The organism is Lachnospira hominis (ex Hitch et al. 2025), assembly GCF_040096395.1.
Lineage (GTDB): Bacteria > Bacillota > Clostridia > Lachnospirales > Lachnospiraceae > Lachnospira > Lachnospira hominis.
Genome location: NZ_JBBMES010000002.1, coordinates 115344 through 228556, shown reverse-complemented (window position 1 = coordinate 228556; position 113213 = coordinate 115344). Strand labels below are relative to the sequence as shown.

Below are 113213 nucleotides of genomic sequence, written 5' to 3'. Positions count from 1 at the left end.
GTAGCTTTCTTCATACCTCTTCTTAAAATAATAGGATTAGCACCTGCTGCAAGATTCTTCATACCGGCATTTACCATTGCCTGTGCAAGAACTGTGGCTGTTGTTGTACCATCACCTGCAACATCATTAGTCTTTGTTGCAACTTCCTTAACAAGCTGTGCACCCATATTTTCAAACTTATCTTCAAGTTCAATGTCCTTTGCAATTGTAACACCATCGTTAGTAATAAGCGGTGCACCGTATGATTTATCAAGGACTACGTTTCTTCCCTTAGGTCCGAGTGTTACTCTTACTGTATCTGCAAGCTGGTTAACACCTGCTTCAAGTGCTTTTCTTGCATCTATGCCATATTTAATTTCCTTTGCCATAATTATTGCCTCCTGATTAAATATTAAATCAAATTATAATTCAATGCCTATATTATCTATTATTCAATTATTGCAAGAATATCTGACTGCTTAACAATTATATATTCTTCATCTTCAAGCTTAACTTCTGTTCCTGCATATTTAGAATAAATAATCTTATCTCCGGCCTTAACCTGCATCTTAACTTCTTTGCCATCTACCATTCCGCCAGGTCCTACTGCAACTACCTCTGCCTGCTGTGGTTTTTCCTTTGCCTGACCAGGTAAAACAATGCCTGACTTTGTTGTTTCTTCTGCAACTAATGCTTTAATTACGACTCTGTCGCCCAATGGTACTAACTTCATAATTAATATTCCTCCATTCTGCTGTCATTGATTCTTTCCTTGCTGGCAGCTCTTGTTCTGTTAGCACTCATTATTTTCGAGTGCTAATTACGATAACATTAAAATATCACTACCCTTTTTGTTTGTCAACAGCTATTTTAAATATATTATTTATTTAATGATTTCATTATAATTTTTTAATATTTTTTTGCTGTTCAATAAGGAACTAATTTGTCTTATTTTTCAATCCTATTTTTTCTGATTTTCCATAATAAAAGAGATACTGCTGTGCATAGCCGCCATATTTTCCGAAATGCTCCACGCCGTATGATTCTATTTCCGCGTTGGAATGTTCCTTGCCATCAAAATAAAGACTCTGCATAATCCTCTTTATCCAGACGTCAACCGGGAATGCTTCCCTGTAACCTAATCCAAAAAGGCTCACACAGTTAGCAACCTTCATTCCCACACCTTTTATTTTCATAAGCTGTTCACGACATTCATCCACACCACATTTTCTTAAATTCTCTTCTTTTATTATTTCATTATTCACAAATTCAACCGCATTATAAATATATGGAGCACGAAATCCCGTTTTGCACTCTCTCAATGCATCTATATCTGCTTGTGACAACTGCTGTGGCGTCGGAAAGCCATAGAAATCAATCCCGCCAACACTTCCCTGATATTTGCCGTAATCGTGTGAAATTCTTGCAACGATCTGTTTGATATGCGGAATCTGCTTATTCTGCGAAATTATAAATGAAATCAATGTCTCAAAAAATTCCTGATTAAGAATTCTTACACCCCACATCTTTTCCACAGCCTCACGCAATTTTTCATCTTCTTTCAACAAAAATGACTTTATTTCACCATAATCTCTATCCAAATCGAAATAATGACACCATATTTTTTCAAATTCTTCTTTTGTTGTATCAAATAAATACAGTTTATCATCCTTCTGGGCTGCATGCAGAAATTTTCCATATGCTGACATTCCATATTCATCATCATCAATTTTCTGAAAATGAAAACACTGTCCGCACTCCATCGTCTGTCCCAGATCAAAATCTTTCAGATTATGTATTATAGTATCTTTTCCTTTATATTCAACGTCCATATGTATACCCCATATCTGTCATGTAATATTATTGCTCATTTTTCTCATATAATATCACACTGTAACTGCAAAATACGAATTTTTATTATTATTTTATATTTTGCACTTTAAAAAATTTTGTTTATAGAGTAGAATACTTAGAAACAATGTAACACAATGACAGTTTTGCTTCGCAAAACAAGGAGGCTAAATCCTCTGCTCCTGCAAGGGCACGGATTTACGCGAGTAATGAGCCAAAGTTTAAGCTTGCTTAAAACCTTGGCGAATACCGCGATAACAAGAAAAACTTTAAGTTTTTCTTGTTTTGCTTCGCAAAACAAGGAGGCTAAATCCTCTGCTCCTGCAAGGGCAGTCGCATTTTGCTTCGCAAAACAAGGAGGCTAAATCCTCTGCTCCTGCAAGGGCAGTCGCATTTTGCTTCGCAAAACAAGGAGGATTATATGGCTAAGAATTCTAAGAAAATTATTGCTTTGACTGCTGCCGCGGGTGCTGTCGGAGCTGTTGCCGCCACATTGGCTGCTTGCTTCACTAAATATAGAAAAAATAAAAATGCTGATAAAACTGCCGATGAAATCACGGCTGATAATGAAAATGATGACATTAATACTATAGACTTTGAATCTCTGACTAATGATACTCCACGCGAATATGTATCAATAAGTATCAATACCCACAAAGAAAAAGAATAAAACAGTTCTTTATTTATTAAATCATTTAATAAAAGCCCACGAAACACCATCAGTTCAGTGCTCCGTGGGTTTTAATTTACTTTTTCTTCTTTTCTTCTTCAGGAAGAACAGAAGCTGTTTTTATCATTGCTCTTGTAAGCGAATCTTTTGCATTTTTCCAAGGTTCATCAGCATATTTATGGTCAAATTTGTTGATAAACCATTCAACATCATCACGAACACGCTTCATGTTTTCAAGATATAACCTATTGGTCTGTTCAACTAAATCATTAAGAATCTGACCACTCATTTTTGATGATGCCTCTTCTATGAGAATTCCGTAGTGTTGCGTACAAAATCCTTGGCACTCATTGTATTTTTTCCTAAATGATTCATCCTGTTTGTAAAGATAAATTATTGTATCTATATATCTTTTAAATGTATCTTCTATCCTCTCACATACAAAACATTTTGTATTAAGTTCTTTGGTATAATCTGATATGCCATTAGGCTGCACTTTTGAAAACAGCTTTTTACCTTTTACAGGCTCCTGTGCCTTTTTTGATATATCTGCTATAACCCTATCCATATGAGTTTTCATTACAAGTGCAAAACCAAGCCTATTTTCACAATTGTACACATCTTTGATATGTTTTTCACAAAATCCAAGCTCATCTGTCTTTGCTCTTATATCATCCTCCATATAGCTGGGACCCATCGTATATTCAACCGCTGCATTTTCAAGCTCACGCTTCATATAACATACCGGACACTCACATCCACTGTCAAAAGCATCGTTAACCGGTATTGTAAATATTTTTTCTTTCATCTGCATGCAAATTCCTTTCAATTAATCCACATCATTATTGACATGTATTATTGCTATTATCTGATTATTTGCAGCCTTTGTCAAACTCCGGATTAAATGCATAAAAATTCTTTGAGTTGAGACTATCCTGAATCATTGAAAGTGCTTCGCCAAATCTCTGAAAATGCACTATTTCTCTCTCCCTCAAAAATCTCAATGGGTCAAGCACATCCGGGTCATCTGTAAGCCTTATAAGATTCTCATATGTTGAACGTGCCTTCTGCTCCGCTGCCATGTCTTCTGTTAAATCTGTAATTGCATCACCTTTTGACTGGAATTCGCACGCATTGAAAGGAATTCCACCTGCAGCCTGCGGCCAGATTCCCGCCGTATGGTCAACATAGTATGCTTCAAACGGCGTTCCTTTAAGCTGTTCAACCGTCATGTTACGTGTGAGCTGATGCACCATTGTGCTAATCATCTCAAAGTGAGCGAGTTCTTCTGTTCCAATATCTGTAAGAAGTCCCGCCACAGCACGGTCAGGCATGGTATAACGTTGCGAAATATAACGCATTGAAGCCCCAAGCTCGCCGTCAGGTCCACCATACTGACTGATAATCATAGCCGCAAGTGCCGGATTTGTCTGTTTAATATTTATAGGATACTCAAGCCTTTTTTCATAATTCCACATATCAACAGCCCTCCTTTTCCCATGGAAGTGGTGTCGCCTGCCAGTTCCAGTAACCACATCCGTTAGTGCCGGTTGCAATGATTGCACCAAAACACTCCTCATAATCAGCAACAGCTTCGGAATATTGTGGTTTTATTGAATTATAATATTCAATAGCTTCGGCATCATCGGGGTGCGTATCAAGGTATAATAGAGCTTCTGTCATGGCAAACCCAAGTTCATATATACTCATAAGTCCTTTATTTTTATTATACGTCTCAACTGCCGGCATGGCATTTCGCTGCTGCATATTTCTGTTTTGCTGGCTGCATCCACAGTTTCGCATATTTGCATTTCTCATATAATTGTTATTCATCGACAGCCTCCTTTAAAAGGTTTATCCAAGGCTGCAAAAATAGTCCCTCTTGCCAATGCCTTACATGGTTCATATATGTCGCCCCAACGCTGCCATGGAACATAAGCCATTCCAACAACCTGAAGCTGTACAGAATTTGGACAGTTCATAAAAACCTCATAACAGTTAATGTTCTATTTAGTCTATGCTTTGAATATAATTTGGTGTCTTCATATTTTCATACAAAAAAAATATATTTTTTCAAATTTACCCCTTGACAATTTATAGAATTTTATGTAAAATGATACTTGCGTTCGGCATTGTAGATAAATGCTGGCATAGTTAAATAGTTTATGCGCGAGTGGCTCAGTGGTGGAGCACCTCCTTGCCAAGGAGGGGGTCGCGGGTTCGATCCCCGTCTCGCGCTCTTTTGTTTAAGAAGTCGAATTTCGGCTTCTTTTTTTATATAATTACACAAAATCAGACTGCTTACATGAGACTTACCCATTCTATTAATCCGGTTAAGCAGTATATTTTTTAACATTTAACGGCAGCCGCCAGAATCTTGTATAAACATAAATTCTGGCGGCTGCCGCAATAATTTTTCAATATTATATTTATTTTACCAGCTCATTACTTCGTAACCGGTATCTGTGACAAGAACCATAATTTCCCACTGTGCCGATGGCTCATCATCGTCTGTATATATTGTCCAGCCATTATCTTCATCAACATAAATGTCAGGCACACCCATATTTATCATAGGTTCAATTGTGAATACCATTCCAGGTGCCATAACCATTCCTGTTCCTTTTTTGATAACATAACTTACAAATGGTGTCTCATGGAATTCAAGTCCGATTCCGTGTCCGCCGACATCTCTTACTACAGAATAGCCATTTGCCCTTGCATGATCATTAATCGCCTGTGCAACATCTCCAAGGTGTCCCCATGGTTTAACTTGTTTAAGTCCAAGTTCAACACACTCCTTTGCTACATCAACGAGCTTTTTGTTTTCAGGAGAAACATTTCCTATGCAATACATTCTTGATGAATCAGAAAAATACCCATCAAGAATTGTTGAACAGTCAACATTTATAATGTCGCCATCAACTAACTTTATATTACTTGATGGAATACCATGGCATACTTCATTATTAATTGACGTACACACGCTCTTTGGAAATCCCTCATAATTAAGCGGTGCCGGAATTCCTCCCATTGCCGTTGTCTTTTCATATACCATCTGGTCAATTTCTTCTGTTGTCATCCCGGCTTTAATATGTTCACCTACATAATCAAGAACTGCTATGTTGATTTTGGCACTTTCACGCATTTTTTCAAGCTGATATTCATTTTTAATGATGCTTCTAGGTGGAACTTTGTGGAATTTTTTCCTGAATGTCTCTATTTTTCTGTCGAAGTCAGCATGACACTCTCCATAATTTTTTCCACTTCCGCACCAGCAAGGCTCATCTCTTCTTAACTTTTTCATTATAATCCTCATTTCCCGAAATTTTTTCCATTCAACATTCAATATACGTATATGATTATCATACAATTCTGCTATTGCTGCAATGCTTCCATAATTGCCGGAAGCATCTGTTTCTTACGTGATACAACACCATCAAGATAAACTGAATCGTCGGTTGTACCAACATTAAATGCCTGTGATATTGTTGCCGAGGCATTTTTGCCACTGCACAAAACTTCAGAACCGCCGTCTAATACATTAGTAATCATAAAAAATACCATATCCATTCCGTTATCGCCGGTAACCGTACTGATATAATCTTTCATTTTCACTTTTATATTCTGAACTTCTTCCTGTTCCATACAGTTGACCTGGCCAACGCCTATCACAACATCGCCTACAGAAAACTTCTTGAAATCTCTGTTAAACAAATCTTTAGGCGTCCGGCTTTCGATATTGCTTCCGGCCTTAAACATTGCCCTGCCATACTCTTCTATGTCAATACCGGCAATCTTGGCAAGCTTTTTGCAGGCTTCAATATCATCTGCAGTACATGTTGGAGATTTCAAAATTAATGTATCTGATATTATTGCCGAACATAAAAGTGCTGCAACATCTTTTTCCGGCACAAGATTATGTTCACAATACATCTTATATATTATAGTCGCAGTGCAGCCCAATGGCTGGTTTCTGAAAAATACAGGAAACATTGTCTGTATTGAACCAATACGGTGATGATCAATAATTTCCATAATATCAGCCGTATCCACACCATCAACAGCCTGGCTTCTCTCATTATGGTCAACCAGAATAAGCTTCTTTTTTCCATGTTTTAAAAGATTTCTTCTCGAAATCATGCCGATATATTTACCATTTTCATCTGTTATCGGGAAATCACGGAAACGCTTTTTTGCCATGACATCCTGAATATCCTCTATGAAATCTGTATTCTTAAATGTGATAAGGCCTTCCGAATGCATCATATAGTAACTTATGGGTATGCTCTGGTTTATAAGTCTGGCAACCGTATACGTATCGTAGTCAGTAACAATAATAGCACAATTTTTTTCTTGTGCAACCTTTATAATTGTCTTTGAAACTGCTGCACCCTCACATATAACAATGCATCTTGCGTCCATTTCTATAGCACATAACTGGGCTTCATACCTGTTTCCAAGTATAACTATATCTCCCTTATTGATAAATTGTTCCATTAAGTCAGGGTTTGCTGCAGCTATTACAACTTTACCGCTGTCTACTATCTGTGTTGTATCGCCTGTAACAACCTTTGCTTTCAACGTATCTACAATATTTTCAAATCGTGTCTTTGCAACTGACAATATGTTACTGTCATAAACCTCAAAATATGAACGTGATATATCGCCTATTGTAACAAGTCCCTTCAAAATTCCATCACTTGCAATAGGAAGCGTTACAACATTGTTCTTTTTCATTATTTCCCAGGCCTGTTTTATTGAAATATTTTCATCAACACCATCAACAAAATGTATATCAACATCTTTAACCTGTGGCCGTACATCACGCATATATTCCGGCGGTTTTATTCCCAGATTTTTAAACACAAACTGTGTCTCTTCATTAAGATGCCCTGCTCTTTTCGGAATATAACGTTCTCCTGTTATAATAGTTTTAAACCTGGCATAACATACGGCTGAACACACTGAATCTGTATCAGGATTTCTATGCCCTATTACATATATAGGAGTTTTCACATTTTCCTCCATTCCACAGATAATTACTATAATCTGCTAATATTTTTAATATTTCAAAAAGACTGCCATATACGATATTGCAAATAAATACCACATATAACAGTCTTTTATATTAGTTACGGAATACAACAATCTCAGTTGATTCTGTCTCACCAAGCTGTCTTAACTTTGCCTGCATGTTCTTTATCTTCTTCTGATATACATAGAATGCATCATGTGCCTTATTGAAGTATTCCATAGCAAGTTCTACATTGCCATCTTCTTTTGCCTGCCATGACTGTGTAGCATACTTGTGAATATCATTATGTGAAGCTTTTAATTCTGCAAATTCAGTACATCCTGTAATAGCCGGGTCTGTCTGTGCTGCAAGCCACTTACCAAGCTTACATGTCTCATTATTATTAAGCTGTGTAATCTTTAAATGTTCAAAATCAACAACATTGTTATATACACGCCACATAAGAATAAAGTGGTCTATCTCAAATATTCTGAGCCAGTCCTGAGTTGTAACCTCAGCAAAGCCTCGAACCATATCACTTCTTGTCGTATCAATATAACGTCCAATCTTGTATACATGCGTACCCTGTTCTTTACAATCCTTAGACAGTTCTTCGTAACTGTCAGATATGTTAGATACCTGTTTTGCAAAATCCGATGTGAATTCTGACTGTTTATCAATATCAGAAAATACTTCATCAATCTTATCTTTTATCTCTGTCATCTGTGATGCCATCTTTTCAATATCTACAAGTGAATCTTCAACTTTTTTATTACCTTCTTCAAGTTTTGAAGTTGTCTCATTCATTGATTCAGCAAGAACTCCGATATCATTTTTTAATTCATTAACATATCTTACGATATCTTCTGCTGACTCTGATGTATTACTTGAAAGCTGTCTTACCTGGTCTGCAACAACCGCAAATCCTTTTCCTGCTTCACCTGCTCTTGCCGCCTCAATAGATGCATTAAGTGCTAAGAGATTACTCTGGCTGGCAACTTTTTTAACAATATCAACAATCTCACTGATTTTATCAATCTTATCCTGAAATTCCTGCACCTGTTCATTAATCCTGCTTATATTTTCTGATGACTGGTTTACAACCTTGATACTTTCGTTCATGTTGGCTGTACTGTTCTGTGCTACTGCAAGCATCTCATGTGTATTATCCTGAATACCGCCAACTGTCTTTGAAATATTATTAATTGATTCTTCAAGATTATGACTTGCTTCTTCCATCTCAGCTATTGAGTCCGTCTGTGACTGTACCTGATCAAGCGTATTCTTTACATACGAATTATCGCCAATTGATTCCATAGCCTCATTAAGACGCATAACAAAGTTGTTATTTGACTTCTTAAATGCATGAATCAGCTCATTAAGCTTCTCTCCATATGCCGGATTATCAAATGCCGTTACATCGATATCATCATATTCACCCTGTATGACTTTGTCCATCATCTGCATCATAACATCTATATCATGACTAACATTACTATTATTTTTATTTTTTCCAAACATAGCGATTACTCCTTCCGCTGTCTTTATTTAAGCACTTTCATGCTTAAATTCCGCACATGATATTTTTTAATATGATAACATAATTTCCAAAAAAAAGAAACACTTATTTTGATTTCACATATTATAATAAAAAAGTTTTATGGAGTTTCTATGAAGCATGCATTTAAGCGGCTTACCGCCCTTATTATGATTATGGTTTTTACATGTATATCACTTATAGGATGTACAAAACACACAAAAAAAAATGATATCAGAAAAATCACCCTGAATGAAGTTGCACACTCTATTTTTTACGCACCTCAATATGTGGCAATCGAAAAAGGATATTTCAAGGACGAAGGCATTGATTTAACTCTTGTCACCGGCTTTGGTGCTGATAAAGTTATGACCGCACTCATAAGTGGAGATGCAGATATTGGTTTTATGGGTTCTGAAGCCTCTGTTTATATATATACCGGTGGTTCTTCAGATTATGCTGTCAATTTTGCACAGCTTACACAACGTGCCGGTAATTTTCTTGTCTCAAGAGATAATATAAGTAATTTTAAATGGAGTGATGTAAAAGGAAAAACTATCATCGGAGGAAGAGCCGGCGGCATGCCACAGATGCTTCTCGAATACATTTTAAAGAAAAATAATATTGATTGTAAAAAAGATGTTGAAATAGTGCAAAATATCGATTTTGGTTCAACTGCTGCAGCTTTTGCGTCTGGTCTTGGGGACTTTACTGTGGAATTTGAACCATCTGCAACAGCAATTGAGTCAGAAAATAAAGGATACATTGCTGCTTCGCTCGGCGTAGACAGCGGTTATGTTCCATATACAGCATATTGTGCCAAAAAAAGCTTTTTAAAGAATAATCCTGAAATAATACAGTCATTTACCAATGCAATCCAAAAGGGTCTTGAATTTGTAAACAGCCACAACAGCAGCGAAATCGCCGCCGTTATAGCTCCACAGTTCAAAGAAACTGACATCCAGACACTCACAAAAATAGTTGAACGTTATAAATCACAGGATACATGGAAAAATGATACTATTTTTGAAGAGTCATCATTTTCTCTGCTTACTGACATTTTAAAACAGGCCGGAGAACTTGACGAGAATGTCCCTTACAACAAACTGGTAACAACTGATTTTTCAAAGAAAGCGGTTAAATAACTTTCCTATAAGTTTACACATTCCATAAAACACAGGAATTGCACCTGCCATCCATATAAATGTCATTACAAACAATGGCAATGGCATGCTGCTTATTGCAAATAATCCCGGGAATAACAGAATACCACCAACTATTCCAGCTCCCATCAACACGCAAACAACTGCCCTGAACAAATCAAACGGTCTGCATACGCGATACAATTCTGCCATTCCTACTGTGAGCAGGATAAAAGTAACTGATGTTGACAGCTGTTCATGCGGTATTCCACTGAAATTATTGTATACAGTAAATATCGCAACGAGAAGAAAATCCGTCAATGCTGCCGGAAGTGCCTTAATAGCAACATTCACAAGAAATCTTCCTTTTATCCGGCTCCTGTTTCTTTGCATTGCAAGAAAAAATCCCGGAGCACCGATTGTAAATGCCCCAAGCAGGGACAGCTGTGTAGGATACAATGGATACCTGTGTCCTACTATAAGTGTAAACAATGCTAAAAGCATTGAAAATATATTCTTTACAAGAAACAGCGAGGCTGTCCTTTGGATATTATTAACTACTCTTCTTCCTTCAAGAACAACTGATGGCATACATGAAAAATCTGAATTAACAAGCACTATCTGTGCCGCATTGCATGCCGCTTCACTTCCGGAACCAAAAGCTATGCTGCAATCGGCACTTTTGAGTGCAAGTACATCATTGACACCATCGCCGGTCATTGCGACCACATCACCGTTATCTTTGAGAGCCTGTATTATTCTTCTCTTCTGTTCAGGCTGCACTCTGCCAAACACTGTATACTTTAGTGCCGCAGCTTCAAGTTCCTCATCTGTCTGAAGTGACGAGGCGTCTATAAATTTATCAGCATTAATAATTCCTGCATCGTGTGCAACACTTGATACTGTCACCGGATTATCTCCCGATATAACTTTTATCTCAACTTCCTGATCTGCAAAATACTTAAATGTTTCTTTTGCATCTTCTCTTATCGCATTGCCAATTGCAATAAGTGCGAGCGGTTTCGCAGGCGATGTAAGTTTCTTACCTTCCGGATTATAGTCTAAAATTCCAAACGCCATAACTCTTAGACCTTTTCTTGCATATGACTCTATATGGCTTTCATATACAGAATACTCATTGAGAAGCAGTTTTTCCGGTGCACCAATTATATATGTATCTCCTGATGAAAACGTAGCACTGCTGTACTTTGTCTCAGATGAAAATGAACAGACACTCTCCGCCTGCCTCGTCTTTTCCGAATCAAAATATTGCTGCAACGTTTCCATTGTAATATTATCAGTATTGAGATTATTAACAAGATTGCCTATCATCTCATGAAGTGCCGGAAATTCACCCTGCTCATAGTATTCAAGCGGCTCAACCTGTGCAACTGACATCTTATTTTCTGTTATTGTTCCCGTCTTATCAACACACAGGATATTTACTCTTGCAAGTGTTTCCACACATGCCATTTCATGTACAAGAACATCCTTTTTTGCAAGTCTCATTACACTTACAACAAGTGCAATACTTGCAAGAAGATATAAGCCTTCAGGTATCATTCCTACAAGTGCAGCTATCATCGACACAACGCTCTGCTGTAACGTATTGCCTAGTGCAAAAAATGTTCTACAAAACATCAATATGCCAATTGGAATAATAGCAATACCTATAACTTTCACAAGCTTGTCAAGAGAACGCATCATCTCCGTCTGCTGTTTTTTTCTCGATGCTTTCGCTTCCAGGGTTATCTTTGATGCATATGATGAAAGTCCTACATTCTCAAGAACAGCCAAACATTCTCCTGACACAACAAAACTTCCCGATAATAGCATATCTCCTTTTTTCTTTGTTATCTCATCAGATTCTCCTGTTACAAGTGATTCATTAACCCTGACAATCCCATCCACAACTACAGCATCTGCACAAATCTGGTTTCCTGATTTAAACCTGCACAAATCTCCTTTTACAAGCGTCTGCGAATCAACTTCTGACTCTTTTCCATCCCTTATAACTTTTGTTTTAGGTGCATTGAGAAGCGTAAGCCTGTCGAGCACACGTTTGGTTCTTAGTTCCTGTATTATACCGATAAGTGTATTTATCACTATAATTGGAAGAAAGGTCATATTAATATATGACCTTACCAGAATTAACAAACATGCAAATATTGCAAATATTAAGTTGAAATATGTAAATACATTACCGGCTACTATCTGGCACACACTTTTAGACTGGCTCTTAACTGTTTCATTAAAAAGTCCGTCTGCTGTTAATTTATCAACCTGTTCCTGTGTAAGACCTTTGATAGTATCTGTATCTGACATATCTTTATTCCCCGTATTTTATCTGCTTTCCTGCTACAGACAATGTATAATACATTGAAGCTGCAAATATAATAAGTTTTATTGCAAATGAAACTGCTATACTTACCATTGATGACGAATCATATAACTGGAATGATATAGCATTAACAAAATAAATGCCTGTTGATAATGCATACCAGTATTTTGGAAGGCTTCCGGTTATAACTCCATATGTTGCATTAGTAAGTGCAAAATGAATAAGCATATCCATGATACAGCCAAGACCCATGAGAAGCCATAACGCTATTGGTGCATTAAAAAGTGTTGATACCGATTCATATGTAGATGTTATATCACTGTTGGAAAGTCCCTGAAAAGCCTGCTCAAGACCTTCATTTCTGATTGCAATACACCATACATAATATGAAACCGCTGTGACACCATATAATATGCCATCACCAATTCCAAGCCCCATACCTGCCATATATACATCACCGCGTGTGTCATATCTTTGTGTTATCATATTGCCAAGCACAACTCTTGCTGCAAGAAATGCAACAGAAGCAACAACGCAATAGACAATTGTATACGCATGCTGATTATATGAAAATGCCATATCTACACTAGGTATAAGTGCAAATGCCGACATAATAAGATTCACACATACAAATACAAAAATCACATAACTTAAAAGTCCGAGAAAGAATGGAACGACTTTGCCTTCCCATCTTTTCTTAACTACAATAAACATTACAATGAAAAATGACAGCATGAGAATTCCTCCTGCCATAATCATCCCTTCTACACCAGACGGCAAAGTCTGTAATAAATCAATTCCTTCCATATATTCCTCCAACATATTGTTCTTTTTTTATTTTATCATATGACAACCTTATTTGCAAAGAAGCCTTTATTTATTTTATATAAAATTTATATAAAATAAAGCAGCTACATAATGCAGCTGCTTTTCACATAATCTTTATTGCAAACAATATATCTTTTCAAAAATTACCTGTATATTTAAAAAGGCACACTGTAGAACATTGCGGATTATAATTTTGTTACATTAGTTGCCTGTGGACCCTTAGCTCCTTCTGTAACATCGAACTCAACCTGAGCACCTTCGTCTAATGACTTAAAGCCGTCCATGTTAAGACCTGAGTAATGTACGAATACATCATCACCATTCTCATCGCTGATGAATCCGTAACCCTTCTGATTGTTGAACCACTTAACTGTACCTTTCATTTCAAGTACCTCCAAAAAAAATGTGACGTTTTGCCTATAAGCAAATACCTCATTCCTATATTAGCATTACTTTTATGCACTGTCAACAACCATTTATATAGTTATTCAACATATAAAAATCATTTTTTTAATTTTCAAACGTCACACGGCTAAGTTCAATTTTATCCTTGCCACGCTGCACAACGGATACTTTATCACCTTTTTTGAGTTTTATACCTTTAGCAATAAGCATATTTCCATTAACAGCCACTGTTGTACATTCTTTATCATTGACAAATACTACGCTGAACGTATTGAAATTCTCTCCTTCTACACATATGTGATCGGAATATTCATATGCATCTGTTATTTTTATCTCATCAGTTCCCATCTTTAAATCCGTTGCCTGATATGGATTTTCTCCACCATATATATCATGGTCACCATATAGTATATCATATTCAAGAATTTTTAAATTTTTAAGATAGTCTGTTGAATCTTTCTGTTTCTGATGATATTTATTAATATATCCTCCTGTAATACCAAGCCTTCCAAATACATATGACGAAAGCTGATACGCTTCCATATTCTTATATTCTCTTTTCAGACCGATATTATCCCATATAATATATGGTGTCTGATATATATTACCATATGAAAGTGTCTCGTTTGTAAAATTAAATCCGGGAAGATGATCGCCATACATTACAAGAATTGTCTGCTCATCCCTTTCTGATAAATACTTTACAAGCTCACCGACAAACTTATCCATCTCATGTATCTGATTAATATAATATTCAAACGCAGCCTTATCTGCCCCATCAAAAAAGTTTTCAACTTTTATCTCAGGATTATAATTTTCCGGCATCTGCGACGGATAATCGCCATGTCCCTGAACTGATATTGTATATATATAATCGGAGCCTTCCGTTGAATCAAGAATTTTTGCAATTTCGCCGGTAAGTATGCTGTCTTTTGCCCAGCCTATCGGATTATATTCAATATCTGACATATATTCTATTGATGTAAATGTATCATATCCAAGATGTGAAAAAACCTTATTGCGGTTATAGAATGTTCCGTCATTATTATGAAGAGCATGTGTGCTATATCCAAGATTTTTCAGGTCATATGCCGCCGATTCACATATAGCCGACTGTAAAACTGTTTTGTAAGGATACTCACCAGGTCCGAAATCATCAAGATTTATTCCTGTCTGTACCTCAAATTCAGTATTTGCTGTCCCGGCACCAAAACATGGCACAGATATATAACCGGCTGAATATTCTGATGATAGTCTTTTCATATTAGGCAATACATCCTGTGAAAATTTAACTTTTTTAACTCTGTCCGGATTAAAAAATGACTCGAGCTGCAAAAATATAATATTAGGTGCTTCCTGTGAATTAACAACGCCATTGTCAGTCTGCTCATTTTCAATATTATTTTTTATATTGTTAATATATTCCTGTGAGTATTCTCCCGATTTGCTTATTCCACGCCCAACAACGCTGCATGAAAAACAATATACAAATCCGTAATGCCTGTATGCTATTCCAAGATTACCAAAATTGCGTCCAAGAACACCTGCCGGAATCAGTATAACTGTCAATGCTGTAACAACTGCACCGGCAATAACTGTTTTTACAGATGAAAATATTATTCTTCTCTTTAATGTCTGTGCAATTATTACTTTTGGTCCTTTAATCCATAAAAACACCAATCCCGCAATACCTGCAATTATTCCAATAACAATCAGTATAATCTGAAAAACATTAAGATATACAGGCAATACTTTAACCGCATCTTTTATCAGATATATGTCCATTGCTGTGAATGGAGTTTTTCTGGCAGACAAAACAACAAAATTGATAACCGCCAGTGTTATCCATATCGCTGATATCATTACATACACAAAAACCTTGCGTGTAGTAAAAAATCCTATACATAATGTAAGAAATATTATTGAAGTATTGTAAAGAAACACAACAGGATTGGCAAATAGCTCTGCCAATCCCCATAAATTTCTGTGATTCAGACATTCAATAATCATATTAATAATCAATGAAAGAATTATCATCTTTCCTACTTCGGTATGCAGACCGGCACAAGCCACGTTTCTGCACCAGAAAAAAATCTTTTTCAATTTTATTTCCCCGCCTTTAATATGTCTATAATCTCACGTTCTTTATCTTTAAGTTTTGTTGAAGCTCCTCTTGAGCTTATTACACTGTAGCCATACTGCATCGCTTTATCATTATCGCCGCTCTTGTATGCAAGAACTGACATAAGATAACTAATAGTATTTTCATCCATTCCACATATCGGAGGATATTCTTTTTGCAATGCTTCCTCAAAACCTTTGTAAGCTTTTTCCCTATAATGCTCTTCTATTTTTTCTTCCGACATAGATCTGTAAAGCCATGAAAGCTTCAGGCATAAATATGCACATTCACTTAATTTTGCAGGCTTTTTTATAGCTGTAAGAAGCGCCATTTTGTATCTGACAACAGCTTCATCATATGAATATATTCCATCGTATTCAACTGAAACACCAGCATACTTACTGCCGATTTCTTCCATAAGCGTTTTACGCTGTGAAGGTGTAATATTATTAAATTCCCTTGATACTGCTGAATATCCGCAATGAGGGCACATATAAACATCATATTTTATGGTGTCAACTCCCTCATATATCGGACGTAAATCCATTTCACTCCCCTTAAATCTTGCTTTTCCGGTCTTTACTATCTTTGTTGTAAATTCCTTCATGCATACAGGACATTCTATCTTTTTATCATAGACATACATACCCTCTTCTTTTTCTATTTCCTGTGTTAATTCACTCACTATGAGCCTCCATGCTTATTATTTTGGAAGTTTAAATGAACTCTTTAACGATACAATCCGGTTAAACACCGGCTTTCCAGCCTCACTGTCTTTAATATCAACACAAAAATAACCGTTTCTTACAAACTGGAATTTTTCTTCTTTTGCTGCATTCATAAGTTCAGGCTCAACATAACAGTTATCAATGACTGTAAGTGAATGTGGGTTTACATTTATTGAACCATCTTCTTCATTATACACGCCTTTTTCTTCATCCACGATATTTTCATATAGACGTACCTGAACCTGCTTGCCTTCAGATGCAGATACCCAATGAATTGTACCTTTTACTTTACGGCCCTCAAAATTACCGCCGCGTGTTTCCGGATCATAAGTGCAATGAATCTCTGTAACTTCACCTGATTCATCAGTCTTATAGTCTGTACATGTAACAAAATAAGCATTCATAAGACGCACTTCATTACCAGGAAACATTCTGAAATACTTCTTTGGAGGATCGATCATAAAATCATCCCTCTCAATATAGAGTTCTTTTGTAAATGGAACTTTTCTTGTTCCAAGCTCCGGATTTTCCTGATTATTAGGAACTTCCATATATTCAACCTGTCCAACAGGATAGTTGTCAATAATAACTTTTACAGGATTGAGTACAGCCATCATTCTGCGTACTTTGAGTTTTAAGTCTTCTCTTATGCAATACTCAAGCATCGGATATTCAACAGAGCCCTGGCTCTTTGTAACACCCACAAGCTCAACAAATGTCTTAATCGATTCGGGTGTAAATCCTCTTCTTCTCAAAGCTGCAATTGATACAAGACGTGGGTCATCCCATCCGTCAACAATTCCATCTTCGACAAGTCTCTTAATATATCTCTTTCCTGTAACAACATTGTTAAGGTAAAGCTTCGCAAACTCAATCTGCTTAGGTGGATTCTCATATTCAAGTTCTCTTACAACCCAGTCATAAAGCGGTCTGTGGTCTTCAAACTCAAGCGTACATATTGAATGCGAAACACCTTCAATAGCATCTTCAATCGGATGTGCAAAATCGTACATAGGATAAATGCACCATTTATCACCTGTTCTATGATGTGAAATATGTGCAACTCTGTAAATAATAGGGTCTCTCATGTTGATATTGGCTGCTGCCATATCAATCTTTGCACGAAGCACTTTCTCTCCGTCTGCATACATTCCATTTTTCATATTTTCAAAAAGTTCAAGGTTCTCTTCAACCGAACGGTTTCTGTAAGGACTTTCCTTGCCAGGTTCAGTAAGTGTTCCTCTGTACTCTCTTATCTGTTCAGGTGTAAGGTCACACACATATGCTTTCCCTTTGCGGATAAGCTTTACTGCAGCCTCATACATTCTATCAAAATAATCTGATGCAAATAAAACATCTCCATGCCACTTTGCACCGAGCCACTCTACATCACGCTTAATCGAATCTACAAATTCAACCTTTTCTTTTGTCGGATTTGTATCATCAAATCTTAAATTAAACTGTCCGCCATATTCCTGTGAAAGTCCATAATTTAAAAGTATTGACTTTGCATGACCTATATGAAGATATCCGTTAGGTTCAGGTGGAAATCTTGTAATAACCTTTTTGCAATGTCCCTCCGCAATATCTTTATCAATAATCTGCTCTATGAAATTTTTTGAAACAGCTTCATTTTCCATTTGATTTTTTCCTCCTGCTATAAAGTTAGTTAAGTATAAAACAAATTTGTTTTTGTTGCAATGTATTAATAATTGCTGTCTTTGTTAATAAGATTATCATAAATGTCATCAACTGACTCTCTTATGCTTTTTCCATTAAGATTAAGTGTAATATCGGCATATTTACGATACAGATTTTTTCTGTCTTCAAATATCTCATCAATTGTTGTCTTTCCATTTGATACAACGCCACGTTCTTTAAGGCTTCCTACTCGCTCTTCCAGCTCAATCTCGTCAACCTCAAGATATATAACAGTTCCGATATCTTTAAAATGCTCCATTGCCGTTTCTCCGTACACGGCACTTCCACCTGTTGCAATAACTGCATGTTCTGCGTTTATTGTACAATTGACATCATTTTCTATTTTGATAAATCCATCGTCACCATATTTTTCAATAATTCTTTCAAGTGTTGTACCGTATTTTTCCTGAATTACAAGATCAGAATCTATAAAACTGTATCCGAGCTTTTTTGCAAGAACTACACCAAGTGTGCTCTTTCCGCTGCCCGGCATTCCGATAAATATTATATTTTTCATCTTCTCTTCTCACAAAGTTCCCGTAAATGTTTTAAGTCATCTATGCTGAAATTATATGCTGTATTACAGAAATGACACTTGACTTCTATAGGATTGCCTTCTTCTATCATCTGGTCAATCTCATCTTTGCCGACACTCATGATTGCCATTGCAACTCTCTCTTTTGAACAGTTGCAATAGAATTCTGTAGGCGTCTTATCCAGAATCTCAAGCCCCATATCCCCGAGAATATGCTCAAGTATTTCCTCCGGGGTCATTCCCTCTTCAAGAAGCTGTGTTACCGACTTTACTTCTTTTATACGTGCTTCAAGCTTTTCTATAGTCTCTTCCTTTGCATCCGGCATAAGCTGGATTATAAATCCACCCGCCTGTTCGACTGTATTGTCCTTATTCATGAGGACACCAAGACCTACTGATGAAGGCACCTGCTCGCTTGTTGCAAAATAATATGTCAGGTCGTCTGCAATCTCACTTGTAACAAGTATTGTATCTCCAACATAAGGCTCTCTTAATCCGATATCCTTTATAACACTTAACACGCCAAGTCCCAACGCACCCGCAATATCAAGTTTTCCGTCTTTTAACGGAAGCATTACCTGTGGATTGGCAACAAATCCCTTTACTCTTCCTTTTGAATCAGCAGTAACCGTCATCGCACCGATTGGACCATTACCTTTAATCTGTATTGTAACGACATCTGAGTCGTTTTTCATCATAGTTCCCATCATCGCACCGCCTGTGAGAAGTCTTCCAAGTGCAACAGTAGCAATCGGGCTCATCTCATGGTGCTGTCTTGCCGTCTCAACGACATTTCTGGTTGTTGCTGCAAACACCCGAATCTGTCCACCTGCTGCAATTCCTCTTACAATATAATCATTCATTCTTATTCCTCCGATTATACATCTTTATTTTCCATTTTAACGCTTAAATACAAAATATAATCTTTCGCTGTCATCTTTTGGTGCATCGTGTGAAAATGCATCATATGTGGCAGTGCATGTAAGTCCTGCCGCCTCTGCTGATGAAAGCACTTCTTCCATTGTAAAACCGTGCTGGCAGTGATTTTCTTCATATCTGTCAAAAGCTCCGTCTTCATTTAATACAAAAACTGCAAGATTGTATATATTATTACGCGTTTTTTCTTCGTAACAATTATCCCATATAAATGCTGAATCATCTCTGTTCTGGGCATATGTATTATCACTTAATATATCTCTGAAAAAATGTATTGTCTTTAAATCAAATATAAATACTCCGCCTTCTTCAAGTCCGTTATATACACATTCAAAAACACTTTTCAAATCATCGGCTGTTGTAATATAGTTCATTGAATCGCCGATGCTTACCATGGCATCAACTGTATAAGGAAGTGCAAAATCCCGCATGTCCTGATGTGTATATATTATCTCCTGATCATTGTCATATGTCTTTTCTGAGGCAATTGCCAGCATATCTTCTGACAAATCTATCCCGATACAGTCATATCCGTTACTGTCAAGTATTCTCGTAACTGTTCCTGTTCCACATCCAAGTTCTGCGATACACTGTCCTTTCTCTATACCATTTTCTTTTAAAAGTTCAATCAGATATTCACTCCACTCATCATATGGAATATTATCCATATATTCATCATATACATAAGCAAATCCTGTATAAGCTTCCATAATTTTCTCCGTTCTTACTGACTCCCGCCACATTTTCATCTTATCTATATAATGTAACAATTTTTCTGAAAAAAAGCAATGTTTATTAAATTACCTTTTCCCTATTTCTTTAAATTTTAATTTATTATATAATAATTTTATATATAACTTTATTAACAGGGAACGTTCTATGAAACTAAAGAAACTAAAGTCAATTTTATTTAACCACCAGATTCAGGCTGCTGTATTCTTATTTTTATTTGTACTTATCACCATATCAGCCTGCATGCATATATCGCTTTTCAAAAGCTTCAAACCACAGTCATACAGTTCATCTGATAATATTGACGACTGTTATCTGTCCGGAGCCAGATATGTCAATGTTGACGCAGATACTTTATATTATACAGGATATGATTATCTTGACCATGACCGTGTAAAAGGACATTACTATTACACTCTTGCTGATGACAGATGTACAATTTATCTTATTTCCACAAAATATTTTAATAAAGATAATGACATTCCTGTATCACTTGATGATGTCTCATTCAAAGCCGTTTTAAAGAAAAATGATACTTATCTTAAACCACTGCTCGAATATATGGCTATTGACTTAAACTGGAATTATTCAGGATTGTCATCACATACATCAACGATAATGATAAGCCAGTATCATTACAGTCTTCCATTATATCTGTGCCTTCTTATAATTACATTTATTGGCATAATTTCATTAGTATTTTACATTGTTAAATATTTCAAAACACTTAAAAAGACGGTGAGGGAATAAATCCTGCACCGTCTTTTATCTTACCAAGACATCGTGGGTTATGCGTTCTTACCGCAGCAGTTCTTATATTTCTTGCCGCTTCCACATGGACATGGCTCATTTCTGCCAATCTTCTTTCCTTTGATAACTGTACCAGAGAGTTTCTGCTTCTTGTAAAGCTCTTTTCTCTTTGCTTCATCTAAAAGATTATCCCACTGTGGAAGTTCATATAACCAGTCAGCTTTTGCACCAACCATGTTGTAATAGAGTTTTTCCTTATCGTAATCAAGATTTACCTGTGTATCCTCTTCCATTGTCTCAATTGGATTAGGATTCTTTAAGCTGTCATTGATTCCGTCAAGAAATCCTGTCATAATTAAAACTTCAACATTAAATTTCTCTGCAAGTTCTTTAACTGTTCCTGATACAGGTTCGTCCGGTGTTGAAAGAATCTGCTCATAAATTCCTTTTTCAAGGTTAAAATAGTTACCCCAGAACTGTGTTGCCTGATTCTGGTTCATCTCTGTCTCGTATGCTAACTTTCTCCAAGTTTCAAGTAAAGCCATGTCTTTTGCTTCCTCTCGCTGTTTTTATTTAAAAATAACTGTTATAAATAGAACCATTCACATATGAATATGATGCTCCTGATGAATACAATCCTGTTCCTGACTGTTTGGCAACCTGTGCTGCCGCAGAGCCATAAATCATTGATGCACTCGCCTGAACGCTCTTTCCATATGAACCGGCTCCGGTAAATGCAGATTTAACTGCTGCCATTGATGAACCTTTAAATGTCTTCTCATCAATGCTCAACTTATTATCAGCACCAATCGAAATGCCCATTGAAGCAAGCACCGATTTATTAGCTTTAGTATAATTAACCATACTTGATGCTGTTCTTAAAACTGAGGAACTCTCAGAATTACCTGTACTGTCAACAAGAAGATTGTAATCTTTTACATATGATGAAACTGCCTTATAAATGGCATCTTTATCATATTCCTTTGTCTTGCTGCCATCCTCAGCTTTTATTTCCTTTTGTTTCCATAAATCGCTCTTATTTAATGTATCAATATCTTCGCTCACATTAGATGCATTATTACGTGTACTTACAGCATTGGTATCTGTTTTCTTAACATCAGTCTTTCCTGCTGTTATGCTTGAAACAGCATCTTTGTTGCCTGTTTTATTATAATAAGCATTAAGAAGCTTTTTATATGAGCCATTATGGATGCTTGATAATGTTGAATAATCAAGCCCGGAAAATATTGTGCTTCCATTACTTCTGTTTCCCAATGAAGAAAATAAAGTTGAAATAGAATTAGAAGTATACAAATTAAAACCTGACATATCAATTCCTCCTTGTCATAAACAAATACGGCGGCATTATCTGCCTCATGTCACGTTAATGCATATCCTAGTTATCCTGAAGTCTCTGAATCATCTCCCACATTGCCTCTGCAGAATTAAAATTCTCAGGAACAATGTCAACAGGTGTAATCTCAATATCAAATGTGTCATTAAGCTCACCAACGATTGATACGATATCAAAAGAATCGAGAATACCATCATCGATAAGTGTATCACATGTTTCAAAATCTACGTCTGCATTAACTTCTGTCAAAATGTCCATTAACTGATCCATTATAAAAATCCTGACCTTTCTTTCACTAAATTATATCGACCAAACAGGGTTTTATATTTACCCCTTTAGTATATCGAATTTAAAATATAACATCTTCCTGTGTTAGTCAAGCACATTTTTGAAAAATGAAAGTGAATTATATATTAATAATCTATTAAATAAGATCTTCTCTCGAATTAATCTTATCCGAAAATTTGAAATCACGGTATAAACTCGTTCCTTCTTTTTCGCTGTATGCTATAATCTTAGGCATTTTTCTGCTCAGGAACAGATAAATTCCCTCTGTAACAGAATATGCACCGATGTTATAAAAAATAATCATATCGCCTGATTCCGGCTTTCCTATTGGAAGATTTTTTACAATTACATCAGCAACTGTACACAGTGAACCACATATTGTCCATTTTTCAGGTTCTGTGCCGTAATCTTTCGCACCATAGCCTGCCGCAGCTGTGCCGTCGGCTTTCACAAATGTATAAGCCGGAACTTTCATTGCCATTGTCTGTCCATAGTAATTAACGTGGTTAATTCCACCATCAATTATACAGTAGTTCTGGCCCTTGTTAGTCTTTGTATCAGCAACTGATGACACATATACTCCGCATGTTGCGGCAATATATCTACCCATCTCAAGTGTTATCTTGTATTTACTTTTAAGCGGTTTGAGATACTCGGCAAACTCTTTTAACATATCATACGAATTATTGAAAGCATCTTCGCCAAAATATGAAACAGGAAGTCCAGGTCCATATTCAAGCTCCCTTGCATTAAAACCATATTTTTCTTTTAACATATCACATATTCCGTCAAGCCACTCAAGTTCTTTTGTGATATGGTCAATTTTCTTTTTCTGCGTACCTGTATAACACTGGATTCCGTGTATATCAATATTAGGATAGTTTTCTCTGTGTGAGACGAGTCTTTCAACCTCAGCTTCGTCAAGTCCGAACTGGTTGCCACTTGTAACTCTTAAAAGAACAGGTATTGTAATATTTCTTTTTGCCGCACATTCATTGAGAAGTTCAAACTGGCTTACTGACTCAACTGTATACATTCCTACACCGCCGCAGTCGTCCATGACATGTTCTATATCATGTTTTTCCTTGTTGACACCGGAAAGAACTATGTCCGACATATTAATATTTTCACGCTCACATATTGAAAATTCGCCCGGTGAACACACCTCAAATTTCACATTAAGCTTTTTTGCCGCATCGAGCAGAAACGGATTTGCCTTCATGGCATAACATATTGTGACGCCATCTCCTACTATTCTCTTTATTGATGAAATTCTGTCTGCAAGCTCATCTTTATCAAATATATAAAGCGGTGTTGAATTTTCTTTTGCAAGCTGTGTTATTTTTTCTATACTAAGCATTTTCGCCTCCGATATAATTTTCAAGAAGAAGTTTTCTGTCAATCTTACCATTCTTTGTTATAGGCATGGATTCTACCTGGATAAATTCCTGTGGAATCATGAACTTTGGAAGTTTCTGCATAAGAACATGTGTAATAGTCTTTTTATCTGCAGCTCCCTCATAGAATCCAAGAATCTTATTTGCGTCCTGATGGAATATGCAGCATGCTCTTACGACATCATCCACTGCGTTGATTGCCATATCAATTTCACCAAGCTCTATTCTGTGTCCCATATGCTTAATCTGGAAATCTTTTCTTGATGAAAAGCACATAAGACCGTCATTGTTATAATATCCTAAGTCGCCCGTTCTATATATTATTTCATTATATTTGTTATTAAGAGGATTCTGAACAAATGCTGCATCTGTCTTTTCCGGATTGTTATAGTAACCCATTGTCACTGCTGTTCCTGAAACACAAATTTCACCTGTTGTACCCGGCTGTGATTCAGTGATAATATTATCGTCATCATCAAGCAGGAATACTCTCTCATTAGGAAATGCTTTACCCATAGGAAGTGTCTCGTCAAGTTCGTACTCCCTGTCAACTATATAATATGTGCAGTTACATGTGATTTCTGTAGGTCCGTATACATTAACAAACATCGCATCCGGATATGCTTTTCTCCAGAGATTAAGATGTTTTATCGGCATAACTTCACCTGAGAAAATTACTTTATTAATCTTTGACGGAACCTTGTACTCAAAGCCATTTAAAGTTGTAACTATACACAATGCCGAAACAGCCCATACAAGTGTTGTAACATTATTGTCATCAAGATAATCAAGAAGTTTTGTAGGAAATGAAAATAATTGTTTAGGTATAATCTGGATTGTTGCACCGCATTTTAATGTTGAATAAATATCTTTTACTGATACGTCAAAATCAAATGGTGCCTGATTGCCAATTATATCATTTTCACTGATGTTAAATGTATCTGTAAAGCAATCTATAAAGTCTATGACTGAACGGTGATTTACTATAACCCCCTTAGGAACACCTGTTGAGCCTGATGTAAATATTGAATACAACGGGTCAATATCTAAAGCTTCACTTCTTATCTGTGCAAGTTTTTCGTTCTCTTCTTCTGTCACTTCATGTGTCATAAGCTCGTCAATATTAAGAACAGGGCCATCAAAACCAAGCTTCGCCTGCTTCTTTGCTGATTTTTCATCAACGACCATAAGTTTCGCCTCAAGCGTCTCAAGAATCATATTGATTCTTTCTGCCGGCTGGCTTGGATCAAGGCAGACATAAAAACATCCTGCCATTACAGCTCCCATAAAAAGAGCAAGCGTATGACAGCTCTTGTCCATGTATACAGGAACTGCCTGTCTTCTTTCTGTGTAAGGAAGAAGTCCTGCCGCAATATTCCGTGCATTATTTACAAGTTCTGAATATGTCATGCTGCTTTTGTCATCAGCGACTGCCTTTTTATCAGGAAATCTTGCTGCTGAATTCTCGAGATATTCCAATACACTCTTTACCATTGTTTTTCTCCTATAATTATATTTAATATATAAAGTCTTTTATATTATTATTTTCTATGCTATTATTATATAAATTGATAATGATTAATTCATATCACGGAAAGGTTAATAAATATGAAAAAAGTAAAACGAGGTGTTGCCCTTACCGCTGTTATTTTGTGGGGTGTCCTGATAATTGTCACACTTATAACTGCTTTTATCGACACGCAGACCGCAAGAACGCTTTTTAAAGGGCTTATATTTACAGATATCGTATTCCCCATTGTAATATACGCAATGATGCTTGTATACAGATATCTGTCAAAAAGATAATTCAAGACAGCGTTGACTTATTATCAACGCTGTCTTATTTTTATGACACCGGCCGTCGTCTGTCAATGCACAGTTTCCGACAGCTGACACCTGTCTTTTATCTTATCAGATTATTTAGAATAACTGCTTTCTCTGTGAATAATCTCATGTCTTCCAGGACCATTTGAAACCATTGTAATTGGTGCTTCGATTTCATCTTCAATTGCCTCAATATAGTTTCTGCATGCCTCTGGTAAATCTTCGTACTTTGTTATTCCACGAATATCACATTTCCAGCCCGGCATCACTTTCCATACCGGCTTTGCTTTCTCAAGCTGTGGTGTTGTAGGGAAATCTTTTGTAACTTTACCGTCAATTTCATATCCTACACACATTGGAATCTCATCAAGATATCCAAGTACATCTATTACTGTAAGAGCAACTTCTGTTGTACCCTGCATTCTTACACCGTAACGTGTTGCAACTGCATCAAACCATCCCATTCTTCTAGGACGACCTGTTGTAGCACCGAACTCGCCGCCGTCACCGCCGCGTCTTCTAAGTTCGTCTGCTTCGTCTCCAAATATTTCACTTACAAATGCACCGGCACCAACTGCTGATGAATATGCTTTAACTACCGTGACAACATCCTGAATTGATGCAGCCGGAACACCAGCTCCGATTGCACCATAAGGAGCAAGTGTTGAAGATGATGTAACCATTGGATAAATTCCGTGGTCAGGGTCTTTGAGTGAACCGAGCTGACCCTCAAGAAGAATCTTCTTTCCTTCTTTTAATGCTTTATTAAGATATGCAGATGTGTCTGTCACATATGGAGCTATCATTTCCTTGTACTCCATTAAAGTATTAAATATCTCATCCGGATTGAGAAGCGGCTTATGATATAAATGCTCAAGCATAACATTTTTGAGTGTGCATACGTTAGCTATTTTATCTTTAAGTTCATCCTCATTTCCAAATAATTCACATACCTGGAATCCGATTTTTGCATATTTATCTGAATAGAATGGTGCTATGCCTGACTTTGTTGAACCAAATGACTTTCCTGCAAGTCTTGCCTCCTCATATGTATCAAAATCAACATGATAAGGCATAAGAATCTGTGCCCTGTCTGATACAAGAATCTTAGGCATAGGTACATTTCTGTCCGTAAGGCTCTTTAATTCCTTGATAAGGTATGGAATATTAAGAGCAACGCCGTTGCCAATAATACTTGTTGTATGATTATAGAAAACGCCTGATGGCAGAAGATGAAGTGCGAATTTACCGTATTCATTGATAATGGTATGTCCTGCATTACTTCCTCCCTGAAATCTTACAATAATATCAGATTCCTCAGCAAGCATATCTGTAATCTTACCTTTACCTTCGTCACCCCAGTTAGCGCCAACGATAGCTTTTACCATATTTCCTCCATTCCGCTGATATTTATCTATATCAGCCTGCATATATATACTTAAATCCGGGTTTTACAACCACACTTTAGTATAATACCACATCTTTGGATTTGCAATCAATCATTATTATGTATATAATGAAAATAAATATATTTTTCTAATCATTCTATATACTTGAATTGGAGATTTTTGTAAGTGAAAAAAGCCAAAAAAAATATTTTAAAAATCATAATCCTGATTTCATCAGTCGCAGCTCTTATTTTTGTTGTTACTATGTATCTGGATTCATCAAAAGATAAAAATAAAAACGATGCCTCTGTTGTTGTATCTGCCACGTCAGAAACTTCATCACAGGATTTTGATTATGTATACTCTGATAAACACGAATACACAACCGCGGCCGAAAGCAGCCGGAACATCCCATCAAAAATGCAGCTAGATGTTCCTTTCATCAGCCAGGAACCCGATCTTCCTACAGGATGTGAGATAACATCGCTCGCCGAGGTTCTTCATTTTTACGGCTTTAATGTTGACAAAGAGATTCTTGCAACCAATTACCTGCCGATGCGTGATACCGCTGATGCCGGATGCTTTATAGATTATTTTCTCGGTTCACCATGGGACGAACACGGAAGCGGATGTTTTGCACCAGCTATTGTAACTGCAGCAAATTCATTTTTAAAAAATAATAATTCAAATTTGACGGCTCATGTAATAAGTTACTCATCTGTACATTCACTTTTTGAATATGTTGCCGCAGGCAATCCGGTTATTGTGTGGACTTCATACGATTATTCTGTAAAAGACATCACTTACCGCGAAGTTCCCCTTTCTGACGGAGAGTATTTCTCATGGCCGTCATATGAACACTGTGTTGTTCTATCCGGATACAACCTTACAGACAGGACGGTAACTTTTGCCGACCCGACCTATGGAATTGTAACACATACAATAGATGAATTTACTGATTATTACCAGAAATTCTTTTATCAGGCTGCTGTAATCAAATAAGTTCAATATATTCAAATAAATTAATCGTTCCACTTCATCTGCCTGCATATGCCAAAATACCGCCACACCGGAAAATCAATCCGATATGGCGGTATATTTTGTAAAACGTCCTAAAAAATACTTCAGAAAAGTTTCCGTCTGAAAGCTGATGGGGGGAATTGGACCCCTGACCTCTTCATTACCAATGAAGTGCTCTGCCACTGAGCTACATCAGCAAGACAAAATCTATATTATTACAGCTTTTATCTTTTGTCAAGATATGCTGTTTGCCTTAGCTCTTATCCTTTGAATGGCATTATCTATTGATTTTGGAGTTTTTCCCAAAAGCATTGCAATCTGCCTGTAATCATTATCTTCCATATACAGCTGCAATACCTGTTTTTCAAAGCTGCTAAGCCTGTCAAACAACTTTTTTTTGAATGAATCACTGTACTCCCTGTCTATAAATAATTTTTCAGGATTCTGCTCTGATTCAGGTTTTAAAATATCAACAAGCCGTGTTTCATTATCTTCATCAGGATATGCCGGCATATCGAACGACACATATGTGTTTAACGGCATATTTTTCTTTCTGTTTGAAACTGTCACGGCATTGATAAGCTGGCGGTTAATGCACATGCTTGCAAATGTCTTAAACGCAGCCTCCTTTGTATCATCATAATCCCTGACAGCTTTATAAAGTCCAATCATTCCCTCCTGAATGAGGTCATCACTGTCGCCTCCTGCCAGATACATGGCTTTTGCCTTTTTTCTGACTATGTCTTTATACCGTTCAAATAGAACTTCTATTGCCGCTTCGTCACCTTTGCGGTATATATCAATCAATGTTTCATCACTGCATTTATTGAAATCCAATTCAGCCTCCATAAATCTGCTGCGGCATTATTTTGTCATTCTCTGTCGTACTATTTCATAAGCCAGCACTCCGGCGGCAACTGAAGCATTAAGTGAATCAATATCACCTTTCATAGGTATAGATGCAACAAAATCACATTTTTCCTTTACAAGCCTGCCAACGCCGCTTCCTTCATTACCTATTACAAGCCCTATAGGTCCTGTGAGATTAAGGTCGTACATTGTTGTTCCATCCATATCTGCACACACAAACCACATTCCCTGTTTTTTCAAATCTTCTATTGTCTTTGAAATATTTGTCACTTTTGCAACAGGTGTATAGTTAATTGCACCCGCAGATGTCTTTGCAACTGTAGCCGTAAGTCCTACAGCTCTTCTTTTTGGTATAATTACACCATGTGCACCTGCCTGATTGGCCGTTCTTATTATAGCACCAAGATTATGAGGGTCTTCTATTTCATCCAGAATAAATATAAACGGAGCCTCGCCTTTATCTTTTGCAGCCTTTAATATATCTTCAACTTCTGCATATTCATATGCTGCCGCCTGTGCAACAACACCCTGATGGTGTCCTGTTCCGGCAAGCCTGTCAAGACGTTCCTTATCCACAAAATTAATTATAGTATCTGTCTTTTTAGCTTCTCTTATAATGCTTTTTACAGGACCATCCTGACAGCCATCAAGCACAAAAAGCTTATCAATTGTTTTTCCGGAACGAAATGCTTCAAGCACCGAATTACGTCCTTCTATTGTGAATTCTTTATATCTCATAAATCCTCCCTATTATGCGGATAAAATTCTTAATATTTTGCAGAAAGAATTCTATTTTTCTTTATCCAGCCCCGCTTTTATAAGCTGTATCATACGCTCATACTCACCTTCAAGGTACAGATATCCCATAAGAGCCTCAAAACCTGTAGCTCTTCTGTAATCTGATATTGAAGCATTTTTTGCTGATGTATATGATTTTGCATTACGTCCTCTTTTGTATACCGCTTCTTCCGCCGGGCTTAACAGCGGCTCTATAATCCCTATCATTTCTGACTGTGACTGTGCCTTTACAATATTACTTGCAAAACGGTTAAGTTTATTAACCTGCATATTTCCCTTTGTATCTAAAAGATACGTTTTTATGACAAGGTCAAATATGCTGTCCCCGATGTATGCAAGAACAAGCGGTGAAAGCTGTGCCGGAGAAATTTCCTTTAATCCAAGCACATTTTTTATACTCTCAGTGAGATTTTGTGTCAGGCTCTCTTCCATCTTACACCTTCTCTTGTATCTTCAAGTACAATTCCTTTTGCAAGAAGTTCATCACGGATTTCATCTGCACGGGCAAAGTTTCTGTCTTTTCTTGCCTGCTGACGCTCTGCAATAAATTTCTCAATATCCTCATCAAGAATTTCTTCTTTTTTCTCTACTTTAAGTCCTAAAACATCTGTAAGTGTTGTAATTTTCTTTACGAGTGTATCTATATATTCCTTTGTATTTTCAGCACTGCTGTTTGAGTTGGCAAATTTTACAATTTCAAAAACTGCAGAAATGGCATCTGCTGTGTTAAAATCATCATCCATTGCCTGTTCAAACTTATCATACATCTCTTTAAGTGATGCAATCTTTTCTGCTTCATCTGCTGCCATGCTGCCTTCTTTTGCATTTTCAGATAAATGCTTGAGATTAGCTACTGCTGTAACAATTCTTTCAAGTCCGTTTTTTGCTGATTCCATCAAATCATGGCTGAAATTAATAGGATTGCGGTAATGTGCAGAGAGCATGAAAAATCTTAATACCTGAAGGTCATATTCTTTGCTTATGTCACGCACTGTAAAGAAATTACCGAGTGACTTTGACATTTTCTTATTGTCAATATTTAAAAATGCATTGTGCATCCAGTATTTTGCGAATTGTACTCCGTTTGCAGCTTCTGACTGTGCAATCTCATTTTCATGGTGAGGAAATATAAGATCTTCACCACCTGCATGGATATCTATCTCATCTGCAAGATATTTCTTTGCCATAACTGAACATTCAATATGCCAGCCCGGTCTTCCGTCGCTCCAAGGTGACGGCCATGAAGGTTCACCTTCTTTTTTAGGTTTCCAGAGTACGAAATCAAGCGGATCTTCTTTTTCGTCCTCTCCTGCAACCTTTATATCTCTGTGTCCTGCCTCAAGGTCATCAATATTTTTCTTTGATAGCTTGCCATATCCTTCAAACTTTCTTGTTCTGTAATATACAGTACCATTGACATTGTAAGCATATCCCTTGTCAATAAGTGTCTGAATCATATCAATCATGCCACCGATTTCCTGTGTAGCAAGAGGATGTGTTGTAGCAGGCTTGATATTCATGCCTTCCATATCTTTTTTACACTCAGCAATGTAACGTGTTGAAATTTCTTCTGCTGAAACGCCTTCTTCATTGGCTTTCTTTATAATTTTATCATCAACATCCGTAAAATTAGATACATAATTCACTTCATATCCTTTATATTCAAGATATCTTCTTACTGTATCAAAGCAAATCATCGGTCTTGCGTTACCGATATGGATAAGATTATAAACTGTAGGTCCGCAGACATACATTTTTACCTTATTTTTTTCAAGAGGTTCAAATTCTTCTTTTTTCTTTGTAAGTGTATTATAAATCTTCATATTTTCCTCCTAAATTTTATATGACATTTCCATCATGACATTTTTTCACTAAACATCTTAGTTATTTGCTGTTAGCTTTTCTACACTCATTAAGTTTATCTTCAAGCTGTATAATTCTTTCTTTAAGTTCATCATTCTCTGTTTTTAATTCATCAATGTCATTCATTACTGGATCCGGTAAATCAACCTGATCCAAATCATTTGCATCAGCAACCCTGACATCGTTAAGAACTACTATTCTTCCAGGCACACCGACAACCGTCGCATTATCCGGAACATCTTTTAAAACAACTGAACCGGCACCTATCTTGCAGTTATTTCCAATTGTAACAGAACCTAATACTTTCGCTCCTGCTCCAATCATTACATTATTACCAACTGTAGGATGTCTTTTTCCCTGCTCTTTTCCTGTACCACCGAGTGTAACACCCTGATAAAGTGTTACATTATCACCAATGATTGCTGTTTCACCTATTACCACACCATGTCCGTGGTCAATGAAAAGTCCTTCACCAATCTGTGCTCCCGGATGAATTTCGATACCGGTCTGTCTTGCCGTTTTTTGTGATATTCTTCTTGCACGATAATAATGTTTTTTCAGGAAAAGCTTATGTGCCTTTCTGTATTTTAATATAGCTTTAAAACTTGGATAAAGAAACACCTCCATCGTTGATTTAATGGCAGGGTCTCTGTCCTTTATTACTGCTATTTCCTGTTTTACAAAATTTATAAATTTCATATCTGCTCCCGATTTTAATCTGATTTACTATTCTTGATACTTAGTGCATCCATTACATCCGGAACAACAGTTTTTCATATCCGCCTCACCATATATATAATTTGACACTGATGTCAAAGCACATATTGCCTGAGAAGATATGCCCTCACCGCTTCCTGTAAATCCAAGACCTTCTTCGGTTGTAGCTTTTACATTTATCTGATTTAATTGTATTCCAAGAACGCCCGCAATATTCTCTCTCATCTTCTGTATATGAGGAAGCATCTTAGGACGCTGTGCAATAATTGTTGCATCTATATTTTCTATTATATAATTATTCTCATTTAAAAGTCTTCCAACTTCTTTTAACAATTCAAGACTTGAAATACCTTTGTACTTGTCGTCTGTATCAGGAAAATGCTTTCCTATATCACCAAGTGCCGCAGCTCCGAGAAGTGCATCCATAATCGCATGAAGAAGCACATCCGCATCTGAATGTCCAAGGAGTCCTTTTTCATAAGGAATATCAACACCACCAAGTATGAGCTTTCTACCCTCAACCAACTTATGAACGTCATAACCCATTCCAACTCTCATGTGCCCGCTTCCTCCTTTATTTACAAACATCTTTTATTATTTCACATACCTTTTTTAAGTAAAACATATTTTTATTTATTTTACAAGCAATATCTGAACTTTATAGCTTTACAACTTTATATCACATACAACATCTGAACTTTGCAGCACATGTGCTGACATAAAATGAACTATAGCAAAAAGAGCTCAGGCAGCCGCCTGAACTCTTTTTAAATTAGTAGCGAGAGAGGGATTTGAACCCACGACACCACGGGTATGAACCGTGTGCTCTAGCCAACTGAGCTATCTCGCCATATTAAATTAAGTAACTATGGGACCTACAGGGCTCGAACCTGTGACCCTCTGCTTGTAAGGCAGATGCTCTCCCAGCTGAGCTAAGATCCCATGTCATGCACTCCGTACAAGCGGTTTGCTTTGCTTGCTCTCGCGAACTTGCTTTGCTATTGTAATATATAAATCCGAGGTTGTCAAGCATTATTTTAAACTTTTTTCAATTTTTTTCATTTTTCGATTTTGGGTTCTTTTTTCACGGCAGCCGGGACCAAATTCATGCTTTTATAATTCCTGTCTTTATTTGTCAAATCTTCTTCTGACGGATTATCCGAGAACTATACGTATAAGTTCCTTATCAAGCATAATTGTACGATTCCATGGATTAATTATTATGCCTTCTATTCCTTCTGCATTTATAGCTGACTCGAACATTTTTTCTATGTCTGCCATAAATGTTGACATTACACTGCCACTGCCTTTTAATTCTTCATCAAAACTTGTAAACGCCATCCACCAGCATTTTCCGTCGTCCGTCTTAACTGACTGTATATTAAGATTGTTATCTCCCATCGATGGCTCTACTGCTACTATCAGCTGACCGGCTTCTCTCATGCGGCGTCTAATTACGGTAAGTGTGTGTGCAAGCATTTCCTGCGTTGTTTCCTGCTGAAGTGCTGCAACAGCTTCTTCTATTTTCTCATTTCCCAAAAGTCCCTTGTCTGTCTTATTTTTATTATCCACAATTAACCTCACTTTGTAAAATTAATTTTGCCGGACGTAAACTGCGTCCGGCAAAATCATATGCTATGAGAATATGTATATATTAAACATTAATCTCAGCTGTCATTCCGAGTTCTTCTTTATTAGCATCAAGAATAGGATTGATAATTTCTGCAAGATATTCTTCAACCTGCTCTTTTGAACGTCCTACATACTTTGAAGGATCAAGTTTAGCTTTAAGTTCATCAAGTGTTACACCAAACATTGGATCTGCCGCAATAAGTTCAAGAAGATTATTTTCAAGACCTTCTTGCTTAACTCTCTTTCCTGCTTCCATAGAAAGCTCACGGATTCTTTCGTGGAGTTCCTGTCTGTCTCCGCCGGCCTTAACTGCGTCCATCATAATATTTTCTGTTGCCATAAATGGAAGTTCTGACATAAGTCTTCTGTTAATAACCTTCTCGTATACAACAAGTCCGTCAACAACATTAAGATATAAATCAAGAATACCATCAACTGCGAGGAATCCTTCCGGAACTGACATTCTCTTATTTGCTGAATCATCAAGCGTTCTCTCAAACCACTGTGTTGATGATACGATAGCCGGATTAAGTGCATCTGCAATTACAAAATCTGCAAGTGATGCCATTCTTTCGCTTCTCATCGGATTACGTTTATAAGCCATAGCTGATGAACCAATCTGTGATTTTTCAAATGGTTCCTCAACTTCTTTTAAGTGCTGTAAAAGTCTGATATCGTTAGAGAACTTATGTGCACTCGCTGCAATTCCTGCAAGTACATTGAGAACTCTTGTATCTACTTTTCTTGAATATGTCTGTCCTGATACAGGAACACACTTGTCAAATCCCATCTTTTGTGCAATCTTTCCATCTATCTGACGGATTTTCGTATGATCTCCATTGAACAATTCAAGGAAAGAGGCCTGTGTACCTGTTGTACCTTTACATCCTAAAAGCTTCATTGTTGAAAGTATATAATCAACATCCTCTAAATCCATAACAAGTTCATTAAGCCAGAGTGTTGCACGCTTGCCTACTGTTGTCGGCTGTGCCGGCTGGAAATGTGTAAATGCAAGTGTAGGAAGTGCCTTATATTTATCTGCAAACTTAGAAAGTTCACCGATTACATTTATAAGTTTTTTACGAACAAGCTTCAATGCCTCTGTCATAACAATAATATCTGTATTATCACCAACATAACATGAAGTTGCTCCAAGATGGATAATTCCTTTTGCCTTAGGACACTGAAGTCCATATGCATATACGTGTGACATTACATCATGTCTTACTTCTTTTTCACGCTTTTTTGCATCTTCGTAATTGATATTGTCTTTGTTAGCCTTGAGTTCCTCAATCTGCTCGTCTGTAATATCAAGTCCGAGTTCCTTTTCTGTCTCAGCCAGTGCAATCCAAAGTTTTCTCCATGTCTTAAACTTCATATCAGGCGAAAAAATATACTGCATTTCTTTGCTCGCATATCTTTCCGCAAGAGGTGTCTGGTATCTGTCATTCATGCTCAAATCCGCCTTTCGTATATTAAATTTATTGCTTTTGCCATTGTAACATACATAAACTGCTATTTCAAGTAAACTACTTTGCAGCCATGCACTTCATATATTAAATTATTTCTGATTAAAAATAAGCGTCATACACGTTACATACAAAATTTATGTATCAGATTTGTCAAAAGTTTTTCTGTAAATTAAATAATTTATGACACACTTTTACCTTGAATTTATCTTTAAATAAATATATTCTACAGATAAGTTATTAAATGTATTTTTATATAACTGTACTTTAATTTTTATTTTGTATACAATATTTTTTCTGAGGTGATAAGATTATGCTTTTTAAAAACCCTGTTATTCCGGGATACAATCCCGACCCAAGCATCTGCCGCGTTGGCGATGATTTTTATCTTGTTAATTCAACATTTGAATTCTTCCCCGGTGTACCGATATATCACAGCCGCAATCTTGTAAACTGGGAACTTACCGGATACTGCCTTAACAGACGTTCGCAGCTTGAACTTGAAGGCTGCCGCAATTCCGGTGGTATATATGCACCTACAATAAGGTACCACAAAGGAATGTTTTATATGATAACAACTAATGTTACCGATAAAGGAAACTTTGTTGTTCATACAGACGATATAAACAAAGACTGGTCCGACCCTGCATGGATTGACCAGGGTGGTATAGACCCATCACTTTTCTGGGATGATGATGACTGCTGTTATTACTGTTCAACCGGTAATCTTAACGGTGTAAGAGGTATTGTTGCATTTAAAATCAATCCGATGACGGGCGAAATTCTTTCTGACAAGCACCTTATAAGCACTGGCTGCGGCGGTCAATGTGCAGAAGGTCCACATATCTACAAAAAAGACGGCTGGTATTACCTGATGATTGCGGAAGGCGGAACAGAATATGCTCACCGCGAAACAATACAGCGTTCAAAAAATGTATTCGGTCCTTATACCCCATGTCCACACAATCCTATTATTTCTCATAAAGAGTATAAAAAATCCGAAATTCAGGCTACCGGACATGCTGACCTTGTTGAAGATGCAAACGGAAACTGGTGGCTTGTATTCCTCGGAATAAGACGCTTCAGCCATGCACTTCTTCACAATCTCGGCCGTGAAACCTTTCTTGCACCTGTCACATGGAATGAAGACGGATGGCCTGTTGTCGGATACAACGGAAACGGAACTATTGAGCTTGTAATGGATGCACCTCTTCCGGGCATAAATGAGCCGGAGACAATTGCTAATACAATAACAGACGATGCAACAGGCAGACCATTTTTACATGCAGACCACAGCGTCAATATTGACTTCCACAATGATACTCTTGACAAACGCCTGCAGTTCACAAGAAATCCTGATATGTCTCATTATATTTATGACAGTAAAAACGGATGTCTCACACTTAAAGGTACTGATATAACATTGAATGAACCAGGTAAATCCCCGACTGTTCTTTCATTTAAGCAGCCGGAATTTACAACATCACTTAAAGCTGTATTAAAAATAAAAGACAGTACAGCAAAACGATTCGGTGTTGCTGCCTACTATAACAACGATTATCACTATGAAATATATGTTGGCAGCGATGAAAATGGAAAATATGTCGGATTTTATAAACATATACACGACATGGGTGCAGAACTTGCACATATTCCTATATCTAAAGAAGATGAAAATCTCAATCTTCTTGTAAAAATAGATACTGACCGCGAAAAATATACTTTTTCTTATGCCCTTGCTGATACAACGAATCTCAATGCAAAAATTGCCTGCCATGAAATCGGTTCGGGACTTAATGCCGGACTCAGCACGGAGGGTACACGTACAATGACTTTTACAGGAACATTATTTTCACTTTTTGCCGAAAACGGTAAAGGTACATTTGAAACCGGTGTTGCACTCACCATAAACCCTGATGTTGATTACAAACTGTAATATGCTAAACATAACATATTGAATTATTTTCACCGCAGACATTAAATGTGTCTGCGGTATTTTTTGTTTCGCCAAAAATCAGCCTTTTATTCTTTCATATCAATATCATTCCGTATCTTTTTTATCTGTTCATACCAGTCTTGTACTTCTCCTTCATTTTTTGAATTTAAAAATACAATTTTTCCACCACCTGTTATTTTAAGGATGGGTTCATATCCGTCAAATATGAAAAGCATACACTTTCCTGTATCAGAACCTTTATAATAACCTATATCATACGTATCAGTTGAACCTCCGTTTACGCGGTAAAAACTTTCACCGGGCAATTTATCAAGCAATTCAATAGTCTCTATATTATCTGCGTCCACCTGATATTTGTAGCCTGCTGCCGATACTTTCATTTTTTCTGATGAAATATCCACATTCAACTTCACATTAGAAAACGGAAGCAACACAACCAGCGTAAACACTACAGCTGTTATTATAACTATATAAAGTCCGCCGCATATAAATCTTGCTTTGGGATTAGCCAGATTGAATGAATAATTACCATCAAACATACGATTCTTCACAAGAATATGATTATCATTCGGATTATAATAATATCCTGTTTTCCAATATTCATCATCATCTACATAAACTGGTTTCATATCTGATGACAGAAGTTCTTTTTTCTTTTTTATCAGAATCAGATACGCCGCCACAAGAAATATTGTTGAAAGTGTCTGAATAGTTATATACAGCATCATCGACATAAAAGATACTTCCCTGTTTATCATATACAATATTGTAAATAACAGAAATGCTGCGGCATTGCACACGCTTAATGATATAAAGCCCTCATTGAAATACTTCCTTGACAGATTCATAACGGCCTTGTTTATATCGGTATCTTCGCTATAAACCGTGGTATTTCTTTTATTAACATATATATTTAAAATCATACATGTTAAAGAAATTGATATTGCAGCTAATGCGAAAATCAAACCTTCACTTCTGCTGTATGATTTATTAATCATAAACGGGATTGTCATTATAAATTCTGAAGCAATCGTAATAATGTGATATCTGTTATTTGACTTTAAACTGCGTTCATCTGCCGAAAGCGATGTATCCACATAAATCATCTGAGTGTTCTTATTTATCCACCCGTTCTGAATCTTTATTTTATATAATCTGCGGTGTGCCGAATTAAGAATGTACATGTATCCTATCATATATGTACACATCCATACCGTCCATATTATAACCGACGCAGCTTCCCAGAAAAAGACCGGTATGCACAATAAAACCGATAACAGCATGTTAATATTCTGGAATATCTTCTGTCTTTTTACCTCTTTTTCCATGAATGGCCTGACTATCTCACTACCTTTTTCTTCCGGCGGAATATGCACTCCAAGATACATCCCCTGCGTATATTCATATTCTGAAAAAACTGTGAATCTGCAAATAAGTGTTATCATAAGCCCGGAAAACAAAAACATCATAAATAATACTATACTCATACCTGACCTTCTTTCTCACGCCTGTAGCGGCTGTGGATTCATCGTTGAATAAATACTTTCACACATTTTCATAAATTCACTCTTATCCATTCCGTTAATACTTGCCTCAGCAGATAAAAGCTCCAGCTCCGATTCAAGCTTTTCACGAAATTCCTTATTCATGGTAATGTTGCGTGCAACCATCGCCCCTTGCCGCCTGTCGGTCTGTATATACCCTTCCGCTTTAAGAATCTGGTACGTCTTATTGACCGTCATTGTATTAACTCCCGCATCCGACGCAAGCTGTCTTACCGTCGGCAGCCGCTCTCCCTCTTTCAGTTCTCCGTGTCCGATTCCCATAACTATCTGATTACGAAGCTGTACATATATCGGAACTGTACTGTTCATATCTAACTTTAATATCATAATTTTCGCCTCACATATTTTGTATTGTTTGTATTATATACATTAATACAAACATTTTAAAATGTCCATATATTTTTAAATTTTTAAATAAATATTATACTTTCAATTATATTCAATGTGTTCTTCGCATCGGGTACACCAAATGATGAAAGCGGCAGCATCGGATTTTTTTCTGGCATCTGCTATCCTCACATAGTGTAATATATCGAATTCATCCGGGAGCGGCTGCATATAGTTCCATATGTAATGCCTCCATCAGATATATTTTAATATTTTAACAATTCGTTAAATATCTCCACCGCGTATCTGTCCGTCATTCCTGAAATATAATCAATTATTGCCTGAGCATATATTTCTTTTGTCTCTATATTTCCATAAATCTTTTTATTTTTGTACTTTTCATTATCACCTTGTATATTGGAATATACTTTGATATGTTTGTAAAAATCACCTGCAAGCATAGGATATGCTTTTTTTATGCAATCTATATTATCAAGGCTTTTATAAGGATTACAAACATCATATGTCTTCATCAGTGTATTAAAAATACTTCTTATAACAAGTGCAACATAGTCACGGTAAACTTTGAATTTTTCATTGTTATAAATTGCTGAATAATTAAAATCTTTTATTTCTTTAAGCATTTTATTATATTTATCACTCAGCCTGATTCCCTGTTGAGGCGAGCTGTTCTCACATATGCTTGTTATAAAATTATGTATTATAACTGTTGTATTTATCGTTTCAACACCATACTTTTGTGAAATCTTTGCAAGCTCATCAATCTCTTTTTCACCAATAAAATTAATCCGGACCGCATCTTCTATATCTCTTCCGAGATATGCAATTTTATCGGAAACTTTTACAACGCAGCCCTCCCATGTATACGCCTGGAACTGTCCCGGTTCGCAAAACGTATCCAGATCTATTTTTTCTTTTCTTGGAAAAATACCATTCTCATCAACCTCTCCGCAATGTGAAATTATACCATCACGGACTGCATACGTAAGGTCAAGATTTTTCAGCTCGCTCTTATCGTCTTCAAGCAGTTCAATATTGTCTATTATTCTAAGACTGTTTCTTTCATGCCAGAATCTGTCCATTCCAAAGTCTTTTCGTATTCTCGTTAACTCAACTTCTCCTTCATGTCCAAAAGGTGCATGTCCCAAATCATGTCCCATTGCTATTGCTCTTGTAAGGTCAACATTCAATCCGAGAAACTTTGCAATAGTACAGCTCACTGACTCAACATGCTGTACATGTTCCATTCGTGTGCATATATGGTCATTGTCGATATTAAAAAACACCTGAGTCTTATGCTTTAATCTTCTGTATGCAAGTGAATGTAATATACGTGTATAATCTCTCTCATATTCTGAACGTATGTCACTTTTCCGATGATACAACTGTGTTTCACGCTCTATATGATTCTCCCAGTCAGGATTATTCTCATCAGAAGCATATCTGCTAAATAAGTTTCTTGTCATGCATGTACCTCCGTTTCTAATATTTTCTGTGGTTTAATATATATTTTGTATTATAATACCACTGTTAATAATATTTGTCAAAATTTATATATATATAACGACATTAAATCTTTTAAATTCAAAAAACAGGTAAAAAAACAGTAATAATTTTTCAAAAAACATTTTATAATCAATATAAAATTTTACTTCAATGAAATTACAAATTATCAGTATGGAGGTAATTATGGAAGATTATATTTTACTTGATGAAGATTTTAAGAATTTTGCTATTGGTGAATTCCCATATGACAAAAATCATTCGGCAATGGGCGAATATCATTTTATCCACTATCCCGGATATTATGGAAAATGGTATGACCCCGTGTGTAACCACACTTATAACGGACAGGGTGCATCATGGATTATTACTGAATATAATGGAAAACATTATATGGAACAGATGCGTATCCGCAATGACAAGCCACACCGCACTTTTCCAATGCTTACAAGCGGCGACCGGTTCTGGCGTGATTACACTATAACTGCAGGCGTGCGTATGTTCACAACAAAATGGGGCAATGCAGGTATCGGATTTTGCTGTCAGAATTCAGCAAATCTTCTTGTTCTCGTTTTTGAAGAGCATGAATTAAGACTTGAATACCGCCATAAAGAAGAAGTTACTATTATCGCTTCAGTGCCTTTTGATTACAACTGTGATGACACTTATGTACTCAAAGCCGATATTAAAGGACGCCACGTTATATGTAGTGTTGATGATAAAGTATATTTTGACCTTGATACAGAATATGCCGCACAAGGTGGAAAAGTTGCCATTACTGCAACTATACCCGCACAATTTGGCTTTGTAAATGTTACAACTTCTGAAAGCACTGCTGCCTCTATTGACGCAGCAAGAAATGCCTATAAAGCTGAATGTGAAAAAGCACAGGCTAAATATCCTAAGATGAAGCTTCTTAAAAAAATCGACCTCAAAGGCTGTGGCACAGGCAGACAACTCCGTTTTGGACATCTTCTTGGCAATGGTGAGTACCAGATGGTTATGGCACAGTGCCAGAAACGTGTAAACCGTGATGCTTACGGAACGATAAGCTGTCTCACTGCATTCGACCTTGACGGAAATATATTATGGCAGCATGGCGAACCAACAGATAACCACGACATCGGAACGATATCTGCCGATATGCCTATGCAGATATATGACATTGATGGTGATGGTTTTGATGAAGTTATCACCGCCAAGAATTTTGAAGTCTTAATTCTTGACGGAAGAACCGGTGAAGTTAAAAAACGGGCTAAAACGCCTTTCTCTACGTCTGAAGAAGACGGAACTATTATAGGTGTTCCTGATAAAATATATGCATTTGACAGAATTAATCCTGACGGCATGCGTATATGCAATTTCCGTGGTCTTGAAAAACCCCGCGATATTCTTATTAAGGACCGTTATTGCAGAGTTTATGCCCTAAATGATAACCTTGAGGTTATGTGGCATTTCCAGAGCGATAAAAATACGGGACATTTTCCTTTTGCAATCGATATTAATGGTGATGGACACGATGAGCTTTTAGTCGGTTATAACATGCTTGACTGCCACGGAAATAAAATGTGGACAATGCCTGTCAAAGAAGACCATATTGATGAGATTGTTCCGGGCAGATTTGAGTCCGGTCCGCATAAGGGCACTAAATTTTTTGCCTGCGTTGCCGGAAAAGAAGGTTTCCTGATAAGTGATTTTAATGGAAATCTTCTTAAAAAGGATGGCATCGGTCATGCACAGCGTGTCAGTCTCGCCAATTATCTCCCGGACCGCCCAGGATATGAAATGGTTGTTGTTAATTTCTGGGGACATCAGGGAATTATATATTTCTATGACAGCGAAGGCAATCAGCTGTGGGAAATGGAAAATGAACTTAACGGCAATCTCTTAACTCCTGTCAACTGGACTGGCGACGGTCAGGATTTTATCCTGCTCAATGCCGATATTGAGCGAGGCGGCATGATTGACGGAAACGGTATTCAGGTCGTCAGATTTCCTGATGACGGACATCCTACCCTGTGTGCCGAGGCTGTAAATCTTTACGGTGACGCCCGCGACGAAATTGTCACATGGGATTATGACTCTATGTACATATACACACAGGATGACGCACCTAAGGATGACGTATATGCACCATTTAAGTATCCTGATTATAATGCTTCCAATTACCGTGGTGAGTATTCTTATAAGGAGAAATGGTGGTAAACCGAAAAAATCAGGGCTGACAATCATATTTGACTGCCAGCCCTACTTTTATTGACCAGAAATACAAAACACAGCTGTTATAATGCCTCCTGGAACTTTTCCCATTGTATATACCAAATGCTGATTAATATAAATCAGGCCAATACCGGTCAAGCATTCTATACATATTTTCCCTTCCAACTGGGTTTGCTGTATGGATTTCCACTAGATAAAATGTTTCTCTTTCCGCCAGATAATCAAGAAGCTTTATTGCATCGCCGCCATCATAAGCATAATCATCTAACCAAATTTTCATATGTACCTCGATAAATTAATGATTTTTAATTATACCACAGTTCATAAAAAATAGGCATCGCCTATTTTTTATCACAGTATCATTCTCTCCCTGTTGGATTTGAAAATGTATATGTACCCTTCTGATATATCCACTTGTTTCTAAAATAATTTACAAATGCGATTTCAAAATTTTTATTTTAAAATTTCTATAATTGCATGTTCAACTTGATGCTCTTTTATTTTGTCAATGATTATATGCATATTTTCTATTTCTAATTCTATTTTTGTATCCCCATCCTTTGGTACCATACCAAATTTTTGAAATACAAATCCAGTAAATGTGTCACAATCTTCTGCTGTAAATGTAACACCTATAGCGTCTTCAATATCACTTAATCGTATATTTCCTTTCACTTCCCACTTGTCATCACTTATTCTTATAATAACAGTTTCTTCTTCCAACGATATTGGTTCAATATCGTTTAAATCGCCAACAATTTCTTCTAATAAATCAAAAAGAGTCACTATTCCAACCATTCCACCATACTCATCTAATACAATCGCCATAGATTGCTTCGATTGTTTCATATTTTTAAAAAGCACATCTGCTTTTGTAGTTTCCATAACGAAATATGGTGCAGAAATTGCAGAATCTATAACCATATCCTTACTTTTTTCTTTTAATCTAAAATAGTCTTTTGCATTTAAAATACCAATAACATGATCTATCGAATCTCCACAGACAGGATAAAGGGTATGTCGTGTATTATGAATTGTTTCATCCCACTCCTTCACATCATCAGACATCCATAATATTGTCACATCTGTTCGATGTGTAGCAATCATACCAGCCATAATATCATTAAATTCAAAAACATTTTGAATAAACTCTTTTTCTTGATGATCTATTGTTCCTTTTTCACTTCCCGCATCAACAAGCATACGTATTTCTTCTTCACCTACTTGATCTTCTGCTTCATTTGGATCAATACCACAAATCTTCAAGACAATATTGGTTGATATTGAAAGAAATGAAACGATTGGCTTAAATAAGATAGAGATTCCCGTAACCAATCCTGAAATTCCCATTGCCAGTTCTTCAGATTTTTTCATTGCGATTCTCTTTGGAACTAATTCGCCAAAAACCAACGTGAAATATGATAAAATCAATGTAATCAATATAACAGCTATGGTATCTAAAGTAGAACGTGGAATATTCACACCCATCCCAACAACCCAATCAACTAAAGGTTCTGAGAAATTATCTGCTGCAAAAGCACTTCCTAAAAATCCCGACAATGTGATTGCAACCTGAATTGTCGCAAGAAATCGTGCTGGCTCTTGTGTTAATCGTACTAATCTCTTTGCCCGGCCATTACCTTGTTCTGCCATTCGTTCTAGTTTTGTTTCATTCATTGATAAAACAGCAATCTCTGCACTCGCAAAAATCGCGTTTAATATAATTAAAATAATCTGTACTAATAAAAGAATAAAAATTGATGTACTCACAAATAAAACCTTTCTACAATAAAATTATCTAAATATCACACTTTATAAAAGCAACAAAAGACATGGTCTATGTTCCGAATACATAGTCCATGCCTTGAGATATATAAATAAAAATTCTATTGAATTGGTTCGCATCAGAATCATTATCACTTTCGTCCAAGTTAAACATTCCTCCTTAAATAATATTTTGTAAAGTATAACAAAAAGTCCTCACATAGTCAATCTAAAAGCTGTAAACATTGTGTTAATTTTATGTAAAACATAAAATCCTATCTCTTTGAGAGCATTTGTATATCCTGAAAAGCCCAGAAATAGGGAATTTACGGTTGACATTGCTGCATATGTGTTGTATACGGTTGGCTGCCCACACATTCCCAGAGCTACTCATTACTTTAACAAAGAAAGGACTAATACTATGAAAATACATTTTGCTTACTATAACCAGTACAAGAACGGAATTGATATTGCTTTTGCTGATAATACACTTCTATTCTTATCCTGTGCTGAAGCTGAAAAGAATCTCCATACTACACCTAACTCTCAAAGGCTTATTGATAACCTTGCAATTGATAATCCACTAATGTATGCTGCACTTGCTCTCGATTGCGAGTTGCAGGCATGGGCTGATGTTATGGATACAAACTGGAATCCCTATTAAATTACTCTATAATCATTTATTTTTTGAATGCAGGATTATTGGCAAGTTCCAATAATCCTTGCAATTTTTGTGGTTCCTTAATTATATCCGTCATCACACTAAACATCGCTGCATTACTTTGCTGCTTTTCATTGCTTTCTAAAGCATTTTTATGTTCAATCTGCATTATTTCAATTTTATGTTTATGCTCCTGCTCACATTTTTCAGTTTCAAGCTGATGTTTTTCTTTTAATGATTCAATATCCACTTCATGTTGCTTCATTAACTTTTCTATTTCATGCTTATTACTTTCTTGTAATGTTGCGATTTCTGCTTTGGCTTTTTTATTTGCTGTCAAATAAGAAATAATCCCTGTTATGATAGCTGGTACACATGAGACCAATAATGTATTTAATATTTCTTCCAAATCTTTTTACACCTCCATTTCTTCAACACTCACCTCATAAGTTAGATTTAAACTATATGAAGATTTATTTCATATCGCTAACAAATTACTAAAGTTTATTTTATAGTTGCCTCTATTCTATTCTTCAATCGCAAAGGAATATCTTTTTCATCTTCCCACATAATTGTATTAATCTGTGCAATATCAAAATGTAATTCAACACCCTTTTTGCATAACTGAATTACTGTTTTTCCCAATCCCATTGCATATCCTTCTTCAAAATACGCCCCATTATTTCTATGTGTTAAGTCAACAACAACAAATCTACTCTTATTAATTCTACTTAATAACTCTGGCGTTATAAAACCATTATGTTCAACTTCATCGATAAATATCGCGTGATATCCTGCTTCAAAAATTCCTTCTCGTATTGCTTCTCTTAATTTTAGAGTTTCACTTCCAAATCTCATTGCTACTAATACATCTTTTCCATCATTATCTCTTTGTTGTAATTGATCTATCCTATCATAGCCCTTAGGGGTAATAGAAATCTCTCCATAATAACTATCCGCTCTTGAAACATCACCATTTATACAATTTATTCCCTTGACATATCCTATTTCAAACAAATAAGATGTCATATATAGCGCTTGCTTTACTAATTCTTTATCTTCCACAGTTTCTCTATTGTCTGATTTAAACCTTCTAACAAACATACAACTTAGAAGTGATGGAATATCAAGTTTAATTTCCTGTCCAACAAATTCTGTCAATTCATTTAATTTAATCAAAATCATATCAATTTTTTGAGAAAAACTTTTTGGAAACCACAATGAAATAATTTTCTGATCCATATGGACTGGCATTTCTGCAATATTATTATCATTTCTAAATTCCACTGTATATGTATCACACCATTCTCTTGATTTTGTAGAATAATACCTGTGTTCAACTCTACCCTGCTGATTTCTGAATCCCTCATAAAACAAAAATGGTGCTAATTCATTATAATCTAATTCTTCATATGCATTATTCTCCATTGAGTATTCATACCGTCCACAAACTGGACATTCATAAAAAACTGCGGTAGGATCATAACATACTTGCTTAAATATTCCTCTCTTGCCGCATACCGGACACTGTTCCATAGCATTCATAATTTCTCACCTTTAATAGATTATTAACCTATGCTTTCTTACAAATATTCAAAGTATTTTATTTATTTGAATTATTCATCTGTTTCCTCAACAAGTATAATTCCAGATGATTGTTCTCTATTGTCAAAATTATTAATATAATATGCCAATATTTCCATTCTATTTTTTACTCTTTTGAATGAATGCCCCCCTTTAGATATCAGCGCAAGCAATCTATACTCTTCTATTACAGTATTTGAATAACCAGAAAAAGCTTTCATTACGCTATCTGCTTTTGCTGAACTAAATGCTGACAATTTTTCATTTATGGCATCTAATGCTTTTAATTTGTTTTTACAATCAGTTTTAAAATCAACCAATCTCAGAACTATTAAAAGCAATAAAAATTTCATTGCTCTTGCATTACATGAAATATAATTTACAGGTATAGATTCATCATCAGCTATTTCATTTAATGTCTCAATCAAATAATTTACACTTTTTATCGTATCATCATTTAAGTCCTTACAGCTATCTAGGAATTTCATAACTTCCTTGTCAGTCACGCCAAAACCTATTTGACCATCTATTAATCCTACAATACTATAGAAAACGCGATCAAACTGCTTCCTTTTATTTTGAAACGCTAACTTTGATAATAAAATTTCCTTCTTTTCAATCTGATTCAAATACTTTTCAAGCTCTGTATCTGGTATCGAATTAAGTAATTCTCCTGCCCTAAGTCTTTCTTGATTCTGCAAGTAACGAAAATACTCTGTTATCTCATCATCAGATGCATTTGTTATATTTGTAATAGATATATTATATGCTAAAATATTATCTTGTATTGCCTCAGGAAGTTGCTTAAATGAAATAGATATTTTGCCTTTATTATGCATTCTTTTTTTTAGCCTATTTAATTTTTCATCCGTATCTTCCCCCATATATTCTATAATGTATTCTATAATATCTTTAGATATATCACTTTGAATAACATACTCGTTTTCAATAAATTTATATATTGTAGTCAATCTTTGTTGTCCATCTACAACCTCTTGCATAGCTCCTTTTTCATTTTTTTCAGTACGTACTCTTAAGCTCACATTTCCAATAGGATAGCTTTTAATGATACTATATAATAATTTATCTTTAAAATCCGAACTCCATATATATCCCCTTTGATAATTAGGTTGAAGATCAATACCATCTCTTTTATTTATATTCCTAATTTGATTCAATATGGTCTGGATTGGTCTTGAATCATACGAAAAAGCCATAACAAGTGCCATAAAATACCTCCTAATATTATTCTTATAGTTAAGATAACACTATCCAAAGCTTTTTTCAATAGACTCTATCGTTTTTTTTATTATTCCTTGTTTTTTTTCGTCATACATCAATGACTCTATTTAGTGTCATAAATATAAGATAATAAACAAATATATATTATAAAAGCACTCCAGAAATCAATCCTGAAGTGCAATTAAACCAAATTAACATATAAATAACAATGCCACTTATGAAATTATTCTAAATCTCCTGTCCATTATACATACCAGTTTCTCTCACAATACTATTCTCATACCATTCTTTAGGTGACCCGTCCGTTTTATAAGCTGCATCTAACATTTTGTATATCTGTGGATACTTAACATCAAATCTTAGTAATGTTTTAAGCTCTGTAGTCTGTATAGGGAGAATTTTCATTCCTGTAATATACTTTGTTCCTGCATTGTTATAATACTCCATAAACCTTCTAGCTCGGAAATCTGATATTACATTATTATTTAAAAATGTTGTGATAAATACACAATATGCTTCATCTTCTGGATGTGCCAGACAATAATCTCCCAAATGTCTTGATACTGGCTCCATTTCCATTCTTCGCTGATTCTTTTTATCCGCAAGTGTAGCTTCTATTAACAATGTATGCTTAGGATATTCATATGTCATTTCATACTTCCATACTATATCAGCTTCTCCGCCTCCAGCATGAGTCTTCGGTAATAAATCTGCTTCTAATGATAAATTCATATATTCAAGAACATCACCTTTTCGTTCGCTGATTATATACCATGCTATACCAAGTACATATTCAAATATTGTAGGAATATCCGCATTGTCTGTAACTATGCTTCTTATTTCATCGTCATTTCTGCTTTCAAAATCATCAAGCAGTCTAATAATAGTATTTTTATCAAACTTGTCATCTATAAGCTTATTAAATCTTGTGTAACGCTCATCTTTTATAACCATCTGAGCCATCTCTTTATTAGCTACGCTAGTACCTAGAGCACTTCCCAATTTTTGATATAAAATATTTATATCTATATCAAAGAATGAACCTACATCTTTAAGCATTGAATTTTGGGGTAATAACTCTGTCTGTTCAAAAGCTATATTTAACAGATTTCTCGCTATAATCTCAACATAACATTGTGGAAGTACATCTAATTTCACTTTATTATCCTCAAACAAAACGACATCTGTTATTTTGAAATATCTCCTGTTCAAATCAAAGTAATCTGATAATGTTGCTCTAGCCTTAAAAATATGCACCACCTTAAAAAATTCTTCATTAAACTGTTCTTCTGTTGTTACCTGTAATATTGGAACAGTATTAAGTACAGATAGCCCCTCTCTTGAAATTACACTTCGTGCACTACTGTTGAAGAAATATTTTCTCCAAGCTCCTCCAACCTTACTATTGGTTAATTTCTTTGTAGCTTCATAAAATTCTAATGCAAGATTATCTTTTGAAAATACAATCTTTTTCAATAAGGAATATAAGGTATAATACGGCTTGTCATATTTTGCACTTTTTCTATTGATTCCAATGTTACATATCAATTCTTCTGATATAGGCTCTGTTTTCAACAAATTCAACGCCTGTTTATAATTATCTTTTTCCATCAAAACGGATAAGATAATATCATCAAAATTCTTCTCTCCAGTCCCTCGATAGCTCTTTATACTCTTAACTATATTTTTTGTAGTATGCTCATCAACACATAATGGTAATAGGTATGTAAACTCATCATTTGTAAGATAACCTAACTCATTTACAGCATACAAAAATACAACAAATGGTCTTACGATTTTTCCTTCTACAACATTTGCTGTTTTTAACATCTGTTTGAAATATAAAAAGCTGTCTTTCGGAATTTCCAAAAAATTATCTGCTGAAAAATTAGCTGAATCAGCGATTCTTAACAATTCTAATCCCGCTTCTGTTATATTACGCTCATCATCTAGAAGTCCTATATCTCTTAATCCTGACGTTTTTTCTCTTGCATCTTTATCTGGAAGAGCAGCCTCTCCTTTTACAAAGTTGTTTTCTTTCAAAAAATTGTAATATTCGGCTTGAAACTTTTTATTATTTTCCCACTTCTTGTTTTTATTTTCTTCTATCTCTCTGAACTGCCTCAGTAAATGCAATTGCTTTTCTATACTCAGATTAAAATTGTCAGTACGATAACTTGTTGTACCAATAGCCCAACAATAACTTTTAAACCCTATCTTTTTTGCCATAGAATATCTCCTCTAATCAATAGTTTACTACTAACACTTCCTTAGTTATTCCATCCTTTCTTGTATGATAATTTGAATTAGTATAATTATAATTCAATGGAATAACTTTAAATTTCTTATTTTGATTAATCCATTCCGAAAGTATTACATTTTTCTTACCTTTACTTTCCAATACATTAGATAAGGCAAATCTAATCCCTTTTTTATCAAGCACATCAAGATAATTCAGCAAATCTTTTTCATCATTTTCCGTCCATCCAGCTTGTTCATTATAAGTTGCACATGTTATCAAATAAGGTGGATCAGCATAGAAAAAACTTTTATCTGTATATCCTTCCATACTTACATTCCTAAAGTCATCTGTTGTGAACCTATAATCTCCACTCTTAACTCTATCAATAAATGCTTCCAGCTTTCCCTGCATCTTAGAGTTAAAATCCCTTTTGCCAACAGGTAAATTAAATTCTCCTTTCCTGTTGAATCGTAATTGATTATTAAATGAATATACAATTAATAAATATAGCATTAAATAATACTCATTATCTTTGCTGGCTTTTTTATTAAAATCATTTCTAAGTTTATTGTAACCGGCTTTATTATATTCACCTAATCCCTTTGAGCTTTCACAATTATAAAAATCATATCCATTCTTACTTACTAATGATAATCCGTATTTATCTATACTTTTATATATCCAATCAAATATCTCTTCTTTTGTTAATCGTCTAAATGTATCTAATAACCCCATAAGATATTCATTACTATCATTAAACAAAACTTTGTTACAATCTACATTTATTCCAACATTACAACCACCACAAAACAAATCTACAACCTGATCTACATCTTTCGGAAACAGTGGAAGAATTTGCGAAAGCAATTTATACTTTCCACCTGTATAATTCAATGCGGATGGAATAACTTCTTTTCTTTCATTATTACATATGCACAAAAATAATCTTTCCTGATTTGACTGTATATCAGACTTTCCAGTAGAAAATGCTTTGTAATCTTCCGAGAAAACTTTTACTTTTCCCTTTTTACTTAAAATTCTCATAATGTCATCATCACTTATTTTGGCATTAGATCTGTCATTTCCTTTATTTGCCATATTATTATATGAAAGTAAAATATACTTTGCATGAATTGAATCAATAAGATTTTCAAATGCTACTGTTGCCTTTTGGGTACAATAATCGCTTTTTAAAGCTGTTCTGTCCATTTTTCTAGCAACACCAAATACCTCTGGCTTTTCCCATCTAGCTACATTTTCTAATAAATGATACGCATCACAATACTGTCTTGAATTATATGGTGGATCAATATAGATTAAATCCGCTTCTATCTCTGGTGCCAATTCGTTTGTATCCATATTATAACAAACATTGTTCTCATTAACATCAGGTTCTGGTTGTGGAACATACATTTCCAAATGTTTTTCATATTCCACTCCCTGCCTGTAGGCATCATAATGTCCACATGTATTAGCAATCTTATCCATTGCATATAACAATGATGTTATTAGTAAAGCTCTCTCCCTTGCGTTAATAACTCCTGAATTAAATTTATCCTCTATATCCTGCCTAATAAATCCTATTTTTCTGCAATCATCTAAAGAAAAATAAGTATCAGAAAAATTATCACTCATATAATTATCTTCAACAACTTTCAAATTGTTATATTGTGTAATAATTTTTATAATTTTCTCTTCTGAATAATGTTCACTACTAAACCAGGCAACATGACATATGTAATTACTATACATAATATCGTTGGTAATAATCTTCTTATCAATAAAAGCAGAAGCAACAGCACCTGTTCCTGCAAAAATATCTGCTACTGTATTTATATTTTTACATTCATTTTCAACCACTCTTGTAATAAATGGAAGTAACTTATATTTATTCCCCAAATATCTACGATTGTTTATTTTAGTTGTTTTATATTCTTTTGGCGTCTCTTTAGAATCAACAGAACTACCTACTTTGTTTTTCTTTATATATTCACTAAGTTTTTGGTATGCTTCTTCATTCCATATAACTCTGCCATTATCATTTATCTCAACTTCAACTACGCCATTATCTTTAAGATAATATAAATATGATCTAGAAATGTCTAATTTTTTTGCTAATTGTGTTGCTGAATAACTCATAATTTCATCTCCATTTTATGCAACAAATTTTATCCCTTATTGGACACTTTTATAATTAATTATATCATTTTTTCTCTATTTTTCAATATATATATTAGGGAATAGCCTAAAAAATGGATGCTAACTTTACATTTAATCCATGTAAAATTAGCATCCATTTATACTTCAAATAAACACCAAATGCTTGGCATTGGTAAAAAGAAGCCCCTGCAAACCAGTGTTTACAAGGGTTGCGAGTGTTCTGATTATTATCTCTTTGAAAATATTTTGATAACTTAAAAAAACCATAAATAAGGAATTTGTATATGATATTATTGCATATGTGTTATATGTGGGGGACTGCACACACGTTTCCGGCACTACTCTTCACTTTAATTTAAAAAAAGACTTCTATGAAATCATTTTACTTGCAATAACCAATACAAAAAGGCAATTGTTATTGCAAAGACATATTTATTTTTATTAATTAAATATATATCCACAATCATTACATATTATCTTACTATCTGTCACTAATTTTTCTTCTCTTATAATTTTTTCTTTTTATTCACTAATGTAAATGATTTTAACAGATTAAGATTTGCTGTATAACTTGTTTTTTGTTTTCCCCGGTATGATTTTCCGTTCTTGACAATGTGAGCAATACACACTACTACAACGTGGGCAATACACTTCCTTCTTTCCACCAAACAATGAATATTTATATATACCACTAAATTTTTCTTTTACTGCTTTTGACTTTCTTTTCCTTGCCTTGACTGCTGTTTCGTATAATATAACTCTTTTGTTGAAAAACTTCCATCCAAATAAATAACTAAAATTTTCTTTGCTGTTCTTAAAATGCCTCCCTTTTCTCGTCGTAGCGTATTAATAATCTTTATTCTCTACCCATTTTATGATACATATATTCTATCAAGTAATATTTTATCCTCTGTTCCCAATTCTATTTTTTTATTTTCCTCTTTTACTTTTCCTTCTGCACCCTTCTCTAAATATTCTTTTATTGGAAAATCTCAACCTATACACACATTTGCTTTGTCTGAAATTTTTCTTCCACACTCCGGGCATTTTATTAAAGCCATAGCGTTATCCTTCTTTTTATTTTGTTTGATATAACATTCTTTATCTTTTTAAAATTATATTGTTTATCGATTCAAATTAAAAATACTCTTTGCTATGTTAGCACAATAAATAAAGTCTAAAAAAAATATACACCAAACACTTAACAAGACTATCGACAAATACCTATATAATTTGGCTTAACCTGTTTTGAACTTGGATATACGCTCAGTAAATCGCAAAAAATAATCGCCTTATTCTGATAAACTAAGGCGATTGTTTTTGTCTATTCATATACTAGGCTAACCATTCATTGATAGTATTTTTATATTTATACTAATATTAATATAAAAATAAAACAATTTTTAGTTATTTTCATTATTTTATTTAATTCCTATTGAATTTAGAAAATTACATAATTCAATAACATTATTTAAAAATTGATTTGCTTCAATATTAATTTGAGATTTTATAACAAATAATTCAAATGTTTCTCTACTGATTTGATTTTTAAAATCTGCTGTCGCATTAAAAAAACATTCAATAAAATCCTTAGCTGCATTGATAGCAGTCTCCTTGTTTTTTATCTGGTTTTGTAAATCATTATTCATCTTTTTGCATCTCCTTTAATATAATTTAATAAAATTATATTATCATTTTATTTATGCAAAATTTGTCGAAATAAAGACTATAAAAAATTCACACAAAAAAACACCTCGAAACCGAAATTCCGAGGTGTAATATACTTTTCTGAAACGCCATAAGACGCTTTGGATTGTAAAGATTATCTCTTTGATAACTCCAAACGCCTATTTTACGGCATTTTTTGACCGTTTGTCAGTTACCCGTCTTTTACGCATATTCTCTCAAGCGTTTTCCCGTTGCTTTATTATATCACAACTGCTCGAACTGTACATGCTCGGATTCTCCGGAGAGGTAAAGGTCACCGATTGTTCTGACCATCTTCTTTCCGTCGACAACATGAATCTCTTTCACATAATATGACTGTCCTCTGATAGCACGACCGCAGATGTTGTCATTGCCCCATTCTGCCGAACGTCTGATATTGAGTGAACCGTCACAAATGACTGTCACCCTCATTTTGCCCTGCGGAATGATGACCTTGTCCTCCTGCTGTTCCTCTGTCGCCTTGTCCGGCTCTGTATTCGCCCCATTTTCGCTGTTTTCCTGTTCGGTCGGTGGATTTGTCGCCTTATCCTCATTTGAGGCGTTCTCGTCGTCCTCTGCGTTCTTCTGCGATGTTTCCTGCTCATTGTCTCTGGTTGCAAGTTCGCTCACATCGTCATTGACCGTTGTCATTTCCTTGAGTGTCTCTGCGTCTACTGTTCCGGTCTTGTTTCCGTCCGCATCGTATGTGTTGACACTGCCGTCCGGATTTGTCTGCAACGCTCCCTCCGGAACATCATCCGTGAGCGAACCGATGACCTTTCCGGTTTCATCCCAAACAACGAGGCTCTCGTCCTTTGCTGCTGCCCTTAATGCTGCATCAAGTTTCTTGTACTCTTTGCAGTCCTCTTTCTTGAACTCTGTTCCTTTGCCTAAATAGTATAACATGTTTATTCCTCCTGCTATCTCAAAATTCTATTGACTTCGTTCTGAACTGCCTTTGCATCATATCCCGCTGCTGCGAGGCGGTTTGTTCTGTCGCTACCGTTTCCCCACTTTCCGTTGATGACCTCTTTCGCTACTTCATTGATGCTTTTGCTCGGTGCTGATGTTCCGGACGCTTTTGAACCTGTTGTCAGATTTGTCGCAACGTGAGCGTTGTCGTTGAGGAGAATGTCTCCCGCAAATAAATATGCATCCGATGTCAGATATTTGCTTTCTGTCAGCACCTCGAATCCTGCTGCCTTGAGTGCTGCCCGCAGGTTTCCAGTATAACAAGCCGTACTCACCTTTTTCAGTGCGTCAATTCCCAGTCTGTAACCTGCTCCCTTTACGATTGCAGCGACACCGGATGAACAGTCTGCCTCACATGCGACTGTAATCTGTGCAGGGTCGTAGTTGGAATCTGCAAGGTTCGTCCAAAATGTACCCCTCTGTGACTGGTCATATCCTATGAGGTTGTTGTTTGCTGCTGCCTTTGCCATGCTTGCAATCATCGCTCTCACATCCGCATTCGGATGACGGAGAACACATTTCCACGGTCTGTTATACCAATTTATTACCCGCCATTCTGTACCTGTCTGGTCTCCTGCTTTTCCTCCGGAATATCTTCCGTTTTCATCATGTCCGCAATTTGAAATCATTTGTTTTCCTCCTTGTCAAAATCGTCTGCTTTGAATCCGCACAATTCCGGATTCTTTTCTTGTATCTTGTCATATATCATCAATCCCGCCACGATTAGAGGTGTACACCACCACATCACCGCAGCAGGAATTGAAATGATGAATCCGGTCAACCTTGTTATGTGTTTCCCGAATTTTGCCTCGTCCGTGTCAGAATAGCAATCCCCGTATTCTCTCATTTCTTCCCGAATTTCTCTGTCTAAATCAAAAGAAATTTTCCAAAAATACAGATTTACCGCCACCCATACGATGGCAGCGACGATTGCATATATCAGCACGATTGTGTGTGCGTTTCCGGTTGCGAAATCACATATCCTTTTCAACCGTTTCACCTGCCTCACCGCTCACAAGCGTCTGCATCGCTTTGTTGCTCTCAAGCATCTTTTTCATTCTCTCAAGTGCCTCGTCGACCATCATCGAAAAAGCCTCGAACGAAATCACTCTCGCAAGCCATGTGAACCGTGCGACGAACATATCATATACATATCGCAGTTTGATTTGACCTGTACCGCCTCCCAGTTCCTTTTCTGCTTTTGTGACTGCATAGAGCAGCCATTCTCTAACTTTGTTCAACTGCTTGTCTGACGGCATTTTCACGAAAACATATACTGCATATCCTCCCGCTGCACATACTGCAATCAGACCCACAATCACAAACCAATTCTCGACGATGTATTTCATCCTTGTACCTCCTCGTCATCCTGTTCCGGTTCGTCATTGTGTTGTATTTCTCCGTTTGACTTTGTTCCCTTGACCGTTTTCACGGACTTAATGAGTGCCATCGCCCCGCCCTCGACTGATAGAAAACGGAATACATTCTCAATCAGTGTCGACGGTTCTGAACCCATCCGCAAAAACACAAATATCATCACGACTGTAAAGATAAATGCTGCAAGAATCAAAGTGAATACAACACGTTTCATGAACAGACCGGACACCTTTTTGTCATGTCTCTCTTTTCGCTCCCTTATCCGGTACATTCTTTTCAGATGCCGGATTCTGATGCGTCGTTCCTGTTCTGTCATTCTCATGTATTGCCTCTTTTCTGTGAGGTTGATTCTTGCCTGTTTCCTGCCCTCCTGTTATCGGTCGGAATGCTGTTCTCCGTCCAGTCTCTTGTGATAACTCTTGAGTGACTGTTCCACAATGACAACACGCTCTCTCAACTGTTTCATCTCCTCACGGTTCTCTCTTGATTCCCGTTTGATGTCCTTGATGTCGTCTGCGATGTTCTCAAGTTTCACAACCACCATTGTGTCATTTTCTGCTCGTCTCTCCGTTTCTTCCTGTGTGTCTTTTTTGTCGTTCCTCTGCTTTGAGCAGATTCCGAAAAAGATTGCGAATGCAACCGACACTCCGGAGATTAGCAAGGAAACCTCAATCGTCAACGGCGTTCTCCTTTCCGAACTCTGTCGCCTCGATGTCGTCGGTGTCGCAGTATTTCCGCATGTGATATTCGAGAACATCCATCTCCCTGTCTGTCTCCTCTACCTCTTGCCGGAGTTCCGCTCTGACCGCCTCCTCGATTTTCGACTGTTCAATGATTGTTTGCTGTTTTTTCACGATTGCCGATAGATTTTCCGTCACATCGCACAATCGTGATATTATTTCAAGCGGACTCATTCTGTATCACCGCCGGAGAATTTTTCTCCTGTGATATATTCATATTCATCCGCTGAAATACTACCCTTTGCGACACGCTCTGCAATCTGTTCCTTTGTGAGAGTGCCTTTTTTGTACATTCTTTTGAGACTTTCAACAAGCATTTTCATACTAAATCAACCCCTCCTCAATCAACTGCTGTGTGTATTCGTCTATGACTGCATCTTTCTGAAACTGTGTCACTGATTCGACGATTCCGGATGTGTTCTCCTCAACGACTGACTTCATGAGTGCCATGTTCTCATATTCCTCAACTGTCATTTCTTTCTCGTCGTACTGCCATTCGGTCACTGTCTGTATCTTTCCGTCGCTGCCATCAACCTCTCTTGTCACCTGTTCGATGTTCTTACGCAGGTAAACCGTTGACGGCGACGATGTCCTGTCGACCTCCTCCGGCTTGTCCGGCTGTGTTCCTGTCACCTTTTTCCAGTCTGTCATGTTCATTCTCCTTTCTGCTATGCTTTGAAACTATCCTCTTGAGTTTCTTGACGTTGATTTTAGGTTTGATGTAATCAATGTAATAGTTGTATGTGTCCGTGTGTTTGAACAATCCCATATATGACAACATCACCGATGCGTTATACCATGAGATTTTATCCTGCTTTGAGATGTGGTTTGCCTTACGCCTTGCACTCTCAATGTTTGACTTCCGGATGGTCGTCCGGTCGTGGTGGAACTGAAATCCCATAAAATCAAGCATACGACCCTTTGTGACCTGTTTTCCGTTCTTATCAAGCACCGGATTCCCGTCTCTATCAAATACCGGATATTCAAATCTAAATACCTGCCAGTCACCTTTTATCTCAAGGTCGAGTTCCTCATTCAGATATGTTTCTATTGCTCTATGCATCTTGTGCAGTTTCTTTTTGCTCTTTCCCAGTATCACCATGTCGTCCATATATCGCATGTAATGTTCTGCATGGAGTTCCTCTTTGATGTAGTGGTCGAGTGCTTTCAAGTAAAAATTGCCGAACCATTGTGATGTGAAATATCCCAACGGAACGCCTTTTCGCATCTCCTCAATGATTTCTTTCAGTTCCTCGAACATCTCCTCTGTGATGCCGATTTCCCTCAATATCTCCAACGCTCCGGAGATGTCGTCAAATGCTATGCATCCGACAAGCGTTTTCGTCTGTTCTGCATCAATCTCAACACCTGCATCCGTCAAAATCTTTGCAACGAGTGCTATTTTGTCATGTTCAATCAGTATGCAGAGTAATCTATAAAACCGTTTATCCCGAATTACTGCTTTGAGTTTTCTCTTGAGGATTCTCCGGTTTATGGATTCAAAGAAATGGTGTACATCCATCTTGAGAACAAAGAACTTTTTCCCGTCGTATGAATCAAGCCATTTCCGCATGTACTTTTTCCCGTAATGAACGCCCCTGTCCGGTATGCTCCCGCAGGAAAATTCATACAATCCATTCATCACAATCGGTTTGAACTGACCTATTGCACAATGATGAATAACCTGCTCATATTTGTAATGCGGTTTCAATATACGGCGTGTTTTCTTGCTGCTGCTCTCGTTGATGATGCTCGGTTTGTGATAGTCCGGAATGAACAACTCCTCTGTCAACATCTTTTTCAAGAGTTCTGTGTGTTCATCGAGATTCTCTAATACCTCCCGCACATCATTCCTGTTCTTTTTCTTTTTGGATGCATTTATAAAACGCTGTTTTATGTAGTCGTCTTGCAACATTGGTTCATATAGGTTGTTGTAACTTCTCATATAGTATTTTCTTATCTCCTATCGGTTTTTGTGCGGATGCTTACTCAACCGACCCTATATCCGGAATGATTTTCGCCTTGTGGCGTGGGATATAGGCTGCATTTGATTAAACGCTCCGATATGAGAAGAAATTGGACGCACCGATGTTCCAGTTCGCATTGCCCGCAGAATTGTTCAAATTCAAGTAATCCGCACCGCAGTTCTCGCCATTGTTACAGTTACCGCCGACAAGGGCGACCGCAGGGAGCAGGAACACCGCCCGACACCGCACCCTATATCCCTATATTCATTTTTTCTAAAAACGACCACACCGCCTAACGGCGGGAATAGCGGAGGCGTTCCCCCTCCGTTCCTCCCCCTGCTGCTTACGCAGCGATAGGCTGTTCTAAGAAAACGGACGCACCGACGCTCCAGTACGCATTGCCCGCAGAATTGTACAAATTCAAGCAATCCGCACCGCAGCTCTCGCCAGAGCTACAGTCACCGCCGACAAGGGCGACCGCAGTAATTCCGGCATTCCACCAAAAATAATCACATGTGTATGTGCTACTGCTGCCACCTATTGAATTGACAATGCGTCCGAATCTGCTTGACTTTGTTCCTTTCTGATAACCGCTGCCGGATGATGCGAATGTGATTCCGACCTTTTCAAAGTCCTTTCCTGTCAGATTGTACGGAGGTGTCATTTTTGCAAGGATTTCACCGCCTACCATCAACAGACCGTTGATTCTATCCCAACGGTTGCCCCACCATTTTTCAATGTAGAACACTTTGACCTCATGTGTTGTGTCGTTATATCCGAAAAACTGTCCTTTGTCCTTGAGCGTTCCGGTTGCAAGATGCCCGTAATTCTGTGATGCATCGTTCACATATCCGGATGTCTGACCCTGTCCGAATGCAGTCTGTGAATTGTCTGTCTTTGACATAATCTTGAGCATGCAATTCAACAGGTTTCGTTTGCTCCATGAGCCGATATTCCATCCCGCACCGTTTGCCTTTGCTCTTGCAATCTCTGTTGATGCGTTTGTGTTATACATGAGTGCCTGTCCTGCAAGTGAGCGGATGCGTGTTCCGTCATACGAACCGCCGAACATCGGGAAATAGAGTTTGTCTGCATGTGAGCCGTCCTCTCTGACATATGCGTCATCGTTGTATGATTCATCGTACTGGACGTTTGAAATAATCATGTACTCATAATTTCCGACCTCAAACTGTGAGAGCCAAATCTTGCCCTTGTCACCGCTGCCATCGAATACGCTCATTGCATTTCCTCCGTATGCCGTGTTTGAGACATCGGATGCCGTTTTTCCGTCTGCTTTCTTTGTGTGGTCGTTCGGGTCGAGTTTATAATCTTCTGTACCGTCATATTTGACCATTGCCGGATAATTGTTCTTTACAAAAAAGACGTTTCCCCAGTCTCCGAAATCGAATCGTCCGGCAGAATAATTCATCGCAGCGGGTGTCATTCCCACCGCATCGAAAAGATATGTGCATCGTGTCGCCGGATTGCTGTCATTTTTGTTGATTTTCATTCCGTAACGCTTTACACCCTTTATTCTTACATCTTCCCCGACTGCTGCCAGTATAGCGTTTGTATTCGCATATGTGCGGTCGAGTGTGTCTTTGTCTGCTACTTTTACAATCAAGTCTCCACTTGCCATTTTTTACGCCTCCCTTATCGTCAAAATTCCATCCTCAACCGTGAGGACACATGATTTCTTTGTGACGGTGTCAACCATAGTGTTGAGACCGTTCACAATGCCTTGACACGCTTTTGCTGCTGCACTTGCTGTCGACGCTGCATTGTTTGCCGTTGTTGCTGCACCGTTTGCACTGTTCGTCGCCTCTGTCATGTTCTTGCTGAAATTGTTCACGGTGTTCATATATCCCTGTGTCAATGTCAGTATTTCCTCATAACGGGCATTGTTGACGATAATCGGCAGGTCAAAGAATTTCTTTTTACCATCTCCCTGTCTGATTTGATAATGACCGGATGTGTCAATCTCAACTCCGATTTCTCTTTCCTTGAGAATCAGAGTGTCCTCAACTGCTTTCCAGTCTGCCGTTGTTCCGGTGCATGGTCTGATTGCTGCCATTGTTCAACCTCCTTTGCTCCGTGATTATGGAATATATCACACAATCACTCCTTTGTGTTCGTTTCGCCGTCTGTTTCCAGTATCATGGAATTATACTGCTAATTGTCGGGAGGTCGGCGTTCCTCCGTCAAAATCAACGCCCTCATTCGCATTTCTGACCTGTGGCGTTGCTCCGTCAATGAATACTGGTGTCACCGTTCGCAGATACGGCGTTTCTCCGTCACAATCAAGATACATGCTCGAATATAACGCCTCTGCACGGTTGAAATAGTCCTGCACACTCTCAAGAATTTTCTCTGCTGATGCAAGCAGTGAATTTTGAATCGTGTCATCAATATCCTTTTTGTCCTGCTCGACCTGTTTCTTTGCCTCTGCAACTGCTGTCTGCATCTGTGACACATCCTGTCGAATCTGTGTCGCCGTGTTCAATGTCGCCTCAAGCTGCTCTTGATTCTGCAATGCGTCCTCTGCCCGCTCTGTGACCTCTTTGCAGGCTGTTGTCGCCCTCTTTGATTCATCCGTTGCATCGTTTGTATTCTTGACCGCCTGCGAGGTGTCCTGCTGCCTCTGCTGCTCCTGTTGGATGCGGGTGTTTTCATTCTGCTGTCGATTATTCTCTGCGGTCGCCCTTGCCTGTTCTGCTTTTACTCTCGCATTTTCTGCGGTCACTCTTGCCTGTTCCGCTTTCTTGACTGCCTCATTCGTGCTGTCAATACTCTCAATGTGACCCTTGACACGGTTCTCAAGTTCTGTGAACTCATTCGCTGATAGAATCGCATTGTCGTTCCTCTGCGACGGTTCAATCTCCATTGTGAACGATGCGGATGTGATAACCTGTGAATCGTCACTCGTCCGGATTTCAATGTCGCAATACGCCGTTCCGGAGGCTGCAAGTGCTTGATTTGTCAATTCGACTGTCACATCCGAACCGGAATATGAACATGTGTTATATACATGTTTTCCGTCCGGTTTTGCAATGTTGATGACTGCTCTTGCCCCTGTCGGGATTGTGTACGGTTCGCCGTTGTTGAGCAGCCTTGCGATGATGAATCGTGTTGCCTTGTCTCCCTGCTTTGCAGATACTAAATATCTTTTAGTGTCTCCGGACATTTCAAGATTGATGTTCGTTGTCAGTTTCGTCAATGTTGCCATGCTCTCACCTCCTCTCGGTGTTTACTTCTTATTCTTCCGGATTCTCCGGTGCATCCTGCTCCGGCTGCTCCTTGTCCGGTTCTGTTTTCAAAACTCTCTTTGCTGCTTTCTTTGCCTTTTCGAGTTCCTCGTCCTTTGATGCCATCATCGCATTTGTTGAGTTTATGAGTTCAATCTTTGCCTCACTCCTCACCTCTGCCAGTACGGACGACAACACGCCGTCCATGATGCAGGGAGGCAACGCATGTCTTTTCTGTATCGTCTCCATAGCGTTGAGGATTTCTCCCTTTGCACATTCAATTCTTACTGCAATCGGTGTATTCATGATTATTCCTCCTTTGCTGCCTGTGTCGCTGTTTGTGCTGCAAGCAGCATGTCAAGTTTCTTGTCAATACTCTGCAAGAGTTCTGTGTTTGTCTCCTCTGCTGATTCCCTCGTCACAACCTCTGCTGTTTCGTTTGGTCTTGAGTTGTCGGTAGCATCTTCCGGAATTTTATACTCCGGTTCTGCTGCTCGTTTGACTTCCTCTGTCTGAATATTTTCGTCATTCATCTGCATTTCTTTTCCTCCTGTTTTATCCATTGCTCCATGTTCCGGACACTAATATCCCTCTTTTGAACTCAAGCGTCGCCGTTGACCACTTTGTCAATTTCCCGTCGCTGCCTACTTCTAAAGGTTGTTTGAATGTTAGCGTTCCGCTTATTGAGCCATCCTCAAAACTTACATTCCTTAATGTGAAGAAATGCATGTTGATGTCTGCCCCTGCATGTAGCATGTTCGCCTCGTAATTTCCACACTGCTGTGTGCAGTACGACCATTTCATCGTGTACACATCTGCATTCTGCGATTCTTTATTTGACCATGACATATACGCAGTGTTGTACTCAATATCAAAAACAAGTCCTCTCTGACTGTCGTTGTCTTTCATCGTGTTCGTTCCGATTTTTCCGACATAATATCCGTCACGATAGAAATGAGTTCCGTTGTAGTCAAATCGTGTTCTTTTTTGGTTATCCGTAATCGTTCCGGTGTACATTGTGATTGCAGTCGAATCAAACTGCATGTACGAACTGCCTTTATTAAATGCAATTCGGACATTGTATGCGTTCTGTGTGATTAGTGTTCCGAAATCATCGCTGTTCACTTTTTTGTTGACCTCGGAGGTTATCTCCTCCGCAGTCACTTGAATCTTTGCATCCGCATACAATGAATACAGTCCTAATACCTCAATATCCGTGATATACACGGGTGCGTTCTGTGCGTATGCGTAAATGTAAATATATTTCGTTCCCTCTGATACCGTGATTTCACGTTCAATCGTCGTGAACTCTTTGCTCTTTAGCATTCCGGAGGATGTCGTTGAATAACTTCCCAACGCCCCCACCTGCACCCTTGCCGTGTTTTCGTACCCTGCTGCTGTTGCTGCCTTATATCTCACACGGTACGTTCCCGCAGGTATTTTCCCTAAATTCTGCCGTATATACGAACCGCTTGAGGATGTTTTCAGTATTTTCGCAACCGTTCCCAATCCGGACACATCCATCACGGCATTGTTCGTCTCATTGCTGTTGTACCAATTATCATCAAGTCCGTTTGAAAAGTCTCCATTCACAACATAGTTGTGCATTGAGTTTTCCTCAACATGCTTTACCTCTTGAGAAATCTCCTCTTTCGTGGCTTTTATCAAGGAATCCATCTGCACGGATGTATAATAATTTTTCAGAGTGTAGGCAACACCTGCCTCGACTGCCTCTTTCGATGCCGTGATTTTGGTTTCAATCTCCTCCGTGGTCGAATAGTTCTCAAGGACTTTCTTGGTTGCCCTGTTGGAGATGGAGACCGCCTCCTCTGTGGCTGCTGCCGTCTCCTCTTTCTGAATCTCTGCGAATGTCTTTCTCGCATTGGAAATCTCAACCGTGTTCTTTTCCGGTGATTCCGGATATTCTGTGATTTTGACAATCCTCTGCTTTTCCCTCGTCCTCGTTTTCTTTGACACAAGCGTGACTGTATCTCCGATTCCGTATGAGAGAATGTCTTTGTATTCCTCTGATGCTTTCGCAAGGTCAACCACCTCTGCGGTGTATGCCTTGTATGGTCTTGACATTTCCTCAATCTTTGCTGTCGCATCCTCAATCAGACTTGTGGTATTGGTATATCTTTCGTCTTTCCAAACATACGCCTTGATTTTGGAACTATACTGAAAATTGTCGATGTAATCTTTTCCGGTCAGCCACTCCGGTGTGATGCCGTCCTTGCCTATCGGATAGATTCTTGTGTAAAAATCGTATGTGTCCGATTTCAATGATATTTTCCGGAGGTTCAACCCCTCCATGAAATAGCACCCTTTGTCGCTGCCTATCCGGTCATATATGTCGATTGTCTTTGTCAGTGAATGAATGATACACTCGCAGCGGTATGTTGTGAGGCACTTTTGCAGGACATCCCATGCCGTGACGCTCTCCTGCTCGTCAATAGTTCTTTTCTTTTTTACCGTGCATGTTCCGACATGCCATCCCGTACCCTCGAACGCAAACTCAAGACACGCTTTGATTGTTTGTTCATTCGATTCAAAGCCATACGGGAACGGCGTTCCCTCCAATTCCTCCACATTGAGGACGGCTGTGTATTTGTTGAACTGTTCACCCTTTTCGACTGCTTTGATAACAAATTCGTCCGTTTTGGTGCGTATATAGTATTCTTCTTTTAGCAAGTCAACCAACGCTCCCGCTGCCGGATAACTGAACGACAACTCTTTGTCTCCGGAATCCAGTGTCGTGGTGATTTCCCTGCTCTTGAACCCGGACAATGTTCCGATTCTTTTCTTTTTGTCATTAAAAATCTGCAATGTTCTCACCTCCTAAATCCACATAGGCGTGTATCTGATAGTCACTCTCGCCTTTGTGTTGGAGAATGTGAGTGCTGTTTCTCCGGTCTTTAATACCGGAAACGTCCACATATTCACCTTGTCGAATGCATTTGCCCCGTCGATTGTCACAAGTCCGGTCTTTGCGTCTATCACAACCGTCTTTCCTGCTGCTAAACTCTCAATGATGATGTCGTCGTCTCCCAGTCCTGCGATTGTGTAATTCGTCAATGTGCTTTTTGCATATACCTCTACAATGCACGGAGCGTCTCTTGTACCCACTTTATAGAACGATGCAGAGGTTTTCCCGTCGAATTTGATTGAGAGGTCGTCATCGACAAAAAAACCGTCAAATTCAAGGTTTACAACGTACCTCTGTTTCACATTCTTTTTTTCATAGTCATTTGATGTGATGAATCCGATATATGTTCCTTTGTAGCCGTCAAGTTCCATCTTGCAAGCCTTTGTGAAATTACTCATGAACTCCGATGCAGCACGGATGATGTTGTTCCTGTCCTTGCCTTTGAAATATATTGACAGTTTCAAATGACCCATCTGAACCTCTGTCTCAAATTCCGTCGGCAGTGCTGCACCCGTCAACCATTCGTATGAATTAGCAAAAGAGGGAGGCTGCACATCGGCGGTCAACTGCTTTGCATCATATTTTCTGATGTCTATTCCGTTTATTTTCATCGCCCTGTTTTACCTCCCTTTTCGTTTATTTGTTACCATTTCCGCATCTACCTTTGACACGGTTCTGCTTGCGATTTCGTCGCCGTCAATGTATGTGTGATTTGTCACATATACAACTTGCGATTTCTGAACTGCATCAAGTTTCTTGTCAAGTATGCTGTTTAATTTGTTGTAAAACTCTGCAAGTGGCAAGATTGCCTCGTCACCCGCCTCGCCTCCTACCATGAGGCTGTTGCCGTTGATTCCGAACACGGTCGGATTTGTCATAATACCACCGGATTTGTACCACTGAATCGAGAATGACGGGAGTGAACCTTTTCCTCCAATTCCGAACGGTGCAACGCCTCCGGACACGCTGATGTGTGGCAAGTTCAAATGTGGCAATGACCATTTGAAATTGAACGCCGATTTGATTCTTGACAATGCACCTGTCACCGCTCCGTGTGCGGATTCCATCTTTGAGGAGAATGATGATTTGATATTCTCCATCGCAGACGATGCGGTCGATTTTGCACTCGCTAATTTGCTTGAGAACGCCGTTTTGATGCTGTCAAGTTTCCCGCCTGTCAGAGTGTTCGCCGTACTCATGAGAGAGTTCATTGTGTCCTTTACGCCTGTGAACGTAGCAGACACGATTCCCTTGATTCCCCCGCCTTTTTCACTGTATGCGGATTTCATATTATTGAGTTTCGTTGAAACATTGGACTTTGCTGTCTCCATGAGTGAGGTTGCCTTGTCCTTTATGTTCGTGAAATCCGTCGACCATTTCGTTTTTATCTCCGAAACCTTTGAGGAAAATCCGGATTTGATTTCCGTCAATTTATTCGATGCATTATTTTTCCATTCCGTCATTTTTGTGGTGACGGTGGTTTTCATGTTCTCCCAACCTGTTGAAACATTTGACTTGATGTCTGAAACCTTTGTTGAGAAATTCGTCTTTATTTCATTCAGTTTGTTTGATGCGTTGGTTTTCCATTCCGTCATTTTTGTGGTGACGGTGGTTTTCATGTTCTCCCAACCCTCGGAAACCTTTGTTTTGATTTCCGATGTCTTTTCAGAGAATTTTGATTTGATTTCAGAGAGTTTCCCTCCGGATAAATTATCAACGAATGTGAATCCTGCTGAATAATATCCTTTGATTCCCTCCCATCCGGCAGCAACAACGCCTTTGATACCGCCTCCGTTTTCTTCATAGGCGGTTTTCATGTTCCCCAGTTTTTCCTTTGCCGTTTCGGTCGCTGCCGACATGACATTGTGAACCGTGTCCTTTACGCCGTTGAATACTTTCGATGCAGCTTGTCCTATTGTGCTATTTTTTATGTTGTCACCGATTTCCTTGACCTTATTCGTGACCGCCTCTTTTGCTTTCGTGAATGCTCCCGTGATGGTCTCTTTGATTGCATTGAATTTTTCTTTGATGTTGCCCCACAATTCGGACAGTTTTTCTTTGACCTTATCCCAGTTTTTATATAGGGCGACACCTGCTGCAATCAGTCCGGCAATCATTGTCACAATCAAAATAATCGGACACAAGTTCATAACTGCATTGAGTGCCGTTTGTGCCACTGTCATTCCTCCGGTTGTTGCCGTGGCTGCTGTTGTGGCTGCCGTATGTGCTGCCGTGGCTGCCGTTCCTGCCGTATCTGCTGCCGTTCCTGCTGCCGTGGCTGCTGTCTTTGCCGTAATCTTTGCGATTATCTTTGCAGCTCCGGACACAAATTTCTGTCCGGTCGTTACCGTGTCAGAGATTCCCTTTGCCACTTTTCCGAATCCGATTGACAACGGACCGATAGCAGCGACCACAAGACCAACTTTGAGAACTGTTTCTTGCTGTGCCGGAGAGAGCGACGTGAACCATTGTGTCAACTCTTGAATCTTTCCGGTCAATTTTTCAATCATAGGTGCTGCGGATGTCTGTGCTGTGGATGCCAGTGTCGACAACGCCAGTTTTGCGTTGTTCATCGCAACCTTTGCATTGTCAATCGGGTCGAGTGTTCCGTTGTATGTGTCCTCGACTGTTGAACCGTATTCCTCCATTGATGACGAAAGACTGGTGAGGTCAATTCTGTTCTCACGAATTGCCTTTGTCATTTCCGCAGCACCTTTTTTTCCAAACAATTCCGTTGCAATCTGCATCGCCTCGGTCTCTGTCTTTGCGTTCTTGATGCTGCCGATAGTATCTGACAACGCCTCGTCCATTGATTTTCCCTCTGATGTGGCGTTCTGCAATGCTTTTTTTAGACCCGCCATTGCTTGAGTTGAATCAACACCGTTTGCGTCGAATTGAGCCATCAAATTGATTGCTTGAGGCAATGACAATCCCATTTCTTTGAATTGTGCGTTGTTGTCGAGGACATATCCCTCTAATGTATCAACAGAGATTCCGGTTTCCTGTGCCTTTGCCGTGAGCAATCCTAATAGATTTCCCGTCTGTGATGCATCGACGTTCCACGCTTTCATGATTTTGTCAACTTGGTCAACTGACTGTGTGACGTTTGTTCCGTTAATTGTTGCAAACTGTATGAACTGTTTAGAGGTCTTTTCAAGTTCCGTTCCGGTTGTATGGAATCTTGTGTTGACTTCTCCGATTGCCTCTCCTACCGTTGACATATCCTCCGGCATTGTTCCGAAAACATTATCCGCAGACTTTGTCAATCCCTCAAGTGCCTCTCCGGTTGCTCCGGTCTTTGTCACTATTGTGTCATAACCCTCGTCGAGTTCCGTGAATGCTTTGATTGATGCTGCACCAATACCCGCAATTCCGGCAGAGACAACTGACATTTTCTTTCCGAAACTTTCCATCTTTGTTCCCGCTGTATCGCAAGCGGTCGCAAATTTTTCAAGTTTATTATCTTTTAGCTGGTCATTAACATTTTTCAGTTCTGCCTCCATGTTCATGAGGGCAGTCTTTGACTTTTCCGTCTTTACCGTCTGATTTGCAAGTGCGGTCTCTGTCTTTCCGATTGCTGTCTCATTTGCGGTGAACTCTTTCTCTAACTTGTCGAGTTCATCCTTGAGTGCTTTTGACTGCTCGGAGTTCTTTCCGGTCTCTGCCGTTGATTTCTCATAAGCCTCTTTCGCAGCATCAATCTTTGTTTTGAGTTCCTCCTGCTTTGTCTTTTGGTCTGACAGTTTCTTTGTCAACTTCTCCTGCTGCTCACTGTTCAACTGCACGATGTTCTTTTGCACCGTGATTTTTTGAGTGAGCGATTCGGCTTTTGCCTTGAGGCTGTCTGTTTCTGACCCGAACAACTTTGCTTTCGTCGCTGCCGTCGTATATTCCGCAGACAAGACTTTCATCTGCGATGCTGCCGATTTCATTTGTGATTGATAACTGCTCGAATCTGCCGATATTTTGACGCTTGTATAAGCCATTCGGTCGCCTCCTCTCTTACTGATTTTCGTTGATTGTATCTAATTCAAATTTTAAGTAGTCCAACAACGTGACAATGTTCTCTTTCATGCATTGACTGTATGAGTTTTTCAATAGCCGAATCGCAGTTTTCACAACACGGTCAACAATTTCCCCGCAGACTTTCCATTGATTTTCCTCCGGTTGTTCATCCTCGTCCTCATATCCGTTTTCACGGTCATAGTCATCGAATGCGGATGCCTCTTTTTCTACCTGTTCAACCTCGACAATGCTCAACATCTTCTCTGCAACAATGTTCTGCATGATGAAATGAACCGTCTTGATTGCCGTCAGAAATTCAACTGCATCAATCTCCCCAACTGCTGCAAGCGACAATTCATTCCCGAACATCTCCTGCATTATCTTTTTGTTGAAAAACATCACTCCGGAGAATTTCTCCGTGTCATTCTTTTCCATGAGACTGATGTATTTTTTATACTGTTCTACCGTTACGGAATTGATGAAAAGTCTCTCACCTCTGCAAGTGACCTCGATTTCCGGTATCACTTGCCACTCTGAAAATTTTTCTCGATGTTCTCCATTCTCTTGGTGAGTTCGTCTGCAATTCCCATGTCGATGAACTGGAACTCAAGAATCAAACCTGCTGCATCAAGTCCGGTCTCCGGATTCTTTAATTCCTCAACGCTGAACTGGTCTCCGTATGCTTTGCAGATAAAAAGACCCATCGCCTCAATGTCCTGCTTTGAATATCTCTGTTTTGCGTCGATAACCTCTGCAAGTTCGAGATATTCCGTGTATGTGTCGATTGACATTTTCGGCATTGTAAACTCTTTGTTATTGACTATAATTTTTCTTTTCATGATTTATCCTCCTGTTATATGCCCTCTTATTAGCCTAAACCGCCGTTTTTCTCCTGCACTTTGCTGAACCATGCCTTGATTGCCTCTGCTGCCTTTGTGTCTCCGGAAACGAGGTTTGATTCGTCGACCGAAATCTCATACGCATTGTCAAGACTTCTCTCATAGAATGAACCCTTGATGCTCTTTGTTGTCGGAGACAATTTGCCCTCTTTTGTGCTCGCCTCCTCACTGATGCCCTCTGCAAACTTTCCGGCGTATAACCATTTGAAATCATACTTTCCGTTGAGTTTTCTTTCTCTCCATCCGACAGCGACCTCCGGTGCTTTGTCATCCGCAGTCTTTACAAGAAAACCGTTCTCGTATAACTGACCGAAAAGAATCTGTCTGTCCTGTGGTGCAAGTGCATTGACCTCAAGTTCGATTTCTGTTCCCTCATAGGAATTGATGACTTCCTCTGTTCCATCGTCAGAGTAAATCTTTTCAGAACTCCACTTTTCGTCAACCTTTGCTTTGATTGCTCTTGCCAGTTTGACCGGAGTTTCTGCAACGTATGCTTTTGCATCGTCCTGTGTGAGTTTTGCGATGTAGAAATCTCTACAACCGCAAGTTCTACTTCTAACAATCTTCTGTTCTGTCTCGCTAACCTGTGTTACTGTTTCGCTCATGTCTATTCCTCCATTTCATAAAACTTTGAAAACCTTTGTGCTTTCATATAGATTCCGTCCTCCGGCTTGGAATCGTCTCCGTTCCTGCCATCAAACGAAAAATTATTTTCTTTCATGAGTGACTTGATTTCCCTTGCCAGTTCAACCTCGTCATTTTCCGAAAATATAGTGACCTGCAATGACAACGTCACTCCCTCTGCATTGTCGTCCGAAAAATTCTCGTCATTTTCTCCCAAATCCCACAATGTCACATGTCTGTCATGGATGTCTTTGTCATACCACCCTTGCATCACAGTGATTCCTCTGTCTGATATAGGTCTCAATGCGTCGGATGCATCTTTGATGATGTCCGGACTGCTGCTCATGCTCTCACCTCATTTCAATGTGTTGTCTAAATAGGATTGATATTCCTGTTCTGCGATTTTTTGCAGTTCCGCATCTGCCTCACGCCCTGTTGCGTAAATAAATTCTTGAGGCGGTTGATAGATAGTTCCCCAGTTTATGAATTTCACATAAAAGTGTTCGCTATTGTCCGACTTTTCCCATCCGACATCTGCTGTTGCTCCTGTGTCTTTCATTTTGACTGCTCCCATCGGTATGCTGTCCGCTGCATGTGATGTCACGGATGACTTTGAACCGAAACCTCTACCGGATAATTTGATGTCTGCCGATTTCGGAATTTTGCCGGACATGATGTTTTTCACAACTGGTTCGCTTTGCTTTACAATCTTTTGATTGACCTCTTTTATGTCCTCGTCGCTTGCTGCGTCCTCAAATGCTTTCATGAGTTCTTTCAAACCTTGAAATTCCATTTCGATTTTCACTGCATCACCTCCGGTGTCAGATTATGACACTATGCTCCCGCTCTACATTTCAACTGATATTTCCTGTCGTCTGTGAACATCGGACACGCATCATATATCTTGAACTCAACGCCTTTATATACTGCGTAGAACTCTTTCAGATTCAATCTGATTTCCTCCATCTTGTCGCAGGCTCTCGTTTCAAACATGATTGTGTTCTCAAGACCTATCTGCAACGCATTGTATTTTTCATTTGTTCCCAAACTCTTGACATCACACCAACATGAGAAAAACTCCTTTTCCTCCTGCTGTCGTCTACCGTCAACAACACTTGTTGTCTTGCGAATTATCTTGATTCTGCCTGTCATTCTGCTGCACCTCCGTATATTTCTTTCAATAGCATGGAGGAAACGGCAGCGGATAGCGTTTTCGTGTCGCTCCGGTACTTGTCACGGTTGTCGTACAGTTCTTTCACGGACATAAATGCAAGCAGTTTTTGACGGCTTGTGAGGTTGTTCCGGTCGAAATTCCGAATCAGTTCCGTCATTTCATCCAGTGTCGTGTCAAGCATCAATTCAAGGATTTCGATGTCGTCATCATAGTCGATGTGACAATATGTCTTGCATGTAGCAATCAGACCGCCTCTGTACTTCTCTTTTTCTTCATCCGTCATGTTCTCACCTGCTTTCAATAGCAGGACGGATTCACCGCCCTGCTGCCATATTACCCGTTGATAACTTCTGTAATCTGACCCTTGATGACTGCTCCCTTGTCAACAGGCTGCACATCGAATCGGTCACGCACCTTGATTCCGGTCATGTCCTTATCCCATAAACCCGCACCTTTGTCATTGAGGTCGATTGTGAGGACGTTTCTGTCAAAGAGTGTGACTGCCTCTTTTAAGTCACCGCAGAAAATAGGATGCTTGTACCCGTCGATTGTGTGACCATCGGTGTTCATAATCTTCTCGGATGCAAGAGTTTTCTTTGATAATTTGATGATAGGATATTCACCGAAAAGCATCTTTCCCTTTGTCTGCTGTGTCGGGTCTTTCTGTAAAATATAGTTGCCGTCTTTATCCTTTAACTTGTCAAGGTAGTTGAAGCCGCTCTGATTTGTGATAACAACTGCATTGTCAGCGATTGCAGGGTCTAACTGCTCATTGAAAATGTCCTTGAGGCTGTCAAGGTTCTCGACTGTGACCTCTTTCCCTTTTGTCATCTCGTTGAGTACCTTGAGAATCATTGCGTTACGGGTTGCCTTTGTTTTCTTGGCAATCCATTTGTTGATGCATGCCATGATGTTGGATGCTGTGTCCTCAAGTAACTCTGCTGTCATCTTGAGGATTCCACCCTTTTTCTTTACCTTGTACTCAATCGGTAAAAATTCCGGTTCGTCCATCTCCGGAAAATCCGCAGCCTCGTCAACATTGTCAAATGGTGTTGATTCTGCATCAACCTCAATGTTTCGTGTTCCTGTCTTAGTTGTTACGCCCTCGACATTGACATACTGTTCAAGGTTGTCGGATGAACGACGCAACTCGATGATGTCTGTTCTGATGTCCTCCGGAATTGTCACGCCGATTCCGACCTCTCCCTCACTTCCTGCGGTTGTGTCGGATGTGAGTGCATCCTTGTACACCTTGATGTCTGCCTCGTCTGCCTCTTTGTGCAGGAATCCGGCTTTGACAATGTTGACAAATGATTTCACGATGTTCTTTTTGTCCAGCTTGACATCCCCGCCGACCTGCTTTGCAGTTCCATCCTTGACCTTGTTCTCGATGCCGTCCTGCTCGTCCTCGTCCAAATCATAGAGGAGGTCGAATCTGTTCTGTAATTCTACGAGTTCCTCCTTTGCTGCTCTTGCCTTGTCGAGTTTTCCATCGTTCACAAGGCTCTTGACTTCATTTTTCTTGTCGTTAATCTGCTTTAATAACTTCTGTAATTCCTTATTCATGACTTTCTGTCCTCCATTTCTTACATACCATAAAGGTATAAATCATCAAGAATCTGCTGCTTTTCTGCCTCGATTCTCTGTTTCTCTGCCTCTGCTGCTGCATTGTTCCGGTTTTCCAATTCCGCAATTACCGCATCGACAATGTCCTTTGTGTCGATTCCCTTGAGTGCCTCCGGAATATTGTTGTATTTCTCGAAAAAGTCAGATGCACACGCTGCAACTGCTGCCTTTTCCTCGATTTCAACATTGAAATACTGTTGCATCTTCTTACTGTCGAACCATGTCTCATTGCTCATGAGAGATTGAATTTTGTCTCTTGTGACACCCTCCTGCACATGTTCCATGTAGACATCAAGAATTGAATCCTCGCAGAGATTCAACTGCTTTATGACTGCCTTGAAATCGTCTGCGTTTCCGTATGCCATGCATAACGGTTTGTGAATCATTGCTTGAGCACCTGTTGCGAAATGCAGTTCGTCACATGCAAACATGATGACTGATGCAATGGATGCAGCCATTCCGTCAACATATCCGACTTTGTGTCCGTCATATCGCTTTAACTGGTTGTAGATTGCCAGTCCTGCAAATACATCTCCACCGCCGGAATTGAAATAGATGTCAATGTCCTCATATCCATCTAACTGGTTGAGGAAATCTGCGATGTCCTGCGGACATCTGTCCTCCTCATACCACATAGATTCCCATGTCGCTGATACAATGTCACCGTAGAAATACAAGGAACATCTGCTCTGCTCCTCGTCCTGCTCTAAATCCAAATAGCCGACATTCTCAACTTTTCCGCTGCGTTTATTTTTCTTTGTGAAATCAAAACGTCTTTTCTTTGCCATGCTTATTCACCTCCCTCCTCGTCAGTCTCGTCCTCTGCCGTGTCGGTTTCGTCCGGTTCTGTTGCTGTGTCCGGCTGCTCTGTGTCCGGCTCTGTTTCTTTCTCCGGTTGCTCCGGTTCATCGGTGTTCTCCTGCTCGGATTCACCTTTCAAATATGCTGCACCCGCCATCGTCAACGGTACGATGCTACCGTTAGCAAGTAGGACATCGCCTCCCTCCGCATCTTCCATGTCGAGTTTACGTCTTGCCTCATTCGGTTTGATAATCGTTCCATTGACACCGTTTCTCAAATACTCCATCTGCGTTTTTGAATCGGTGCGGAACAATACCTTTTCGTTGAATTTGTAATAATATCCGTCGTCTGTATCTTCATCCGACAGCATTTTGAAATTGATTTCCTCCTCATACTGCTTGATGATGAACAGTTCTGTGTCGACGTAGAATGATAACTGCTGCATCTCGCTATTGCTATATGACGACTTTGAATAATCGTTGATTTGATTCGGTTTCACTCCGAACGCTCCGGCGATTTGCAAGGCGTTATATTTTTTCAGTTCAAAGAACTGTGAATCAGTCAGTTTGATGTCAAGAGGTGTGAGTTTCATTCCTAGCGGAACAGGTAGGATTTTTCCTGTGTTCTTTGCCCCGCTGCCGAACTCCTCAAACGATTTGACAAGTGCCTCTTTTGCCTTTTCGTTCAACTCTCCTGTGTATTCAAGCGTCGCTTTTGCTGTCAGACCGCTCTCATACAAGTTATTCATAAACGCCTGTGATTCGGATGCACCTGCAACCGTGTCTCTCAATATCTGTTGCACTGGTAGTCCTGTGATTCCGTCAAAGCTGAATGATGTCTTGAAATGCATCACCTCGTCTGTACTAAACACATATTGACGACCGGATGTCGGGTCTGTGTAGACGTACCACAAACGCCCCACTCCTGCGAATATCCCTGCATCATCAACGACTATCTGCACACAATTTGACTGCATGACCCACAAATCAACGATTTTTATTTCACCGCCGAATTTCTTTCGGTCAAACTTCTTTCTCATATACACATAGCCGTTTCCGTAATGGTTGCGGTTGATTTCAACCGTGTTCCAAAATGTTGTTGGTGTCATGAACGGATTCGGTCTTTTTGAGAGCAGTTTTGATGTATCTGTCGCCTCTGCCTCAATGATTCCCTTGTCCGTTTTCTGATAATATTTGATAGGCATTTTTGCAAGGGTTTCTGACAGCATCTTGAGACATGTGAAATATGTGACCTCTGATGTCGGTTTCCCTTTTCTTTTCAGTCCTATTCGCTCAAGGAACGACGGTGAGTTCAATGTCATTTTCCCTCCGTCGTTCTGTGGTTCGCCTCTCCACCAATTTGAAATTTTTACTCCCAATCTCTGAAACGGATTCATTTATTTCTCACCGCCTTTCTTCATATATTTTTCATATTGCTCAAGCCATTCATTGACAGTTTCATTCACATCCGGACGGTATTCCTCTTTCATTGCGTGTTTCCATGCGTCGATGATAGCGTCAATCGGGTCGATTCGTTCTGTCGTAATGTCTTTGTCAATCTTTATTTCACCGTAATTGTTTGAAATGGTCTTTGCATTCGCAATCGACCAAACAAGCAGGCTGTCAACCGGAACAACTATCTTGTTGCCCTCTTTTCCGACTTCCATTCCCTCAATCTCCACATTGCCCGCAAGAATCTCAAGTCTGAAATCAGCGGTCGCATCGTTCAATTCTTTTGCTGTCTGTGTGACAGAGATTGAATCGAATCCCATCGCCTCAAGGTCTGACAGGAACGCCGATGCGTTGTGCGGGTCGTAACAAATCAACTGCGGTTTGAGGTTGTATTCCCTCACTAAATCCTCAAGGTATCTGATGATGTATTTGTAATCTGTCTTGATTCCTCCCAGTGTTTCCGTTACCGTCACAAGACCTTTTTCAATCCATACGTCGTATGGTACTTTGTCAGTCTTGATGTGTTCATCCACCCTTGAGGACGGGATGAACGAATGTGTGTGAACAAAATATTTTTTCGTGTCCTCCACCATGAACGGAATCACGATTGCGATTGATGTCAAGTCTCCTCCGGATGACAAGTCAACGCCAACATAGCACTTTGACCCTCTGAAATCCTTGAGTGATTTCAAAACTGCACATGCTTTCCATGATGCAATGTCCTTGATATACAGCGAATTTGACCACTGCATCCACATATTCAACTGCTTTACGAGGAAATCTCTCAAGTCCTCCCCGCCCATATCACGGGCAGTGTGTGCAATCGGAATGAGGTTCTCAAGTGCGTCTCGGTCAAACTCAAGAATCGGGTTCGCTTTTATCCAGTTTTCCGGCGTGTACCTGTCGTCGTGTTCGTCCATCTGTGCGATATACACAAATTGACTGTCATTCTCGAAAACGCCCTTGAGTAGATTGCAGCAATACTCATATAACTTGTAGCACGGCGACTTGAGGTCGAATCCTGCTGTTGTAATAACCGAAATCAACGCCGACTTGAGTTTCTTGATACCACCCTCAAGCAGTTTGTACATCTGGTTTGTTTTGTGGGCGTGGTACTCGTCGACGATTCCCAAATATGCACGGTGTCCGTCGAGTGACTTTGTATCTCCGGACAATGCTTTGATTTCCGAATGCGTCAGCAGACAGTCAATCGTGTGGTTGTGGTCGTGAACCTTGAACCACTCTGACAAATCCTCGTCGGAATTGATAAATTTTGCGACCTCGTCAAAAACAATGTTTGCCTGGTCTTGCTTTGTCGCCGTACAAAATATTTTTCCGTACTTGTACCCGTCGAAATTGCCGTAATAACACGCCAAAATACCATTGATGAACGATTTTCCGTTCTGTCGTCCTAATTGCACATAAGATGTTCTGAATCGTCTGTATGACTTTTCCTTTGTTCTCCATCCATTGAGTGACCCTAAAATGAAACACTGGAACGGATATGCCGTCACATGCTCATTTTCCTCACCCTCTGCAATGGTCAATTCCTCTGCGAAATTGATGATTTCCTCCGACTTTTCAACGTCGAAATAGTATTTGTATGGTGCTGCTTTCGATTTTTCGATGTCGTCAAGATGTCTCTGACATGCAAGACGGACATATTCTCCGGCTGTTATCTTGCCCGATACAACATCAAGGGCGTATTGTGTGCAGCGGTCTTGTGTTTCTCCTGCTTTTGCCATGCCTTAATTTGCATATTTCGCAAATTTGTTCTCCGGCTTTTGCTGTTGTGGTTTCGGTACGACCAAACGGCAGCGGGAGGAAACTGTCAGTCCGAAATCTGATGCTCCTTGCCTACACTGTTTCATGCAGCGGTCTTGAATTATCATGAGACGTTCTCTTTCTCCGTTCACGACCTGTCTTGTACCGACCTGCACACGTTCTTTTTCGCCTGTGTCCGGATTTTCCCTCGTCTCATAGACTGGAACATCCTCCATCAATGGAGTTTCTCTGATTTGTTCCGTGATTTCGATGTACTGCGTTTGTGCAATGAGTAGCCTTGCCAATGCATCGCAATCAAGGTTTGAAATCAGTTTGATTTCGAGTAATTCTTTCGCAATCTTCCGGAATTGTTTCTTTTGTTCCGGTGTCAAATATGACGGAGGTCTCACTTTGTCGCATGGTGCTGTGACCTCGGCGTTTTTCCGTGCCTCAATTTCTGCTTTTGTGAGGTGTTTTCGCCCGTTCATTACAACCAAATCTGTGGGTTGTCTCTGTCCTGCCATGATGCAACAAACCTCCTTTCCGTCAGCATTTCAGTATTTTGTGTCACATTCTGACACCTCTTTCGGATATACCTTTCTACTGAAATTCCCGTGGGGAGTTTTCTCCAAGGAAAAGAGGGGGTGCGACTAAAAACGAATCGCACAAAACTTTTTTATATCCCCCTGCCTCTCGAAAGTGGTACTCAATCAGTGACCTCAACTGTTTTTGTGTTGCTCTCATACTTGCTTTGCTCTGCTTATATAAAGCAGTGATTGTGTTGTGTGTCTTATGGTTGAGAGGTATGAGGTTGAACGGATTCAAACGCTGTTCCCAGTCGTCCTCAAGTTCAATGATATGGTGAACCGGATTGCATGTGAGCAACTCATGCTCGACATATAATGCGTATATATCTACGTTGTCATAGACCTCAATGATACGCTCTCGCATTGCCCGCCATTCCTTTGATACATAGAACTCTGCTGCTCTCTCGTCTCGCCGTGTGTTGTTATATGTCATGTGTCTCGACTGCTGCCGTTGCTCGCATTCCTCGCACATCTTCATTGACTGCGGAATCAACTTCCCACACCTGCATGATTTCAATAGCATCTGTGTTCTCCTCTCTTGCTGTGTTCTCCTGCTGTGTTATCCACAAGAGGCGGGCAGTTATGCACATGACTGTGTATATCCCACCCGCATATAACAGGAGGGCAAACAGGCAAGAAAAAAGCGACTGCATATCTGCAATCGCTCGTCTCAACTGTTCACGCTAACATATTATCACGTTTATTTTGTCTTTTGTTCACCCACTTTTTACCCCTGTTTTCACCCTCATTTCACCCTGTTTTCACTCCGTTTTTATCATTTTCAATCGCTTTTGCACCGAATAACTTGATTGACAACCGCTGAATCATCACCCTGCACCACTTTTTCGGTGAGTTGCGTCCGCATCCTGTCTCCCTCACTATATCCTCGTATGACATGCCCTTTATATAGACCGCCTCAAGAGCGTCGTATTTGTACCCCTCACCTGCTGCCTCTGCATCTTCCTTGAGCGATGCAAGAGCCTTTTTCAAGTGTTCAAACAGAATGACCGTCTCTGCACGGCACTCTCTGACCGATTGCAGGAACGCCTTTTCTGCTGATATGTTGTATTTGCCTATATCCGGCACTTGAGAGGTCTCTGATACTGCCTCATTGATATATCGTTCCATTTCACGATAATTCTCAAGATATAGCAAGGTTTTTTCAATGACCGTCTGCTCCTTTTCCTCTTTCATGCTTTTTCCTCGCTTTCTGCTTTCTTCTCATAGGCAGACCGTGCATTTTACGCCAGTTATTCGTGTTTTTGCGGTTTTCCGCATCTCTCAAACTGCTCATTTTCAAAATTGCCGTTTTTGCCTGTTGCAAAGTCGTTCTCATTTGCAAAACTGCCTCAACGAACGCCTCTGCTGTTGTTTCAATCTTGATTTCCGGTTTTTGTGGATTTTCATTCTTTGCAACATTCGGATTCACTGTCGCCTTGTCCGCTGCTGCCTCAACGATGCTCGAAATCTCATTTTCTGTCTTTCCCATCGCCCGAAATCTGTCAATTATGCCTTTTAAGATTCCCATATTATCACAACCCTCCTTTTCGCTTACATAAAAGGCAAATCGCCGTCAATGCCGTCCGGAATACTCATGAATCCGTCTCCTGTGTCTGTATATCCGGCGTTTTCTGCCTGTTCTCCTGCTGCTTTCTTACTTTCTGCAAATTCCTGTTCCTCAATCACAACATCCGTCGTATATACCTTTTGCCCGTCTCTGTTGGTGTATGAGCCTGTCTGAATCCTGCCAGTAACAACAATTTTTGTTCCCTGTTTCAGATATTTTTCCGCAAACTCGCCGTTTTTCCCAAATGCCACGCATGAGATAAAATCTGCCGACTGTTGCCCGTCTCTTGCACCTCTCCGGTCGACTGCCAGTGTATAACGTGCCACACACATGGATTCCTGTGAACCGTTCTGCTGTGTATATCTTACATTCGGGTCTCTTGTGAGCCTACCCATCAATATGACTTTGTTCATTCTCTTTTTTTGTCCTTTCTTGAATCAATCTCTCGTATAAACGCAAATCATCCGGCGGGATGTCGAGATTCCAGTCTCTCGCAAATTCTATCCCGCCGATGAACGCCTCTTTTTCTCTATCAGTCATTTTCCCGCTGCATAACATATTCATTTTGCATTTTCTGCAATCTGACAAGTCCTTTTTTGAACTCAAGGTCATCACCATTCATGCACACATCGAATATTTTCTCATAGTCGACAATGTGTGTCTTGATGAACTCTGCCTCTGCTGCCGTCCTGCTCTCATTGATGAACATTCCCTTGACTGCCTCTTTTATCATTTCACAATGGGTCTGTTCCTCCTCTGTCGTTGGAGGTGTGGTTGCAATCATTTTCTCATACGCATTGTCAATCGCTCCTGCAATGAGTTCTTTCCAACCCTTGCCCCGCTCTCCTAATAACTGACATTCAATATCCTCGAAACGGTTTCCTTGCCCTGCTGCCGTGATTCTGATGTCCTTTTTGCCCTTTGCTGCAATCAGAATCAAATCGTCATCGTATGCCTCCATGTAATAGTCAAATTTCGCATCAAAATTCGCATTCGGATTGATGATGATTTCCGGTTGACTGCTGCCCTCTGTCTGAATGCTCACGCCGATGTATTTCGCATCTGTTGCCTTTGCATTGATAAATATTGCCTTTAACTCGCTTTTGTTCATGCTGCTCCTCCATTCACTAATCTATTGAGTAACTGTTCATACATGGTTTTGTATGTATCTCTTTCGGTCTGCAATCTGATTGTGTCCTCTGCCGATGCCATATTCGCAATTTTCTTGTTTTCCTCAACATAGACTGCTGCATCCTGTTCAATCTCTGCGATTGTATCCTCATGCTCCTGCTGCAACATCTCAATTTCTCTCTTGAGACTGTCGATTTCCTCCTGCTGTTCCTTGATGGTCTTGTAATACTCTTTTGCTGTCTTGATGCCATTATCCAACTGCAAGGAAATCATGAGAGCAATGTCGATATTCTCCATTTCCTTGTCTGTCGTCTCTCCGATATATGTTCCGATGCGTTCCGTTGATACCGAATAAACCTGCTCACACAATACCGTGCTGATTCTGCCTGTTGACCTTATTGTCACATGTGTCGGGAGGTCTGTTTTTGGCTGTGTGGTCATATATACAACTTCAACAACATTGCTGTTCTCATTGTTCTTGTTGTTGCTAACCACTACCGCCGGACGGTCTGCGTGTTGTTCGCTCCCGTTGTAGGATGCCCCCCCTCTGCTGATATAGAACATTTCGCCTCTTTTGATGTCATTCATGATTATTCCTCCTTTTCTGCTACAAGACCAATGACACACCATCCGTCCGTCAATCCGCTGCATGTGATGTCGTCGTCTTTGCATGTGATTCTCATGTCTGCTGTTTCTCCGGTTGCTTTGCCTGCTGCAAATACTACCAATTTGACGACATTTCCGACCTTGAAACCGTCGTCTTTTGTTATCATGTACGGTTTTCTATGTTCTCCTGTGTATTCCTCGAATTTCTCCTTTGATACTCTGATGCTCTTTATCTCCCCCGTTGCATCTGACGGGAGGTTTTTCGTTTTCTCCTCCTGCTCCATCTCACGGAGTTTTTTCTTTGTCTCACGGTCGATTGCATCCTGTTCCTCTGAATATCTCTGCTCGTCGGTCTTGTATGCCTCTGTACGGTTCTTGTACTGGTCGCATGAGATACATGTTCCGGTCTTGACGTTACATGTCTCATATTCGGTGCAGGAATAGCAGATTGATGTGATTCCCTCCGGATGTGGCGTTTCATAATCGTCGCCCGCTTTTGTCTCCGGAGGATTCATGCCGATTTCTGCCTCTGTGTCGGATTCTGACACCTGCTGTCCTGCTGCCTTTTCTGCTTTCATATCTTTCACATCTTTGTGCGTGAGTTCTCCGGTCTCTGTAAATTTCCCCAGTGCCTCCCGCTGCTCGTCCTCTGTCATCCCGCTCAATTCATAGGCTGCGGAAAATGTGAGGCGTTCGCCCTTGAGTTCCTCTTTCCATTCCGGAATCAGATTGTTGTTGACTGCCTCTATTTGAGCAACCTTTGTTTTGCTCATGTGCAGCATTGAGGAAATCACCTCTCTCAATCGTCCGGATTGCAGGTCGTATCCCTTGATTTTCTTTCCCGCTGCTTTCATACGCTCAAGAGATGCCTTGAGGCGTGTTTCCTCCTCAATCATGTCTGAAACGGTCTTTGTACGATATGCGTTCGCAATTATGATTTCAACCTGTTCCTCGTCATCATCCTGCGGTGTCGTCAATTTACTGGTCGCAAGTTCAAATTCTTTATATCCCTTTGATACGAGATACTTGAGAGCCTCCCACCGTCTTTCACCTGCCACGATTCTATATTCGCCCTTTTCGCACGGTGCATATACAAGTTCAAGGTTCTGTTTCAATCCGTACATGAGGATGTCTCCTGCCAGTTCCTCGACCTGTTCCACACTGTAAAAATTCATATCGTTCCGGTACATCTTGAAAATTGAGATGTCCTTTGTCCGGAATCTCGCTCTCGGAGATTCATCAATCCCCGCTTTGCTGTTCTTGTTGAGTGCGTCTTTCACGCTGAATCCTGCTGCCATCTGTTCAACCTCCTGTCATTACTCTGTGAGTTTCTGTTTCTTTGTCTCTGTACGCTCGACGTTGATTTCACCCTTTGCATTCTGTGAAATTGATGCTTTGACCCCTCCTCGGAGGTTCAATGTGACTTTCGCAAGTCCTCCGGTGTAAATCTCCTCGACTGCTGCCTTTAAGATGTTCACGATGCCCTCACCGCATCTCTTGTCCGGTGTTGCGTTCTCTCCAAACAAGGCAGACACATTCATCATTGCCTTTTCTTTCCTCTGTTTCTCTTTCTGATACTCGACCGCCTCTGTGCAGTTACATGTCATTGTTGCCTGTTCCTCTGCTTGTGCTGCTGTCAGTTTTTCATCTGCCTCAATCTGCGTCATCTGACCGCAGAATCTACATTTGCTGTTTTCACAATATTTCCCATGTCTATTCCTCCTTTTCTTTCTTCTCAAGTTCCTCTTTTCCCAGTCTTATGAAATCGTGCAAATCCTTCAATCTTCTGTTATATGTTTCAAGTGCCTTTTTTGCGTTGTCATATTGCCATTTCAGAAAAGTATGTCGTTCTGTTCCGTCTTTTTCTTTCAATTCCTTTTCCGCTTTTTCAATAGCCTCTCTCAAATCTCCGCTGAACTTGAATGTTGTTCCGTCTTTTTTATGTACTGCTCTCATTCCTGCCATCCGAATCAACCTCCCATCTCGTGACGGTCTCCTATTGCCATCGGGTCAATCATGTATGAGCGACACAGTTCCGAATCTGATAACTTTTTCTTTATGTCACGAATCTCTTTCTCTTTTTCTTTTATAATCTTTTCCTTTTCTTTGATTGTTTTCTCTGCCTCTTTCAAACGTTTCACGACACCTGCTGCCGGACAAGAATCCTCAAGGTCGCATTTTTCGTCTGTCATATATACCTCGCACATTTCGCATATATTTTTCTCCTGTTTTCCTCCCTTTGACTGCTGCCCTCTTGGTATAATCAACGGAATCGTTTTGAGTTCCTCTGTTGACATCTCGCTGATTGCATAATGAACATCACTCTTTGTTTCGTCTATAAACTCGGCAATCAGTTTCCGTATTACATTTTCATTTATTACAATTTTCACTGTTCCTGTTGCTTTTTTGATTAGTTCATCAAGTTCCTCGTCTGATATTTCATCCGGAGAATCGTCGATTTTCTTTATTTCCTTTTCGTATTCCTCTGTTTCAATATCTGCAACGATTCCTTTTAATGTTTCTCTTAAACTGTTGTACCATTGTTCACGCTCTCTCAACTCGTCAAGCGTTTCTATGCTTATGGTTGCTGTTCCGTCAATTTTCTTCATGTCTATCCCTCCATTTCCTTGAGTAATTCATGCACCACGCATCTATAATCTTGAGACACGATTCCTCTCTTTGAAAATTTCGGGAGCGGAATCATCGCCGTTGTTGATTTTTCTGCAACGATGGAACGACGAATCGGTGTGACGAACATGTCAAATCCGGATTCTGTTTTCAACCATTCCTCTACCTCAAGAGAGGTCTTGTTTTTCTGTCGCATTGTCATGAGTGCCTTGATTCTCAAATCCGGATTGATGTCTCTCAAATCCTCAATCTGTTCCTCAAGGTTCTGCAATGCCTCGATTTCATATCCTCCGACCTTTACCGGAGCGATGACGAGTTCTGCTGCAATCAGAATGTTGATGACGACCATGTCAAGCAAGCGACCACAATCACAAATGCAATAATCGTATGCGTCAGATACTTCCTCCAATGCCTCACGCATCCTTGTGACTTGATTGTCCTCTGACTTGAGCAGCAGATTCATGTCGGTTTTCATGAGATAGCCATTCGCCGGAATGATGTCAATGTGTGAATAGTCGGTCGGTCGAATCAAATCGCCCGTTTTATATGTACCTCCGACACATTCATGTTTCTCAAGCAGTTCACTCATGCCGATTCCGTCCGGTTCATATACCCCGAACGTCTTTGATGTGTCTCCCTGTGGGTCTCCATCTAACACAAGCACTCTTTTTCCCTGCTCCTCGCCCAACATATAGGCGATTGAATCGGATGTCGTTGTTTTCCCGATTCCTCCTTTTGGTGACATTACTGCAATAATTTTCATGTCTTTTCCTCCTGTTTTCCTGTTATTGTCCTGTTATAAATAAATTGTGTAATACAGTTTCATTTGCAATTCTTGAAACTTGAAATCCGGCGTTTCGTCCGGTCGTAATGGTGACATGAGGTTCAATTCTTTCCACTTCCTGTGAGTAATCTCCGGAACTGCTCTGAATTTCACGACCGTGTCGTTTTTGTGTTGCTCATAGAGTGTGCAGTTCGTGTGACCGACCTCCGGTGCAAATAATGTAAGATAGCCGACGAACATCTCCTCGCCTCCCTTGATGATTCGCAGCATGTCCGCACTCTCTAATGTGTTGAGTAAATCCGCAAGCGTCATGACCTGCCTCCCTTGACTTTCCCATCCTTGAGGATGCTGTTGTTCGGGATGCTCATGTTCAAATTCCTCTCCATGTGCAACGCATCCGATAGATTCAAATATTCCTCAATGACTTTGATTGCCTCCTCTGCTGAATAGCAGGTTGCGACGAAATGTCCTGCTGCTGCCATGTCTGCAAGGAACTCTTTTTGCGTGTCCTGCTGCCTGTTGTTACCGAATTTCATTTCAACGAACAATCCGCAGTATGAGCCTTTCGGATATGGGAGGCACAAATCAGAAACACCCGCCTTGACACCCATCTGCTTGAATTTGACTGCCTCCTGCTTGTTTCTGCTGCCTCCGTTCGGTACATGGAACAACCATCTCAATTCCGGATAACGGTTCATGTTCCAATTCGCCCACGACACAACATTGATTTGCTCTGTGTCCTCACTTCTCATTGCATATTTCATGTTCATTTGCCTTTGTCCTCCTGTCTGCATGTGTCATAATATTCGCAGAACAAACAAATGTGTCTGCAATCCTTGACCTTGAACATCCATGTGAACCGTTGCAGCTTGTACCGCAGTATGTACCCGATTTGTGCAATGTACGGATGTTTCTGTCTGTATGTTTTCATTCGTCCTGCTCCTCCATTTCTAAAATCATAAAAGCATGTATGAAAATGCTCTTGTGTTTCCTGCCGAACTGGTCTTTTGCCGGAGGCACTTCATGCATGTTCTCAATCGTTCTCTTTGCCTCCCGCCATCGGCGTGTTTTCCCGTCTCTCGAAATCGGTTTGAAATGTACCTTGACCGTTCCCTTGACGACGGAAAACTGGTCTCTGTCTACCCGCAGGATGTCATTGAATCCCGCTGCCTTGACTGCTGCCTCTGCTTTTCGGAAATACCTCTCTTTCGATTCCGGTTTCCAGTCAAACCTCATTTCCCGACCACCTCCTCAATCTCTTTCATTCTCTGCATGATTGCCGTGTTGTATGAATAGACATACACGCCGTTGTTCCACAAATGTTCCCTTGCACCTCTTTCACCGTAGTTGTACGCTGCAAGTGCATCCTGCACCGTTCCGTATTTCTTGAGGAGATACGAGAGGAAATCAATCCCGACTTTCACATTCTGATATGGGTTCATGAGGTCGGTGCAGTTCAATTTCTGCATCCGGTCGGTGTGCCATTTCTCATATATCTGCATATATCCCTTTGAGTTCCCGTTGTCTCCGGTCTTGTCGAACTCATATCCGGATTCATACTCTATGATTGCCAATATAAGGGCATACGGAACATCGTTTTGCTTGCATAGACATCTTGTGTATATCTGCATTTTCTCCGGAAAATAGCCTTTGTCTGCATACTTCTCCGGCAGGTCGTAGAACACGAATCCCTCAAGGTCATCACTCCCCCAGTCCTCGGACATGGTGTCAAAAACCTTGTATTTGTCCTCGATACTCTCTGTCATCTGTGTCATTGTCTCCGGATTCTGTATCACTTCCGCTTGCGTTGTCTCCGGTTTTTCCTCCTGCTGCTCCGGTTCTTTAACATTGAACAATATCACACAAAATCCTGTCAGCAATACCGCAATCAATGCGATGTGAAACGCATTATACAAACCTGCTCTTTTCAATGCCCGTCTTATCCGTCTTATTCGTCTTATTCGTCTTTTCACCTGTCGACCTCCTTTTCCGCATTCGTGCATGTATATAAAACATGCAGTTAAAATCGTTGTAGTACACTTTTGCATTCGTGAAATCCATGTCTGGATACCACTTTTTCAGTATCTCCGGAATGGAATCCCTGTCCTTGACCATCTCGTCAACGAATGAGCCTATTTTTTTATAACTGCCTCCTGCTGCCGGACGTTTGGAATGAACGACCTTGATTCGTGGGTCTCTCAATCCCTGTGAACTGTTCCATCTCTTTTCTGACGGAACACGGTTCTTTTCTTCAACGATATAGTTCGCCATGCCGGACAAACCGTTTTCGTCTGTCTGCAACCTGCGAACCTCATTCCTGCTTGACTGTTTCCAACAGGATTCAACCGTCTCCATGTCTAACGCACCATCCATGACAATGTGATGATGCCATCTGATTTCCGCATCCGGATTGTATGCGGTCACATAGACATATTTTGCATTCGGGAGACCTCTCTTTTTCCTCTGATAGTTGATGCGTCGGATGTACTTTTGCACATTCTTGATTGCTGCATCCACATCCCCGTTCGGTGGGAGATGCTCGTCATCATAGGTCAATGTCATCCAAATATCACGGTCGCTGAAATTCTCATTGATTAGCCTCTCAACATATTTCCGTGCATTCTTATCATTCAGATTCTTTTGAGCCTTGTTGTTGTCTTTCTTGATAGTTCTCCCCTCCGGAGGTACTTCATCTATACTCCGGAATTGCGGATATATCTCAATTTCAAACTGGTCTCCTGCTGTTATCTCTTTCAGTGCATATATAACTTTCTTTCGATGTTGGAACAGGTTCTCAATGAACCACTCATGCATGTCCTCCATCGCTTTGTTATATGCTGCCTCATAATCATACGGGATATATTGCATCCCTCTTTTTCTTGCCATCTGACACAATCCTCCTGTTATGTTTTCGCAGACTTGTTATTATCTATTACAAGGACGATAAAAGTTCCGAAAACCTTTGATTTTATAGACCTTTTCGGTCTCTTTTCAAGTTGCTTTTTTGTGTCAGATTTGCTATAATATTTCTATCAGTTAGCGACTGACACAATCAGTCGATACAAGGACGACCACTGCAATGGTTGTCCTTTTTCCTTTTCTTAATCTCTGTATTCTATTGTCATATTGCCGTCTTTTGCACATCTAATCTCCTTTGACATTCCCTCCGAAATTCCGAATTTTTCGCCGACAATGATTCCGTCGCATCTTCTCAATATGTCCATTCCTGCTGTCAATCCGATATTTCTTTCTTTTTCGTTTTCTTCTGACAAGCACTGCGTCATATATAAGTGAACTGTAATTGCAGCATCTCCTCTCAACAAAATCTCTCTCGTTAGTTTTTTCGCATATTCGATATTTCTTTTTAAAATTTTTTCGCTACCCGCATGATACGGTGAACATATATATATTATTTTCATTCATTTACTTCCTCGAATTTACCGACTTCATTTCCCCAACAATCCCATCCGGTTGCTGCCTGTCTTGCAAATAATTCAATTCGTGGCACATCGCCCGTGAACTCTACAATCCTTTTTCTAACTTCATCCGGTTTTTTGCTGTGTTCTTCTCTCACTGTTTCCACTAACTGTGATACCGTATGATGTACGCTCTTTTTCGGTGGTTTCCCTTTTGTCGCAATCAAACACACTTCACTATTTGATTTGGTATAGAATCCTATTCCCTTGAACCAACTACCGTTTTTATTTCTCTTTACCCAACAAAACCCGATTGTTTTATATTCAAACCCCCACGCTTTGATTGTTGCAAGAGCCTCTTGCAATTTCGGGAAAGTCGCCCACATGAATAATATGCAGTTCTTGTCTGCAATTCTTTCAACTGGTAATTCCTCAATATCCTTTTGTTTCATCGTTTCGTAATGTGCTTTTGCTGCCCCCTGCTTTTTATTACACCACTGTTGATAAGACCATGGCGGGTCTGCATAGATTACATTGTATTTTTTGTTTGTGTTGTAAAGATTTACTTCCATTCTTTTTCCTCCTATTTGTCAGACACCTGCTGCAACAAGTGCCTTTTTCTTTGTTTTTGCTCCTGCCATGTACTGCCCCGTCATTATGACGGGGCGTTTTCATTAAACGGCTGCAACCGCCTCTTTCTGTTCCCATCTGCGACGCTCCTCTGCTTTTCCCGCTGCCTTACCCTCGGCATACGCAGACATCACCATAATGGTCATTGACTTCCCCTCAAGGTCGTCGATATTCATGAATTTTTCTGCCATGCTCTCAATCACTGCCTTTTTCTCGTTTCTCGTCATTTTTCAACACCTCCTCGGATTCGCTCAATCTCTTTTTCTATGTTCTTTCCGGAATAATCTGCAAGCAGTTTTTCCGAAATGTGATACGTCCAAATTGAGGACATCTGCACCGCCGTTCCTATCGGGAGTTTTCCCTGCTGCATTGCTACCCTCACGAATTGCGGTGACACATTGAGGATTGCTGCTGCCTCTGTCGGCAATATTCGTCCTATATCCATCCTGTTTCCTCCTGTTGGTGGCTCTCTCGGTCTTTTCATTCCGTCCACCTGCTTTCCGGCATTGTCTACCGTGTTGATGCTTTTCACCTTAAAAACCATCGAAAACCTGTTGACCATCCACGCACTTTTTAGCAGGTGCGACCGCTGCCATGTTTCCCACGGTATCGCTGCACGATGTCTTTCGGCTTGCCATCGTCAGAGTGTCGGTTGCCATCCGGACACTGACGGGGCGACTGTTGCCCCGTTTCGGCTTTAATAAAATGAATCCCTCTGCATTTCGTCGTCAACTTCTTTCGGTATCGGGATAGGCTCGAAATCATCGTTTTCCCCGTTCCAATAATCAAATAATTCTTTTATGTACTGGTTCAATGTCTCTGCATTGCTCATTTCTGTTCCTCCTGCTTATATGAAAATGAATAATTTTTCATCATTGAAATTGAGAACTCTTTTCACCTCTGACATTTTGATTCTGTATGCCTCATTCTGCATTGTTTCGCACGGATGCAAGAATTTTTCAACATCTCCGGAGAAAATAACTGAATCCTTGTCATCCTCAATGATTGTCAGTTCCTCAATGTCGAATTTGCTCATATATCCTTTTATTACATTCAACACTTTTTTCTGTTTTTCCATTTCTGTTCCTCCTGTTCGTTTCGTTTGAATACATTGTAATTCCGTTTGAATACTTTGTCAACTCTTTTTTGTTGCGTTTGAAAACTTTTTTATTGATTTTTGTCTTTTTCGGTGGTATGCTTTAGAAAACAGAGGAGGTGATTCCAAATGACGCAAGGCGAACGAATCAGAGAATTGCGAAAAACTTTGAAAATGACGATGGAGCAGTTTGGCGAAAAAATAGGTGTGACAAAATCCACTATTTCTAATATTGAGAACGGAAACCGGAACGCCACCGAACACATGGTCAAATCAATCTGCCGTGAATTTAATGTTGATTATATATGGTTGACTACTGGTGACGGTGAGATGTTCGTTGATACCGACGACGATTTCATCGAAAGAATCGACCGCATCATGGTAGGTGAGGACGATGCCCGCAAGAATCTTTTCAAGGCACTACTTGAGGCAAGCGACGAGGACATCGCAGCATTTCAAAGAATCATAGATTTATTTGCATCAAAAAAAGACTGACAGTCTTTCAACTGCCAGTCTCATGGGTGTAGAGATACAACACGAATTTGTATATCCTCTTGAGGATGCGTTCGCTGTGTATCTTTCCGACTATTTCGACAATAGCCTCTTTGTAATTCAAGGGAGACACCACCCCCTTTCCGAATTGCATTGTATCATATATTTCCATGATTGTGGAAATATCGAGGCTGATTTCCATAATCATGGAAATCGTTCCTCCTGCTGCCGGAATCCCGCTGCATTATGGTACAATTATTTGTATTCGGATTCAAACAGGTCGGTGATGTTCACGCTTAATGCAATCGCTATCATTTCAAGTTGAAACAATGTCGGTGACACCTTACCGTTTTCGATGTTGTTTATCGTGGATTTTCCGATTCCGGATTTCTTCGATAACTCCATCAATGTGAACCCTTTTGAGGTTCTCACTTCCCACACAAGGATTTTCATTCTGCTCACCTCCTCTCTTGAGGAAAGTTTACAGAATGTTGATTTTATAGAAATGGAGGTGTGTTCATGAAATACGGTGTCAGAAAGCCAAACATCAAGAAAAGCATCAAGGCAAGAACAACAGGAAAAGTCAAACGGCAGGTCAAAAAGGCGGTCAATCCCCTTTATGGTAAAAAGGGAATGGGAATCGTCAACGACCCGAAAAAGGCAGCATACAACGCAGTGTATAACAGAACTACCGTCGGCGTGTCCGACATTGCAAAAGGATTGACGGCTGCAAACGGAAATCCTGCTGCATCCAGTTCAACAAATGCACCGCAGAAAAAGGAATACTCTGCAAATACATACAGTGTTTGTGGAATCCTCATGATTGTTCTCGGTGCTGTCCTTGCACTTTTAGGATTGATTCTATTGCTTGCTGTTCCGGTTGCCGGAATAATTGCTGTTGTGGTCGGTGTCGCATGTGTTGTCATCGGTCGCAAGTATAGAAAAGTCGCAAAAGAACGCCGTGCAAATGAATAATGCACAATAAAAAAGACGACCCACACTGCAATGTGAATCGCCTTTGTGAAACCTCCGTCTCATGCTCCTGCAAAAAGCACCGACAGAATGTTCCTGCAAACACCATTCTATCATAAAACCGTGCTTTTTGCATTGGTTTTATTTTTTATACTCTTTTTTAGGATGGTGATTTTATGAAACTACCGAACGGATTCGGAACGGTTTACAAATTATCGGGAAATCGCCGGAATCCTTATGTCGCCAAAAAGACAAAAGGATGGGAAAACGACCCGAAAACAGGTAAATCAAAACAATTATATACGGTCGTCGGATATTACCCGACCCGCAAAGAGGCATTGACCGCACTTGCGGAGTTCAATGCAAATCCTTATGATGTGAATGCTGCAAAGGTTACATTCGAGGATGTATATGAGCGATGGTCTGATGAACATTTTCCGACTGTCAGTGATTCCAACGTCAAAGGCTACCGTGCAGCATGGGCGTTGTGTGATAAACTTGCACGGATGCGGTTTGTCGATGTCAAACTCGACCACCTGCAAATGATTGTCGATGAATCCGGCAAAAATTATCCAACACTCCGGAAATTGAAAGTCCTGCTCGGTCTGATGTATAAATACGCCGTGATTCATGAGATTATTCCAAAAGAACGGAATCTCGTTGAATACCTCGACATCAAAAAGGCAGGAAACCCGAACGCATACAACCGGAAACCTTTTTTAAAGACAGAGGTCAAAAAGATATGGGATGTCAAGGATTCAAATATATATTATACTGTCATCCTCATGCTGATATATACCGGATGCAGAATCGGCGAACTCCTCGACCTCAAGAAAGAAAATGTGAACCTTGAGGAAAGATATTTCAAGATTGTCGCCTCGAAAACTGCTGCCGGAATCCGTACCGCTCCAATCTCTGAAAAGGTTTATCCGTTCTTTGAATACTGGTACAACCTCAATGATTGTGAATATCTCCTCTCTACTCCGGAGGGTGAACATTTCAAATACCGGAATTATTATGATTCGTACTGGTCGCCACTTATTGAGACCCTCGGAATGAAACACCGTCCTCACGATACCCGTCACACATGTATTTCCATGTTGACGGTTGCCGGAGTGTCAGACAAGGTCATCAAGAAAATTGTCGGTCATAAAGGGCAGGACGTGACAGAGGTCGTATATACACATTTTGAAATTGAGGAACTGATTGACGCTATCAACAAAATATAGAGGTGTGCCATGAATAGAACTGAATACAAAAACAATTTCGGGCGTGAGCATTACGAACGAATCAATCTCGTTGTACCTAAAGGCATGAAAGACATCATCAAGGCTCTTGCATCCAGTAAAGGAATGTCGGTCAATGCGTACATGCAAGACCTTGTCAGAAAAGACCAATGCGGTTTATTTGATACAATGCAGATTGCAGAAAAGAACAGAGACATGATTTCCGGAATCACCGGAAACATGCACGACGGATATGACATCATTTTCAAGGACGGTCATTCCTGCCATTGCAGGACGAAAAAGGATGTCCGGTCATGTATCATTGAATACTGCAACGAAAAGGGCGATTGATTCGTCCTTTTTTATTGCGAAAATGTGTCTTACACAAGACTTGCAATGTCTTACACAAGACAGTGTTTTCCGTGTTAGTTACCTGTTAGTTATGTGTTAGTTACCGTTGAAATTTCGTGTGTTTTTGTGGTGTCTGATAGATTTATCGGAATATAAAGAAATCCCCGAAAACTCGATGTTTTCGGGGAAATTTGCTCTTTTCTGATATTCGTTTGAATTATCTCTTTGAGAACTGTGGAGCACGACGAGCTGCTTTGAGACCGTACTTCTTTCTTTCCTTCATTCTTGGATCTCTTGTTAAGAAACCTGCCTTCTTGAGTGCTGGACGATATTCGTCTGAATCAACCTCAAGGAGAGCTCTTGAAATACCATGTCTGATAGCACCAGCCTGACCTGTGTATCCGCCACCGTGTACGTTTACGATAACATCAAACTTATCAGCTGTCTCTGTGAGTGTTAATGGCTGCTTAACAACAACCTTTAATGTCTCAAGACCAAAATACTCATCAAGACTTCTCTTATTTATAGTAATTGTACCGTTACCTGGTACTAAATATACTCTAGCGATACTGCTTTTTCTTCTACCTGTTCCGTAGAACTTTGCGTTTGCTTTCTTAGCCACTGTTATTTCCTCCTTATATGTCCAAAATTAAAACTTTAATACTTCTGGCTTCTGAGCTGCCTGATCATGATCAGGACCAGCGTAAACGTGAAGTTTTGTGTACATCTGTCTTCCTAAAGGTCCCTTTGGAAGCATACCCTTAACAGCGAGTTCGATAACTCTTTCAGGCTTCTTATCCATCATTTCTCTGAGTGTTGTCTCTTTCATACCACCAACATACTCTGAGTGATTGTAATAAATCTTCTGATCTAACTTCTTACCTGTAAGCTGAACCTTCTCAGCGTTGATAACGATAACGTTGTCACCACAATCCATAGATGGTGTATATGTTGGCTTGTTCTTGCCTCTTAATACAGCAGCAACCTGTGATGCTAAACGACCTAATGTATAATCTGCAGCATCAACAACATACCATTTTCTTTCGATGCTTGATGCAGTAGCCATATAAGTTTTCATTGGTTTTCCTCCTGAAATATTGCTTTAAATGCATACTTAATTATTTAGATAAATATATTTGTTAATGACTTTACAGATGCTTTTCCGGGGCATTGGTGAAGCATGCAAAATCATATTAACCTGATTCAGGGCGTACTTTTCCACGCCACATTTAAAGATTATATAACACGATACCACGCGTGTCAATATTTATTTATCAGATTTTTTGCATTCCGGGAGGTTATCCACAAAATCATAAAAATCTTCATGATAATCAACAAAACACTTTTTTCAATGTTGATTTTCAACTTCCCTGTCGTCACCGTCAACATAATCTATATTCATAAGTGTCAACCCCTGCGGTGGAGCTGTCTGTCCTGCTTCACAGCGGTTTTTTGCTTCAAGCATTAAGTCTATATCCTGAGGTGTTATTTTGCCTTTTCCAGCCTTTACAAGCGTTCCTGCGATTATTCTTATCATATTATACAAAAATCCGTTTCCCGAAACCCTGATAACTATATACGCTTCATCCTCAGTCCGCACATCTACAGAATAAATCGTTCTTACAGTAGACTCCGCCTGTGTTTTTACACAGCAGAAACTCTTAAAATCATGCTCTCCTACCAGCCTTTGTGCTGCACTCTGCATTGCATTTACATCAAGAGGCTCTTTTACATGCCAGCTGTAATTTCTAAACTGTGGAATCGGAAATCTTGTATTTAATATCCTGTACTCATACGTTTTTACGGTATTACAGTGTCTTGGGTGAAATTCCGGTGAAACTTCGCGTGACTCAACAACACTCACATCTTCAGGAAGATATGTATTGATTGCATATGCCCAGCGGTCACCCGGAATTCCAGAAGCCGTATCAAACACAGCGACATTTCCCAGACCATGTACACCTGCATCCGTTCTGCTTGCACCGATAACGTGAACTTTCTCTCCTGTCACTTTATTAATCGCATTATCAAGAACCTGTTCTATTGTCGAAGCATTAGGCTGTATCTGCCATCCGCTGTAATTACAGCCATCATATGCTACTGTCAGTTTTATACGTCTCATAAATAACCTCATTTGCCGCGATGATTTTTCAATACCAAAAATTCACCGCGGCTTTATTAAAACATATTTATTATAATTATTATTTTAAATTTTTATATAATTCTTCCACCTAAAAATATATTAAGTGCTATCATTGCACACAGATATGCTGCAAGTATACCATATGCAATTCTGTCATTTTTCTTATATTTAAGCGGTTTCATTTTTGTACGCCCCTCTGAACCATGATAACATCTTGCCTCCATAGCCATTGCAAGTTCATTTGCACGTCTGAAAGCTGATATAAATAATGGCACAAGTACAGGTATCATTGCTTTTGCACGTTTAACAAGATTTCCATTTTCAAAATCAGCCCCTCTTGCCATCTGTGCTTTCATAATTTTATCTGTTTCCTCAATAAGAATCGGTATAAATCTTAATGCTATTGACATCATCATCGCTATTTCATGGACAGGAACTTTTATAACTTTTAAAAATCCAAGACTCTTTTCAAGTCCGTCGGTAAGATTGTTCGGCGTTGTCGTAAGTGTCATAAGTGATGAGCCCATAATAAGGTACATAAGTCTTATAACCATAAATACCGCCTGATAAATACCTTCTTTTGTAATTTTTAATTTCCATATCCGCACCAGCACTTCACCATCTGTCAGAAACAAATTGAATGCCGCTGAAAATATTATAAGAATAAGTACCGCTTTAAGACCTTTTACAATGAATTTCAGCGGAACATTTGAAAGCTTGATTATTACGGCAAGAAATGCTGTAACCGCAAGATACATCCATACACTTTTACCTAAGAACAGTGAAATAATAAATACTAATGTTCCCATAAGTTTTACTCTTGGGTCAAGCTCATGTATAACAGACTTTGTCTGATAATATTGTCCTATTGTAATATCCCTTATCATATTTTTCCTTTCAGCCGGAGTTATGCTTTCAACATTATTTCCAGCTTATTTCTTTCCCAATGCTTTAAGTATTGATGTTTTTGCTTCTTCTATCGTTATTGCACTCACGTCAACATCAAATCCTGCATTTTTCAAATCATTCATTATATATGTAACCTGCGGTGCCGCAAGTCCAATCTTCTCAAGCTCTTTGTAATGTGCAAATACTTCTTTTGGTGTTCCGTTATACATAAGTATTCCATCATTCATAACCATAATTCTGTCAACGTATTTTGCAACATCTTCCATGCTGTGTGAAACAAGGATTACTGTAATGCCTGTTTCTTTCTGAAGCTTTTTGACACAGTCAAGAATATCATCTCTTCCTTTAGGGTCAAGACCGGCAGTCGGCTCATCTAATATGAGAACCTCCGGTTTCATAGCAAGAACTCCGGCTATTGCAACTCTTCTTTTCTGACCGCCTGACAAATCAAACGGCGACTGGTAGTAAAGAGATTCATCAAGTCCAACAAGGCGAAGTGCTTCAAATGCTCTAAGTTCTGTCTCTGCTCTGTCAAGGCCAAGATTTTTAGGGCCAAAACATACATCTTTGAAAATATCAGTCTCAAAAAGCTGATGCTCAGGATACTGGAAAACAAGACCGACTTTGCTTCTCAATTTTCTCATATCAAAATCTTTGTCATATATATCTTCACCGTCATAATATATAGCACCTGAAGTTGCTTTTACAAGTCCGTTCAAATGCTGTATAAATGTTGATTTACCTGAACCCGTATGACCGATAAGTCCGATAAATTCACCTTTTTCTATAACGCAGCTTACTTCTTTTAATGCCTGCCTTTCAAATCCGGTTCCTATTTCATATGTATAGCTTATTTTATCAACTATAATTGACATATTAATCTCCATTCTGCATAACAAGTCGTTTTAATGCAAGCGTAAATTCTTCCTTTGTGAGTATCCCGTCAGGAAGTGGCACACCAGCTTTCTTTAACTCATACGCAAGTTCTGTTACCTGCGGCACATCAAGTCTTAATTCCTTTAGATGCTCAACATTTGAAAATATCTGCCGTGGAGTTCCCTCCATCATAATTTTTCCAGCATCCATAACAAACACTCTGTCTGCATCTATTACTTCTTCCATATAATGAGTTATAAGAATAATTGTCACGTTTTCTTTTTCATTAAGTTCATGAAGTACAGATATCACTTCTTTTCGTCCGGATGGGTCAAGCATTGCTGTCGGTTCATCAAGTATAATGCACTTTGGTTTCATCGCAACGATACCTGCAATTGCAACTCTCTGCTTCTGCCCTCCTGAAAGTTTATTTGGTGAAGCTTTTCTGAAACTGTACATGCCAACTGCCTGAAGGCTGTCAGCTACTCTCTGCCATATCTCATCTGTAGGCACACCTATATTTTCAGGGCCAAAGCCCACTTCTTCCTCTACTAATGTACAAATAATCTGATTATCGGGATTCTGGAATACCATTCCGGCAGTCTGTCTTATATCAAGGATTTTATCATCTTCCTTTGTATCCATGCCATCTACCCACACCGTACCTTCCGTTGGTGATACAAGTGCATTAAAATGCTTTGCAAGTGTTGATTTGCCCGAACCATTATGTCCAAGTACAGCTATAAACTGCCCTGCCTGCAAATCGATGTTGACATGGTCTACTGCTGTTGTAATTCCCTCTACATTTCCCTCTTCGTCTCGTCTTATATATTCAAATGTTAAATCCTTTGTCTTAACAATTCCCATAATTTCATTTCCATTTCATTTATATCAATACAGTCTTTGACATAATAATCTTATAATATATTTTATAACTATGAAAAAAACGTGGATATTGAGTTAAACAATATCCACGCATTTAAAAGTCCGCTAATTTTATCTCATAGGAAGAACTCTCCTTATGACTGGGGACTTCCAATTCATTATACTAACTCAAGGAGAACTTCCATTGCTGCATCGCCTTTTCTTAAACCGATTTTAACGATTCTTGTATAGCCACCCTTACGGTCAGCATACTTAGGAGCGATTTCATCAAACATTTTATTTGTAAGATCAACAACTTTTGTGTTCTTCTTTCTTCCAGCTGCTTCAGCAGGAACTTCTGTTACTTTGTAAAGAACCTTATCCATCTGCTTTCTTGCATGAAGTCTTGAAGGTAAATCTTTCTTGATTTCCTTTTCTACTGTCTCATATACAGTAACTTTCTTGCCATCAACAACTTCTTTAACTCTCTTGCCGTTGGCATCCTTCTTAGGAACCTTTGCAGAAACTTTAACTGTCTCGAAGTTATCTTTTTCTTTGATTGCAAGTGTTATAAGCTTTTCAGCCTGCTTCTTTACTTCTTTTGCTCTTGCCTCAGTTGTAACAATCTTACCATTCTCAATAAGAGCTGTAACCTGTCCTCTGAGTAATGCTTTTCTCTGGCTTGAATTTCTACCAAGCTTTCTATACTTTGCCATTTAATTTAACCTCCATTTGTAACGCACATACATGCGCTTATGGACTTACTGTATGTGTGTTTAAATCTACAAATTTACTATCGTGTGTATGTAACACACCTATTTATTTATTAGTCCTCGTTTGGACTAAGGCTTAAATTTAACTCTTTAAGTTTAAGAAGTACCTCATCAAGAGACTTCTTACCAAGATTACGAACCTTCATCATGTCATCAGGTGTCTTATTGCAAAGCTGTTCAACAGTATTGATACCTGCTCTCTTAAGACAGTTGAATGAACGAACTGATAATTCAAGGTCTTCAATGCTCATAGAGAGTACCTTGCTTGATTCGTCTTCCTGTGCAACAACCATAACCTCAGCGTTTGCAGCATTTTCTGATAAGTTGATAAATACTTTGAGATGTTCACTTAAAACTTTAGCTGCAAGGCTTAAAGCCTCATCAGGAGTAATTGTTCCGTTAGTAAATATATCAAGAGTAAGCTTATCAAAATCTGTATCCTGGCCTACACGAGTGTTCTGTACGGCCATATTTACACGCTCTACAGGAGTGTAAATAGAATCTACAGCGATAACACCGGCTGGCATATCCTCATGCTTATTCTTTTCAGAACTTACATAACCTCTGCCGTTTGTGATTGTAAGCTCCATAGAGAGCTTGCAGTCAGCACCGCCATTTAAATGTGCAATAACAAGGTCCGGGTTAACAATTTCAATATCAGGATCAACCTTGATATCTGATGCTTTAACCACGCCTTCTCCAGCGAAGTCAATATGAGCAGTAATCGGCTCGACTGAGTTGCTGTTATTCTTAATAGCAAGCTTCTTGATGTTTAAGATAATCTCTGTAACGTCTTCTTTAACGCCAGGAATTGAACTGAACTCATGAAGCACACCATCAATCTTAACACTGCTTACAGCAGTACCAACTAATGATGAAAGCATGATTCTTCTGAGTGAGTTACCCAGAGTTAAACCATAGCCTCTCTCAAGTGGTTCTACTACAAATTTGCCATATTTTCCATCTTCTGACTCTTCAGTCATCTCAATCTTTGGCATATTGAAATTAAAATCTGCATCAACCATGTATAGCCCCTCCTTTTATGGGTTAATTTGAGTTTACTCTTTAATTACTTAGAATATAACTCGACGATAAGCATTTCATCAACTGGAACGTCGATAATATCTCTTGTAGGGATAGCCTTAACTGTACCCTTAAGAGCTTCGCTGTCAGCTTCAAGCCATTCTGGAACAAGTCTTCCATTTGTAGCTTCAAGAATTTCTTTATATCTTGCTGATGACTTAGACTTTTCTCTGATTTCGATTACGTCTCCAGCCTTAACAAGGTATGAAGGGATATTGATGCACTTACCATTTACTAATACATGCTTATGATCAACAATCTGTCTTGCTTCTCTTCTAGTTCTGGCTAAACCCATTCTGAAGATTACATTGTCAAGTCTGAGCTCAAGCATAACCATGAGGTTTTCACCAGTCATACCCTTCTGCTTCTCAGCCTTCTTATAATAGTTACGGAAAGGCTTCTCTAATACACCGTAGATAAACTTAGCCTTCTGCTTCTCACGAAGCTGCATACCATACTCGCTAATCTTTCTTCCGGCATTCTTTGCCTTTCTGTTTGACTTCTTATCTATACCTAAATAAATAGGATCTAAATTAAGAGATCTGCATCTCTTAAGCACTGGTGTTCTATTAACTGCCATCTTAAATTCTACCTCCTAATTAAACTCTTCTACGCTTTGGTGGACGACAACCATTATGTGGAACTGGTGTAACATCCTTGATACTTGTAACCTCAAGTCCGCAAGCAGAAAGTGCACGAATTGCAGCTTCTCTACCAGAACCTGGGCCCTTTACCATAACGTCAACAGACTTTAATCCGTGAATTAAAGCAGCCTTTGTTGCAGTCTCAGCTGCCATCTGTGCTGCATAAGGAGTTGATTTCTTAGAACCTCTGAAACCAAGACCGCCGGCACTTGCCCATGATAAAGCATTGCCTTCTGCATCTGTTAATGTAACGATTGTATTGTTAAAAGAAGACTGAATATGAGCCTGTCCTCTTTCTACGTTTTTCTTAACGCGCTTCTTTGTCACTTTTTTTGTAACTTTTTGAGCCATTTCTAAACTAACCTCCTATATTAAAAGTCTACCTTATTACTTCTTCTTATTTGCAACTGTCTTCTTTGGACCCTTACATGTTCTAGCATTAGTCTTTGTCTTCTGACCTCTGCAAGGAAGACCTTTTCTATGACGGATTCCTCTGTAGCATCCGATTTCCTTTAATCTCTTGATGTTCATGGCAACTTCTCTTCTTAAGTCACCTTCTACAAGATTTTCTGTATCTGCATCAATAACCTTAGCAATTCTTGCAACTTCTTCGTCAGTTAAATCCTTAACACGTGTGTCTGGATTAACCTCTGCCTCTGCAAGAATCTTAGATGCTCTAACTCTGCCTATACCATAGACATAAGTAAGACCGATTTCAATTCTTTTTTCTCTTGGTAAGTCTACACCTGAAATACGAGCCATGTGTTCTTTAACCTCCGTTAATCAATGTATAAATAATAATTAAAATGAAATGTTGCAGTCCGACTAACAAAACGCAGCTCGTCACAAAATGTGCCGCCTGAAATGTGTGCGCTGCCACTCTTTCCGCATATATAAAATAGTGATTGAACCGTACAACTTAGCCGTGTGGTTCATCACTGCAGCCGCATAACTAAACATCTTTCCTTATTCAGAATAAAATCACAGGAAAGATTATTGTAACAAATAAAATATATTGTACCTGAAATATATTCTATCTGTAAACACACAAACATGAGAAGTATCACTACTTCTCCCATAAACTATAAATTAGCCCTGTCTCTGTTTGTGCTTTGGGTTCTCACAGATAATTCTGATAGCACCCTTTCTCTTAATGACTTTGCACTTTTCACAAATTGGTTTTACTGATGATCTAACCTTCACTGCAAAAGCCTCCTTTCAGACAAGTTCGTTTGATATTATAGCACAACATAAATTTTAATTGCAAGGTAATTTTGAAAATTTTTTCAAAAATTTTTGCTGTGCAGTAATACTGTTATCATGTTTCTTATTTATCTCTCCAGATAATTCTACCCTTGCTAAGGTCATATGGAGAGAGCTCAATTGTAACTTTATCACCAGGTAAGATACGAATGTAGTTCATTCTTAACTTGCCACTTATATGTGCAAGCACCTGATGACCATTTTCAAGTTCTACCTGAAACATAGCATTTGGAAGTTTTTCCACAACAGTTCCTTCAATTTCAATTACATCTGATTTTGACATTTATTGTCCTCCTTCATATTAGAAATATATTCTTTAATTGCTCTTTTAATATCTTCATTATGCAATTCTTTTTGTGTCTCGAGTTTCTCTGCAATAAGTGCATCTGCACGCTTTACGGGCTGGATATGTTTTAACTTCTTCTTCTTTGGATTCTCAACTTTTTTGAGTTTTCCGTCTGAAAGATATACATACCCCGGCTCTTCACCTACTATTATATAAATTTCTGTTTTGTCATGTCCTGCAAGGGACCTTGCAAAACAGCCGGTCATTTTATTTTCCATAACAGACCTCCATTATTCTTTGACCAGTGAAAGAATCTCCGGTCCATTTTTTGTTACCAGCACAGTATTTTCATAATGTGCTGTAAGTGAATGGTCTGTTGTAACCATTGTCCAGTCATCATCAAGGCATCTCACTTTCCAGTCTCCCATGGCTACCATAGGTTCAATAGCAAGTGTCATTCCCTCATAAAGCTTTATTCCTCTTCTTTCCTGTCGGAAATTTGGAATTTCAGGATCTTCATGAAGTTTTGTTCCAATGCCGTGACCGACTAAATCCCGGATTACTCCATAACCGTGCTTTTCGTTATAATCTGCAATAGCATTTGATATTTCGTGTAAATGACAGCCTTCTTTTGCAAATTTGATGCCTTCAAAAAAGCTCTGTCTTGTGACTTCTATCAGCTGTGCCGCTTCATCGCTTATCTGTCCGACTCCAACCGTACGGGCTGCATCTGACTGATAACCTTTATATATCACACCGGCATCAAGACTGACAATATCGCCTTCCTTTACAATCCTTTTCTTAGACGGAATTCCGTGAACCACCTCATCATTTATCGAAACACATATTGAAGCAGGATAGCCGCCATAACCAAGAAACGAAGGGACACAGTCAAAACTTCTTATCATGTCCTCGCCCATCTTGTCGATGTGCCATGTTGACATTCCAGGCTTAATCTCTTTTGTAAGATTATTAAGCACTGTGCCAAGAATTTTGCCTGCCTCTCTCATCAATTCAATTTCTCTGTGTGATTTTACCGAAACTGCCATGACTTCACTACTTTCCCAATATTTTTACAATATCTTCGAATACTTCTTCCATGTCTTTTGTTCCATCAACTTCAGCCAATACGTTCTTCTTTGCGTAGAAGTCAATTAATGGCTGTGTCTGTTCATGGTATACACTGAGTCTGTTCTTAACTGTTTCCGGCTTGTCGTCATCTCTTAAAATAAGCTTTTCGCCGCAGACATCACAGATTCCTTCTACCTTTGTAGGGTTATATTTAATATGGTATGTTGCACCACATCCTACACATGCTCTTCTTCCTGACATTCTGTTTATAATATTTTCATCAGGAACTTCAACATTGATTGCAAAATCAACAGCCTCACCCTTAGCAGTAAGTGCTGCATCAAGTGCCTCTGCCTGTGGAATTGTTCTTGGGAAACCATCAAGCACATATCCGTTTTCACAATCAGGCTGTTTAAATCTATCCATTATAAGGTCGAGTGTAAGTTCATCCGGAACAAGCTCTCCCTTATCCATATATGCTTTAGCCTTCTGACCAAGCTCTGTATTGTTTTTAATATTAGCTCTGAAAATATCTCCTGTTGAGATATGTGGGATTTTGTATTCAGCCGCAATCTTTTTGGCCTGTGTACCTTTACCGGCACCAGGTGCTCCTAACATTATAATCTTCATAAGTCTCTCCATTCCTGTAGAATTTAAACGCAATATACACAAACGACTCGCCCGGAAAATATCCCAGGCAAGTCCCTCATGTCTATATCTTTACTCGCTTAAAAATCCTCTGTAGTTACGATTTACCATCATTGACTCAATCTGTTTCATTGTTTCAAGAACAACACCAACAATAATGATGATAGATGTTCCACCAAATGATACACTTGCATTGAAAAAGCCTGTGCACATAATCGGGATTAACGCTACAATCATAAGACCAACAGCGCCAATAAATACGATATAATTTAATATTTTATTTAAATACTCGCTTGTAGAGCGGCCAGGTGTAATACCAGGAACAACTCCACCAGCTTTCTTTAAGTTATCTGCAATCTGTACAGGATTAAATGTAATCGATGTATAGAAATAAGCAAATACTACTACCAGTATGATGTAAAGTAAAAGACCTATAGAATACTTAGGCATCTGTACTCTGCACCAATATGACTGGCTTAAATACTTTGTCCACTCATATGAGTTACTTGTAAACAACTGAACGATGATTACAGGGAACTGCATAATTGATGAAGCAAAGATAATTGGCATAACACCGGCTGTATTTACCTTTAAAGGAATATTTGTAGCCTGACCACCAATTGTCTTTCTTCCTGCAACTTTCTGTGAATACTGTACCGGTATTCTACGTTCGCCATCCTGTAATATTACAACAAGAACGACTACTGCGATTACTATAGCAGCAATGATTACTGCAACTGTAACGCCCCTTGCAATACTCTTATTAGCAACAAATGTGCTGTAAAGTGTCACAAAATCACTTGGCATACCTGAAATAATATTAATTAACAATACTATTGAAATACCATTACCTACACCTTTTTCTGTGATACGCTCTCCAATCCACATAAGCACAGCTGAACCAGCTGTAAGTGCTGCTACTACTACAATGATACATGTAACATAATGTATTGTACTCATGTCTTTGTAGTCTTTAATAAGACCCTGACGGCCAAATCCTACTGCCATGGCAATACTCTCGATTAAAGCTAAAGCAATTGTAACATATCTCGTAATAGAAGCAATCTTCTTTCTGCCATCTTCGCCCTCTTTCTGCATTTCCTCTAATTTAGGAATTGCAATTGTAAGGAGCTGCATGATGATAGAAGAAGTAATGTAAGGTGTTATGCTGAGTGCAAAGAGGGACATTTTTTCAAATGAACCTCCTGTAAATGCACTCAGATAACTCAAGTCGCCGCTGTTAAAACCACTCAGAAGCGTACTAAAATACTCTGTATCAACACCAGGGATAGGAAGAAGACTTCCTATTCTAATTACAACAAGCATCATAAGTGTATAAAGCAATTTTTTGCGTATATCCTTATTTTTAAATGCGCTCGTAAGTGTTTTTATCATTAGATCACCTCACAAGTTCCACCAACAGCTTCGATTTTTTCCTTAGCTGAAGCACTGAAAGCATTAGCCTTTACTGTAAGCTTCTTTGTGAGTTCTCCATTTCCAAGAATCTTAACGCCGTCTTTAGGATTTTTAACAATTCCTGATTCAATAAGTGTTTCAACTGAAACTTCTGAACCGGCATCAAATCTTTCTAATGCACTAACATTAATTGCAACGATTTCTAAACGGTTTCTGTTTGTGAAACCTCTCTTAGGAATACGTCTGTATAATGGCATCTGGCCACCTTCAAAACCTGGTCTTGGAGCACCTGAACGTGCCTTCTGACCCTTATGTCCCTTACCGGCTGTTTTACCGTTACCAGAACCATGACCACGGCCTCTTCTGAAATTATCGCTTTTTACTGAACCCTCAGCTGGGCTTAAATTAGATAAATCCATTATTGCACCTCCTTCATCTAAATAAAATTAGATTTCTTCTACCTTTAACATGTAACCAATCTGCTGTATCTGTCCTCTTGTTGCTGCATTATCTGGGAGTTCTACAGTCTTATGCATCTTTGTAAGACCCATAGCCTCAACAGTTCTTCTATGCTTAGGAACAGCACCGATTGGAGACTTTACTAAAGTTATTTTTAACTTCTTATCAGCCATTTTAACCTCCATCTTGCCGCTTATCAGCGGACACTATAACAATGTTTTGGGCAGGAGAGACAGCAGTGTGCTGCCCTCTTACCCTTTACATCAAATTCTCGTGTGTTCTTGATTAGCCAAGGATTTCGCTTACTGACTTACCACGAAGTCTTGCGATTTCCTCTGGTGTCTTCATTGACTGAAGACCTGCGATTGTTGCAAGTACAACATTCTGCTTATTGTTTGAACCAAGTGACTTTGTACGAATGTTCTTGATACCTGCAAGCTCGAGTACTGAACGAGCAGGACCACCAGCGATGATACCAGTACCTTCTGGAGCTCTCTTGAGGAGAACTGTAGCTCCTCCGAACTTACCGATATAATCATGTGGAACTGAACCATTCTCATCAATCGGAACTTCTACTAAATGTTTCATAGCATCTTCTTTTCCCTTGCGGATTGCTTCAGGAACTTCAGCTGCTTTACCAACACCTGCACCTACATGTCCGTTGCCATCACCAACGATAACTAAAGCTGCGAATCTCATGTTACGTCCGCCCTTTACTACCTTAGTTACTCGCTTAATTGCAACAACATTATCATTTAACTCTAACTGACTAGCGTCAATGATTGTACGTTTCATACTGTTTCTCCCTTCCGCTTAGAATTCAAGGCCAGCTTCTCTTGCTGCCTCTGCCAATGCTTTTACTTTTCCTTCATATATAAAACCGCCTCTATCATAGACAACAGTTGTAATACCTTTTTCTAATGCCTTCTTAGCAACTACCTTACCTACTACTGCAGCAGCCTCAACGTTATTAGTCTTTTCACATTCAGCCTTTACATCCTTATCAAGTGTTGAAGCTGAAACAAGTGTCTTACCAACTGTATCGTCAATAATCTGAGCGTACATATGATTATTGCTTCTAAACACAGCTAAACGAGGTCTCTCTGCTGTACCGCTGAAACGATTACGTAATCTTCTATGTTTATTTTCACGAACTACTGTTCTTGACTTCTTACTAACCATAACATTCACTCCTTTAATTATTTCTTACCAGTCTTACCGACCTTACGTCTAATAACCTCATCAGAATACTTGATACCCTTGCCCTTATATGGTTCAGGAGCTCTCTTAGCTCTGATTTCAGCTGCGTACTGGCCAACTTTTTCTTTGCTGATACCCTTAACGATGATAACATTCTGACCTTCTAATACAGTCTCGATACCATCTGGGTCTTCCATTTCTACCGGATGAGAATAACCGAGTGATAAAACAAGCTTTTTACCCTGCTTCTGTGCTCTGTAACCAACACCGTTTACCTCAAGTTTCTTTTCATATCCGTCTGTAACACCAACAACCATGTTGTGGATGAGTGTTCTTGTTAAACCGTGTAATGATTTCATCTTCTTTAAATCGTTTGGTCTTGAAACGATGACTTCATTACCTTCCATTTTGATGTCCATTTCTGCAGGTAATACTCTCTCGAGTGTTCCCTTAGGACCCTTTACAGTCACTTTATTATTTTCTGCGATATCAACAGTTACTCCTGCTGGTACAGCGATAGGCATTTTTCCTATACGTGACATGCCGTGCACCTCCTAATTATAGTAGAGCATCTTTTAATGCCCGCTTAATGAGTTGTTTATATACAGCTATTGCTGTCTTATACTACCAGATAAATGCAAGAACTTCTCCGCCTACGCCGAGCTTTCTAGCTTCTTTATCTGTGATAACACCCTGGTTTGTTGAGATAATAGCAACACCAAGACCACCTAATACCTTAGGAAGTTCTTCCTTGTTTGCATATACTCTAAGACCTGGCTTAGAAATTCTCTGAAGACCAGAGATGATTTTTTCATTCTTATCTTTACCATACTTTAATGTGATATGGATATCTTTGAAGTTACCGTTATCAACAAGTTCGTATGCTTTGATATATCCTTCATCTAAAAGGATTTTTGCGATAGCAAGCTTCATCTTTGAAGATGGTACATCAACTGTATCATGCTTTGCTGTATTCGCATTACGGATTCTTGTAAGCATATCTGCAATTGGATCTGTCATTTTAAATGTTCCTCCTTAATTAATTAACCGGTTTCCCGCACATGCAGGACTTTTGTTAATGCAACTGACACAAATGTGTCATGCGTATCCAGCCGCCAGCCTTAAAGGCAATGGCGGCCTTCCTGGTAAAATCTTACCAAGAAGCTTTCTTAACGCCTGGGATCTGACCCTTGTAAGCTAACTCGCGGAAGCAAATTCTGCAGATTCCGTATTTTCTTAAAACAGAATGTGGACGACCACAAATTGTACAACGAGTATACGCTCTAGTAGAGAACTTAGGAGCTCTCTGCTGCTTAATCTTCATAGAAGTTTTAGCCATTGAATTTTCCTCCTTAAATTAGTTCTTAAATGGCATGTTGAACATTCTCAACAATTCACGAGCTTCCTCATCAGTCTTAGCTGTTGTTGTGATGATAACATCCATACCTCTTACTTTATCAATCTTATCATACTCAATTTCAGGGAAGATGATCTGCTCTTTAATACCTAATGCATAGTTTCCTCTGCCATCAAATGACTCAGCACTTACGCCACGGAAGTCACGTACACGAGGTAATGCAAGGTTTACAAGTCTGTCAAGGAATTCGTACATCTTTTCACCACGGAGTGTAACTTTACATCCGATAGCCTGACCTTCTCTTAACTTGAAGTTAGCAATAGAATTCTTTGCTCTTGTAAGAACTACTTTCTGACCTGAAATTGTCTCAAGTTCCTTAACTGCAGCATCAAGAAGCTTTGAATTTTCCTTAGCTTCGCCAACGCCCATGTTTATTACTATCTTATCGATCTTTGGAACCATCATTGGGTTCTTGTAACCGAATTTCTCTGTCATCTTTTTAGTGATTTCATTTTCGTATAAATCTCTAAGTCTACTCAATTTTTATTGCCTCCTTCCTGTATTAGTCAATTACTTCGCCAGTTGCCTTAGCAACACGAACTTTCTTGCCATCTTTGAATTCGTAACCAATCTTTGTTGTCTTACCTTTCACAACATACATGATGTTTGAAATAGCGATTGGTGCTTCCTGGTGGAGAATTCCACCCTGCTGATTAGCTGCACTTGGCTTAGCATGCTTTGTAACCATGTTTACGCCCTCAACTAATGCTGTATTGTTTTTAGCATTTACAGACAATACCTTGCCTTCTTTGCCTTTGTCTTTTCCTGCGATAACTTTAACTGTATCACCTTTTTTAATTCTTACAGCTGACATTGTGGCACCTCCTTATAATACTTCTGGAGCTAAAGATACGATTTTCATGAACTTCTTATCTCTTAACTCTCTTGCTACTGGTCCGAAAATACGAGTTCCTTTTGGAGTCTGATCGTCCTTAATAATAACAGCAGCATTTTCATCAAATTTGATATATGATCCGTCTTTACGGCGTGTACCTTTAACAGTACGAACAACTACGGCCTTAACTACATCGCCCTTCTTAACAACGCCGCCTGGTGTTGCCTCTTTAACAGAAGCTACGATTACATCACCGATATTTGCATATCTTCTTGTAGAGCCACCCATAACTCTGATGCAGAGGATTTCCTTAGCACCTGTGTTATCAGCAACCTTCAGTCTGGTTTCCTGTTGTACCATAATACTACCCCTTTCAGTAATATTCATGTCTTGCCGCCAGTTTCAACCGTGCCTGGCGTATCGACATTTTGAATTCTTTAACAATATTATTTAGCTCTGCTGATAATCTCAACAAGTCTCCATCTCTTATCCTTTGAGAGTGGTCTTGTTTCCATTACTTTAACAGTATCACCGATTAAACATTCGTTGTTCTCATCGTGTGCCTTTAACTTGTATGTTCTCTTGACAATCTTATTGTAGAGTGGATGCTTTACGTTATCCTCAACAGCAACAACGATTGTCTTATCCATTTTATTGCTTACGACTCTGCCCGTACGAGTTTTTCTAAGATTTCTCTCTTCCACAGTTCGTTCTCCTTTCTTAGGAATCCAAAAATTATTTATTCAACAATTAATTAAGCATTCTTCTGTGCAATTACAGTCTGAATTCTAGCAATGTTCTTTCTAACTTCTTTGATTCTGCTAGTATTATCCAACTGATTTGTTGCGTTCTGGAATCTTAAGTTGAAAAGTTCCTTTTTAGCAGCTACTAATTCATCACTTAATTCTGCAGCTGATTTTGCCTTTAAATCTTCTACATATTTATTAATTTTCACTGTTATCACCGCCTTCTAAGTCTGCACGTGAAACAACCTTACACTTGCAAGGAAGCTTGTGTGTTGCAAGACGCAACGCCTCTCTGGCTGTCTCTTCAGGAACGCCTGAGATTTCAAACATAACACGTCCAGGTTTAACTACTGCTACCCAGCACTCCAAGTTACCTTTACCTTTACCCATACGAACACCGATAGGCTTACCTGTTACCGGCTTATCTGGGAAAATCTTAATAAATACTTTACCGCCACGCTTGATGTAACGTGTCATCGCAATACGGGCAGCCTCTATCTGATTTGATTTAATCCAACATGGTTCTGTTGCAACGATACCATATTCACCATTAGTGATCTTGTTGCCTCTTGTAGCCTTACCAGCCATAGAACCACGGAACTGTCTACGATATTTTACTCTCTTAGGTAGTAACATTATTGTTCGCTCCCTTCCTTATTAGCCTTTTTTGCAGGAAGAACCTCTCCTTCATAAATCCAAACCTTAACGCCGACTTTACCGTATGTTGTATTTGCTTCTGCAAAACCATAATCGATATCAGCACGAAGTGTCTGAAGCGGAATTGTACCTTCGCTGTAGAATTCTGTACGAGCCATATCAGCACCGCCGAGACGACCTGAACAAGATGTCTTGATACCCTTAGCACCCTGCTTCATTGTTCTACCCATGCATGATTTCATAGCTCTTCTGAATGAGATACGGTTTTCAAGCTGCTGAGCAATGTTTTCTGCAACAAGCTGAGCATCCTTGTCCGGTCTCTTTACTTCCTTAATATCAATGCTTAACTTCTTAGCTGAAGTGAGTTTTTCAACCTGCTTCTTTAAGCTTTCGATTTCAGCACCGCCTTTACCGATAACTACGCCCGGCTTAGCTGTGTGAATAATAATCTTTAATCTGTCTGAAGCTCTTTCTGTCTCAATTCTAGAAATTCCTGCAGCATAAAGTTTCTTCTTAAGGAATTTTCTAATGTTATAATCTTCTACAAGGTTGTCAGCGAAGTTATCTTCTGCATACCATTTAGCATCCCAGTCTTTGATAACGCCAACTCTCAAACCATGAGGATTAACTTTCTGTCCCATTTAAATCTCCTTTCTGTTCTTCAGGAAACGTCCATTTCCAAAAGCCGTTCCGGCAATGCGCAATCAGCGCATCCGGAATTATCTTTCATTGAGTATTACAGTGATATGGCTCATTCTCTTTTCGATTCTGTAAGCTCTACCCTGTGCTCTTGGCTTAATTCTCTTCATTGTTGGTCCCTTGTTTGCATAGCACTCTTCGATATAAAGTTTGCTTGGGTCCATACCATTGTTGTTTTCAGCATTTGCTGCTGCTGACTTAATTAACTTCTCTATAAGTGATGAAGCATATCTTGGATTGTACATTACGATTGCAAGTGCTTCTTCAACACTCTTACCTCTTATAGCATCCAATACGAAACATGCTTTCTGTACTGAAACTCTGGCATATGATAATTTTGCACTAGGTCTTGTATCCTTAACTGCATTTCTTTCTCTCTTTATCTGGGATCTATGTCCTTTTGCCATGGTATTACAGCCTCCTTTCAATTAATGGATATTTATCTACTCTTCTTCTCGTCCTTACCATGTCCTCTGTAAGTTCTTGTTGCTACGAACTCACCGAGCTTATGGCCAACCATGTCCTCTGTTACATATACAGGAACATGCTTTCTTCCGTCATGAACTGCGATTGTATGTCCAACGAACTGTGGGAAAATAGTTGAACGACGTGACCATGTTTTAACAACCTGCTTGTCACCTGATGCGTTTAATGCATCAATCTTCTTGAGCAAGCTCTCGTCTGCGAATGGTCCTTTTTTAAGTGATCGAGCCATAGGTTCAAACCTCCTTATAATCTTAATCTTGATTGTTTACAGTTTTATTAATTACTTAATAGCCTTGCCGTCTCTTCTTCTGATAATCAGCTTATTAGACTGCTTTTTCTTCTTACGAGTCTTAAGACCCATAGCTGGCTTGCCCCAAGGTGTCATAGGTGATGGACGACCAACAGGTGCTCTACCTTCACCACCACCGTGTGGATGGTCATTAGGGTTCATAACAGAACCACGAACTGTAGGTCTGATGCCCATATGTCTCTTACGACCGGCCTTACCAAGATTAATCAGGCTGTGATCACCGTTTCCTACTACACCGATTGTTGCACGGCAAACGATAGGAACCATTCTCATCTCACCAGAAGGTAAACGAAGTGTTGCATACTTGCCTTCCTTAGCCATTAACTGAGCTGAATTACCAGCTGAACGAACGAGCTGTCCGCCCTTGCCAGGATATAACTCAATATTGTGTACCTGAGTACCAACAGGGATTTCTGAAAGTGGTAAGCAGTTACCAATTCTAACCTCTGCACCTGCACCATTCTGAACTGTCATACCATCTGTAAGACCCTGTGGTGCAAGAATATATGATTTTTCGCCATCTG

144 protein-coding genes and 4 tRNA genes (2 of these 148 cut by a window edge) are annotated in these 113213 nt (G+C 39.1%); 13 read left to right on the top strand and 135 right to left on the bottom strand.

The annotated features are described in order from the left end of the window. The 3 genes from groL to WMO38_RS03075 all read right to left on the bottom strand — a co-directional run. Positions 1–368, bottom strand: the beginning of a protein-coding gene (gene groL / locus WMO38_RS03085; RefSeq protein WP_021866853.1) for a chaperonin GroEL. Its footprint begins 1255 nt before the window's first position; the window shows 368 of its 1623 coding nt (coding positions 1–368); the start codon lies at positions 366–368; its stop codon lies off the left edge, out of view. A gap of 59 nt (positions 369–427) precedes the next feature. Beyond that, positions 428–712: a co-chaperone GroES gene (groES, locus tag WMO38_RS03080; protein WP_021866852.1), complete on the bottom strand. Its 285-nt coding sequence runs from the start codon at positions 710–712 to the stop codon at positions 428–430. A 205-nt stretch (positions 713–917) separates the two neighbouring features. Further along, the gene (locus WMO38_RS03075; RefSeq protein WP_349161398.1) at positions 918–1811 is read right to left on the bottom strand and encodes a DNA-3-methyladenine glycosylase family protein; all 894 of its coding nucleotides are present in this window, start codon (positions 1809–1811) and stop codon (positions 918–920) included. Between the two features lie 440 nt (positions 1812–2251). On the opposite strand from WMO38_RS03075, the gene WMO38_RS03070 reads away from it, so the two are divergent. Beyond that, entirely contained in the window at positions 2252–2500 is a 249-nt protein-coding gene (locus WMO38_RS03070; protein ID WP_349161397.1) for a hypothetical protein, read from the top strand. Positions 2501–2576: 76 nt separating this feature from the next. Here WMO38_RS03070 and WMO38_RS03065 read toward each other — a convergent pair whose 3' ends face one another. From WMO38_RS03065 to WMO38_RS03050, 4 genes are all read right to left on the bottom strand, one after another. Then, complete coding sequence (locus WMO38_RS03065; RefSeq protein ID WP_349161396.1) at positions 2577–3308, bottom strand: DUF6062 family protein; 732 nt, start codon at positions 3306–3308, stop codon at positions 2577–2579. 64 nt (positions 3309–3372) lie between these two features. Then, complete coding sequence (locus WMO38_RS03060; protein WP_021866918.1) at positions 3373–3978, bottom strand: manganese catalase family protein; 606 nt, start codon at positions 3976–3978, stop codon at positions 3373–3375. 1 nt (position 3979) lies between these two features. After that, positions 3980–4333, bottom strand: a complete 354-nt coding sequence (locus WMO38_RS03055; RefSeq protein ID WP_021866919.1) for a spore coat protein CotJB — start codon at positions 4331–4333, stop codon at positions 3980–3982. Further along, the gene (locus tag WMO38_RS03050; protein ID WP_349161393.1) at positions 4330–4482 is read right to left on the bottom strand and encodes a spore coat associated protein CotJA; all 153 of its coding nucleotides are present in this window, start codon (positions 4480–4482) and stop codon (positions 4330–4332) included. Before WMO38_RS03050 ends, WMO38_RS03055 begins: the two co-directional genes overlap by 4 nt. A 185-nt stretch (positions 4483–4667) precedes the next feature. Between WMO38_RS03050 and WMO38_RS03045 the strand changes: the two genes are divergently transcribed. After that, positions 4668–4739: transfer RNA gene (locus WMO38_RS03045), tRNA-Gly, on the top strand. Positions 4740–4934: 195 nt separating this feature from the next. On the opposite strand, the gene WMO38_RS03040 is transcribed toward WMO38_RS03045, so the two are convergent. The 3 genes from WMO38_RS03040 to WMO38_RS03030 form a co-directional block, all read right to left on the bottom strand. Next, on the bottom strand, positions 4935–5807 hold the full coding sequence (locus WMO38_RS03040) for a methionyl aminopeptidase (protein ID WP_021865895.1): 873 nt from the start codon (positions 5805–5807) through the stop codon (positions 4935–4937). Between the two features lie 71 nt (positions 5808–5878). Further along, positions 5879–7531 (bottom strand): putative manganese-dependent inorganic diphosphatase, encoded by a 1653-nt coding sequence (locus WMO38_RS03035; protein WP_349161391.1) that lies wholly within the window; start codon positions 7529–7531, stop codon positions 5879–5881. Between the two features lie 100 nt (positions 7532–7631). Continuing rightward, complete coding sequence (locus WMO38_RS03030; RefSeq protein WP_186835845.1) at positions 7632–9038, bottom strand: methyl-accepting chemotaxis protein; 1407 nt, start codon at positions 9036–9038, stop codon at positions 7632–7634. Between the two features lie 150 nt (positions 9039–9188). Here WMO38_RS03030 and WMO38_RS03025 point away from each other — a divergent pair, with 150 nt between their 5' ends. Then, positions 9189–10199, top strand: a complete 1011-nt coding sequence (locus WMO38_RS03025; protein ID WP_349161390.1) for an ABC transporter substrate-binding protein — start codon at positions 9189–9191, stop codon at positions 10197–10199. On the opposite strand, the gene WMO38_RS03020 is transcribed toward WMO38_RS03025, so the two are convergent. The 9 genes from WMO38_RS03020 to WMO38_RS02980 all read right to left on the bottom strand — a co-directional run bounded on the left by WMO38_RS03020 (position 10179) and on the right by WMO38_RS02980 (position 20502). Beyond that, entirely contained in the window at positions 10179–12521 is a 2343-nt protein-coding gene (locus tag WMO38_RS03020) for an HAD-IC family P-type ATPase (RefSeq protein ID WP_349161389.1), read from the bottom strand. The two genes, WMO38_RS03025 and WMO38_RS03020, sit on opposite strands and share 21 nt — an antisense overlap. Before the next feature lie 4 nt (positions 12522–12525). Then, complete coding sequence (locus WMO38_RS03015) at positions 12526–13344, bottom strand: YhfC family intramembrane metalloprotease (RefSeq protein ID WP_186835848.1); 819 nt, start codon at positions 13342–13344, stop codon at positions 12526–12528. Between the two features lie 206 nt (positions 13345–13550). Next, a complete protein-coding gene (locus tag WMO38_RS03010) occupies positions 13551–13748 on the bottom strand; it encodes a cold shock domain-containing protein (RefSeq protein WP_021865901.1) in 198 nt (65 codons plus the stop codon). Positions 13749–13875: 127 nt separating this feature from the next. Continuing rightward, positions 13876–15873 carry an LTA synthase family protein gene (locus WMO38_RS03005; protein WP_349161388.1) on the bottom strand — a complete coding sequence of 666 codons (1998 nt, stop codon included), beginning with the start codon at positions 15871–15873 and terminating at the stop codon, positions 13876–13878. A gap of 2 nt (positions 15874–15875) precedes the next feature. Further along, a complete protein-coding gene (locus tag WMO38_RS03000) occupies positions 15876–16577 on the bottom strand; it encodes a DUF2225 domain-containing protein (RefSeq protein ID WP_349161386.1) in 702 nt (233 codons plus the stop codon). 18 nt (positions 16578–16595) lie between these two features. Then, entirely contained in the window at positions 16596–18260 is a 1665-nt protein-coding gene (locus tag WMO38_RS02995) for a glutamine--tRNA ligase/YqeY domain fusion protein (RefSeq protein ID WP_186835850.1), read from the bottom strand. A 65-nt stretch (positions 18261–18325) separates the two neighbouring features. Further along, a complete protein-coding gene (locus WMO38_RS02990) occupies positions 18326–18838 on the bottom strand; it encodes a shikimate kinase (RefSeq protein WP_186835851.1) in 513 nt (170 codons plus the stop codon). Then, positions 18835–19719 carry an Hsp33 family molecular chaperone HslO gene (gene hslO / locus WMO38_RS02985; protein ID WP_349161385.1) on the bottom strand — a complete coding sequence of 295 codons (885 nt, stop codon included), beginning with the start codon at positions 19717–19719 and terminating at the stop codon, positions 18835–18837. The genes WMO38_RS02990 and hslO overlap by 4 nt, the downstream gene beginning before the upstream one ends. A 36-nt stretch (positions 19720–19755) precedes the next feature. Beyond that, positions 19756–20502 carry a class I SAM-dependent DNA methyltransferase gene (locus WMO38_RS02980; protein ID WP_021865907.1) on the bottom strand — a complete coding sequence of 249 codons (747 nt, stop codon included), beginning with the start codon at positions 20500–20502 and terminating at the stop codon, positions 19756–19758. A gap of 169 nt (positions 20503–20671) precedes the next feature. On the opposite strand from WMO38_RS02980, the gene WMO38_RS02975 reads away from it, so the two are divergent. Further along, the gene (locus WMO38_RS02975) at positions 20672–21274 is read left to right on the top strand and encodes a hypothetical protein (RefSeq protein ID WP_349161382.1); all 603 of its coding nucleotides are present in this window, start codon (positions 20672–20674) and stop codon (positions 21272–21274) included. Between the two features lie 38 nt (positions 21275–21312). Here WMO38_RS02975 and WMO38_RS02970 read toward each other — a convergent pair whose 3' ends face one another. From WMO38_RS02970 to WMO38_RS02950, 5 genes are all read right to left on the bottom strand, one after another. Next, positions 21313–21819 carry an SEC-C metal-binding domain-containing protein gene (locus WMO38_RS02970; protein WP_021865909.1) on the bottom strand — a complete coding sequence of 169 codons (507 nt, stop codon included), beginning with the start codon at positions 21817–21819 and terminating at the stop codon, positions 21313–21315. A 28-nt stretch (positions 21820–21847) separates the two neighbouring features. After that, entirely contained in the window at positions 21848–22603 is a 756-nt protein-coding gene (locus WMO38_RS02965) for a hypothetical protein (protein ID WP_349161381.1), read from the bottom strand. A gap of 67 nt (positions 22604–22670) precedes the next feature. After that, complete coding sequence (locus tag WMO38_RS02960; protein ID WP_021865911.1) at positions 22671–22898, bottom strand: phosphopantetheine-binding protein; 228 nt, start codon at positions 22896–22898, stop codon at positions 22671–22673. A gap of 154 nt (positions 22899–23052) precedes the next feature. Continuing rightward, positions 23053–24276, bottom strand: a complete 1224-nt coding sequence (locus WMO38_RS02955) for a diaminopimelate decarboxylase family protein (protein ID WP_021865912.1) — start codon at positions 24274–24276, stop codon at positions 23053–23055. Further along, positions 24269–25807: an amino acid adenylation domain-containing protein gene (locus WMO38_RS02950; protein WP_021865913.1), complete on the bottom strand. Its 1539-nt coding sequence runs from the start codon at positions 25805–25807 to the stop codon at positions 24269–24271. The genes WMO38_RS02955 and WMO38_RS02950 overlap by 8 nt, the downstream gene beginning before the upstream one ends. A gap of 114 nt (positions 25808–25921) precedes the next feature. Here WMO38_RS02950 and WMO38_RS02945 point away from each other — a divergent pair, with 114 nt between their 5' ends. Next, positions 25922–26119, top strand: a complete 198-nt coding sequence (locus WMO38_RS02945; RefSeq protein ID WP_349161379.1) for a hypothetical protein — start codon at positions 25922–25924, stop codon at positions 26117–26119. 110 nt (positions 26120–26229) lie between these two features. On the opposite strand, the gene WMO38_RS02940 is transcribed toward WMO38_RS02945, so the two are convergent. After that, the gene (locus tag WMO38_RS02940; RefSeq protein ID WP_349161378.1) at positions 26230–27525 is read right to left on the bottom strand and encodes an adenylosuccinate synthase; all 1296 of its coding nucleotides are present in this window, start codon (positions 27523–27525) and stop codon (positions 26230–26232) included. 186 nt (positions 27526–27711) lie between these two features. Between WMO38_RS02940 and WMO38_RS02935 the strand changes: the two genes are divergently transcribed. Further along, positions 27712–28527 carry a C39 family peptidase gene (locus WMO38_RS02935; RefSeq protein WP_349161377.1) on the top strand — a complete coding sequence of 272 codons (816 nt, stop codon included), beginning with the start codon at positions 27712–27714 and terminating at the stop codon, positions 28525–28527. Between the two features lie 143 nt (positions 28528–28670). On the opposite strand, the gene WMO38_RS02930 is transcribed toward WMO38_RS02935, so the two are convergent. From WMO38_RS02930 to purB, 11 genes are all read right to left on the bottom strand, one after another. Next, positions 28671–28742 (bottom strand) — tRNA-Thr (locus tag WMO38_RS02930). 37 nt (positions 28743–28779) lie between these two features. After that, complete coding sequence (locus WMO38_RS02925) at positions 28780–29382, bottom strand: RNA polymerase factor sigma-70 (RefSeq protein ID WP_349161376.1); 603 nt, start codon at positions 29380–29382, stop codon at positions 28780–28782. Between the two features lie 27 nt (positions 29383–29409). Next, on the bottom strand, positions 29410–30153 hold the full coding sequence (rlmB, locus tag WMO38_RS02920; RefSeq protein ID WP_349161375.1) for a 23S rRNA (guanosine(2251)-2'-O)-methyltransferase RlmB: 744 nt from the start codon (positions 30151–30153) through the stop codon (positions 29410–29412). 51 nt (positions 30154–30204) lie between these two features. Next, entirely contained in the window at positions 30205–30645 is a 441-nt protein-coding gene (locus tag WMO38_RS02915; protein ID WP_021865919.1) for a Mini-ribonuclease 3, read from the bottom strand. Then, a complete protein-coding gene (gene cysS / locus WMO38_RS02910) occupies positions 30630–32036 on the bottom strand; it encodes a cysteine--tRNA ligase (RefSeq protein ID WP_349161373.1) in 1407 nt (468 codons plus the stop codon). Before cysS ends, WMO38_RS02915 begins: the two co-directional genes overlap by 16 nt. A 61-nt stretch (positions 32037–32097) precedes the next feature. Next, entirely contained in the window at positions 32098–32775 is a 678-nt protein-coding gene (gene epsC, locus WMO38_RS02905) for a serine O-acetyltransferase EpsC (RefSeq protein WP_021865921.1), read from the bottom strand. 27 nt (positions 32776–32802) lie between these two features. After that, positions 32803–33351 (bottom strand): 2-C-methyl-D-erythritol 2,4-cyclodiphosphate synthase, encoded by a 549-nt coding sequence (ispF, locus tag WMO38_RS02900; RefSeq protein ID WP_021865922.1) that lies wholly within the window; start codon positions 33349–33351, stop codon positions 32803–32805. Positions 33352–33569: 218 nt separating this feature from the next. Further along, a tRNA-Met gene (locus tag WMO38_RS02895) sits at positions 33570–33643 on the bottom strand. A 19-nt stretch (positions 33644–33662) separates the two neighbouring features. After that, positions 33663–33735: transfer RNA gene (locus tag WMO38_RS02890), tRNA-Val, on the bottom strand. 213 nt (positions 33736–33948) lie between these two features. Continuing rightward, positions 33949–34365 carry an SseB family protein gene (locus tag WMO38_RS02885; RefSeq protein ID WP_021865923.1) on the bottom strand — a complete coding sequence of 139 codons (417 nt, stop codon included), beginning with the start codon at positions 34363–34365 and terminating at the stop codon, positions 33949–33951. Between the two features lie 82 nt (positions 34366–34447). After that, positions 34448–35884, bottom strand: coding sequence for an adenylosuccinate lyase (gene purB, locus WMO38_RS02880; protein WP_186835859.1), 1437 nt, complete (start codon positions 35882–35884; stop codon positions 34448–34450). A 323-nt stretch (positions 35885–36207) separates the two neighbouring features. Here purB and WMO38_RS02875 point away from each other — a divergent pair, with 323 nt between their 5' ends. Further along, positions 36208–37830 (top strand): glycoside hydrolase family 43 protein, encoded by a 1623-nt coding sequence (locus tag WMO38_RS02875; protein ID WP_349161371.1) that lies wholly within the window; start codon positions 36208–36210, stop codon positions 37828–37830. 86 nt (positions 37831–37916) lie between these two features. Here the strand turns inward: WMO38_RS02875 and WMO38_RS02870 are convergent, their stop codons facing one another. The 3 genes from WMO38_RS02870 to WMO38_RS02860 all read right to left on the bottom strand — a co-directional run bounded on the left by WMO38_RS02870 (position 37917) and on the right by WMO38_RS02860 (position 41230). Beyond that, the gene (locus WMO38_RS02870; protein WP_349161369.1) at positions 37917–39338 is read right to left on the bottom strand and encodes a hypothetical protein; all 1422 of its coding nucleotides are present in this window, start codon (positions 39336–39338) and stop codon (positions 37917–37919) included. 15 nt (positions 39339–39353) lie between these two features. Continuing rightward, positions 39354–39743, bottom strand: a complete 390-nt coding sequence (locus tag WMO38_RS02865) for a GntR family transcriptional regulator (protein ID WP_349161368.1) — start codon at positions 39741–39743, stop codon at positions 39354–39356. Between the two features lie 266 nt (positions 39744–40009). Beyond that, positions 40010–41230, bottom strand: a complete 1221-nt coding sequence (locus WMO38_RS02860) for a deoxyguanosinetriphosphate triphosphohydrolase family protein (RefSeq protein WP_349161366.1) — start codon at positions 41228–41230, stop codon at positions 40010–40012. A 223-nt stretch (positions 41231–41453) separates the two neighbouring features. Between WMO38_RS02860 and WMO38_RS02855 the strand changes: the two genes are divergently transcribed. Then, on the top strand, positions 41454–43472 hold the full coding sequence (locus tag WMO38_RS02855) for a hypothetical protein (protein ID WP_349161364.1): 2019 nt from the start codon (positions 41454–41456) through the stop codon (positions 43470–43472). Between the two features lie 124 nt (positions 43473–43596). On the opposite strand, the gene WMO38_RS02850 is transcribed toward WMO38_RS02855, so the two are convergent. Both WMO38_RS02850 and WMO38_RS02845 read right to left on the bottom strand, forming a co-directional pair. After that, positions 43597–43767, bottom strand: coding sequence for a cyclic-phosphate processing receiver domain-containing protein (locus WMO38_RS02850; RefSeq protein ID WP_349161362.1), 171 nt, complete (start codon positions 43765–43767; stop codon positions 43597–43599). A 173-nt stretch (positions 43768–43940) separates the two neighbouring features. After that, positions 43941–45257 carry a hemolysin family protein gene (locus tag WMO38_RS02845; RefSeq protein WP_349161361.1) on the bottom strand — a complete coding sequence of 439 codons (1317 nt, stop codon included), beginning with the start codon at positions 45255–45257 and terminating at the stop codon, positions 43941–43943. A gap of 415 nt (positions 45258–45672) precedes the next feature. Between WMO38_RS02845 and WMO38_RS02840 the strand changes: the two genes are divergently transcribed. Then, positions 45673–45915, top strand: a complete 243-nt coding sequence (locus WMO38_RS02840; RefSeq protein ID WP_349161359.1) for a DUF6061 family protein — start codon at positions 45673–45675, stop codon at positions 45913–45915. A 16-nt stretch (positions 45916–45931) separates the two neighbouring features. Here WMO38_RS02840 and WMO38_RS02835 read toward each other — a convergent pair whose 3' ends face one another. From WMO38_RS02835 to WMO38_RS02550, 58 genes are all read right to left on the bottom strand, one after another. Then, positions 45932–46321: a hypothetical protein gene (locus WMO38_RS02835; RefSeq protein WP_021865933.1), complete on the bottom strand. Its 390-nt coding sequence runs from the start codon at positions 46319–46321 to the stop codon at positions 45932–45934. A gap of 95 nt (positions 46322–46416) precedes the next feature. Further along, positions 46417–47457 (bottom strand): hypothetical protein, encoded by a 1041-nt coding sequence (locus WMO38_RS02830; RefSeq protein ID WP_207723003.1) that lies wholly within the window; start codon positions 47455–47457, stop codon positions 46417–46419. Positions 47458–47528: 71 nt separating this feature from the next. Then, positions 47529–48725, bottom strand: a complete 1197-nt coding sequence (locus tag WMO38_RS02825; protein ID WP_021865935.1) for a DUF262 domain-containing protein — start codon at positions 48723–48725, stop codon at positions 47529–47531. 241 nt (positions 48726–48966) lie between these two features. Then, positions 48967–50967: an AlwI family type II restriction endonuclease gene (locus WMO38_RS02820; protein WP_349161357.1), complete on the bottom strand. Its 2001-nt coding sequence runs from the start codon at positions 50965–50967 to the stop codon at positions 48967–48969. Positions 50968–50983: 16 nt separating this feature from the next. Continuing rightward, the gene (locus WMO38_RS02815) at positions 50984–53119 is read right to left on the bottom strand and encodes a Dam family site-specific DNA-(adenine-N6)-methyltransferase (protein ID WP_349161356.1); all 2136 of its coding nucleotides are present in this window, start codon (positions 53117–53119) and stop codon (positions 50984–50986) included. A gap of 1442 nt (positions 53120–54561) precedes the next feature. Next, entirely contained in the window at positions 54562–54789 is a 228-nt protein-coding gene (locus tag WMO38_RS02810; protein WP_349161355.1) for a hypothetical protein, read from the bottom strand. Positions 54790–55072: 283 nt separating this feature from the next. Further along, positions 55073–55753 carry a hypothetical protein gene (locus tag WMO38_RS02805; RefSeq protein WP_349161354.1) on the bottom strand — a complete coding sequence of 227 codons (681 nt, stop codon included), beginning with the start codon at positions 55751–55753 and terminating at the stop codon, positions 55073–55075. A 14-nt stretch (positions 55754–55767) separates the two neighbouring features. Further along, positions 55768–56448 (bottom strand): endolysin-like domain-containing protein, encoded by a 681-nt coding sequence (locus tag WMO38_RS02800; protein ID WP_349161352.1) that lies wholly within the window; start codon positions 56446–56448, stop codon positions 55768–55770. After that, the gene (locus tag WMO38_RS02795) at positions 56445–56810 is read right to left on the bottom strand and encodes a hypothetical protein (RefSeq protein WP_349161351.1); all 366 of its coding nucleotides are present in this window, start codon (positions 56808–56810) and stop codon (positions 56445–56447) included. The genes WMO38_RS02800 and WMO38_RS02795 overlap by 4 nt, the downstream gene beginning before the upstream one ends. Then, entirely contained in the window at positions 56794–57168 is a 375-nt protein-coding gene (locus WMO38_RS02790; RefSeq protein WP_101874791.1) for a hypothetical protein, read from the bottom strand. The genes WMO38_RS02795 and WMO38_RS02790 overlap by 17 nt, the downstream gene beginning before the upstream one ends. Further along, on the bottom strand, positions 57165–57518 hold the full coding sequence (locus WMO38_RS02785; protein WP_226972216.1) for a hypothetical protein: 354 nt from the start codon (positions 57516–57518) through the stop codon (positions 57165–57167). The genes WMO38_RS02790 and WMO38_RS02785 overlap by 4 nt, the downstream gene beginning before the upstream one ends. Before the next feature lie 51 nt (positions 57519–57569). Further along, positions 57570–57857 (bottom strand): hypothetical protein, encoded by a 288-nt coding sequence (locus WMO38_RS02780; protein ID WP_349161350.1) that lies wholly within the window; start codon positions 57855–57857, stop codon positions 57570–57572. Between the two features lie 7 nt (positions 57858–57864). Beyond that, entirely contained in the window at positions 57865–58110 is a 246-nt protein-coding gene (locus WMO38_RS02775) for a hypothetical protein (protein ID WP_101874790.1), read from the bottom strand. Then, the gene (locus WMO38_RS02770) at positions 58107–58259 is read right to left on the bottom strand and encodes an XkdX family protein (protein WP_349161349.1); all 153 of its coding nucleotides are present in this window, start codon (positions 58257–58259) and stop codon (positions 58107–58109) included. Before WMO38_RS02770 ends, WMO38_RS02775 begins: the two co-directional genes overlap by 4 nt. A 1-nt stretch (position 58260) precedes the next feature. Next, positions 58261–58482 (bottom strand): hypothetical protein, encoded by a 222-nt coding sequence (locus tag WMO38_RS02765; protein ID WP_349161348.1) that lies wholly within the window; start codon positions 58480–58482, stop codon positions 58261–58263. 13 nt (positions 58483–58495) lie between these two features. Continuing rightward, a complete protein-coding gene (locus WMO38_RS02760; protein ID WP_349161347.1) occupies positions 58496–59881 on the bottom strand; it encodes an RNA-directed DNA polymerase in 1386 nt (461 codons plus the stop codon). A 365-nt stretch (positions 59882–60246) separates the two neighbouring features. Continuing rightward, entirely contained in the window at positions 60247–61542 is a 1296-nt protein-coding gene (locus WMO38_RS02755; protein WP_349161346.1) for a hypothetical protein, read from the bottom strand. 3 nt (positions 61543–61545) lie between these two features. Beyond that, on the bottom strand, positions 61546–61977 hold the full coding sequence (locus WMO38_RS02750) for an alanine-zipper protein (RefSeq protein WP_349161345.1): 432 nt from the start codon (positions 61975–61977) through the stop codon (positions 61546–61548). Positions 61978–62067: 90 nt separating this feature from the next. Beyond that, positions 62068–63129, bottom strand: coding sequence for a BppU family phage baseplate upper protein (locus tag WMO38_RS02745; protein WP_349161344.1), 1062 nt, complete (start codon positions 63127–63129; stop codon positions 62068–62070). A 28-nt stretch (positions 63130–63157) separates the two neighbouring features. Continuing rightward, a complete protein-coding gene (locus WMO38_RS02740) occupies positions 63158–63454 on the bottom strand; it encodes a hypothetical protein (protein WP_278883357.1) in 297 nt (98 codons plus the stop codon). Positions 63455–63456: 2 nt separating this feature from the next. Continuing rightward, a complete protein-coding gene (locus WMO38_RS02735) occupies positions 63457–63711 on the bottom strand; it encodes a hypothetical protein (protein WP_055287270.1) in 255 nt (84 codons plus the stop codon). Continuing rightward, positions 63704–65974, bottom strand: a complete 2271-nt coding sequence (locus WMO38_RS02730; RefSeq protein WP_349161343.1) for a phage tail protein — start codon at positions 65972–65974, stop codon at positions 63704–63706. The genes WMO38_RS02735 and WMO38_RS02730 overlap by 8 nt, the downstream gene beginning before the upstream one ends. A gap of 12 nt (positions 65975–65986) precedes the next feature. Next, positions 65987–66685 carry a phage distal tail protein gene (locus tag WMO38_RS02725; protein ID WP_349161342.1) on the bottom strand — a complete coding sequence of 233 codons (699 nt, stop codon included), beginning with the start codon at positions 66683–66685 and terminating at the stop codon, positions 65987–65989. A gap of 9 nt (positions 66686–66694) precedes the next feature. Beyond that, a complete protein-coding gene (locus WMO38_RS02720) occupies positions 66695–70060 on the bottom strand; it encodes a phage tail tape measure protein (RefSeq protein ID WP_349161341.1) in 3366 nt (1121 codons plus the stop codon). Between the two features lie 16 nt (positions 70061–70076). Then, positions 70077–70604, bottom strand: coding sequence for a hypothetical protein (locus tag WMO38_RS02715; RefSeq protein ID WP_349161339.1), 528 nt, complete (start codon positions 70602–70604; stop codon positions 70077–70079). Next, positions 70601–70918, bottom strand: a complete 318-nt coding sequence (gene gpG, locus WMO38_RS02710) for a phage tail assembly chaperone G (protein WP_349161338.1) — start codon at positions 70916–70918, stop codon at positions 70601–70603. Before gpG ends, WMO38_RS02715 begins: the two co-directional genes overlap by 4 nt. A gap of 29 nt (positions 70919–70947) precedes the next feature. Then, the gene (locus WMO38_RS02705) at positions 70948–71583 is read right to left on the bottom strand and encodes a major tail protein (protein WP_349161336.1); all 636 of its coding nucleotides are present in this window, start codon (positions 71581–71583) and stop codon (positions 70948–70950) included. A gap of 2 nt (positions 71584–71585) precedes the next feature. Then, entirely contained in the window at positions 71586–71948 is a 363-nt protein-coding gene (locus WMO38_RS02700) for a hypothetical protein (RefSeq protein WP_278883351.1), read from the bottom strand. 9 nt (positions 71949–71957) lie between these two features. Beyond that, positions 71958–72407: an HK97-gp10 family putative phage morphogenesis protein gene (locus tag WMO38_RS02695; RefSeq protein ID WP_117800695.1), complete on the bottom strand. Its 450-nt coding sequence runs from the start codon at positions 72405–72407 to the stop codon at positions 71958–71960. A gap of 29 nt (positions 72408–72436) precedes the next feature. Then, positions 72437–72754, bottom strand: a complete 318-nt coding sequence (locus WMO38_RS02690) for a phage head closure protein (RefSeq protein ID WP_148871906.1) — start codon at positions 72752–72754, stop codon at positions 72437–72439. Beyond that, positions 72751–73059, bottom strand: a complete 309-nt coding sequence (locus WMO38_RS02685; protein WP_349161333.1) for a head-tail connector protein — start codon at positions 73057–73059, stop codon at positions 72751–72753. Before WMO38_RS02685 ends, WMO38_RS02690 begins: the two co-directional genes overlap by 4 nt. A 50-nt stretch (positions 73060–73109) precedes the next feature. Continuing rightward, a complete protein-coding gene (locus WMO38_RS02680) occupies positions 73110–74342 on the bottom strand; it encodes a phage major capsid protein (RefSeq protein ID WP_349161331.1) in 1233 nt (410 codons plus the stop codon). Positions 74343–74362: 20 nt separating this feature from the next. Continuing rightward, complete coding sequence (locus tag WMO38_RS02675) at positions 74363–75190, bottom strand: head maturation protease, ClpP-related (protein ID WP_055287248.1); 828 nt, start codon at positions 75188–75190, stop codon at positions 74363–74365. A gap of 2 nt (positions 75191–75192) precedes the next feature. Beyond that, positions 75193–76599, bottom strand: coding sequence for a phage portal protein (locus WMO38_RS02670; RefSeq protein WP_435390970.1), 1407 nt, complete (start codon positions 76597–76599; stop codon positions 75193–75195). Further along, the gene (locus tag WMO38_RS02665) at positions 76600–78399 is read right to left on the bottom strand and encodes a terminase large subunit (RefSeq protein WP_349161328.1); all 1800 of its coding nucleotides are present in this window, start codon (positions 78397–78399) and stop codon (positions 76600–76602) included. It abuts the gene before it with no gap. Between the two features lie 3 nt (positions 78400–78402). After that, on the bottom strand, positions 78403–78942 hold the full coding sequence (locus tag WMO38_RS02660; RefSeq protein ID WP_173772085.1) for a phage terminase small subunit P27 family: 540 nt from the start codon (positions 78940–78942) through the stop codon (positions 78403–78405). Between the two features lie 76 nt (positions 78943–79018). Further along, positions 79019–79477 (bottom strand): hypothetical protein, encoded by a 459-nt coding sequence (locus WMO38_RS02655; RefSeq protein WP_349161326.1) that lies wholly within the window; start codon positions 79475–79477, stop codon positions 79019–79021. A 278-nt stretch (positions 79478–79755) separates the two neighbouring features. Continuing rightward, entirely contained in the window at positions 79756–80199 is a 444-nt protein-coding gene (locus tag WMO38_RS02650) for a hypothetical protein (protein ID WP_101874776.1), read from the bottom strand. Further along, on the bottom strand, positions 80168–80533 hold the full coding sequence (locus tag WMO38_RS02645; RefSeq protein WP_349161324.1) for a hypothetical protein: 366 nt from the start codon (positions 80531–80533) through the stop codon (positions 80168–80170). Before WMO38_RS02645 ends, WMO38_RS02650 begins: the two co-directional genes overlap by 32 nt. 23 nt (positions 80534–80556) lie before the next feature. Next, the gene (locus WMO38_RS02640) at positions 80557–80985 is read right to left on the bottom strand and encodes a single-stranded DNA-binding protein (RefSeq protein WP_195389345.1); all 429 of its coding nucleotides are present in this window, start codon (positions 80983–80985) and stop codon (positions 80557–80559) included. A 119-nt stretch (positions 80986–81104) separates the two neighbouring features. Then, positions 81105–81683 carry a hypothetical protein gene (locus WMO38_RS02635; RefSeq protein ID WP_021925170.1) on the bottom strand — a complete coding sequence of 193 codons (579 nt, stop codon included), beginning with the start codon at positions 81681–81683 and terminating at the stop codon, positions 81105–81107. Continuing rightward, positions 81680–82291 carry a type II toxin-antitoxin system PemK/MazF family toxin gene (locus tag WMO38_RS02630; protein WP_349161323.1) on the bottom strand — a complete coding sequence of 204 codons (612 nt, stop codon included), beginning with the start codon at positions 82289–82291 and terminating at the stop codon, positions 81680–81682. Before WMO38_RS02630 ends, WMO38_RS02635 begins: the two co-directional genes overlap by 4 nt. 2 nt (positions 82292–82293) lie before the next feature. Further along, positions 82294–83607 (bottom strand): ParB/RepB/Spo0J family partition protein, encoded by a 1314-nt coding sequence (locus WMO38_RS02625; RefSeq protein WP_349161321.1) that lies wholly within the window; start codon positions 83605–83607, stop codon positions 82294–82296. 18 nt (positions 83608–83625) lie between these two features. Next, positions 83626–84048: a hypothetical protein gene (locus WMO38_RS02620; RefSeq protein ID WP_349161320.1), complete on the bottom strand. Its 423-nt coding sequence runs from the start codon at positions 84046–84048 to the stop codon at positions 83626–83628. Further along, entirely contained in the window at positions 84023–84274 is a 252-nt protein-coding gene (locus WMO38_RS02615; protein WP_349161319.1) for a hypothetical protein, read from the bottom strand. The genes WMO38_RS02620 and WMO38_RS02615 overlap by 26 nt, the downstream gene beginning before the upstream one ends. 5 nt (positions 84275–84279) lie before the next feature. Next, on the bottom strand, positions 84280–84918 hold the full coding sequence (locus WMO38_RS02610; protein WP_349161317.1) for a hypothetical protein: 639 nt from the start codon (positions 84916–84918) through the stop codon (positions 84280–84282). Between the two features lie 2 nt (positions 84919–84920). Beyond that, positions 84921–85700 (bottom strand): ParA family protein, encoded by a 780-nt coding sequence (locus WMO38_RS02605; RefSeq protein ID WP_186901442.1) that lies wholly within the window; start codon positions 85698–85700, stop codon positions 84921–84923. Between the two features lie 33 nt (positions 85701–85733). Next, positions 85734–86033 (bottom strand): hypothetical protein, encoded by a 300-nt coding sequence (locus WMO38_RS02600; protein ID WP_349161315.1) that lies wholly within the window; start codon positions 86031–86033, stop codon positions 85734–85736. Next, entirely contained in the window at positions 86030–86491 is a 462-nt protein-coding gene (locus WMO38_RS02595; protein WP_349161314.1) for a VRR-NUC domain-containing protein, read from the bottom strand. Before WMO38_RS02595 ends, WMO38_RS02600 begins: the two co-directional genes overlap by 4 nt. 157 nt (positions 86492–86648) lie before the next feature. Continuing rightward, the gene (locus WMO38_RS02590) at positions 86649–86957 is read right to left on the bottom strand and encodes a hypothetical protein (protein WP_349161312.1); all 309 of its coding nucleotides are present in this window, start codon (positions 86955–86957) and stop codon (positions 86649–86651) included. Beyond that, positions 86954–87694, bottom strand: coding sequence for a transglycosylase SLT domain-containing protein (locus tag WMO38_RS02585; RefSeq protein ID WP_349161311.1), 741 nt, complete (start codon positions 87692–87694; stop codon positions 86954–86956). Before WMO38_RS02585 ends, WMO38_RS02590 begins: the two co-directional genes overlap by 4 nt. Then, positions 87630–88607 (bottom strand): rolling circle replication-associated protein, encoded by a 978-nt coding sequence (locus WMO38_RS02580; protein ID WP_227750223.1) that lies wholly within the window; start codon positions 88605–88607, stop codon positions 87630–87632. The genes WMO38_RS02585 and WMO38_RS02580 overlap by 65 nt, the downstream gene beginning before the upstream one ends. Positions 88608–88822: 215 nt before the next feature. Next, positions 88823–89140 carry a DUF7768 domain-containing protein gene (locus tag WMO38_RS02575; RefSeq protein WP_179960435.1) on the bottom strand — a complete coding sequence of 106 codons (318 nt, stop codon included), beginning with the start codon at positions 89138–89140 and terminating at the stop codon, positions 88823–88825. Beyond that, a complete protein-coding gene (locus WMO38_RS02570) occupies positions 89137–89709 on the bottom strand; it encodes an MT-A70 family methyltransferase (protein WP_022164535.1) in 573 nt (190 codons plus the stop codon). The genes WMO38_RS02575 and WMO38_RS02570 overlap by 4 nt, the downstream gene beginning before the upstream one ends. Before the next feature lie 102 nt (positions 89710–89811). Next, a complete protein-coding gene (locus WMO38_RS02565) occupies positions 89812–89994 on the bottom strand; it encodes a hypothetical protein (RefSeq protein WP_055287211.1) in 183 nt (60 codons plus the stop codon). Continuing rightward, complete coding sequence (locus WMO38_RS02560) at positions 89991–90311, bottom strand: hypothetical protein (protein ID WP_349161309.1); 321 nt, start codon at positions 90309–90311, stop codon at positions 89991–89993. Before WMO38_RS02560 ends, WMO38_RS02565 begins: the two co-directional genes overlap by 4 nt. A gap of 153 nt (positions 90312–90464) precedes the next feature. Beyond that, a complete protein-coding gene (locus WMO38_RS02555) occupies positions 90465–90599 on the bottom strand; it encodes a hypothetical protein (RefSeq protein WP_349161307.1) in 135 nt (44 codons plus the stop codon). Positions 90600–90614: 15 nt separating this feature from the next. After that, positions 90615–90845, bottom strand: a complete 231-nt coding sequence (locus tag WMO38_RS02550; protein ID WP_349161306.1) for a hypothetical protein — start codon at positions 90843–90845, stop codon at positions 90615–90617. Between the two features lie 147 nt (positions 90846–90992). Here WMO38_RS02550 and WMO38_RS02545 point away from each other — a divergent pair, with 147 nt between their 5' ends. Next, positions 90993–91358 (top strand): helix-turn-helix domain-containing protein, encoded by a 366-nt coding sequence (locus WMO38_RS02545; RefSeq protein ID WP_297043743.1) that lies wholly within the window; start codon positions 90993–90995, stop codon positions 91356–91358. Between the two features lie 7 nt (positions 91359–91365). On the opposite strand, the gene WMO38_RS02540 is transcribed toward WMO38_RS02545, so the two are convergent. Both WMO38_RS02540 and WMO38_RS02535 read right to left on the bottom strand, forming a co-directional pair. Beyond that, the gene (locus WMO38_RS02540; protein ID WP_349161305.1) at positions 91366–91563 is read right to left on the bottom strand and encodes a hypothetical protein; all 198 of its coding nucleotides are present in this window, start codon (positions 91561–91563) and stop codon (positions 91366–91368) included. Positions 91564–91610: 47 nt separating this feature from the next. After that, entirely contained in the window at positions 91611–91808 is a 198-nt protein-coding gene (locus WMO38_RS02535; protein ID WP_349161303.1) for a helix-turn-helix domain-containing protein, read from the bottom strand. A 66-nt stretch (positions 91809–91874) separates the two neighbouring features. Between WMO38_RS02535 and WMO38_RS02530 the strand changes: the two genes are divergently transcribed. The 3 genes from WMO38_RS02530 to WMO38_RS02520 all read left to right on the top strand — a co-directional run bounded on the left by WMO38_RS02530 (position 91875) and on the right by WMO38_RS02520 (position 93904). Beyond that, the gene (locus WMO38_RS02530; protein WP_306856611.1) at positions 91875–92330 is read left to right on the top strand and encodes a DUF3040 domain-containing protein; all 456 of its coding nucleotides are present in this window, start codon (positions 91875–91877) and stop codon (positions 92328–92330) included. A 173-nt stretch (positions 92331–92503) separates the two neighbouring features. Further along, on the top strand, positions 92504–93556 hold the full coding sequence (locus WMO38_RS02525) for a tyrosine-type recombinase/integrase (protein ID WP_349161301.1): 1053 nt from the start codon (positions 92504–92506) through the stop codon (positions 93554–93556). A gap of 9 nt (positions 93557–93565) precedes the next feature. Then, entirely contained in the window at positions 93566–93904 is a 339-nt protein-coding gene (locus WMO38_RS02520) for a hypothetical protein (protein WP_055287201.1), read from the top strand. A 217-nt stretch (positions 93905–94121) separates the two neighbouring features. On the opposite strand, the gene rpsI is transcribed toward WMO38_RS02520, so the two are convergent. The 34 genes from rpsI to rplB form a co-directional block, all read right to left on the bottom strand. Beyond that, entirely contained in the window at positions 94122–94526 is a 405-nt protein-coding gene (gene rpsI / locus WMO38_RS02515; RefSeq protein ID WP_021865372.1) for a 30S ribosomal protein S9, read from the bottom strand. A gap of 27 nt (positions 94527–94553) precedes the next feature. Beyond that, positions 94554–94982: a 50S ribosomal protein L13 gene (gene rplM, locus WMO38_RS02510; RefSeq protein ID WP_021865373.1), complete on the bottom strand. Its 429-nt coding sequence runs from the start codon at positions 94980–94982 to the stop codon at positions 94554–94556. Positions 94983–95252: 270 nt separating this feature from the next. After that, positions 95253–96026, bottom strand: coding sequence for a tRNA pseudouridine(38-40) synthase TruA (truA, locus tag WMO38_RS02505; protein ID WP_349161299.1), 774 nt, complete (start codon positions 96024–96026; stop codon positions 95253–95255). Positions 96027–96118: 92 nt separating this feature from the next. Then, a complete protein-coding gene (locus tag WMO38_RS02500) occupies positions 96119–96934 on the bottom strand; it encodes an energy-coupling factor transporter transmembrane component T family protein (RefSeq protein WP_349161297.1) in 816 nt (271 codons plus the stop codon). A 45-nt stretch (positions 96935–96979) separates the two neighbouring features. Further along, positions 96980–97831, bottom strand: coding sequence for an energy-coupling factor transporter ATPase (locus tag WMO38_RS02495; RefSeq protein ID WP_021865376.1), 852 nt, complete (start codon positions 97829–97831; stop codon positions 96980–96982). A 1-nt stretch (position 97832) separates the two neighbouring features. Next, positions 97833–98699, bottom strand: a complete 867-nt coding sequence (locus tag WMO38_RS02490; protein ID WP_021865377.1) for an energy-coupling factor transporter ATPase — start codon at positions 98697–98699, stop codon at positions 97833–97835. 176 nt (positions 98700–98875) lie between these two features. Further along, positions 98876–99412, bottom strand: a complete 537-nt coding sequence (locus WMO38_RS02485) for a bL17 family ribosomal protein (protein WP_186835871.1) — start codon at positions 99410–99412, stop codon at positions 98876–98878. A gap of 110 nt (positions 99413–99522) precedes the next feature. Then, the gene (locus WMO38_RS02480; protein WP_021865378.1) at positions 99523–100494 is read right to left on the bottom strand and encodes a DNA-directed RNA polymerase subunit alpha; all 972 of its coding nucleotides are present in this window, start codon (positions 100492–100494) and stop codon (positions 99523–99525) included. A 44-nt stretch (positions 100495–100538) separates the two neighbouring features. Next, a complete protein-coding gene (rpsD, locus tag WMO38_RS02475; RefSeq protein ID WP_021865379.1) occupies positions 100539–101132 on the bottom strand; it encodes a 30S ribosomal protein S4 in 594 nt (197 codons plus the stop codon). Between the two features lie 19 nt (positions 101133–101151). Then, a complete protein-coding gene (rpsK, locus tag WMO38_RS02470; RefSeq protein WP_021865380.1) occupies positions 101152–101547 on the bottom strand; it encodes a 30S ribosomal protein S11 in 396 nt (131 codons plus the stop codon). Between the two features lie 36 nt (positions 101548–101583). Then, positions 101584–101958 carry a 30S ribosomal protein S13 gene (rpsM, locus tag WMO38_RS02465; protein ID WP_021865381.1) on the bottom strand — a complete coding sequence of 125 codons (375 nt, stop codon included), beginning with the start codon at positions 101956–101958 and terminating at the stop codon, positions 101584–101586. Positions 101959–102285: 327 nt separating this feature from the next. Then, on the bottom strand, positions 102286–102399 hold the full coding sequence (gene rpmJ / locus WMO38_RS02460) for a 50S ribosomal protein L36 (protein WP_023353537.1): 114 nt from the start codon (positions 102397–102399) through the stop codon (positions 102286–102288). Between the two features lie 124 nt (positions 102400–102523). Beyond that, a complete protein-coding gene (gene infA, locus WMO38_RS02455) occupies positions 102524–102742 on the bottom strand; it encodes a translation initiation factor IF-1 (RefSeq protein ID WP_007707618.1) in 219 nt (72 codons plus the stop codon). Continuing rightward, the gene (locus WMO38_RS02450) at positions 102724–103023 is read right to left on the bottom strand and encodes a KOW domain-containing RNA-binding protein (RefSeq protein WP_021865382.1); all 300 of its coding nucleotides are present in this window, start codon (positions 103021–103023) and stop codon (positions 102724–102726) included. Before WMO38_RS02450 ends, infA begins: the two co-directional genes overlap by 19 nt. A 12-nt stretch (positions 103024–103035) precedes the next feature. Next, entirely contained in the window at positions 103036–103794 is a 759-nt protein-coding gene (gene map / locus WMO38_RS02445; RefSeq protein WP_021865383.1) for a type I methionyl aminopeptidase, read from the bottom strand. Positions 103795–103801: 7 nt separating this feature from the next. Further along, entirely contained in the window at positions 103802–104446 is a 645-nt protein-coding gene (locus WMO38_RS02440; protein WP_021865384.1) for an adenylate kinase, read from the bottom strand. 90 nt (positions 104447–104536) lie between these two features. Further along, positions 104537–105859 (bottom strand): preprotein translocase subunit SecY, encoded by a 1323-nt coding sequence (gene secY / locus WMO38_RS02435; RefSeq protein WP_186835872.1) that lies wholly within the window; start codon positions 105857–105859, stop codon positions 104537–104539. Continuing rightward, positions 105859–106299 carry a 50S ribosomal protein L15 gene (gene rplO / locus WMO38_RS02430; RefSeq protein WP_021865386.1) on the bottom strand — a complete coding sequence of 147 codons (441 nt, stop codon included), beginning with the start codon at positions 106297–106299 and terminating at the stop codon, positions 105859–105861. Before rplO ends, secY begins: the two co-directional genes overlap by 1 nt. A gap of 27 nt (positions 106300–106326) precedes the next feature. Then, positions 106327–106512 (bottom strand): 50S ribosomal protein L30, encoded by a 186-nt coding sequence (rpmD, locus tag WMO38_RS02425; protein WP_021865387.1) that lies wholly within the window; start codon positions 106510–106512, stop codon positions 106327–106329. Between the two features lie 112 nt (positions 106513–106624). Further along, positions 106625–107134, bottom strand: coding sequence for a 30S ribosomal protein S5 (gene rpsE / locus WMO38_RS02420; protein ID WP_021865388.1), 510 nt, complete (start codon positions 107132–107134; stop codon positions 106625–106627). An 18-nt stretch (positions 107135–107152) separates the two neighbouring features. Continuing rightward, positions 107153–107521, bottom strand: coding sequence for a 50S ribosomal protein L18 (gene rplR, locus WMO38_RS02415; protein WP_186835874.1), 369 nt, complete (start codon positions 107519–107521; stop codon positions 107153–107155). A 17-nt stretch (positions 107522–107538) separates the two neighbouring features. Next, positions 107539–108081 carry a 50S ribosomal protein L6 gene (gene rplF / locus WMO38_RS02410; protein WP_349161293.1) on the bottom strand — a complete coding sequence of 181 codons (543 nt, stop codon included), beginning with the start codon at positions 108079–108081 and terminating at the stop codon, positions 107539–107541. 82 nt (positions 108082–108163) lie between these two features. Beyond that, the gene (rpsH, locus tag WMO38_RS02405; protein ID WP_021865985.1) at positions 108164–108559 is read right to left on the bottom strand and encodes a 30S ribosomal protein S8; all 396 of its coding nucleotides are present in this window, start codon (positions 108557–108559) and stop codon (positions 108164–108166) included. A 133-nt stretch (positions 108560–108692) separates the two neighbouring features. Further along, positions 108693–108878, bottom strand: coding sequence for a type Z 30S ribosomal protein S14 (locus tag WMO38_RS02400; RefSeq protein WP_021865986.1), 186 nt, complete (start codon positions 108876–108878; stop codon positions 108693–108695). Between the two features lie 18 nt (positions 108879–108896). After that, positions 108897–109436, bottom strand: a complete 540-nt coding sequence (gene rplE / locus WMO38_RS02395) for a 50S ribosomal protein L5 (protein WP_021865987.1) — start codon at positions 109434–109436, stop codon at positions 108897–108899. 22 nt (positions 109437–109458) lie between these two features. Further along, a complete protein-coding gene (rplX, locus tag WMO38_RS02390; protein WP_021865988.1) occupies positions 109459–109770 on the bottom strand; it encodes a 50S ribosomal protein L24 in 312 nt (103 codons plus the stop codon). A 12-nt stretch (positions 109771–109782) separates the two neighbouring features. After that, complete coding sequence (gene rplN, locus WMO38_RS02385) at positions 109783–110151, bottom strand: 50S ribosomal protein L14 (RefSeq protein WP_186836058.1); 369 nt, start codon at positions 110149–110151, stop codon at positions 109783–109785. Positions 110152–110237: 86 nt separating this feature from the next. Beyond that, a complete protein-coding gene (gene rpsQ, locus WMO38_RS02380) occupies positions 110238–110495 on the bottom strand; it encodes a 30S ribosomal protein S17 (RefSeq protein ID WP_021865990.1) in 258 nt (85 codons plus the stop codon). Positions 110496–110545: 50 nt separating this feature from the next. Next, a complete protein-coding gene (gene rpmC / locus WMO38_RS02375) occupies positions 110546–110746 on the bottom strand; it encodes a 50S ribosomal protein L29 (protein WP_021865991.1) in 201 nt (66 codons plus the stop codon). Further along, entirely contained in the window at positions 110736–111173 is a 438-nt protein-coding gene (gene rplP, locus WMO38_RS02370; RefSeq protein WP_021865992.1) for a 50S ribosomal protein L16, read from the bottom strand. Before rplP ends, rpmC begins: the two co-directional genes overlap by 11 nt. Then, positions 111173–111835 (bottom strand): 30S ribosomal protein S3, encoded by a 663-nt coding sequence (rpsC, locus tag WMO38_RS02365; RefSeq protein WP_021865993.1) that lies wholly within the window; start codon positions 111833–111835, stop codon positions 111173–111175. The genes rplP and rpsC overlap by 1 nt, the downstream gene beginning before the upstream one ends. A gap of 78 nt (positions 111836–111913) precedes the next feature. Continuing rightward, complete coding sequence (gene rplV, locus WMO38_RS02360) at positions 111914–112300, bottom strand: 50S ribosomal protein L22 (RefSeq protein ID WP_021865994.1); 387 nt, start codon at positions 112298–112300, stop codon at positions 111914–111916. 32 nt (positions 112301–112332) lie between these two features. Beyond that, complete coding sequence (gene rpsS / locus WMO38_RS02355; RefSeq protein WP_021865995.1) at positions 112333–112608, bottom strand: 30S ribosomal protein S19; 276 nt, start codon at positions 112606–112608, stop codon at positions 112333–112335. Between the two features lie 51 nt (positions 112609–112659). Continuing rightward, on the bottom strand, positions 112660–113213 hold the 3' portion of the coding sequence (gene rplB / locus WMO38_RS02350) for a 50S ribosomal protein L2 (RefSeq protein ID WP_021865996.1). 289 nt of this gene lie beyond the right edge of the window; 554 of the gene's 843 nt are visible here — the last part of the coding sequence; the start codon falls outside the window, past its right edge; it ends in the stop codon at positions 112660–112662.

Coding starts and splice junctions, on each gene's coding strand:
- groES (WP_021866852.1), bottom strand. CDS start 712: ATGAAGTTAGTACCATTGGGCGACAGAGTCGTAATTAAAGCATTAGTT.
- WMO38_RS03075 (WP_349161398.1), bottom strand. CDS start 1,811: ATGGACGTTGAATATAAAGGAAAAGATACTATAATACATAATCTGAAA.
- WMO38_RS03070 (WP_349161397.1), top strand. CDS start 2,252: ATGGCTAAGAATTCTAAGAAAATTATTGCTTTGACTGCTGCCGCGGGT.
- WMO38_RS03065 (WP_349161396.1), bottom strand. CDS start 3,308: ATGAAAGAAAAAATATTTACAATACCGGTTAACGATGCTTTTGACAGT.
- WMO38_RS03060 (WP_021866918.1), bottom strand. CDS start 3,978: ATGTGGAATTATGAAAAAAGGCTTGAGTATCCTATAAATATTAAACAG.
- WMO38_RS03055 (WP_021866919.1), bottom strand. CDS start 4,333: ATGAATAACAATTATATGAGAAATGCAAATATGCGAAACTGTGGATGC.
- WMO38_RS03050 (WP_349161393.1), bottom strand. CDS start 4,482: ATGAACTGTCCAAATTCTGTACAGCTTCAGGTTGTTGGAATGGCTTAT.
- WMO38_RS03040 (WP_021865895.1), bottom strand. CDS start 5,807: ATGAAAAAGTTAAGAAGAGATGAGCCTTGCTGGTGCGGAAGTGGAAAA.
- WMO38_RS03035 (WP_349161391.1), bottom strand. CDS start 7,531: ATGGAGGAAAATGTGAAAACTCCTATATATGTAATAGGGCATAGAAAT.
- WMO38_RS03030 (WP_186835845.1), bottom strand. CDS start 9,038: ATGTTTGGAAAAAATAAAAATAATAGTAATGTTAGTCATGATATAGAT.
- WMO38_RS03025 (WP_349161390.1), top strand. CDS start 9,189: ATGAAGCATGCATTTAAGCGGCTTACCGCCCTTATTATGATTATGGTT.
- WMO38_RS03020 (WP_349161389.1), bottom strand. CDS start 12,521: ATGTCAGATACAGATACTATCAAAGGTCTTACACAGGAACAGGTTGAT.
- WMO38_RS03015 (WP_186835848.1), bottom strand. CDS start 13,344: ATGGAAGGAATTGATTTATTACAGACTTTGCCGTCTGGTGTAGAAGGG.
- WMO38_RS03010 (WP_021865901.1), bottom strand. CDS start 13,748: ATGAAAGGTACAGTTAAGTGGTTCAACAATCAGAAGGGTTACGGATTC.
- WMO38_RS02995 (WP_186835850.1), bottom strand. CDS start 18,260: ATGGAAAATGAAGCTGTTTCAAAAAATTTCATAGAGCAGATTATTGAT.
- WMO38_RS02990 (WP_186835851.1), bottom strand. CDS start 18,838: ATGAAAAATATAATATTTATCGGAATGCCGGGCAGCGGAAAGAGCACA.
- hslO (WP_349161385.1), bottom strand. CDS start 19,719: ATGAATGATTATATTGTAAGAGGAATTGCAGCAGGTGGACAGATTCGG.
- WMO38_RS02980 (WP_021865907.1), bottom strand. CDS start 20,502: ATGGAAGCTTATACAGGATTTGCTTATGTATATGATGAATATATGGAT.
- WMO38_RS02975 (WP_349161382.1), top strand. CDS start 20,672: ATGAAACTAAAGAAACTAAAGTCAATTTTATTTAACCACCAGATTCAG.
- WMO38_RS02970 (WP_021865909.1), bottom strand. CDS start 21,819: ATGGCTTTACTTGAAACTTGGAGAAAGTTAGCATACGAGACAGAGATG.
- WMO38_RS02965 (WP_349161381.1), bottom strand. CDS start 22,603: ATGTCAGGTTTTAATTTGTATACTTCTAATTCTATTTCAACTTTATTT.
- WMO38_RS02960 (WP_021865911.1), bottom strand. CDS start 22,898: ATGGATCAGTTAATGGACATTTTGACAGAAGTTAATGCAGACGTAGAT.
- WMO38_RS02955 (WP_021865912.1), bottom strand. CDS start 24,276: ATGCTTAGTATAGAAAAAATAACACAGCTTGCAAAAGAAAATTCAACA.
- WMO38_RS02950 (WP_021865913.1), bottom strand. CDS start 25,807: ATGGTAAAGAGTGTATTGGAATATCTCGAGAATTCAGCAGCAAGATTT.
- WMO38_RS02945 (WP_349161379.1), top strand. CDS start 25,922: ATGAAAAAAGTAAAACGAGGTGTTGCCCTTACCGCTGTTATTTTGTGG.
- WMO38_RS02940 (WP_349161378.1), bottom strand. CDS start 27,525: ATGGTAAAAGCTATCGTTGGCGCTAACTGGGGTGACGAAGGTAAAGGT.
- rlmB (WP_349161375.1), bottom strand. CDS start 30,153: ATGAGATATAAAGAATTCACAATAGAAGGACGTAATTCGGTGCTTGAA.
- WMO38_RS02915 (WP_021865919.1), bottom strand. CDS start 30,645: ATGGAAGAGAGCCTGACACAAAATCTCACTGAGAGTATAAAAAATGTG.
- cysS (WP_349161373.1), bottom strand. CDS start 32,036: ATGAAGATTTATAATACACTTACAAAGAAAAAAGAAGAATTTGAACCT.
- epsC (WP_021865921.1), bottom strand. CDS start 32,775: ATGAAATTTATAAATTTTGTAAAACAGGAAATAGCAGTAATAAAGGAC.
- ispF (WP_021865922.1), bottom strand. CDS start 33,351: ATGAGAGTTGGAATGGGTTATGACGTTCATAAGTTGGTTGAGGGTAGA.
- WMO38_RS02875 (WP_349161371.1), top strand. CDS start 36,208: ATGCTTTTTAAAAACCCTGTTATTCCGGGATACAATCCCGACCCAAGC.
- WMO38_RS02870 (WP_349161369.1), bottom strand. CDS start 39,338: ATGAGTATAGTATTATTTATGATGTTTTTGTTTTCCGGGCTTATGATA.
- WMO38_RS02865 (WP_349161368.1), bottom strand. CDS start 39,743: ATGATATTAAAGTTAGATATGAACAGTACAGTTCCGATATATGTACAG.
- WMO38_RS02860 (WP_349161366.1), bottom strand. CDS start 41,230: ATGACAAGAAACTTATTTAGCAGATATGCTTCTGATGAGAATAATCCT.
- WMO38_RS02855 (WP_349161364.1), top strand. CDS start 41,454: ATGGAAGATTATATTTTACTTGATGAAGATTTTAAGAATTTTGCTATT.
- WMO38_RS02850 (WP_349161362.1), bottom strand. CDS start 43,767: ATGAAAATTTGGTTAGATGATTATGCTTATGATGGCGGCGATGCAATA.
- WMO38_RS02840 (WP_349161359.1), top strand. CDS start 45,673: ATGAAAATACATTTTGCTTACTATAACCAGTACAAGAACGGAATTGAT.
- WMO38_RS02830 (WP_207723003.1), bottom strand. CDS start 47,457: ATGAATGCTATGGAACAGTGTCCGGTATGCGGCAAGAGAGGAATATTT.
- WMO38_RS02825 (WP_021865935.1), bottom strand. CDS start 48,725: ATGGCACTTGTTATGGCTTTTTCGTATGATTCAAGACCAATCCAGACC.
- WMO38_RS02820 (WP_349161357.1), bottom strand. CDS start 50,967: ATGGCAAAAAAGATAGGGTTTAAAAGTTATTGTTGGGCTATTGGTACA.
- WMO38_RS02815 (WP_349161356.1), bottom strand. CDS start 53,119: ATGAGTTATTCAGCAACACAATTAGCAAAAAAATTAGACATTTCTAGA.
- WMO38_RS02810 (WP_349161355.1), bottom strand. CDS start 54,789: ATGAATAATGATTTACAAAACCAGATAAAAAACAAGGAGACTGCTATC.
- WMO38_RS02805 (WP_349161354.1), bottom strand. CDS start 55,753: ATGTTATACTATTTAGGCAAAGGAACAGAGTTCAAGAAAGAGGACTGC.
- WMO38_RS02800 (WP_349161352.1), bottom strand. CDS start 56,448: ATGATTTCAAATTGCGGACATGATGAAAACGGAAGATATTCCGGAGGA.
- WMO38_RS02790 (WP_101874791.1), bottom strand. CDS start 57,168: ATGAAATACATCGTCGAGAATTGGTTTGTGATTGTGGGTCTGATTGCA.
- WMO38_RS02785 (WP_226972216.1), bottom strand. CDS start 57,518: ATGAGAATGACAGAACAGGAACGACGCATCAGAATCCGGCATCTGAAA.
- WMO38_RS02775 (WP_101874790.1), bottom strand. CDS start 58,110: ATGAGTCCGCTTGAAATAATATCACGATTGTGCGATGTGACGGAAAAT.
- WMO38_RS02770 (WP_349161349.1), bottom strand. CDS start 58,259: ATGAAAATGCTTGTTGAAAGTCTCAAAAGAATGTACAAAAAAGGCACT.
- WMO38_RS02760 (WP_349161347.1), bottom strand. CDS start 59,881: ATGAGAAGTTACAACAACCTATATGAACCAATGTTGCAAGACGACTAC.
- WMO38_RS02755 (WP_349161346.1), bottom strand. CDS start 61,542: ATGGCAAGTGGAGACTTGATTGTAAAAGTAGCAGACAAAGACACACTC.
- WMO38_RS02750 (WP_349161345.1), bottom strand. CDS start 61,977: ATGGCAGCAATCAGACCATGCACCGGAACAACGGCAGACTGGAAAGCA.
- WMO38_RS02745 (WP_349161344.1), bottom strand. CDS start 63,129: ATGGCAACATTGACGAAACTGACAACGAACATCAATCTTGAAATGTCC.
- WMO38_RS02740 (WP_278883357.1), bottom strand. CDS start 63,454: ATGAATACACCGATTGCAGTAAGAATTGAATGTGCAAAGGGAGAAATC.
- WMO38_RS02735 (WP_055287270.1), bottom strand. CDS start 63,711: ATGGATAAAACAGGAGGAAAAGAAATGCAGATGAATGACGAAAATATT.
- WMO38_RS02725 (WP_349161342.1), bottom strand. CDS start 66,685: ATGAAAATAAACGGAATAGACATCAGAAAATATGATGCAAAGCAGTTG.
- WMO38_RS02720 (WP_349161341.1), bottom strand. CDS start 70,060: ATGGCTTATACAAGCGTCAAAATATCGGCAGATTCGAGCAGTTATCAA.
- gpG (WP_349161338.1), bottom strand. CDS start 70,918: ATGAAAAGAAAAATTATAGTCAATAACAAAGAGTTTACAATGCCGAAA.
- WMO38_RS02705 (WP_349161336.1), bottom strand. CDS start 71,583: ATGAGCGAAACAGTAACACAGGTTAGCGAGACAGAACAGAAGATTGTT.
- WMO38_RS02700 (WP_278883351.1), bottom strand. CDS start 71,948: ATGAGCAGCAGTCCGGACATCATCAAAGATGCATCCGACGCATTGAGA.
- WMO38_RS02690 (WP_148871906.1), bottom strand. CDS start 72,754: ATGACAGGCAGAATCAAGATAATTCGCAAGACAACAAGTGTTGTTGAC.
- WMO38_RS02685 (WP_349161333.1), bottom strand. CDS start 73,059: ATGACGGATGAAGAAAAAGAGAAGTACAGAGGCGGTCTGATTGCTACA.
- WMO38_RS02680 (WP_349161331.1), bottom strand. CDS start 74,342: ATGAATAAGGAATTACAGAAGTTATTAAAGCAGATTAACGACAAGAAA.
- WMO38_RS02675 (WP_055287248.1), bottom strand. CDS start 75,190: ATGGCAAAGAAAAGACGTTTTGATTTCACAAAGAAAAATAAACGCAGC.
- WMO38_RS02670 (WP_435390970.1), bottom strand. CDS start 76,599: ATGAATCCGTTTCAGAGATTGGGAGTAAAAATTTCAAATTGGTGGAGA.
- WMO38_RS02665 (WP_349161328.1), bottom strand. CDS start 78,399: ATGGCAAAAGCAGGAGAAACACAAGACCGCTGCACACAATACGCCCTT.
- WMO38_RS02660 (WP_173772085.1), bottom strand. CDS start 78,942: ATGGCAGGACAGAGACAACCCACAGATTTGGTTGTAATGAACGGGCGA.
- WMO38_RS02655 (WP_349161326.1), bottom strand. CDS start 79,477: ATGTGCGAGGAATGCGAGCAACGGCAGCAGTCGAGACACATGACATAT.
- WMO38_RS02650 (WP_101874776.1), bottom strand. CDS start 80,199: ATGAAAGAGGAAAAGGAGCAGACGGTCATTGAAAAAACCTTGCTATAT.
- WMO38_RS02645 (WP_349161324.1), bottom strand. CDS start 80,533: ATGGGAATCTTAAAAGGCATAATTGACAGATTTCGGGCGATGGGAAAG.
- WMO38_RS02640 (WP_195389345.1), bottom strand. CDS start 80,985: ATGAACAAAGTCATATTGATGGGTAGGCTCACAAGAGACCCGAATGTA.
- WMO38_RS02635 (WP_021925170.1), bottom strand. CDS start 81,683: ATGAACAAAAGCGAGTTAAAGGCAATATTTATCAATGCAAAGGCAACA.
- WMO38_RS02630 (WP_349161323.1), bottom strand. CDS start 82,291: ATGAATGACATCAAAAGAGGCGAAATGTTCTATATCAGCAGAGGGGGG.
- WMO38_RS02625 (WP_349161321.1), bottom strand. CDS start 83,607: ATGGCAGCAGGATTCAGCGTGAAAGACGCACTCAACAAGAACAGCAAA.
- WMO38_RS02615 (WP_349161319.1), bottom strand. CDS start 84,274: ATGGCAGGAATGAGAGCAGTACATAAAAAAGACGGAACAACATTCAAG.
- WMO38_RS02610 (WP_349161317.1), bottom strand. CDS start 84,918: ATGAAGAAAATTGACGGAACAGCAACCATAAGCATAGAAACGCTTGAC.
- WMO38_RS02605 (WP_186901442.1), bottom strand. CDS start 85,700: ATGAAAATTATTGCAGTAATGTCACCAAAAGGAGGAATCGGGAAAACA.
- WMO38_RS02600 (WP_349161315.1), bottom strand. CDS start 86,033: ATGACGCTTGCGGATTTACTCAACACATTAGAGAGTGCGGACATGCTG.
- WMO38_RS02595 (WP_349161314.1), bottom strand. CDS start 86,491: ATGAACATGAAATATGCAATGAGAAGTGAGGACACAGAGCAAATCAAT.
- WMO38_RS02590 (WP_349161312.1), bottom strand. CDS start 86,957: ATGAGGTTTGACTGGAAACCGGAATCGAAAGAGAGGTATTTCCGAAAA.
- WMO38_RS02580 (WP_227750223.1), bottom strand. CDS start 88,607: ATGGCAAGAAAAAGAGGGATGCAATATATCCCGTATGATTATGAGGCA.
- WMO38_RS02575 (WP_179960435.1), bottom strand. CDS start 89,140: ATGAAAATAATATATATATGTTCACCGTATCATGCGGGTAGCGAAAAA.
- WMO38_RS02570 (WP_022164535.1), bottom strand. CDS start 89,709: ATGGAAGTAAATCTTTACAACACAAACAAAAAATACAATGTAATCTAT.
- WMO38_RS02565 (WP_055287211.1), bottom strand. CDS start 89,994: ATGACGAGAAACGAGAAAAAGGCAGTGATTGAGAGCATGGCAGAAAAA.
- WMO38_RS02560 (WP_349161309.1), bottom strand. CDS start 90,311: ATGGTTTTTAAGGTGAAAAGCATCAACACGGTAGACAATGCCGGAAAG.
- WMO38_RS02555 (WP_349161307.1), bottom strand. CDS start 90,599: ATGAGCAATGCAGAGACATTGAACCAGTACATAAAAGAATTATTTGAT.
- WMO38_RS02550 (WP_349161306.1), bottom strand. CDS start 90,845: ATGGAAAAACAGAAAAAAGTGTTGAATGTAATAAAAGGATATATGAGC.
- WMO38_RS02545 (WP_297043743.1), top strand. CDS start 90,993: ATGACGCAAGGCGAACGAATCAGAGAATTGCGAAAAACTTTGAAAATG.
- WMO38_RS02540 (WP_349161305.1), bottom strand. CDS start 91,563: ATGATTATGGAAATCAGCCTCGATATTTCCACAATCATGGAAATATAT.
- WMO38_RS02535 (WP_349161303.1), bottom strand. CDS start 91,808: ATGAAAATCCTTGTGTGGGAAGTGAGAACCTCAAAAGGGTTCACATTG.
- WMO38_RS02530 (WP_306856611.1), top strand. CDS start 91,875: ATGAAATACGGTGTCAGAAAGCCAAACATCAAGAAAAGCATCAAGGCA.
- WMO38_RS02525 (WP_349161301.1), top strand. CDS start 92,504: ATGAAACTACCGAACGGATTCGGAACGGTTTACAAATTATCGGGAAAT.
- WMO38_RS02520 (WP_055287201.1), top strand. CDS start 93,566: ATGAATAGAACTGAATACAAAAACAATTTCGGGCGTGAGCATTACGAA.
- rplM (WP_021865373.1), bottom strand. CDS start 94,982: ATGAAAACTTATATGGCTACTGCATCAAGCATCGAAAGAAAATGGTAT.
- truA (WP_349161299.1), bottom strand. CDS start 96,026: ATGAGACGTATAAAACTGACAGTAGCATATGATGGCTGTAATTACAGC.
- WMO38_RS02500 (WP_349161297.1), bottom strand. CDS start 96,934: ATGATAAGGGATATTACAATAGGACAATATTATCAGACAAAGTCTGTT.
- WMO38_RS02495 (WP_021865376.1), bottom strand. CDS start 97,831: ATGTCAATTATAGTTGATAAAATAAGCTATACATATGAAATAGGAACC.
- WMO38_RS02490 (WP_021865377.1), bottom strand. CDS start 98,699: ATGGGAATTGTTAAGACAAAGGATTTAACATTTGAATATATAAGACGA.
- WMO38_RS02485 (WP_186835871.1), bottom strand. CDS start 99,412: ATGGCAAAGTATAGAAAGCTTGGTAGAAATTCAAGCCAGAGAAAAGCA.
- WMO38_RS02480 (WP_021865378.1), bottom strand. CDS start 100,494: ATGGTTGATGCAGATTTTAATTTCAATATGCCAAAGATTGAGATGACT.
- rpsD (WP_021865379.1), bottom strand. CDS start 101,132: ATGGCAGTTAATAGAACACCAGTGCTTAAGAGATGCAGATCTCTTAAT.
- rpsK (WP_021865380.1), bottom strand. CDS start 101,547: ATGGCTCAAAAAGTTACAAAAAAAGTGACAAAGAAGCGCGTTAAGAAA.
- rpsM (WP_021865381.1), bottom strand. CDS start 101,958: ATGGCTCGTATTTCAGGTGTAGACTTACCAAGAGAAAAAAGAATTGAA.
- infA (WP_007707618.1), bottom strand. CDS start 102,742: ATGTCAAAATCAGATGTAATTGAAATTGAAGGAACTGTTGTGGAAAAA.
- WMO38_RS02450 (WP_021865382.1), bottom strand. CDS start 103,023: ATGGAAAATAAAATGACCGGCTGTTTTGCAAGGTCCCTTGCAGGACAT.
- map (WP_021865383.1), bottom strand. CDS start 103,794: ATGGCAGTTTCGGTAAAATCACACAGAGAAATTGAATTGATGAGAGAG.
- WMO38_RS02440 (WP_021865384.1), bottom strand. CDS start 104,446: ATGAAGATTATAATGTTAGGAGCACCTGGTGCCGGTAAAGGTACACAG.
- secY (WP_186835872.1), bottom strand. CDS start 105,859: ATGATAAAAACACTTACGAGCGCATTTAAAAATAAGGATATACGCAAA.
- rplO (WP_021865386.1), bottom strand. CDS start 106,299: ATGGATTTATCTAATTTAAGCCCAGCTGAGGGTTCAGTAAAAAGCGAT.
- rpmD (WP_021865387.1), bottom strand. CDS start 106,512: ATGGCTGATAAGAAGTTAAAAATAACTTTAGTAAAGTCTCCAATCGGT.
- rpsE (WP_021865388.1), bottom strand. CDS start 107,134: ATGAAACGTACAATCATTGACGCTAGTCAGTTAGAGTTAAATGATAAT.
- rplR (WP_186835874.1), bottom strand. CDS start 107,521: ATGGTTAGTAAGAAGTCAAGAACAGTAGTTCGTGAAAATAAACATAGA.
- rplF (WP_349161293.1), bottom strand. CDS start 108,081: ATGTCACGTATAGGAAAAATGCCTATCGCTGTACCAGCAGGAGTAACT.
- rpsH (WP_021865985.1), bottom strand. CDS start 108,559: ATGACAGATCCAATTGCAGATATGCTTACAAGAATCCGTAATGCGAAT.
- WMO38_RS02400 (WP_021865986.1), bottom strand. CDS start 108,878: ATGGCTAAAACTTCTATGAAGATTAAGCAGCAGAGAGCTCCTAAGTTC.
- rplX (WP_021865988.1), bottom strand. CDS start 109,770: ATGTCAGCTGTAAGAATTAAAAAAGGTGATACAGTTAAAGTTATCGCA.
- rplN (WP_186836058.1), bottom strand. CDS start 110,151: ATGGTACAACAGGAAACCAGACTGAAGGTTGCTGATAACACAGGTGCT.
- rplP (WP_021865992.1), bottom strand. CDS start 111,173: ATGTTACTACCTAAGAGAGTAAAATATCGTAGACAGTTCCGTGGTTCT.
- rpsC (WP_021865993.1), bottom strand. CDS start 111,835: ATGGGACAGAAAGTTAATCCTCATGGTTTGAGAGTTGGCGTTATCAAA.
- rplV (WP_021865994.1), bottom strand. CDS start 112,300: ATGGCAAAAGGACATAGATCCCAGATAAAGAGAGAAAGAAATGCAGTT.
- rpsS (WP_021865995.1), bottom strand. CDS start 112,608: ATGGCTCGATCACTTAAAAAAGGACCATTCGCAGACGAGAGCTTGCTC.